This window comes from Pseudomonas sp. TMW22080 (genome assembly GCF_022496745.1).
GTDB lineage: Bacteria > Pseudomonadota > Gammaproteobacteria > Pseudomonadales > Pseudomonadaceae > Aquipseudomonas > Aquipseudomonas bubulae.
Map to the genome: position 1 here is coordinate 335093 of NZ_SCFF01000006.1, position 115343 is coordinate 450435.

General features: G+C 58.2%; 106 protein-coding genes, 1 tRNA gene and 3 pseudogenes (2 of these 110 running past the window's edge). 50 read left to right on the top strand and 60 right to left on the bottom strand.

The window, feature by feature from the left end:
- Positions 1-439 carry the 3' end of a DNA/RNA helicase domain-containing protein gene (locus EQV96_RS21360; protein WP_170943750.1) on the top strand. 1379 nt of this gene lie to the left of the window's left edge, so only the last 439 of its 1818 coding nucleotides appear in the window; the start codon falls outside the window, past its left edge; its stop codon occupies positions 437-439.
- Between the two features lie 291 nt (positions 440-730).
- On the opposite strand, the gene EQV96_RS21365 is transcribed toward EQV96_RS21360, so the two are convergent.
- On the bottom strand, positions 731-1168 hold the full coding sequence (locus tag EQV96_RS21365) for a hypothetical protein (protein WP_095020759.1): 438 nt from the start codon (positions 1166-1168) through the stop codon (positions 731-733).
- Between the two features lie 301 nt (positions 1169-1469).
- Between EQV96_RS21365 and EQV96_RS21370 the strand changes: the two are divergent.
- The 3 genes and pseudogenes from EQV96_RS21370 to EQV96_RS21380 form a co-directional block, all read left to right on the top strand.
- A pseudogene (locus EQV96_RS21370) lies at positions 1470-1826 on the top strand (phage tail protein); the annotation flags it as partial.
- Between the two features lie 22 nt (positions 1827-1848).
- Positions 1849-2076, top strand: a complete 228-nt coding sequence (locus EQV96_RS21375) for a tail protein X (protein ID WP_240882369.1) — start codon at positions 1849-1851, stop codon at positions 2074-2076.
- Between the two features lie 19 nt (positions 2077-2095).
- Positions 2096-2758: a hypothetical protein gene (locus EQV96_RS21380; protein ID WP_240882370.1), complete on the top strand. Its 663-nt coding sequence runs from the start codon at positions 2096-2098 to the stop codon at positions 2756-2758.
- Between the two features lie 96 nt (positions 2759-2854).
- Here the strand turns inward: EQV96_RS21380 and EQV96_RS21385 are convergent, their stop codons facing one another.
- Entirely contained in the window at positions 2855-3055 is a 201-nt protein-coding gene (locus EQV96_RS21385) for a type II toxin-antitoxin system MqsA family antitoxin (protein WP_240882371.1), read from the bottom strand.
- Positions 3055-3357: a BrnA antitoxin family protein gene (locus EQV96_RS21390; RefSeq protein ID WP_095002901.1), complete on the bottom strand. Its 303-nt coding sequence runs from the start codon at positions 3355-3357 to the stop codon at positions 3055-3057. Before EQV96_RS21390 ends, EQV96_RS21385 begins: the two co-directional genes overlap by 1 nt.
- 403 nt (positions 3358-3760) lie before the next feature.
- On the opposite strand from EQV96_RS21390, the gene EQV96_RS21395 reads away from it, so the two are divergent.
- The 7 genes from EQV96_RS21395 to EQV96_RS21425 all read left to right on the top strand — a co-directional run bounded on the left by EQV96_RS21395 (position 3761) and on the right by EQV96_RS21425 (position 9697).
- Positions 3761-4804, top strand: coding sequence for a contractile injection system protein, VgrG/Pvc8 family (locus EQV96_RS21395; protein WP_240882372.1), 1044 nt, complete (start codon positions 3761-3763; stop codon positions 4802-4804).
- Positions 4805-4861: 57 nt separating this feature from the next.
- The gene (locus EQV96_RS21400) at positions 4862-5395 is read left to right on the top strand and encodes a glycoside hydrolase family 19 protein (RefSeq protein ID WP_240882373.1); all 534 of its coding nucleotides are present in this window, start codon (positions 4862-4864) and stop codon (positions 5393-5395) included.
- Positions 5392-5916 (top strand): lysis system i-spanin subunit Rz, encoded by a 525-nt coding sequence (locus EQV96_RS21405; protein WP_240882374.1) that lies wholly within the window; start codon positions 5392-5394, stop codon positions 5914-5916. The genes EQV96_RS21400 and EQV96_RS21405 overlap by 4 nt, the downstream gene beginning before the upstream one ends.
- 150 nt (positions 5917-6066) lie before the next feature.
- Positions 6067-6861: a DNA adenine methylase gene (locus EQV96_RS21410; protein ID WP_240882375.1), complete on the top strand. Its 795-nt coding sequence runs from the start codon at positions 6067-6069 to the stop codon at positions 6859-6861.
- Between the two features lie 662 nt (positions 6862-7523).
- Positions 7524-8273, top strand: a complete 750-nt coding sequence (locus EQV96_RS21415; RefSeq protein ID WP_240882376.1) for a GAF domain-containing protein — start codon at positions 7524-7526, stop codon at positions 8271-8273.
- Positions 8273-8704 (top strand): hypothetical protein, encoded by a 432-nt coding sequence (locus tag EQV96_RS21420; RefSeq protein ID WP_095002895.1) that lies wholly within the window; start codon positions 8273-8275, stop codon positions 8702-8704. The genes EQV96_RS21415 and EQV96_RS21420 overlap by 1 nt, the downstream gene beginning before the upstream one ends.
- Positions 8705-8977: 273 nt before the next feature.
- Entirely contained in the window at positions 8978-9697 is a 720-nt protein-coding gene (locus EQV96_RS21425) for an HNH endonuclease (protein ID WP_212551714.1), read from the top strand.
- Between the two features lie 733 nt (positions 9698-10430).
- On the opposite strand, the pseudogene EQV96_RS21430 reads toward EQV96_RS21425, so the two are convergent.
- Both EQV96_RS21430 and EQV96_RS21435 read right to left on the bottom strand, forming a co-directional pair.
- Positions 10431-10568 (bottom strand): annotated as a pseudogene (locus EQV96_RS21430) (aldo/keto reductase); the annotation flags it as partial.
- A gap of 202 nt (positions 10569-10770) precedes the next feature.
- Positions 10771-11682, bottom strand: a complete 912-nt coding sequence (locus tag EQV96_RS21435; RefSeq protein ID WP_095025354.1) for a LysR family transcriptional regulator — start codon at positions 11680-11682, stop codon at positions 10771-10773.
- A 136-nt stretch (positions 11683-11818) separates the two neighbouring features.
- Here EQV96_RS21435 and EQV96_RS21440 point away from each other — a divergent pair, with 136 nt between their 5' ends.
- Complete coding sequence (locus EQV96_RS21440; RefSeq protein WP_095020746.1) at positions 11819-12874, top strand: tartrate dehydrogenase; 1056 nt, start codon at positions 11819-11821, stop codon at positions 12872-12874.
- Positions 12875-12980: 106 nt separating this feature from the next.
- Positions 12981-14336 carry a dicarboxylate/amino acid:cation symporter gene (locus EQV96_RS21445; protein WP_095020745.1) on the top strand — a complete coding sequence of 452 codons (1356 nt, stop codon included), beginning with the start codon at positions 12981-12983 and terminating at the stop codon, positions 14334-14336.
- 369 nt (positions 14337-14705) lie between these two features.
- Here the strand turns inward: EQV96_RS21445 and EQV96_RS21450 are convergent, their stop codons facing one another.
- Positions 14706-15329, bottom strand: a complete 624-nt coding sequence (locus EQV96_RS21450) for a flagellar biosynthesis protein (protein WP_095002953.1) — start codon at positions 15327-15329, stop codon at positions 14706-14708.
- Positions 15330-15669: 340 nt separating this feature from the next.
- Positions 15670-16560, bottom strand: coding sequence for a transcriptional regulator CynR (gene cynR / locus EQV96_RS21455; protein WP_095020744.1), 891 nt, complete (start codon positions 16558-16560; stop codon positions 15670-15672).
- Between the two features lie 110 nt (positions 16561-16670).
- On the opposite strand from cynR, the gene EQV96_RS21460 reads away from it, so the two are divergent.
- The 4 genes from EQV96_RS21460 to EQV96_RS21475 all read left to right on the top strand — a co-directional run bounded on the left by EQV96_RS21460 (position 16671) and on the right by EQV96_RS21475 (position 19619).
- Positions 16671-17330 (top strand): carbonic anhydrase, encoded by a 660-nt coding sequence (locus tag EQV96_RS21460; protein ID WP_095002890.1) that lies wholly within the window; start codon positions 16671-16673, stop codon positions 17328-17330.
- A 29-nt stretch (positions 17331-17359) separates the two neighbouring features.
- A complete protein-coding gene (cynS, locus tag EQV96_RS21465; RefSeq protein ID WP_095002889.1) occupies positions 17360-17830 on the top strand; it encodes a cyanase in 471 nt (156 codons plus the stop codon).
- 109 nt (positions 17831-17939) lie between these two features.
- Entirely contained in the window at positions 17940-18194 is a 255-nt protein-coding gene (locus tag EQV96_RS21470) for a DUF2790 domain-containing protein (RefSeq protein ID WP_095002888.1), read from the top strand.
- Between the two features lie 201 nt (positions 18195-18395).
- Positions 18396-19619 (top strand): amidohydrolase family protein, encoded by a 1224-nt coding sequence (locus EQV96_RS21475; RefSeq protein WP_095032064.1) that lies wholly within the window; start codon positions 18396-18398, stop codon positions 19617-19619.
- Between the two features lie 253 nt (positions 19620-19872).
- Here the strand turns inward: EQV96_RS21475 and EQV96_RS21480 are convergent, their stop codons facing one another.
- From EQV96_RS21480 to EQV96_RS21500, 5 genes are all read right to left on the bottom strand, one after another.
- Positions 19873-20226: a hypothetical protein gene (locus tag EQV96_RS21480; protein ID WP_095025357.1), complete on the bottom strand. Its 354-nt coding sequence runs from the start codon at positions 20224-20226 to the stop codon at positions 19873-19875.
- Between the two features lie 117 nt (positions 20227-20343).
- Positions 20344-21201 (bottom strand): fumarylacetoacetate hydrolase family protein, encoded by an 858-nt coding sequence (locus EQV96_RS21485; RefSeq protein ID WP_240882377.1) that lies wholly within the window; start codon positions 21199-21201, stop codon positions 20344-20346.
- A 172-nt stretch (positions 21202-21373) separates the two neighbouring features.
- The gene (locus tag EQV96_RS21490; RefSeq protein ID WP_095018612.1) at positions 21374-22246 is read right to left on the bottom strand and encodes an NAD(P)-dependent oxidoreductase; all 873 of its coding nucleotides are present in this window, start codon (positions 22244-22246) and stop codon (positions 21374-21376) included.
- Positions 22247-22318: 72 nt separating this feature from the next.
- Positions 22319-23563 carry an MFS transporter gene (locus EQV96_RS21495; RefSeq protein WP_095018613.1) on the bottom strand — a complete coding sequence of 415 codons (1245 nt, stop codon included), beginning with the start codon at positions 23561-23563 and terminating at the stop codon, positions 22319-22321.
- 119 nt (positions 23564-23682) lie between these two features.
- Positions 23683-24453, bottom strand: coding sequence for an SDR family NAD(P)-dependent oxidoreductase (locus EQV96_RS21500; RefSeq protein WP_095023716.1), 771 nt, complete (start codon positions 24451-24453; stop codon positions 23683-23685).
- 154 nt (positions 24454-24607) lie between these two features.
- On the opposite strand from EQV96_RS21500, the gene EQV96_RS21505 reads away from it, so the two are divergent.
- Positions 24608-25516: a LysR family transcriptional regulator gene (locus tag EQV96_RS21505; protein ID WP_240882378.1), complete on the top strand. Its 909-nt coding sequence runs from the start codon at positions 24608-24610 to the stop codon at positions 25514-25516.
- A gap of 380 nt (positions 25517-25896) precedes the next feature.
- Here EQV96_RS21505 and EQV96_RS21510 read toward each other — a convergent pair whose 3' ends face one another.
- Complete coding sequence (locus EQV96_RS21510; RefSeq protein WP_133145014.1) at positions 25897-26223, bottom strand: hypothetical protein; 327 nt, start codon at positions 26221-26223, stop codon at positions 25897-25899.
- 463 nt (positions 26224-26686) lie between these two features.
- Here EQV96_RS21510 and EQV96_RS21515 point away from each other — a divergent pair, with 463 nt between their 5' ends.
- Positions 26687-27901, top strand: a complete 1215-nt coding sequence (locus tag EQV96_RS21515; RefSeq protein ID WP_240882379.1) for an aldose 1-epimerase family protein — start codon at positions 26687-26689, stop codon at positions 27899-27901.
- Positions 27902-28165: 264 nt separating this feature from the next.
- On the opposite strand, the gene EQV96_RS21520 is transcribed toward EQV96_RS21515, so the two are convergent.
- The 7 genes from EQV96_RS21520 to EQV96_RS21550 form a co-directional block, all read right to left on the bottom strand.
- Positions 28166-28750: a hypothetical protein gene (locus EQV96_RS21520; RefSeq protein WP_095002878.1), complete on the bottom strand. Its 585-nt coding sequence runs from the start codon at positions 28748-28750 to the stop codon at positions 28166-28168.
- Positions 28751-28838: 88 nt separating this feature from the next.
- Positions 28839-29162, bottom strand: a complete 324-nt coding sequence (locus EQV96_RS21525; RefSeq protein ID WP_240882380.1) for a DUF3325 domain-containing protein — start codon at positions 29160-29162, stop codon at positions 28839-28841.
- Between the two features lies 1 nt (position 29163).
- Positions 29164-30771, bottom strand: coding sequence for a PepSY-associated TM helix domain-containing protein (locus EQV96_RS21530; protein WP_240882381.1), 1608 nt, complete (start codon positions 30769-30771; stop codon positions 29164-29166).
- Positions 30768-31055: a DUF3649 domain-containing protein gene (locus EQV96_RS21535; protein ID WP_218723124.1), complete on the bottom strand. Its 288-nt coding sequence runs from the start codon at positions 31053-31055 to the stop codon at positions 30768-30770. The genes EQV96_RS21530 and EQV96_RS21535 overlap by 4 nt, the downstream gene beginning before the upstream one ends.
- A gap of 123 nt (positions 31056-31178) precedes the next feature.
- Positions 31179-33413: a TonB-dependent siderophore receptor gene (locus EQV96_RS21540; protein WP_095002874.1), complete on the bottom strand. Its 2235-nt coding sequence runs from the start codon at positions 33411-33413 to the stop codon at positions 31179-31181.
- A gap of 130 nt (positions 33414-33543) precedes the next feature.
- Positions 33544-34887 carry a histidine kinase sensor domain-containing protein gene (locus EQV96_RS21545; protein WP_095020733.1) on the bottom strand — a complete coding sequence of 448 codons (1344 nt, stop codon included), beginning with the start codon at positions 34885-34887 and terminating at the stop codon, positions 33544-33546.
- Positions 34884-35600: a response regulator transcription factor gene (locus tag EQV96_RS21550; protein ID WP_095025363.1), complete on the bottom strand. Its 717-nt coding sequence runs from the start codon at positions 35598-35600 to the stop codon at positions 34884-34886. Before EQV96_RS21550 ends, EQV96_RS21545 begins: the two co-directional genes overlap by 4 nt.
- Before the next feature lie 728 nt (positions 35601-36328).
- On the opposite strand from EQV96_RS21550, the gene EQV96_RS21555 reads away from it, so the two are divergent.
- Positions 36329-36934 carry a hypothetical protein gene (locus EQV96_RS21555; RefSeq protein WP_095025364.1) on the top strand — a complete coding sequence of 202 codons (606 nt, stop codon included), beginning with the start codon at positions 36329-36331 and terminating at the stop codon, positions 36932-36934.
- A 196-nt stretch (positions 36935-37130) separates the two neighbouring features.
- Here the strand turns inward: EQV96_RS21555 and EQV96_RS21560 are convergent, their stop codons facing one another.
- Positions 37131-37637 carry an N-acetyltransferase gene (locus tag EQV96_RS21560; protein WP_095020785.1) on the bottom strand — a complete coding sequence of 169 codons (507 nt, stop codon included), beginning with the start codon at positions 37635-37637 and terminating at the stop codon, positions 37131-37133.
- A 98-nt stretch (positions 37638-37735) separates the two neighbouring features.
- Here EQV96_RS21560 and EQV96_RS21565 point away from each other — a divergent pair.
- A pseudogene (locus EQV96_RS21565) lies at positions 37736-37876 on the top strand (GNAT family N-acetyltransferase); the annotation flags it as partial.
- A 224-nt stretch (positions 37877-38100) separates the two neighbouring features.
- Here the strand turns inward: EQV96_RS21565 and EQV96_RS21570 are convergent.
- Positions 38101-38556, bottom strand: coding sequence for a helix-turn-helix domain-containing protein (locus EQV96_RS21570; RefSeq protein WP_095002869.1), 456 nt, complete (start codon positions 38554-38556; stop codon positions 38101-38103).
- Positions 38557-38634: 78 nt separating this feature from the next.
- On the opposite strand from EQV96_RS21570, the gene EQV96_RS21575 reads away from it, so the two are divergent.
- The 4 genes from EQV96_RS21575 (at position 38635) to EQV96_RS21590 (ending at position 42015) form a co-directional block, all read left to right on the top strand.
- The gene (locus EQV96_RS21575) at positions 38635-39144 is read left to right on the top strand and encodes a DUF2938 domain-containing protein (protein ID WP_240882383.1); all 510 of its coding nucleotides are present in this window, start codon (positions 38635-38637) and stop codon (positions 39142-39144) included.
- Positions 39145-39520: 376 nt separating this feature from the next.
- Positions 39521-41050, top strand: coding sequence for a flavin monoamine oxidase family protein (locus tag EQV96_RS21580; RefSeq protein WP_095020784.1), 1530 nt, complete (start codon positions 39521-39523; stop codon positions 41048-41050).
- 14 nt (positions 41051-41064) lie between these two features.
- On the top strand, positions 41065-41460 hold the full coding sequence (locus EQV96_RS21585; protein ID WP_238705514.1) for a cytochrome c: 396 nt from the start codon (positions 41065-41067) through the stop codon (positions 41458-41460).
- A gap of 51 nt (positions 41461-41511) precedes the next feature.
- Positions 41512-42015 carry a RidA family protein gene (locus EQV96_RS21590; RefSeq protein WP_095002866.1) on the top strand — a complete coding sequence of 168 codons (504 nt, stop codon included), beginning with the start codon at positions 41512-41514 and terminating at the stop codon, positions 42013-42015.
- Between the two features lie 42 nt (positions 42016-42057).
- Here EQV96_RS21590 and EQV96_RS21595 read toward each other — a convergent pair whose 3' ends face one another.
- Positions 42058-44208 (bottom strand): TonB-dependent receptor, encoded by a 2151-nt coding sequence (locus EQV96_RS21595; RefSeq protein ID WP_095020729.1) that lies wholly within the window; start codon positions 44206-44208, stop codon positions 42058-42060.
- Positions 44209-44410: 202 nt separating this feature from the next.
- A complete protein-coding gene (locus EQV96_RS21600; RefSeq protein ID WP_095025369.1) occupies positions 44411-44911 on the bottom strand; it encodes an HPP family protein in 501 nt (166 codons plus the stop codon).
- Positions 44912-45016: 105 nt separating this feature from the next.
- On the opposite strand from EQV96_RS21600, the gene EQV96_RS21605 reads away from it, so the two are divergent.
- Positions 45017-45601, top strand: coding sequence for a TetR/AcrR family transcriptional regulator (locus EQV96_RS21605; RefSeq protein WP_095018624.1), 585 nt, complete (start codon positions 45017-45019; stop codon positions 45599-45601).
- Here EQV96_RS21605 and EQV96_RS21610 read toward each other — a convergent pair.
- Complete coding sequence (locus EQV96_RS21610; protein ID WP_095020727.1) at positions 45549-46451, bottom strand: LysR family transcriptional regulator; 903 nt, start codon at positions 46449-46451, stop codon at positions 45549-45551. The two genes, EQV96_RS21605 and EQV96_RS21610, sit on opposite strands and share 53 nt — an antisense overlap.
- 160 nt (positions 46452-46611) lie before the next feature.
- On the opposite strand from EQV96_RS21610, the gene EQV96_RS21615 reads away from it, so the two are divergent.
- Positions 46612-46992: a RidA family protein gene (locus EQV96_RS21615; protein WP_095002861.1), complete on the top strand. Its 381-nt coding sequence runs from the start codon at positions 46612-46614 to the stop codon at positions 46990-46992.
- Between the two features lie 57 nt (positions 46993-47049).
- Here EQV96_RS21615 and EQV96_RS21620 read toward each other — a convergent pair whose 3' ends face one another.
- Positions 47050-47421: a GFA family protein gene (locus tag EQV96_RS21620; protein WP_095002860.1), complete on the bottom strand. Its 372-nt coding sequence runs from the start codon at positions 47419-47421 to the stop codon at positions 47050-47052.
- Positions 47422-47604: 183 nt separating this feature from the next.
- Here EQV96_RS21620 and EQV96_RS21625 point away from each other — a divergent pair, with 183 nt between their 5' ends.
- Positions 47605-48468: a sensor domain-containing diguanylate cyclase gene (locus EQV96_RS21625; RefSeq protein WP_095018626.1), complete on the top strand. Its 864-nt coding sequence runs from the start codon at positions 47605-47607 to the stop codon at positions 48466-48468.
- Between the two features lie 273 nt (positions 48469-48741).
- Entirely contained in the window at positions 48742-50043 is a 1302-nt protein-coding gene (locus EQV96_RS21630; RefSeq protein ID WP_095002858.1) for an MFS transporter, read from the top strand.
- 90 nt (positions 50044-50133) lie between these two features.
- Here the strand turns inward: EQV96_RS21630 and EQV96_RS21635 are convergent, their stop codons facing one another.
- The 3 genes from EQV96_RS21635 to EQV96_RS21645 all read right to left on the bottom strand — a co-directional run bounded on the left by EQV96_RS21635 (position 50134) and on the right by EQV96_RS21645 (position 52414).
- Positions 50134-50673 carry a DUF1523 family protein gene (locus EQV96_RS21635; RefSeq protein ID WP_095018627.1) on the bottom strand — a complete coding sequence of 180 codons (540 nt, stop codon included), beginning with the start codon at positions 50671-50673 and terminating at the stop codon, positions 50134-50136.
- Between the two features lie 254 nt (positions 50674-50927).
- Positions 50928-51989: a DUF1615 domain-containing protein gene (locus EQV96_RS21640; RefSeq protein ID WP_095039027.1), complete on the bottom strand. Its 1062-nt coding sequence runs from the start codon at positions 51987-51989 to the stop codon at positions 50928-50930.
- 83 nt (positions 51990-52072) lie between these two features.
- Positions 52073-52414 carry an FKBP-type peptidyl-prolyl cis-trans isomerase gene (locus EQV96_RS21645; protein WP_095002855.1) on the bottom strand — a complete coding sequence of 114 codons (342 nt, stop codon included), beginning with the start codon at positions 52412-52414 and terminating at the stop codon, positions 52073-52075.
- A 306-nt stretch (positions 52415-52720) separates the two neighbouring features.
- On the opposite strand from EQV96_RS21645, the gene EQV96_RS21650 reads away from it, so the two are divergent.
- The 4 genes from EQV96_RS21650 (at position 52721) to EQV96_RS21665 (ending at position 57245) form a co-directional block, all read left to right on the top strand.
- The gene (locus EQV96_RS21650; protein ID WP_095020720.1) at positions 52721-54979 is read left to right on the top strand and encodes a FepA family TonB-dependent siderophore receptor; all 2259 of its coding nucleotides are present in this window, start codon (positions 52721-52723) and stop codon (positions 54977-54979) included.
- A gap of 103 nt (positions 54980-55082) precedes the next feature.
- Entirely contained in the window at positions 55083-55373 is a 291-nt protein-coding gene (locus EQV96_RS21655; protein WP_095002853.1) for an iron transporter, read from the top strand.
- Positions 55370-56908, top strand: a complete 1539-nt coding sequence (locus EQV96_RS21660; RefSeq protein WP_240882385.1) for a PepSY-associated TM helix domain-containing protein — start codon at positions 55370-55372, stop codon at positions 56906-56908. Before EQV96_RS21655 ends, EQV96_RS21660 begins: the two co-directional genes overlap by 4 nt.
- A gap of 1 nt (position 56909) precedes the next feature.
- The gene (locus tag EQV96_RS21665; protein ID WP_095002851.1) at positions 56910-57245 is read left to right on the top strand and encodes a DUF3325 domain-containing protein; all 336 of its coding nucleotides are present in this window, start codon (positions 56910-56912) and stop codon (positions 57243-57245) included.
- Between the two features lie 104 nt (positions 57246-57349).
- Here the strand turns inward: EQV96_RS21665 and EQV96_RS21670 are convergent, their stop codons facing one another.
- The 5 genes from EQV96_RS21670 to EQV96_RS21690 form a co-directional block, all read right to left on the bottom strand.
- The gene (locus tag EQV96_RS21670; protein WP_095002850.1) at positions 57350-58018 is read right to left on the bottom strand and encodes an amino acid ABC transporter permease; all 669 of its coding nucleotides are present in this window, start codon (positions 58016-58018) and stop codon (positions 57350-57352) included.
- A 3-nt stretch (positions 58019-58021) separates the two neighbouring features.
- Positions 58022-58750, bottom strand: coding sequence for an amino acid ABC transporter permease (locus EQV96_RS21675; RefSeq protein ID WP_153326959.1), 729 nt, complete (start codon positions 58748-58750; stop codon positions 58022-58024).
- A 134-nt stretch (positions 58751-58884) separates the two neighbouring features.
- Positions 58885-59691 (bottom strand): ABC transporter substrate-binding protein, encoded by an 807-nt coding sequence (locus EQV96_RS21680; protein ID WP_240882386.1) that lies wholly within the window; start codon positions 59689-59691, stop codon positions 58885-58887.
- Between the two features lie 117 nt (positions 59692-59808).
- Positions 59809-60678, bottom strand: coding sequence for a DMT family transporter (locus tag EQV96_RS21685; RefSeq protein WP_138738305.1), 870 nt, complete (start codon positions 60676-60678; stop codon positions 59809-59811).
- Entirely contained in the window at positions 60675-61436 is a 762-nt protein-coding gene (locus EQV96_RS21690; protein ID WP_238705515.1) for an iron-containing redox enzyme family protein, read from the bottom strand. Before EQV96_RS21690 ends, EQV96_RS21685 begins: the two co-directional genes overlap by 4 nt.
- A 142-nt stretch (positions 61437-61578) precedes the next feature.
- Here EQV96_RS21690 and EQV96_RS21695 point away from each other — a divergent pair, with 142 nt between their 5' ends.
- A complete protein-coding gene (locus tag EQV96_RS21695) occupies positions 61579-62457 on the top strand; it encodes a LysR family transcriptional regulator (RefSeq protein WP_095032047.1) in 879 nt (292 codons plus the stop codon).
- Between the two features lie 40 nt (positions 62458-62497).
- On the opposite strand, the gene EQV96_RS21700 is transcribed toward EQV96_RS21695, so the two are convergent.
- From EQV96_RS21700 to EQV96_RS21750, 11 genes are all read right to left on the bottom strand, one after another.
- The gene (locus EQV96_RS21700) at positions 62498-64105 is read right to left on the bottom strand and encodes an ABC transporter ATP-binding protein (protein ID WP_153326955.1); all 1608 of its coding nucleotides are present in this window, start codon (positions 64103-64105) and stop codon (positions 62498-62500) included.
- 8 nt (positions 64106-64113) lie between these two features.
- The gene (locus tag EQV96_RS21705) at positions 64114-65136 is read right to left on the bottom strand and encodes an ABC transporter permease (protein ID WP_095002845.1); all 1023 of its coding nucleotides are present in this window, start codon (positions 65134-65136) and stop codon (positions 64114-64116) included.
- Complete coding sequence (gene yejB / locus EQV96_RS21710) at positions 65136-66206, bottom strand: microcin C ABC transporter permease YejB (protein WP_150628156.1); 1071 nt, start codon at positions 66204-66206, stop codon at positions 65136-65138. The genes EQV96_RS21705 and yejB overlap by 1 nt, the downstream gene beginning before the upstream one ends.
- A 1-nt stretch (position 66207) precedes the next feature.
- A complete protein-coding gene (locus EQV96_RS21715) occupies positions 66208-68091 on the bottom strand; it encodes an extracellular solute-binding protein (RefSeq protein WP_240882387.1) in 1884 nt (627 codons plus the stop codon).
- Positions 68092-68227: 136 nt separating this feature from the next.
- Positions 68228-71056, bottom strand: coding sequence for a TonB-dependent receptor (locus tag EQV96_RS21720; RefSeq protein ID WP_169916577.1), 2829 nt, complete (start codon positions 71054-71056; stop codon positions 68228-68230).
- Positions 71057-71174: 118 nt separating this feature from the next.
- A complete protein-coding gene (locus tag EQV96_RS21725) occupies positions 71175-71576 on the bottom strand; it encodes a biopolymer transporter ExbD (RefSeq protein WP_016780647.1) in 402 nt (133 codons plus the stop codon).
- On the bottom strand, positions 71576-72280 hold the full coding sequence (locus tag EQV96_RS21730; RefSeq protein WP_095002841.1) for a MotA/TolQ/ExbB proton channel family protein: 705 nt from the start codon (positions 72278-72280) through the stop codon (positions 71576-71578). The genes EQV96_RS21725 and EQV96_RS21730 overlap by 1 nt, the downstream gene beginning before the upstream one ends.
- A gap of 53 nt (positions 72281-72333) precedes the next feature.
- Entirely contained in the window at positions 72334-73143 is an 810-nt protein-coding gene (locus EQV96_RS21735; RefSeq protein WP_095020717.1) for an energy transducer TonB, read from the bottom strand.
- Positions 73144-73812: 669 nt separating this feature from the next.
- Positions 73813-75636: an ABC transporter ATP-binding protein gene (locus EQV96_RS21740; protein ID WP_240882388.1), complete on the bottom strand. Its 1824-nt coding sequence runs from the start codon at positions 75634-75636 to the stop codon at positions 73813-73815.
- A gap of 551 nt (positions 75637-76187) precedes the next feature.
- The gene (locus EQV96_RS21745; protein ID WP_095002838.1) at positions 76188-77576 is read right to left on the bottom strand and encodes a HAMP domain-containing sensor histidine kinase; all 1389 of its coding nucleotides are present in this window, start codon (positions 77574-77576) and stop codon (positions 76188-76190) included.
- On the bottom strand, positions 77554-78237 hold the full coding sequence (locus EQV96_RS21750) for a response regulator transcription factor (protein ID WP_016780653.1): 684 nt from the start codon (positions 78235-78237) through the stop codon (positions 77554-77556). The genes EQV96_RS21745 and EQV96_RS21750 overlap by 23 nt, the downstream gene beginning before the upstream one ends.
- A 210-nt stretch (positions 78238-78447) precedes the next feature.
- On the opposite strand from EQV96_RS21750, the gene EQV96_RS21755 reads away from it, so the two are divergent.
- Positions 78448-79803, top strand: a complete 1356-nt coding sequence (locus tag EQV96_RS21755) for an MATE family efflux transporter (RefSeq protein ID WP_095023736.1) — start codon at positions 78448-78450, stop codon at positions 79801-79803.
- Between the two features lie 83 nt (positions 79804-79886).
- Here the strand turns inward: EQV96_RS21755 and EQV96_RS21760 are convergent, their stop codons facing one another.
- The 9 genes from EQV96_RS21760 to EQV96_RS23285 all read right to left on the bottom strand — a co-directional run bounded on the left by EQV96_RS21760 (position 79887) and on the right by EQV96_RS23285 (position 92728).
- Positions 79887-80858: an ABC transporter ATP-binding protein gene (locus EQV96_RS21760; RefSeq protein ID WP_095002836.1), complete on the bottom strand. Its 972-nt coding sequence runs from the start codon at positions 80856-80858 to the stop codon at positions 79887-79889.
- A complete protein-coding gene (locus tag EQV96_RS21765; protein WP_095002835.1) occupies positions 80855-81847 on the bottom strand; it encodes an ABC transporter ATP-binding protein in 993 nt (330 codons plus the stop codon). The genes EQV96_RS21760 and EQV96_RS21765 overlap by 4 nt, the downstream gene beginning before the upstream one ends.
- A 2-nt stretch (positions 81848-81849) precedes the next feature.
- A complete protein-coding gene (gene ddpC / locus EQV96_RS21770; RefSeq protein WP_095026689.1) occupies positions 81850-82731 on the bottom strand; it encodes a D,D-dipeptide ABC transporter permease in 882 nt (293 codons plus the stop codon).
- 1 nt (position 82732) lies between these two features.
- Positions 82733-83749 carry an ABC transporter permease gene (locus EQV96_RS21775; RefSeq protein WP_095002833.1) on the bottom strand — a complete coding sequence of 339 codons (1017 nt, stop codon included), beginning with the start codon at positions 83747-83749 and terminating at the stop codon, positions 82733-82735.
- 75 nt (positions 83750-83824) lie between these two features.
- A complete protein-coding gene (locus EQV96_RS21780; RefSeq protein ID WP_150628153.1) occupies positions 83825-85405 on the bottom strand; it encodes an ABC transporter substrate-binding protein in 1581 nt (526 codons plus the stop codon).
- A 150-nt stretch (positions 85406-85555) separates the two neighbouring features.
- Positions 85556-86107, bottom strand: a complete 552-nt coding sequence (gene ddpX / locus EQV96_RS21785; RefSeq protein ID WP_095002831.1) for a D-alanyl-D-alanine dipeptidase — start codon at positions 86105-86107, stop codon at positions 85556-85558.
- Between the two features lie 38 nt (positions 86108-86145).
- The gene (locus EQV96_RS21790; RefSeq protein ID WP_095020712.1) at positions 86146-87009 is read right to left on the bottom strand and encodes a MurR/RpiR family transcriptional regulator; all 864 of its coding nucleotides are present in this window, start codon (positions 87007-87009) and stop codon (positions 86146-86148) included.
- 553 nt (positions 87010-87562) lie between these two features.
- Complete coding sequence (locus tag EQV96_RS21795; protein WP_095002828.1) at positions 87563-88453, bottom strand: hypothetical protein; 891 nt, start codon at positions 88451-88453, stop codon at positions 87563-87565.
- Between the two features lie 105 nt (positions 88454-88558).
- Positions 88559-92728, bottom strand: a complete 4170-nt coding sequence (locus EQV96_RS23285) for a YadA-like family protein (protein ID WP_276616904.1) — start codon at positions 92726-92728, stop codon at positions 88559-88561.
- A gap of 2841 nt (positions 92729-95569) precedes the next feature.
- Between EQV96_RS23285 and EQV96_RS21810 the strand changes: the two genes are divergently transcribed.
- Positions 95570-95995 (top strand): SRPBCC family protein, encoded by a 426-nt coding sequence (locus tag EQV96_RS21810; protein ID WP_095018644.1) that lies wholly within the window; start codon positions 95570-95572, stop codon positions 95993-95995.
- Positions 95992-96420 (top strand): MarR family winged helix-turn-helix transcriptional regulator, encoded by a 429-nt coding sequence (locus EQV96_RS21815; protein ID WP_095018645.1) that lies wholly within the window; start codon positions 95992-95994, stop codon positions 96418-96420. Before EQV96_RS21810 ends, EQV96_RS21815 begins: the two co-directional genes overlap by 4 nt.
- Before the next feature lie 197 nt (positions 96421-96617).
- Here EQV96_RS21815 and EQV96_RS21820 read toward each other — a convergent pair.
- Positions 96618-96704, bottom strand: a tRNA-Leu gene (locus EQV96_RS21820).
- A gap of 290 nt (positions 96705-96994) precedes the next feature.
- On the opposite strand from EQV96_RS21820, the gene EQV96_RS21825 reads away from it, so the two are divergent.
- Positions 96995-98041: a DMT family transporter gene (locus EQV96_RS21825; protein WP_095020707.1), complete on the top strand. Its 1047-nt coding sequence runs from the start codon at positions 96995-96997 to the stop codon at positions 98039-98041.
- Positions 98042-98087: 46 nt separating this feature from the next.
- Complete coding sequence (locus EQV96_RS21830; RefSeq protein WP_095003319.1) at positions 98088-98684, top strand: DedA family protein; 597 nt, start codon at positions 98088-98090, stop codon at positions 98682-98684.
- Here the strand turns inward: EQV96_RS21830 and EQV96_RS21835 are convergent.
- From EQV96_RS21835 to EQV96_RS21845, 3 genes are all read right to left on the bottom strand, one after another.
- Entirely contained in the window at positions 98671-99393 is a 723-nt protein-coding gene (locus EQV96_RS21835; RefSeq protein WP_095020706.1) for an anti-sigma factor, read from the bottom strand. The genes EQV96_RS21830 and EQV96_RS21835 overlap by 14 nt on opposite strands.
- Positions 99390-99956, bottom strand: a complete 567-nt coding sequence (locus tag EQV96_RS21840; protein ID WP_095018709.1) for a sigma-70 family RNA polymerase sigma factor — start codon at positions 99954-99956, stop codon at positions 99390-99392. The genes EQV96_RS21835 and EQV96_RS21840 overlap by 4 nt, the downstream gene beginning before the upstream one ends.
- A gap of 77 nt (positions 99957-100033) precedes the next feature.
- Positions 100034-100573 carry a DUF3455 domain-containing protein gene (locus EQV96_RS21845; RefSeq protein WP_240882389.1) on the bottom strand — a complete coding sequence of 180 codons (540 nt, stop codon included), beginning with the start codon at positions 100571-100573 and terminating at the stop codon, positions 100034-100036.
- Between the two features lie 226 nt (positions 100574-100799).
- Between EQV96_RS21845 and EQV96_RS21850 the strand changes: the two genes are divergently transcribed.
- Both EQV96_RS21850 and EQV96_RS21855 read left to right on the top strand, forming a co-directional pair.
- A complete protein-coding gene (locus EQV96_RS21850) occupies positions 100800-101336 on the top strand; it encodes a DUF4174 domain-containing protein (RefSeq protein WP_240882390.1) in 537 nt (178 codons plus the stop codon).
- A gap of 228 nt (positions 101337-101564) precedes the next feature.
- The gene (locus tag EQV96_RS21855; protein ID WP_240882391.1) at positions 101565-102176 is read left to right on the top strand and encodes a LysE family translocator; all 612 of its coding nucleotides are present in this window, start codon (positions 101565-101567) and stop codon (positions 102174-102176) included.
- On the opposite strand, the gene punR is transcribed toward EQV96_RS21855, so the two are convergent.
- Positions 102112-103071, bottom strand: coding sequence for a DNA-binding transcriptional activator PunR (punR, locus tag EQV96_RS21860; RefSeq protein ID WP_240882392.1), 960 nt, complete (start codon positions 103069-103071; stop codon positions 102112-102114). The genes EQV96_RS21855 and punR overlap by 65 nt on opposite strands.
- A 119-nt stretch (positions 103072-103190) precedes the next feature.
- On the opposite strand from punR, the gene punC reads away from it, so the two are divergent.
- From punC to EQV96_RS21900, 8 genes are all read left to right on the top strand, one after another.
- The gene (gene punC / locus EQV96_RS21865; RefSeq protein ID WP_095003344.1) at positions 103191-104372 is read left to right on the top strand and encodes a purine nucleoside transporter PunC; all 1182 of its coding nucleotides are present in this window, start codon (positions 103191-103193) and stop codon (positions 104370-104372) included.
- A 261-nt stretch (positions 104373-104633) separates the two neighbouring features.
- Complete coding sequence (locus EQV96_RS21870) at positions 104634-105611, top strand: YCF48-related protein (RefSeq protein WP_153326682.1); 978 nt, start codon at positions 104634-104636, stop codon at positions 105609-105611.
- Positions 105608-108034, top strand: coding sequence for an MMPL family transporter (locus EQV96_RS21875; RefSeq protein ID WP_095003327.1), 2427 nt, complete (start codon positions 105608-105610; stop codon positions 108032-108034). The genes EQV96_RS21870 and EQV96_RS21875 overlap by 4 nt, the downstream gene beginning before the upstream one ends.
- Before the next feature lie 125 nt (positions 108035-108159).
- Positions 108160-109434 (top strand): helix-turn-helix transcriptional regulator, encoded by a 1275-nt coding sequence (locus EQV96_RS21880; protein ID WP_095003328.1) that lies wholly within the window; start codon positions 108160-108162, stop codon positions 109432-109434.
- A gap of 89 nt (positions 109435-109523) precedes the next feature.
- Entirely contained in the window at positions 109524-110291 is a 768-nt protein-coding gene (locus EQV96_RS21885; protein WP_095023741.1) for an SDR family oxidoreductase, read from the top strand.
- A 16-nt stretch (positions 110292-110307) separates the two neighbouring features.
- Positions 110308-111141 carry an SDR family oxidoreductase gene (locus tag EQV96_RS21890; RefSeq protein ID WP_240882393.1) on the top strand — a complete coding sequence of 278 codons (834 nt, stop codon included), beginning with the start codon at positions 110308-110310 and terminating at the stop codon, positions 111139-111141.
- Positions 111142-111349: 208 nt separating this feature from the next.
- Positions 111350-112387 (top strand): Rieske 2Fe-2S domain-containing protein, encoded by a 1038-nt coding sequence (locus EQV96_RS21895; protein WP_095003331.1) that lies wholly within the window; start codon positions 111350-111352, stop codon positions 112385-112387.
- Positions 112388-112514: 127 nt separating this feature from the next.
- Positions 112515-113528 (top strand): AraC family transcriptional regulator, encoded by a 1014-nt coding sequence (locus tag EQV96_RS21900; protein WP_240882394.1) that lies wholly within the window; start codon positions 112515-112517, stop codon positions 113526-113528.
- A 133-nt stretch (positions 113529-113661) separates the two neighbouring features.
- Here the strand turns inward: EQV96_RS21900 and EQV96_RS21905 are convergent, their stop codons facing one another.
- Positions 113662-114438 carry an IclR family transcriptional regulator gene (locus EQV96_RS21905; protein ID WP_095003333.1) on the bottom strand — a complete coding sequence of 259 codons (777 nt, stop codon included), beginning with the start codon at positions 114436-114438 and terminating at the stop codon, positions 113662-113664.
- A 171-nt stretch (positions 114439-114609) separates the two neighbouring features.
- Between EQV96_RS21905 and EQV96_RS21910 the strand changes: the two genes are divergently transcribed.
- Positions 114610-115343, top strand: partial view of an ABC transporter substrate-binding protein gene (locus tag EQV96_RS21910; protein ID WP_095018695.1) — the 5' portion only. Its footprint extends 28 nt past the window's final position; only the first 734 of its 762 coding nucleotides appear in the window; its start codon is at positions 114610-114612; its stop codon lies off the right edge, out of view.

Genomic DNA, 115343 nt, shown 5'->3' on the forward strand with positions numbered 1-115343 from the left:
TGACATCGAGATTGGAGACTGGAAAGCACGCTGGAATGCCAGCCACTCGTATGCGTCATGGAACCGTCAGCCGGGCCTGCACGAAGAGGTGGGTGCTATCTACACCGTACAGGGATTCGAGTATGACTATGTGGGGGTTATCATCGGAGAGGATCTCGTTTATACCCAGGGAAGCCTGAAAGTTCGCCCCCCAGTCCAACAGTATCCGACCCTTAAGGCATCCCTACGCTCTGCTGGGAGGGACGATTTTGCGAGAGCCATTCGCAATATTTATTACGTGCTTCTGACGCGGGCCAAGAAGGGTGTTTTTATCTACGTGGTCGACCCCGGCTTGAGGGCGGTGATAAAAGAGGCTCTGCCTGAAGTAAAATGCTCAGCGGAGGGATGCTTGAGCCAGAGTGGGGCAAGTGGCGGTGGCGAAGTGACCAAACTGCCATAGAAATCTCTATAAACCTGTTATTGCGCAACTGGTGTACAACCTGGCGATGGCGCACTACCTAGGCCTGAACCGCTACAAGGAACACGACTGAGCGCGCATCCGCCAAGCTTTGGCCCAGGCCGATTGTTCGAGGAAAAGACCGCCCGGGCCGAGCGTCTTGCACTTCAAGCGGCCGCGCCTGCGTCGCCATCTGTTCAAATCTTTCCACCCGAAGGCAGCAGCACCGCAGCCGGTTACACGACCCCCTCAACGTCGCAGCTCCATCAGTGGCTATCTTAAACGGCGCTGAAGTTAGAGGAGCCCAACGGCGGGGGCGATGATTTTTGCACCCGTGATGAGTTCTTCAGCGAGCAAGCCTTTGAAGCTTTCCTTGCCGCCTTCTCTGGCTATCTCGGCCAGTTGCTCACGCAGAGAGTGGGCATGCGTCAGGCTGCGCGGGGTTGCATTAAGAACCTCAAGGCCTTTCGCGGTGAGCACCGCATCCGAGACATGGGTGTGGGAGAACAGCCCGCCGTTGATGTATCCCGCGTTGATCAGCCATCCCGTTGTCGCGAAAAAAAACTCGGCGTCCTTGCTGGGTAGATCCATTTGACGCTCTTCACTCCACTCCACTGCTGATCCAACAAATTGCTCTGCGGCCAGGTTGAGGGGCAATGGGAAGTTCAGATACAACTCGCCCAGCACCTTACCGGTCAGCTCGTTGAATTTATCGATATTGGAAACAGACATGTCACAGAACTCCGACAAAAAAGCACTGAACGTGCAGAAAATCAAAGCTGCTGAGCCATAGCGGCTCCAGCGAAAATCGGCTAAAGCGTTATCTGATGTCCTGGCGAGCTACTACATGCAGCAGGGCATTGTAGAGCGAAGCCAACCTCTACTCTGCCCCATATCCCCCTTGGCGTCACCTCAACTCAAGAGTGCTCCCATGTCCTTTACCCAAAAGCAGCTCGACGCCGTTGAGTCGGCCATCGCACGCTGTGAGAAAACCGTGCCCTACGCCGACCGCACGGTGGATGAGCTGCTCACCTACAACCAAGCTACCCGGGCGGCCTCGCAAATCGAGGAACGCATGGGCACCTTGAAAGAGCAGGCGGGCAAGGCTGCGGCAGGGATCAACAAAATCGCCGGCAATGCCAACCCGGCCCTGGCCAACATCATCCCCACCGGCGCCTTTGGCCAAGACCTGACCCCGGCCGTGGAAGTGGTGAAACCCTTCCCGCACTTGCTGATCATCCAGCCACTCAAGCCGCAATCCCAACCCTACTACTTCAACCTGGACACCGCCGCCTTTGAAGAACTGAGCCGCACCACCGACTTTCGCTGGGCCGCGCAAGAACGCCTGACACGTCGACCGGCCCAACAGGCCATCGGCATGGGCGACGACTTGCAGAACCGCTAGCGGCGACGTGCTCGACACGATCTGCCAGAGCTACTACGGCCACCTCAATGGCACGGTCGAAGCCGTGCTCGATGCCAACCAGGGGCTGGCGGATGAGGTGCAGCCTTTTCGGGCAGGGGTGGTGATTAACCTGCCGGATCTGGTGGTGTCGAGTGAGGAGGGGGGTGATGTTGTGGAATTAAGGAGACATTTTTGTGAATCGCTTGATAGCATTGAGCCATTAATGCGGGCTTAATCAAAAAGGAAGGGATTCTATGTCACGTAAAATAGCGACTGTTCTGGGAGCTGTAGTTGGCCTGCTTGCCGGGACGCAAAATGCCTTGGCTGAGAATAACTTATTTAAAGGTTACGCTTACCATACACCGCTTGAGAACTACACCACTGCGAAAGGGTATTACGACTGCTCGGCGGAAATCGGTGGCACTGCAAGGTGCATTGATGATTTGGAATTTTTAGGCAATAAATTTACAGGTGCGTTGATTTTTTCGGATGGAAAATTGGTTATGGTTTCTTTGGTTAGACCCTATGATCAAGGGGCTTACACAAAGGCTTACACCACACTTTCCAAGACGTTTACGTTGATTTCGATGACGGACGATAAAACGCTCCTCGATCTTGTTGATCTGGCCGCGACGTCTAAAAGCAAAGAACAATACCTGTCCAAAGTATCCAGCTATGAAAATGTTGGTTTAAGCGCTGGTAACTTGACCTACACCTTCCTGGAAGGCGCTGAAGTTAAACCGAATCTTAGAAGTGCACTCAGTATGCTTGCTGTAGCTCCAGACACTGCGCGTAGTGCTGATCTGATTATTTCCGGGCAGGGCCCTGAGACTAATCTGATCATGCGTTTCGCCTACCCCAAATTTGAAATTAACAAAGCAGTGAAGGAGGCACAGGAGCCTGCAGAAGCTTTTTAGAAATTGGCTGGTTTGCACTGGTAATGCCTCGTACACGCGGGGCTTTTTCACTGCAATGGCATGCATTACGGAAGCAAATATCAGCAAGCTGATAGATTAACGTGCTCCTTCAAAGCCAGCATCGCGGCGCTGGCGCTGGCGCTGGCACGATGCGCGGGCATCCAGAACTGCGTCCCCGCAGGCCGGGAAGAGGTCGCCAGTAACCGCCGGTATCGATGTGGATTCGTTCCTGTAGGCGTAGGGCAGGTCACGGGTTTCATGCACCAGCGCAGCGGCACCGAAAACATGGCAATCCATTAACGCTGATGCTCTTGCACATACTGCTGCAACGCTTGATCCAGCCGCGTTTGCCAGCCACTGCCGCCTGCCTTGAAGTAGTCAACTACCTCGGGCGAAAGGCGCAAGGTGACCCGCTCCTTGACTGGCGCTTTCTGCGGCCCGCGCTCACCACGACGGCGCACCGTCGCCTGTTCAAAAAAGGCGTCAACAGCCGCCGGATCATTGGGGTCATACAGCGCCTGTGAGTCCTGTGCAATCGGCGCATCGGCAGCCGCTTCTCGCTTGACGCGTTCCCAGTCAGTCTTGCTGGAGGCTTGCATAATGTTTTCTCTCCAGTTTCGAAGCGCGGCGCAATGAAATCGCCCGGATGTCCTGGTCGCGTTCAACGTAGACGAGCACAAGTACGATACCCACAATTTCGACCATCGCCACGTCCATCAATCTGCGTTCACCCTGGCGGGGTGAGCAGAGTGTGATCTTGTTCGGCGCGTCGTCACCAAGCCTGCATCCGCCAGATCCAGACCATGCTTGGCAAGGTTGGCTTGGCGTTTGGTTTCGTCGTAAACGATCATTATTTTATCGTGCTCACAAAAAAATAAGCATGCAAACCGTGTCAGGTAAGAAGTAGACCGGTGGCGGGCAACAAAACTAGCTTTTTTTAGAGCCTTTTAAACCTTCCTCTAATCCGCGCTTTATGTGGGACTTTTCCCGGCATGAGTCTGCATGACCCCAACTTGCTGCATCGTCGCAGAAGGTGCCGACATCACCGCATTGATCAATGACCGCCTCTTACTACTGCGCACTACAGACAAGCCCGGGATGGAGTCCGACGACTTCGAGCTGCGCATCGATGACCGCGACAGCTCCGTGTCACTGCCAAGTCGCGGCGCAAGTATCGATGTGTTTCTCGGTTACAGCGGCACCGCGTTAACCCGCTTGGGGCGTTACACCGTGGACGAGGTCGAACTGTCCGGCCCACCGGATACCTTGGTGATCCGGGGTAAAGCCAGCGATATGCGCGGCAGCGGCAAAACTACCCGCAGCGGCAGTTGGGAAAACGTCAGCCTGGCCAGCATTGTCAATGACGTTGCCGCACGAAACGGCTGGCAGCCCGTGTGTCCGGTAGCCACCGTCGTGCCCCGCGCCGACCAGCTCAACGAATCAGACTTCAACTTTATCACCCGGCTGGCCAGGCAATACGACTGCACCGCCAAAGTCGCAGACGGCAAGCTGCTGGTCCTGCAACGCCAGGCCGGGCAGAGCGCAAGCGGCAAGGTCCTGGGCGCGATCACCCTGACCCGTAGCGACGTCAGCCGCTGGCAATTCCGCCTCGCGGATCGCAGCACCCACAAAGCGGTCAGCACCCAGCATCAGGACAAAAAAACCGGCAAGTTGGCCATCATCACCCTGGACAACGACCAAGCCCCGGACGGCCTGCCGCCAGTACACACCGACCGACACATCTACCCGAACAAATCCGCCGCCGAACAAGCGGCCAAGGCCCGGCTGTCCGCCTTCAACCGCTCTACTGCTGCGGTACGCCTGGAAATGCCCGGCCGCACCGATCTGTTTGCCGAACGCAGCATCAACGCCCAGGGCTTTAAAACCGGCCTTGATGGCGAGTACCTGGTGGACTCAGTCGAGCAGGTCTTCACCCAAAGCGGCTGGACCACCACCGTCGAATGCAACGGCGGCAAACAGGGTAAAGCCAAGGCCAAAGGCAAAAAAACCAAGACCAAGGCGCCGCTAAAAGTCATCGAGTTGTAACCCCAGGCAGACATTCACCCACCCGCCTTGTGCGGGTTTTTTCGTTAGGGCTAACCCATGTCGATTACACGGCAACAACTGCTGCAGATCCTCCCTAACGCCGGCTCAGTTGCCGGCGTTTTCGTGCCGCTGCTGAACACCGCGATGGTGCATTACCAGATCATTGGCCCCAAGCGCGTAGCCGCGTTTATCGCCCAGATTGGCCATGAGTCTGGCCAGCTCAAATACGTCAAAGAAATCTGGGGGCCAACGGCTGCCCAAGCCAAATACGAAGGCCGCAAAGACCTGGGCAACACCGGAGTAGGCGACGGCTCCAAGTACCGAGGGCGTGGCCTGATCCAGATCACCGGCCGGGCCAACTACATGGCGTGCGGCGAAGGGCTGGGCCTTGACCTGATCAAGCAGCCCGAGCTGTTGGAAAAGCCACAGCACGCCTGCATGTCAGCAGCATGGTTCTGGGCGACCAGAGGCCTCAACACCCTGGCCGACGCGGGCCAGTTCGACAAGATCACCCGGCGCATCAACGGTGGCCAGAATGGCGCTGCCGATCGCCAGGCACTATACGCCCGGGCGCTCAAGGTGTTGGCGTGAAGATCGATGCGGTGAAGTGGGGCGGGGTACTGCTAGTCATCCTGGCCCTGATGGCGGGTAGCGCGTGGGCGGCATGGGAGTGGCAGGCCAACGCCTACGGCCAGCAACTGGCCGCTAAGGAAGCCGCCCACCAAACCGAGCGCACCCATCTGGCCAATGCTAACTCCGCGCAAATTCTGGCAGAGCAGGGCAAGCGCCTCGCCCTGGAGCAATGGCTGGCAGCCAGCGACCAATCCCATTACCGAGCCCTGACCGATGAGAAAACCAAACATGCACGTCTGCGCGATCGCCTTGCTACTGCTGACCTGCGGTTGTCAGTCCAACTCGACGCCGCCGCAACTGGTTGTGACGCAGTGCAACCCGCCACCGGCGCCGGCAGCGTGGTTTATAGCGCCCATAGAGCCCGACTTGACCCAGCGCATGCTCAACGAATTATCGGAATCACCGGCGACGGCGACCAAGGACTGATCGCGCTGCAGGCCTGTCAGGCCTACGCCAAAGAAGTCTCAGGCACAAAGTAAAAGGAGCGGCCGAAGCTGGATACGTCAACATCCAGCCCGGCCACCAAACCCGCAGAGTTGTCCTGCAAGCCCAGCCAAGGCTCCTGCTTCGTGCACAAAGCGGAGCGAACCTAGCACCTGTCTATCTATACAGCAAAGGTCTTGCACATTATGTCTTCACCCATCATCCCTTGGATGGGCGGCAAACGCCGCCTGGCCGACCGCCTTATCCCCCTGTTCCCACCCCACGAATGCTACGTCGAAGTCTTCGCCGGCGGTGGGGCGCTGTACTTCCTGCGCCCACAGCCCGCGCCTTGCGAAGTGCTCAACGATATCAACGGTGATCTGGTGACCCTGTACCGCGTGGTGCAGAACCATCTGGAAGAATTCGTGCGTCAATTCAAGTGGGCGCTCAGCTCACGGCAGATATTCGAGTGGCAAAAAATGACCCGCCCGGAAACCCTGACCGACATCCAGCGCGCTGCCCGATTCTTCTACCTGCAGCACCATGCCTTTGGTGGCAAGGTCACAGGGCAGAGCTTCGGTACCGCAACGACTGCTTTTGCAATCAACCTGCTGCGCATTGAAGAAAATCTGTCTGCAGCCTGGCAGCGCCTGGCCGGCACCTATGTTGAAAACCTGCCTTGGCTCGAGTGCGCAGAGCGCTACGACCGGCCGCACACCTTCCACTACATGGATCCACCTTACTGGCAGACCGCTGGCTACGGCGTGGACTTCCCGTTTGAAAACTACGAGCGTATGGCTGACTTTATGCGGCGCTGCAAAGGCAAGGTGATGGTCAGCATCAACGACCACCCGGACATTCGGCTCGTGTTTGAAGGGTTTCATTTTGAGACGACTGAGATTCGGTACACGACCGCGAATCAGAGGCTGGGTAAGGCGGAGGTGACGGGGGAGTTGATTATCATGAACTGGAAGCCGGAAGGGTTGGGAGGACTGTTTTAGCTTTCCCATTCACTGCGGCAGTAACACGTAACGCCTGCCGTTGTTGTAGTCAGTTAGTGAACCATACTCATCTTGCTATCTTTGGAGATTCGTATCCGTACTAGTGATTCTTTAAGACCGTTGATTACCGTTCCAATCATGTGGCTTCTTCGTGTAGACCTTGAGAGGTAAGAGCACTGAATGTTTGCTCAACCTTCGCGACCGATTGCTTGATGCTTTCGCTGGCGCATCATTTCTTCTTTGGTTTATTCGGCTGAACGCCGGGGAGGGGGGTAAGCCGTGGGACAATTTTGGGACACCTAATGCCCCAGGTAGGTATGAATGGCGATGCTTGAGTCTTTGGCTAAGTGACGGCTCCTCGCTGGACCGAGCCGTAGTGTTGAAGAGTTTGTCTCCTGTGGCTCGTAGTGGAGAAAATTTGGCTCAATAGGGGCTTGCTAGGGCCATCAGATATTCGGCATAGTGCCCAGCTGTGAAGGCATTTAGCCATGATTTAAAAGCTCAGGATATCATCCTGTTGTCCCCGTAAGTCTTGCGGATAAACACTGGAAAGGTGATGGCAGTAAATGCTACGGACGGGACCGAAACGGAAATTCATCTACGCCGCATCAGGGTATATCTATGTGATCGGAGGCTTGCTTGCCTCTTTAATAATATGGCTGATGGATATAGAAAAAGACGATAAATGGATTGAGCAGAAGCCAATTCTTTGGCTATTGATTGAGCGGTTTCAGGAAATATCCATTTGGCTGCTGAGTGCGGTAGCACTGGTCGTCGCCGCAACGGCCATCATGAAGAAGATGGCTGATCCCTGGGTCGTAGAAAAACTACAATTTATTCTGGATGAGTATCAAGATAAGGTTTTTAAAAACCTTAACGTACCGAAAGATCACAACCGTGTAACGCTATTCAAGTACAAGAGAAACCTTTTTTTCCGCAGACACTGGCTTGAGTCGGGTGTGTCCACTTGGGGGCCGTTCAAATCTCGCAGGCTCTGTGGTAACTACTTGATACCCTACATGCGTTCGGGGCATTTGACGTTAAGCACCAAAACCATTTTCTTCATTGATAGTGAAAATAGCGCGAAATCTCAAGGAGTCGCAGGCCAGGCTTGGTCCAATCGCGGGGTCGTGATTCTTCCTGATCTCCCCGAAATCACAAGAAATTCCAGGCCCAAGGCGAGAGAGAGCTATGCTACGGTGACAAAGTCATCGGTTCGCTTCTTGGAGCGGTACCTTGCTGAGGGGAGGACTCCCTCGCGAGCGATGGCTGCCATGCCAGTGGAGTGCAACGGCAAGCTGTGGGGGGTGATCGTATTGGACAGCCTTGACCCATTGGGGGTTACGGCTCAATCGGTCGAACACTACACGTTAACCGTGGCCCTGATAGGGCACCTTTTGGAGAGAGCCTGATGAAATTATCTAGCGAAGAATGGATTACTGTCTCCCAGCATGAGTTGAACGAAGTCGAATCTAAGGAGCAACGAGGCATAAAGTTACAATTTATGCTGTCACCTGCCGATCTTCCTATAGCGTGGAGAGGGTACCACTTAGCTGATACAACCGTTGTGGTGGAGTTTAAATATCTCTCTAGCAAAGAGTCCACGCTCATCGAACCCCAAGGGGATGGTGTTAGTATGGAAGTTGGGAGAAATAGCAAAAGAATTTATAGAATAATTCTCGATGTCATGAAGATTCCTTCATCAGGTGCAATCATGGTGTCGCGTGCGTCTGTTGCAATAGAACAAAGTCATGGCTTGAACAAGAGCAACTCAGAAGTGATTCAGAGATTTTTAACGTCCAAAAAATCTCGGCCCGAGTTACTTCAGATGATTGGTGCGTAGGCAAAAAGCTTTCTCCGCAGTGGGTTGTGGTGTCAGGCATCAACCCAGCCTCTAAATAGGTTCGCTTACTTAGATGGCTGGTGAGAGAGCTCTAACCTCTCTAACCGCTTCTGTCCAGTTCAAGGCGTGCCGGATGGGACGGCTTGTAGCATTCTCGAGTGTAGGTCAGGTCCTTTTCCTAGGATAGAGATTTGTGAGTTGGAAAGTTCGATGGGCGACGCTCCATGTTTTCATTGTCGTTTTCTCACTTGTTAAATTTAAAGGACTACCCACGTGCGCGGCCATATTACCTCTCAGCAAATCGAAGCTGCATACTCTGTGTCGTCCAAGGTTTTTGATAAAACGCTGTCGGTTGAAAGTGGAGTTAATAGCCTGGTTGCTGAAAATCTCAACTCTAATTCCGCGCGTGATTTCATCAATAATTATCGCGCTTTCAGGCAGGGTAAACTCTATCAGCGCACGCTAAGCCAGAAGGCAACGGACTACTTCCTCAAACGGATATCGATGGATAACGGTATCGATGATCTTAGCTTGGCGATTCAAGCGGTCACTCAACACATTAACTATTATGAAAATTTGACCAATACCAACCTCCCAAGCCTGAGACGTATCGTGGAGCGATACACTGCAGAGCTCATTCCGATGAATGTCCATGAGTATCTAGATTCATTTGAGCGTGACGTGTTCTCCTCTTACGCTGACGATTCTGCAGCTCGCGGTGCGCGACTCAAGAATGCCGCCTCGCAGCCCAAGCGACGTGCAATGACCGTGGATGTCTTTATTCGAAATCCAGACGTTGTGGCTGAAGTGTTACATCGCGCGAACGGAAATTGTGAATCATGTAAGCAGCCAGCGCCGTTTCACCGCAAATCTAATGGCAAGGCATATCTTGAGGTGCATCATAGAATTCGACTTGCAGATGGTGGCCATGACTGTGTTGATAATGCCGTAGCCGTATGCCCAAATTGTCACCGGAAAGCTCATTACGGCTGATGCGGATGAGGGGTCTAAAAGCATGCGTGACTTTTGCGTGACTCCCTCACGCACCCATGTGTTTCTATGGCTCTTCGATTGCAGCGAGCGCCAGAGAAAACAGCTACTTTTCAATGGGTTACCATGCCTAGGCGGGCATGGGGTGCTAGGGGGTCGAGTGTTCGAATCACTCCGTCCCGACCATATTATTCAATGACTTGGCCCAGCCTAATCCGTTGGGCTTTTTCATGCCTAAAAAAAGACCCCTACTTGGACCCTTACCAACCGGAAACTTGTGCCTGTTATTGCTCGCGGCAATCAGGGCTTGAAGTTTGAGTTTGTGCCCAGGCGAGCATTGCTGCCCAGCACATACCAGCAGTCCTCGTCGTTTATCTGCCATCTTTTGCAAAGCAGAGCCCGTGCCGGGTGATCGCGAGAAGGTGGTCAGTTGGAAGGTATGCCCAGCGGTGTAACAGCAGGACGGGAGACAGGCACAACAGGGACGTGGTAGGTATCGAAATGGCTAGGACCTAGGACTGCGTGCTGCTCGGCTGACAGGTAATCTGCAAAGCCTGCGTTAGCCTGTGCAAAGCGTCTTAGGGTTTGCCAGATGATCTTTGCCCGTTCGATTCTCAACGTCTTGTTGCGCAATACGCTACGGCCACCCAGTCGGTCACTGGGCCAAACACCACCGCAATACCACCCAGCACAATCAACAGGCGAGCAGCAGATCCTGACGCTTTATCGTTGCTCATCGCCTGATCGCCGAGCGGACCAACGTAATGGCTTGTGGTGTGTCCGTCGTCGTGCCGCCGCCATGCCTTAAACCCATGCAGTCCAGTCCCGGCGCTGATACTTCGAGTTAACTGTTGCCGAGTGTGCGCTTGTGCATTTCGGGCTCTCGATATTCGCGTTTGGGTGACAGCATGCGAGATGGCGCATGAGCACTAGATGGGTAAATTGGCAAGGGTTTATGAGGTTTATTCATCAGTCCGGTGGGCGTGCGACTTACTCGTCGCCAGTGCCTGCTGCGGTAGCCTGGCGGCTTGGTTGCGCAGGCAGCAGGTGGGGGAGGAGACAGGGGGGCAATGGCTCTACAACTCGCCCTCCAGATGATCAATGTCCTTGAAGCGCTCAACCAGAAAGTCGATCAGGCTGCGCACTCGTGTGGACAGGTGTAACTGCTGCGGGTATACCGCGTAAACATCGGCACGGGTCGGTGTCTGGTCTTCGAGTACTAGTCGTAATCGGCCGCTACGGACATATCTGGCGATGTCCCATTCAGCTCGCAGCAGAATCCCATGCCCCTCCAGCGCCCAGTTCAGGGCTACCTCACCGTCGTTGCAGCCCAAGGCGCCGCGTACCTTGATGTTTTGCGTACGGCCACCGTCGGTAAAGCTCCACACCCCGTAAGGCGTTTCGTTCTGCCGCAGGAAGATGCAGTTGTGCTGCTGCAAATCGCTCAGACGTTGCGGAGCACCGTATTTTTCCAGGTACAACGGTGAGGCGCATAGCAATCGGCGGTTGGAAGCGATCTTTCGCGCATGAAAAGCTGCATCCGCCAGTGTGCCGAAACGAATGCCAAGGTCAAACCCATGGGTCGTCAGGTCGAGCGGGTGATCGCTGATCTCCAGTTGTACTTCCACCTGCGGGTGTTTCTTGAAAAATGCGCCAAGGGCAGGACCGATGTAACGGCGTCCGAAGCCCAGCGATGCGTTGACGCGGATCAAGCCTTTTGGCTCAGCCTGGCTGCTGTTGATCAGCTGCTCGACCTCATCGATCTGCGTCAGGATCCGGGCCGCGTGGGAAAAAAGCAGTTCACCTTCTGAGGTCAGGCTCATTGAACGTGTGGTGCGATTCACCAGGCGTGCCCCCAATCGAGCCTCAAGCGCAGTGAGGCGTTTGCTCACTGCAGGCGGTGTGATGCCGAGCTCTCTGGCCGTGGCAGCCAAGCTGCCTTTGTTGGCCAGAAGATAAAAAAATGACAGATCCAGGGTTGGGCTCATTGGTAACTCAAAGTTATTTATGTAGTGATTCTGAGTAACTCACACTTATTAATTCACTACATATACTCCGTTCACACCCTGATTGAACAGACCGTTCGACAGGCAAAACAAGAACGTTTCGAGCGCGGAGTTGATCATGAGCACATACAAAATTGCAGCAGTTCCAGGTGATGGTATTGGTCTTGAGGTTATTGCAGCGGGTGTCGAGGTGCTGCAGGCTCTGTCGAAAAAATCCAGTTTCGAACTGGATTTCAAACACTTCGACTGGAACTCGGATAACTACCTGAAGCATGGTTACTACATTCCTGAAGGCGGGCTGGAAGAGCTAAAAACCTTCGATGCGATTTTCTTTGGCGCCGTGGGTGCGCTTGACGTCGCGGATCATATTTCCCTGTGGGGCCTGCGTTTGCCGATCTGCCAGGGCTTCGATCAGTACGCCAACGTGCGTCCGGCTCGTGTGTTGCCTGGGGTAAAGAGCCCACTGGTCAATGGTGACCAGATTGACTGGGTAGTGGTGCGGGAAAACTCCGAAGGTGAGTACTCCGGCAATGGAGGTCGCGTTCACCGTGGCCTGCCGGAAGAGGTCGCCACGGAAGTGTCGGTCTTTACCCGTGTTGGAGTCGAGCGCATCCACCGTTTTGCTTTCGAACTGGCGCAAAGCCGCCCACGCAAGCACCTGACCATGGTCACCAAGTCCAATGCCCAGCGACACGGCATGGTGCTGTGGGATGAGATTTTCTATGAAGTCGCGAAGGATTTTCCAGACGTTAAAATTGATAAAGAACTGGTCGATGCCGTCACTACGCGCATGGTGCTCAAACCCTCCACACTGGACGTGATTGTCGCTACTAACCTGCACGCCGACATTCTGTCCGATCTGGCGGCGGCGCTATCCGGCAGTCTTGGCATTGCGCCGACTGCCAACCTGAACCCGTCGCGCAAATTCCCTTCGATGTTCGAACCGATCCACGGCTCTGCATTCGATATCACCGGTAAAGGTGTGGCGAACCCGATTGCGACTTTCTGGACGGCAGTGATGATGCTGGAACACCTGGGTGAGGCCGCCGCGGCAAAACAACTGATGTCTGCCATCGAGGCTGTGACTGAAAGCGGTTTGCATACTCCTGATTTGGGCGGTACGGCCACTACACGGCAGATCACGGATGCAGTCATTGCGTTGATCAACCGTTGAAGCGTCCCAGCGATTCAAAGTAGTACTGCGGCACTACGTCAAGGGGCAGATTATTGGGTCTGACTCCTTGGCATTTCCTGACAACAATAAAAATCAGGGCCCTGTCATGAAAAGAATATTCGGCAAACTTTATATACAAGTACTTATTGCGGTCGTTCTTGGCGCTATCGTCGGTGTGCTGGTTCCTGAAACCGGGGCTGCACTCAAACCCTTGGGCGATGCGTTTATCAAACTGATCAAAATGCTCCTCGCGCCGGTGATCTTCCTGACTGTCGTCACGGGTATCGCACGCATGGAAAACATGAAGGAGCTTGGGCGGGTAGGCTTTCGTGCCTTGATTTATTTCGAGGTTGTGTCGACCCTGGCGCTCGTGGTCGGCCTGGTGGTGGTCGATGTATTCAAGCCCGGCGCAGGCATGAATATTGATGTCGCAAGCCTCGATACGTCGAGTCTCGCCACCTATACCTCGGCGGTGAAGCATGATTCATTCATGGACTTCGCCATGAATATCATCCCCGATACCATTGTGGATGCCTTTGCCAAGGGTAATGTGCTGCAGATCTTGCTGTTTTCCGTCCTTCTGGGTGTCGCCCTGGCCCAGGTCGGACCGCGCGGGAAAATCTTTGTCGATGCACTGGATAGCTTGATGCAGGGCATGTTCCGCATCGTCAATATGGTCATGCGACTGGCGCCTGTCGGTGCGTTTGGGGCCATTGCATTCACAATCGGCAAATACGGTTTCGGCTCGCTGTTCTCCCTCGGCAAGTTGATGGCCTGCGTGTACTTGACCTGCGCGGTGTTCGTGATCTTTGTTCTGGGGCCCATATGCCGGTACAGCGGTTTCAGCCTGTGGAAATTCCTTAAATTTATCAAGGAGGAGTTGTTCACCGTACTGGGCACCAGTTCTTCGGAGTCGGTGTTGCCGCAAATGATTTCAAAAATGGAAAAGGCCGGAGTTTCCAAGCCTGTCGCCGGGATGATCATTCCGTCCGGCTTGACCTTCAATCCGGACGGTCAGGCGATTTATTACACCATCGCTGCGATTTTCATCGCCCAGGCAACCAACACGCCGCTTACCCTCACTGATCAATTGATCGTTCTGGCCGTCTTGATGTTCACCTCCAAGGGGTCGGCAGGTGTCACCGGCTCAGGGTTTATTATCCTGGCCGCCACCTTGTCTTCTTTGGGGACCATCCCGGTTGCGGGAATGGTGCTGCTGCTGGGAGTTGACCGCTTTATGTCAGAAGCACGTGCGATCACCAACACGATTGGCAATGGTGTCGGAACCATGGCAATTGCCAAGTGGGTCGGGGCGCTGGATACCGTTAAAATGCACAAGGCGTTGAATGGTGAAAGAGGGGAGCCTGAACCAGAGTTCGTACACGAAGAGGCTGCTCATCCCTCTGGTCCAGTGATGGGTAATGCCTTGCAGCCCAGCCTTGCAAGTGCCTCCCAGGTATAAATGTGTGTTGCTGAAGTGCTCGGGTAAGGGTATTCGTGCGGCCCAGGCGCACGAATACCTATGCAGCGAACGCCTGTTGCTGGAGTCCCGTATTAACTGGCGCTGAGTGAGTCCAGCTTGAATGGGGTGCTAGGGTTCGAGTGTTCGAATCACTCCGTCCCGACCCTATTGATTTCACTGATATTCAGGGCCGGAACCATATCCGACCAGATCACATCGGCGTGGTCTGTCTGGTGGTTCTTGGTCATATATCGCAACTCGTGGCAACACGGCCAACCACAAATATTGAGTGACCGAATCAATCGATGACCAACCAGGGGGCTGGTACTTGAAGTAGACGGCCACTGCACTGTGTTCTGCAGGAGCCCCTTAGAGCTGCTTCAGGGTTTCCTGGGTGATGGCTTCGAGTCCGGATTCGGTGATGGTTTTCCAGTCAGTATCTGTGGCCACTTTCACGTTCTCACTGACCAGCGTTTTTACGGTCTGTACAGGTGTACCAGGGGCTTTTATCTGCAACAGCGACTTGTTGCGTAGCACCTTATCGAGTACCCCCTCAGCCGAATACCATGACCAGAATTCGATGATGTTCACTTTTACTTCACTGACATCACGGGCACCGGGACTACTTACCACCTCGTATCCGGCCTGCCGGTAGGCAGTGGCTACGGCATTACCCACCAGCTCTGAAACTGTGCGCCCTTCAGGCAGCAGCACGTCGCCGATCGCCATATTGAAGTTATTGCGCTTACGCGCGATGGCCCGCTCGGTAATCGACTTATCGTCGATCTCGTCGTACTTCAGTGAAGGTATGTCGGAGCTGGAAGGTTTGATTTGAAAAACTCGATCATCCACGGCGCTGATATAAACCTTTTTGCCATTGCTGGGGGCCGGTGTCTGAGTATCACCCGGCCGTAAAACATCCACTTCTGCCCTGTTGGTGGCGCAACCGGCTAACAGTACCAATGCCGCAACGGCCAAAATTTTTCGAACCATCATCCTTACTCCCTTTTATATTTGGCCTTCATAGGCTTGTCCAAAAGCTGGCGAAAAAGAGTGTAGAAGACAATGTGCAGCTCAACCGCCTAGCTGAATTGCGCGGTTGAGAGAGCAAGCAGCACGAAAGCAATCGGCTCTGGCCCTAGCCTTTTGCTCGTAATCTCTGAACCCGCATTTCGCGGTTTTTTTGTCTTGAGGAAATGATGATCAGCAAGACCGTCTCGGTCATCTGCTGCAGTCCATTGAAGATTTTTTGACCACGCCTCGGAGCTGACCCGACTTAAAGTCGTGAACGTGCTGCGCGGGCGTATCAACTCCGGGCACCTTTCAGATGCCCTTATCTCTTCTCGAGTTGGGCCGCAATGTCTGTGGCCAGTTCGATGAAGGCACGTGCAGCTGAAGTCTGGTAGGCCCCTTTGCGCTGCATCAATACGGCGGTACGGTGCAGTCGCTGAGGGCTTAGTTCAATGGCAAACAGCCCCTGATGTGCAAGCGCGACGGTTGCCGGTAACAGGGTCGACAGTGTGGTCCTGCGCACCACTTCGATGACTGCACCGATAACATTGGCCTCCATTTTCACCCGCGGGGTAATGTTGTGCTGGCGACAGTAGCGGTCGATCTGCTCGCGAGTGGCAAACTCTTCGCTGAGCAGGATCAGTGATTCGGCACTCAGAGCGTCCAGGTCAATAGCACTCTGTCCAGCCAACGGGTGTCTTTCCCCAACCACCAGCGCGAGGGCTTCTATCAGAAGCGGCTGGGTCTCTATGTCCTGAGAGTGCCCGTCCTCGAAAGCGATACCCACGTCCAGCTCATCGGCCAGCAGAAGCTCCTCCATCTGTTCTTGAGCGATCTCACGCAGGTTCAAGGTGATATTCGGATATCGGCTGTGAAAAGCTTCGACCAGTGGTCCGACCAGATATGTGGTGAACGTCGGTGTCAATGCAACCCTGAGTGCCCCGCGACTCAAATCGCCCACGTCATGGATTGCACGCTTTCCTTCCTCCAGTTCCTGCGATGCCCGGCGTGCATAGCGTAAATACACTTCGCCGGCGTCAGTCAGCCGCGTCGTACGTCCCGATCGGTCAAATAACTGGGCAGAAAGACTTTCCTCAAGTTGCCTGACTTGCTGTGACAGCGCGGGCTGCGAAACATGCAGCGCAGCAGCTGCTTTCGTGAAGCTGTGGTGTTGCGCCACAGCGAGAAAGTATTTGATGTGACGTGCCAGCATGCTCATAGCCATAAGATTATCTGATGTTCTCCATCATAAATGAGACTTTTACCTTATGTCACGAGCTCCGTAATCTCTGCTCCAACGCATCGCGATCAAGAGGAGTCACCATGAAAGACATCATCGATGGTTTTCTAAAGTTTCAACTTAACGCTTTTCCGGAACGCGCCGGCCTGTTCAAGAATCTGGCTAATCAGCAAAGCCCACGGGCGCTGTTTATCTCCTGCTCTGACAGCCGATTGGTTCCGGAACTGGTTACGCAGCGAGAGCCCGGCGACCTGTTTGTCATTCGCAACGCCGGCAACATCGTGCCGCCCTACGGCCCTGAGCCTGGCGGTGTGTCGGCCTCGGTCGAGTATGCCGTTGCTGCCTTGCAAGTCTCCGACATCGTTATCTGCGGGCACTCTGATTGCGGCGCAATGACTGCCATTGCCACCTGCAAGTGCCTGGATCACATGCCCGCAGTGGCAGGCTGGTTACGCTACGCCGACTCCGCTCGAGTGGTGAATGAAGCGCGTAAACATAAGGACCCACACAGCAGTGTTGAGGCGATGGTTCGAGAAAACGTGATCGCCCAGTTGGCCAATATCCGGACGCATCCATCGGTACGCCTGGCCCTCGAAGAGGGACGCGTAGCACTGCATGGCTGGGTCTATGACATCGAGAGCGGGCGTATGGATGCTTTCGACAGTAGCACCGGCAAGTTTGCGCCCCTTGTGGACAACCCGGGCGCACGTGCCGCTCCCTATCAACAGAAGCAATCTGCTTGAACTCGTTTATTACCCCAGGAGATAACACCATGATCCAGTCCCAAATCAATCCAGGTTCGCGTCTGGCCCTGACCGAAGTCATCCTGCTGGCTAAAGCCCGGAAAGACTTGTCATTTGCCCAGATCACCGATGGCACAGGGCTCAGCGAGGCGTTCGTCACTGCCGCGCTGCTCGGCCAGCATCCCTTGCCCAAAGCAGCGGCCACGGTAGTGGGTGAAAAGCTCGGCCTCGATGTTGATGGCGTGGCGCTGCTGCAAACCATCCCGATGCGCGGCAGCATCGACAACGGTATACCGACCGACCCCACTATCTACCGCTTTTACGAGATGCTGCAGGTCTACGGCACCACGCTTAAGGCGTTGGTCCATGAGAAGTTCGGTGACGGCATTATCAGTGCTATCAACTTCAAACTGGATATTAAAAAAGTCGAAGATCCAGAGGGTGGGTCGCGTGCAGTCATTACCCTGGATGGTAAATACCTGCCCACCAAGCCTTTCTGATAGTTGAGTGTCTCGGCGTCGTAATACGACGCCGAGTCATGAAGCGCTACATTGACCCTGTAAGTATTGAAGGGTATTTGCGTCACGTGATACCCCCAGGTGTTTGAACATGAAAATTTTATTGTTGGCAGGGCTCAGTAGCTTGTGCACTGTGGCTTTGGCTGGGCAGCCTCTAGCAGATAACGACATTCAGGTAGAGCAGTACAGTTATTCACAAGACCTTGATATCGCAAAAGTCATTTCGATGGGTGAAGTGCCAAATGTCTGTGAAGTGGTGCCTGCGCGTATGATGTATGAAGACTCCAAGGGGCATAGGCATATTCTCGAGTACCGCGTAATGGGGAATGGTTGTTCTAACGGTTAGTGTGTGCTTCCCATCCATGCCGTAAATATTTAATACGTCTTTTAATTTTATCCTGCTGATTCTGGAAACTATTGCGTTCCTTTGCAGCTCTGTCGTGCGTGCTCATGGGAAATGTGCTGGCAGTCATGAAGCAGGCGCAGCATGACCTCCAGAGGTCGATGCTCGAGAAACGGAAGTTGTCTGAATTGAGGAGTGAGGTTTATGGATCTGATATTTCGCAATGTACGCATTGCCGATGGAAAGCCTTTAACCGACGTCGCCGTACACAATGGGAAAGTTGCCATTATTTCCCCGGGAATTACAGTGCGGGCACGGCAGGAAGTCCAGGGAAATGGAAACGTATTGATGCCGGCTTTTGTCGAGGGGCATCTGCATCTGGAAAAAGCCAATGTCATGCACCGTAAGGTCAATCGCACCGGAACCCTCAAGGAGGCGATTGCCGTTACAGCTGAGCTTAAACCGATGTTGACCCGGGAGGATATTCTCGAGCGTTCAACGCAGGTATTACGCTCACTTGTGCAGGCCGGTACTACCCATGTACGCGCACATGCCGAATTTGACCCCTCACAAGGTTTCACAGGGTTTGATGTTGTCCTGGAGCTACGCAAGAAGTTTCGCGACATGATCGACATTCAGGTAGTTGCCTTCCCACAGGAAGGCATTTTCAAACTACCGGGAATGAAGCACATGATGGTTGCGGCGATGGAAAAAGGTGCCGATGTCGTCGGCGGTATTCCCTATAACGATCGTTCACCCTTCGAACATATTGATTATGTTTTCAGCCTGGCTAAACAGTTTGGAAAAGATATAGATTTCCATCAGGATTTTGCCGACACGGCAGAGAACATGACCATTGAATACCTCGCGCGCAAGACCATCAAGGAAGGGTATGAAGGCCGCGTCTGCGTAGGTCATCTTACGAGCCTTGGAGCCGTAGCAGCGGAACAGCGAGTGGGTATTATCAGCCTGATCCGTGATGCAGGAATCAGCGTAATGTGCCTGCCAGCCACCGACTTGCATCTCGGTGCTCGAGGCGACAGCCATAACGTCCGCCGCTCACTCACGCCCGTTCGTGCGTTGCGAGACGGTGGTGTAAATGTCTGTTTGGCCACGAACAATATACGCAACGCTTTTACCCCGTATGGGACAGGCGATCTGCTCAATATTGCGCAATTGGCAATGCCTGCATGCCACCTGGGTGGGGCCGATGATCAGGCCACAGTATTGGGAATGCTCACAACTAATCCCGCAAAAGCCCTGGGGCTGAATAACTATGGGCTGGAAACCGGCAAAAATGCAGACCTGGTGCTGGTGGATACCCAGTCGGTCGCCGGGGTTATCCTCGACTTGCCGGCTCGTCTTATGGTGTTGAAGCGCGGGAAAATAGTGGCGACATCAAATTACAACCGTTCGATAGCCTTCTGATCGTCCCCGCCTGCCGGATCAGTAACGGATACCCATGTGACACTCAGTCAATCTGTCGTCTTTTGATGATCGACGACAATCGCGTGTGGACGGGTGTAACGGCTGCGGATTTATCGCCTAGAGATTCAGGCCTCGTGCCACTATTTCAAGCGGGAAGGTCGGCAATATGTCGTCGCTTGCTCTGTTTCAGCTGGGCGAGAAGTCGTGGATGCATGCATTGCCCGCCAATGGCAAAGGCATGGCTTTTATGCGGTCATGCCTGAATCCCGATCTTGCCTGCTGAAGCTTGCATCGCGCGCTTCTCTGTTAAAGGGGCAAAATAGGGCGGCGTACCGGTTGCCTGGAAATAAAGAAAGTAGTGCCCGGTGTCGGCCAATATAATTCGGTGCAGCTCTGATGGGCGCATGCCGTTTCTAATCCAAATGCTCTCTTTCAGGATTTCGTAAGTACGGACCCCGTGTTGTTGCATTGTGCTTTCGAAGGTTAGGTAGAGTTCTTCTCTGATACGCCGGTCGTTTTGAACACCCGCTCGCAACATAAAAAAGCTAAGCACACCCACAACTACAACCACAACCAACAAAAAAGTCCAGCTGGCGATTGCTCCCATGCTTTGCGCTCCCTGCGAGCTCACGTGGTATGAGCATCAGTGTAGACAGGGTTTGGCACTTGGCTTAGCTGCGTGTCAGGCTGCGTTATGCAGCCTCAGGTTCGGAGCACGCAAGATTTACGCCTGCTCTGCCTCGTATCGCATCACAACGTGTCGTTGCACACCAAGGCCGCAGATCGACAGCACTACTTCATCCCCCGGTTCCAGCCATTCCGGATGTGGCTTCATTCCCATCGACACGCCAGGCGGGGTGCCGGTGATGATCACATCCCCAACATCGAGGGTCATGTAGTGACTGCAGTAGGAAATAATCTCTGCAACGCTGAAGATCATGGTCTGGGTGTTTCCTTCCTGTCGCCGTTGGCCGTTGACTTCCAGCCACATTGGCAGGCTCTGCGGATCCGGGACCTCATCACGGGTCACGAGCCAGGGACCCAGCGGCCCAAAGGAGTCGGAGCTCTTGCCTTTGTCCCATTGCGAGCTCTGAAACTGGAATCCACGATCGGAAACATCATTGGCCACGCAGTAGCCCGCCACATGTTCAAGTGCCTGGGCAACCGGAACGTAACGGGCGCGCTTTCCGATGACGACCCCCAGCTCAACCTCCCAGTCCAATTGCCTTGAGTGGGGAGGTTGTACGATGGGGTCATCGGCCCCGCTGATGCAACTGACCGGTTTGAAGAACACCAACGGTTCGGACGGGATCGCAAGACCGGCCTCTTCGGCGTGGTCCAGGTAGTTCAAACCAATTGCGATGAACTTGCTGATATCGCTTATCGGTGGCAGGTAGCGAACCGGGGTCGAAATAAGCGGAAGCCGGTGTTCGTCAAGCTCACAAAGCCGGGCAAGTTCCGTATCGGACAAGCACGCGCGCGAGACGTCATCCACATGGGCTGATATGTCCCGCAGCTGTCCCGATGAATCGACCATGCCCGGATACACGCCATCATGCTTAACATAGCGAAAGAGCTTCATTGTTGTCTCCAGTTGCAGTATCAGAATATGCACAGGAACCGAGCGCGCCAGGCACCAGGCTGGTTGCGGGATACAAACCCGCAGCCACTGTCAGTCATGCTTCATTGCACGCAAAGTGCGGGGGAGGGGCATCTCGGTTTGCATGCCACAAGGACCCAGTAGGTTCGCGGGATCAATCACGCTTTTCGGTGAACAATCGCACTACGCTTGTCATGTTCCGGTCGCCCATTCCGCGCGCTGCTGCGCGCTGGAAAACGTTATGTGCTGCGGCAATTGTGGGGGCGTTCTCTGCTGATCCTGCTTCCTCGAGCGTGTAGCCGAAGTCCTTTTCAATCAACGCCACGGGGAACTGCGGGGCGAAGTTCTCCGTCATCATGCTCCCTGAAAGATAGGCAGCAACCGGAGGCCAGACGGAGGTGCCCGCCATGGCTGCCAGCACTCGCGATGCATCGGCTCCGTTTCGCTCCAATAACCCGATGACCTCTGCCAGGCCCGTCACCTGTATTCCCAGCATGGCGTTGGTGGCAAGTTTCGCCAAAGCGCCATGACCCAGGCCGCCGACGTGATGGACTGAAGAGCCCATGACGCGTAGCAGAGGCAGGCAGCGCTCCAGGACTTCTTCCTCTCCGCCTGCCAGATAGGCCAGCTGCCTCGCATCGGCCTGAGCACGGGATCCCGATACCGGCGCTTCCAGCAGCGCCACCCGGGCATGCTGCATGTGGGTGCCGAGCTCCTGGATCCAGCCCGAAGTGAGTGTCGAACTCTCGATGGCGATTGCTCCCGCTGCCATACCAGAGAGGGCGCCGATCTCGCGATCCAGCCAGACATGGCGAGACGCATCATTGTCACGCAACATTGCAATGACGAACTCCGCACCTGCGCTGGCTTCTCTTGGCGTGCGCGCGTGGAAGGCCCCTTGCTTGACAAGCGCTTCTGCTGCATCGGGGGTTCGATTCCAGACAGTGACTGTGTGACCTGCAGCAAGCAATTGTGAGGCCATGCGCGACCCCATGGCGCCGAGGCCCAGGACTGTGATTCTGCTCATATGCTTTGTTCCATTTCAACGTGTAAGGGGGGAGGGGCTGACAGAACTCGGTGGTTGTCAGAGGTTGCGCGACTATGAAGATTGGCGACTCACCAGGATCACCGCCAAGCCTGCAATGGCGAAACAGGCGGACAGGTACGCAATGGGTTGCGGTCCGGCAAGATTGATCAGCAGTCCGCCCAGCAGCGAGCCCAGGCCGATGGCTGCATTGAATACAGATACATTGATGGACGTGGCTGCGTCGGCTCCGCCTGGAATCCTGGAGGCCTCCTTGAACACCAGGGTCTGCAGCAGCACCGGAAGTGCGCCATATGCAGCGCCCCACGCAGCAAGCACAGCGAAAATGGCGGCATGACTGACCGCTGCCGCGTTCATGCATGACAAGCTTGCGGCAAGGAGTGCTGTTACCAGACCCAGGCTGGTTCTTGGTGCCCTGGACGCGAACGGGCCCACGGCGAAGTTGGTAATTACACCTGCCGCGCCATAGACCAACAGAAGCATGCTGACCTGTGCAGGGCTCTGGCCGGCAATCTGCTCAAGGTACGGAGACACGTAGGTGTAAGCCAGAAAGTTGCCGGTGACGACAAGGGCGGTGATCCCGAAAACCACAAGCAAGGGGCCACTTTTGAGCACGGCTGACATCGCCCCTCGCTTGGCAGCCTTCGAGATGCGGACCGCCGGAACTGACCATGCGATCAGCGTGAAGACGACCAGGCTGAGTATCGAGAGCGCAGCAAACACGGAGCGCCATCCATACATTTCACCGAGCATTGTGCCAGCCGGAATCCCCAGCACCGTCGCCAGCGAAACACCGCCAAAGACAATCGATGTAGCTCGTACTGCGTTTCGTGCAGAGACCATGTGCACTGCGGTGACCACCGCTGTCGACCAGAACACGCCGATTGCACCTGCGACCAGAATGCGTCCAAGGAAAACGACGAAGTAGTTTGGCGCCAGGAAGGTGATCAGATTGCCGATACAGCAGACCGCCAGCAGACCGGCCATCAGTGTCTTGCGGTTGAGCGATCCAAGCAGGCCAGTCAGCGGCGCTGCGGTCAGAGCGACCATAAATGCAAAAATTGTAACCAGATAACCTGCGGCGCCGAGCGAGACATTCAGGCCAGCGGCCATCGCTGGCAGCACGCCTACGGGCATGAGCTCGGTGCTGACAAAGGAGAAGCAGCCGAGGCTCAGGGCAAGAACAGCCGCTATCGCCTGTGCCCTGGATACAGTTACCCCATGAGGGTGTGGCGTTGCGGGTGCGTGGGCACTTGCCGGCGTAGTAACGGCCTGATGCCTTATGACTTTCGATTGCATGGGCGTATCTCTGTGAAATTCAAAATAAAGGTCGCAAAGGTGAGGTTTTTCAAGGCCAAGCCGTGCGTGCACCCGGTGTACTGTGGCGACCGGCATGCCGACTGATGGGCCATGCGAACTTATCGTGGGGGAAACTCAATGCCTGAGAGTTGCGCACAAGCGGCCAGGTATCGCTCTTGAAGCGCGGGGTCAAACGCAGCGCTGTGAACTTCTGCCGACCGCTGGTGATAGAAGTAGTCGCCGGTTACGCGCGCTGCAGTGCCTGCAGCGAGCCACGCCTGGGTGCGGGGCGCGAGGTCAAGGTCATCCGTAGCCTCAGGGCCGCCCATCTTCGTGGCAACCCAACCTGGTTCGACGCAGTTGGACAGCACGTCTGGCCAGTGACGCGCGGCGGCAAAAGCAAGCAGGACCGCGTGAAGCTTGGAGTCCGAGTAGGCCTGCATCCCGGACCAGCGTCGCGATTCCCAGGTCAGGTCGCTGAGAGAGGGATTACCCTTCAAGTGAAGCCTGGAGCTCATGTAGACCAGGCGCTTGGGTCGCTTGACCATGGCGGTCAGAATGTAGGGCGCCAGAGAGTTCACGGCAAAGACATGGGGCAGGCCGTCCACTGTGGCGATGCGCTCGCGCTCCTGGAAGCCGACAGCGGCATTGTGAATGATGGCATCGAAGGGGCCCAGTTCATTGATGCTGGCAGCAAGCGCCTTGGTTTCTGCGATGCTGGAAAGGTCCCCGACGAGTGCCGTCTGCGCGCCGGGAACTTGAGCGATGGCATGGGCCGCCCGGGCGTGATTTCGGGCATGCAGCACGACCTGATGACCGTTGGCCACGAGCAGGCGTGCCGCCATTTGACCCAGGCCGTCGGAGGATCCGGTAACGAGGATGCGCGTCATTGTCATTGCTCCGGTGAATGCCACGTCGGGGGTGGCCTCAATGGGGTGTAGGGTCGGCATGGGGTAGCCGACTCAGCGTTGGAGCAATGTTGGGATTTCGGGCCTTATAATGCGATAGCATGGCACGCATAATATTCATGCGCGGGAGTCATCAATGAGGGCATTAAGTTCCCGGTTGCTGGAGGGCGTCGACGTTATGGCGGCTGTCGTTGATGCGCGCAGCTTTGGCGGGGCTGCTGAGGTACTGGATATGTCTCAATCTGGCGTGAGCAGGGCAATAGCCCGCCTGGAGAGAAGATTGGGCATCCGAGTGTTCGAACGCACGACGCGATCAGTGAGGCTGACCGACGAAGGGCGCAGTTTCTACGAAGAGGTGATGCCTCTGATCGATGCGCTTGCCGAGGCGACAGGCAGCGCCGCCAGTGATGCGCAAAAGGTTCGTGGCCGGCTGCGCGTCAACGTGGACCCGCTATTTGCGAGACTGATCCTCGGTCCCCGATTGGGCGCGTTCATGGATAGCCACCCTGAGCTCGAAATGGAGCTGCGCAGCAAGGAAGACCTGGGTGATTTGATCGCGGATGGTTTCGACATCGCGATCCGCTTCGGCCATCCTCAGCCGTCGTCGTTAGTGGCGAGAAAACTCCTCGATACGCGAGTTTTGGCCATGGCATCACCGGCTTATCTTGAGCGTTTCGGCCATCCAAAGGACCCTATGGAGCTCGAGACTTCGGACCATCGCTGCATCCTGTTCAGGGAGCCAGTCACCGGCCGCCCGTTTGCCTGGGAGTTTCATCAGCGCCGCAAGAAGGTCACAGTCAAGCCGCAGGGCATGTTGACCGTCAACGATCCGGGTACGGTCTATAGCACATGCTTGGCCGGGCTCGGTATTGCGCAGTTGTTCGAGTTGGGAATTGAAGAATATACCTCTTCCAGGCAGCTTGTTCAGCTGTTTCCCGATTGGTCGGAGCAGCGTTTTCCGCTCTATGCATACTACCCGTCGCGACATCATGTTCCCGCAAAGACTCGCGCGCTTCTTGATTTCGTCGCAGGCCTGGTTCGCTGATTGAAACGGGTTGGGCCTGCATCAGGAGTAAGCAAGCCGCTGCGTGCTACTTCAGTCTTGCAGACAAAACCCGTTTTTTAAATCACTTACACAAGTAACTACGTCTCCGAAGATCGTATTCAGATGCAAAACTACTGGCTCGATCTTGAGTGAAGAAAGTTGGAGCGATGTTTATTAATTATAGTTTGGATATTTAGGTGTAACTGTCAGGTGGTGTTCAGGTTGTCATGTTTGAGTTACAGTGTTTTCTTCCTTCGAAAAACGTATGTCCCGGTAAGTGCTGGCAATATATATTGAATTCGCCCGACTTGGGTGGGAAGGGGCAGGGGAAGTGCTGCAAGTTACTTTTCAATTGCACCCGGTTGAGGACTGGCGTGCAATTAAATGACGATATCCATGCGCGGGCCGAGGCCGTCGACGAGTAAAGAGATGTCGGCACGTATCTCGCAGCACGCTTTATGAGCGTCGACTACGGCTTTCACTTCACGACAGACAAGGCCTCTTGCTTCCTCTCTTTTTTCACAGACCGTTTCAGCTGTCAGTGTCAGCCGGCCGGAGAACGTGGTTTCAACAGTGGAGAGTTTGTTCCAGTCGGAATTTTCTATATTGGCAATCCCTTTTCTGACTTTGTCAGCTGCTTTGGCTGCAGTGTCAGTATCTCCTGTCGGAGAAATTGAATAAGTGAATAGGAAGTAATATTTTGTCACTTTGCTTGTCCTTGTGAGAAGTTCGATTTACAAGTCGTGCGCCGTGCTCGACTTATAAAGACAGTAGCACTTCAGGTGGGGAGGGGAGTGCTGTTCTTTAGCTTGGCTGGGTGGAATAGTGTGTGTGATTGTTTATGCTGTTTTATCGCTAACCATGTTCCGTCAATAGAATCGGTTTCCGAGATCGGTATTGAGCCAGGAACAGCCAGGCTGCGCATCAGGGGCGCTTCCGATCCGCAGTGGGTGAAGTTCATCTTGCAGGAGTTACTGCGATAAGTGCCTCACCTGCGAGCGCTCATATTCGATCTGATTTGGGAGCAAGTGTGCTCGTGATGACATCGAAAAAACATTCGATGTTCCCCCGATTTTTCTGGGTATTTTGCGGCTTTGGGTCGGTTTTAAAGCTTGATGAAACGTTTCATCAAGTCTATAAAAAGGCACAATTCCAAGAAAGGCTGTTGCCATGACCCCGCTCAAACTCTTTGTTGCCCTCACTACACTGTCCGCAGCCTCCCACGCCATGGCCTGGGACTATGTTCTGCTCGACACCGACCATGGCGCCCAGAACTGGCAGATCAGCAGCCAGCAACTCGGCGTAAAAACCGATAAACCCTTCAGCATCACCTTGCGCACCTTGCACGGTGGTCGGCAGGAGGGCGTCAGCATTGTGGACATCGATAACGGTACGATGAAACTCTCGGTAGTGCCTACTCGCGGAATGAACGTCTTGCAGGCCTCGGTAGGTAATGTGCGCATGGGCTGGGATTCGCCGGTCAAGGAAGTGGTCAACCCGTCCTTTATCGAACTTAATGGTCGTGGTGGTCTGGGCTGGCTGGAAGGTTTCAATGAGCTGGTCACCCGCTGTGGATACGAATGGGTCGGCCACCCAGGAGTCGACAACGGCGAACTGCTGACCCTGCATGGTCGGGCCGCTAACATTCCTGCAAGTAAAGTCACCCTGCATATCGATGAAAAACCGCCGTATGCCATCACCCTGCGCGGCGAACTGAAAGAGCAGGCGTTCAAAAAGGTCGATTTTTCCGTCGCTACCGAATTGGTCACCGAGCCCGGCAGCGTAGTGTTCTCCCTCAACGACACCCTAACCAACAACGGCGACTATCCAAAGGAATACCAGGCGCTCTATCACAGTAACTTCAGCACCCCGTTCCTGGAGCAGGGCGCTCGTTTCGCCGCACCGGTGAAACAGGTGTCGCCGTTCAACGACAAGGCCAAGGACGATCTGCCCGACTGGCAAACCTACCGTGCACCGACCAAGGACTACGACGAAACGGTTTACAACGTGGTGCCGTATGGCGATGCCAAGGGCGATACGTTGACCGTGTTGCATAACAAGGCCGGCAGCCTGGGCGTTTCAGTCGGCTTCAATACTCAGACACTGCCGGTGTTTTCCCTGTGGAAAAACACCGATACCCAAGGCCAGGGCTATGTTACCGGCTTGGAACCGGGGACAAGTTTTTCCTACAACCGCCGTTATCAGCGGCCACTGAATTTGGTACCAACAATTGGGCCGAAGGAACACAAGCAGTTCCACATTAGCTATAGCTTATTGGCGGATAAGGTGGCTGTTGATAAGGCTTTGAAGCGAGTGAGCGACATTCAGGGTGGGCGGGAAACTGAGGTACGGCAAACGCCATTGGTTGATCTGACCAAGAGATAGCACCGGCTAGAGCACCGTCGGCCGATATGGCGCAGCCTCGGCCAAATGTTCGCACCTTATTCCTCGGTTTGTTCAAGGTCCACCGGTGTGTACGGGATTTACATCTTCTTCGCCGCCGGTTTGCTGCTGTTGGGCGGGGGGCTGATGCCGATGGGGCAACGCGCAGGCAGAGGCCAGCGCGTTGAGGCTATCCCCTTTTCAGGACGCCAGGCACTCGGCGCAGGTAAGGGGTAGCGAGGCATCAAGCCTGTGGCGTACAGGCATTTACGGGTTCAGGTAAGCACTCAAACGCTCTACCGCAAACCCCTCGAAACCTTTCAGCGCATCGCTGGCCATCAATTGCTCCTTGCCGTTGAACTCAACCACGGGCACGTAAAAGCAGGCATGCTGGCTGATCTGGTCGACAGGGATTTTTTGCTGGCCCACAAAGGGAAAGCCGCAGCCCATGCCCAACAGCTGCAAGCGAACCACCTTGAGTTTCTGGCCTACCACCGAGGCGTCACACATCTCCCAATCAATGTTGCGTTTTTCCAGTACATCGGCCACCGGCTTGTTACCCATTCGGATAAAACTCTCGGCCTCCATCGCGAAGTTGATCGGGTTGTCCGGGTCAGCGCAAACGCTGGCCACACGCGTCACCTCGAACTCGCCGCTGCCTTCAAGTTGCGCCGGAAACTTGCTTTTCTGGCCTTCAAACCCGGGGTACGTCGTTGGGAACGGCTTGCTGGGCATGAGCTCTTTGACCGTCATACCCTTGGGCATTTCAGGGGTGGCAGCCATGACCACAGAGGGCAAAACGGCAGAGAGGAGGGCGAGGAGGGCGTTGCGTTTCAGGGCTTTGTTCAACATCTATTCCACCTTGGAAAGTCAGAAGTTACATCCTGTTGCGTAATCTGAGTCGTCCCGGCCTTGAAGGCAACCCCCACCCAAGCGTCTCTCAAGTTGTTTGCCTGACCTCAGCCCTCTCTGGCTCAGGCACTCTGCGCAGCCGCGAGGCGTAAGGCAGCAGGAACGCTACCGTGAGTGCCGCGAGGGAGAGGTTGCCGAGCCAGGCAACGGCACCCATGGGCCCGCCCCAGGTTTGAATACAACAGGCCAAGCTGGCCAGCAGGGCAATCCAGCCGGTGCAGCGTAATGTTCGCAGGACGACAGGGGCGGGCGTGGGTTGCCTGAGCTGTTTGTAATACCGCTCCAGCCCCAGGCACAAACCCAACATGCCGCCACAGGCCAGCAACATACCCGCGATCAAGGCAAGGTTCATCTCAATGCTGCTCCAGGGTGTTAGAGGATTTACGCGGTACTGCTTGTCTGGCCGGTTGTCCTGTCTGCCAGGCTGCCCAGGCCAGCAGCGCACCTATCACTACGAGGGTGAGTTCCAGGTAGAGCCCGTCCCCTCGATTGACAAAAATCAGATTCAGCAGGGGCAAGCTCAAACACATCAAGGCCGCGAGGCCCAACTGTTCGCGCCAGGCAGCGAGTCTGGGCCTGACGATGGCATGGCCCAGACTGGCAAGCCACACCAGAAAGAAAACCCGCACTTCCCATTGGTCACGCCCGGCCCATTGCAACGGCAGCAACCGGTTGGCCCACAGCAGTGCGATAGATGCCAGCACCAGCCCGGCCACGACCGCTACGTTGATGCGTTCGGCAGCGTGATACAGCATCGCACCGATCACCCCTTCGCTATCGTGACGACGGCGCCGTTTGACGGTAAACAGCACCACACCGGTGGCCAGCATGGCGCAACTGGCCAGGCCGCAGACAAAGTACAACCAGCGCATGGGATAACCGCCGAACTGGGCGAAGTGCAAGCCGGACATGACTTTCTGGGTCAGCAGGCTCGGTCGGCTCTGCTGCGGTTGCCGCAAGACTTTGCCCGTAACGCCGTCGAACACCATGCTGGCGCCCTTGGTCAGCTCGATACGATTACCCAGAAAGGGGCGCGCTTCAATGCGAGCATCACTGCGACCGGGATGTTTAATCGACAGTCCGGAAACCGGCCCCATGCTTCGCTCGGCTTCGGCCAGTAAAGGTCCTATGGCGGTCAGCGGTGCAGGCTGGGAGACGGGGTGAAGAGGCTCGCCACGCCCTGGCCTCTGTCCCTCACGGCGTGCACCCGCAGTGGCGACGTCTTGCTTGCCGGGTGTGTGATTGTGTTCTGCACGCTGTTCAGCAGGCGCCCCGCGTAGCGCTCCACTGGCCGCGACACGATCGCCATCGAACAGTGCGTCCATCGCCGCGGGCATGTAGGTCAGGTAAAAAATCACCAGGCCGGTGTAGGTAATCATCAGATGGAAAGGCAGTACCAGCACACCGGTGGCGTTATGCGCGTCCAGCCAGGAACGTTGGCCCTTGGCCGGGCGGAAGGTGAAAAAATCCTTGAAGAATTTTTTGTGAATGACGATGCCGCTGACAAGTGCGACGAGCATGCCCATGGCGGCCAGGCCAACCACCCAGATGCCGATATTGCGCGGCAGGTCGAGGGTGAAATGGAAGCGAAAAAAGAACCCGCCACCCGCTGTCTTGCGGACGTCAAGCGGGGCGCCGCTTTCCGGGTCCAGGTTCACGCCACCGCCACGCCGTTGTTCACCGCTGGAGACGGTCAGCCCTGATGATCGCTCGGTGGGCAGGCCGATGTTCCAGGTGCTGGCGTTCGGTTGTTGCGCGTGCAGATAGTCGAGTGCGCGTTGTGCGGCTTCGCTTGGCGTGAGCGTGTGGGCCGGGATTTCCGGCCGCATCCAGCTATCAATTTCCTTATCAAACACTGCGAGGGTGCCGGTGAGGAAGATTGCAAACAGGATCCAGCCGAAAATCAGCCCGCCCCACGTGTGCAGCCAGGCAAGGGACTGGGTGATGGTTTTGCTTTTCATCCCGGTATCTCCATCCAGTGCGGCCAGAAACCGATCGCCGCCAAGGGCACAGCCAGGCTTAGCCCGGCCCATGCGCGGCGGGCACTGCGGCAGGCAAATGCCCAAAGAATCGCCAGGCTGTAGACCGCAAATGACACCAGGCTGGCCGTCACCAGCGCATCGACTTTATTCATCGGCAGCAAGCGCGCAAGTGCCGCAGTGAAGGCGTAAGTGAACAGGTAGCCGCCGCACAGCGCCGCAAGGATACGCGACACTGTCGGGCCGTAATGGGGGGGTGTTTTCATCTGGCATGCTCATCAGTTCCCGGCACGATACCGGAGTATTTTTATCAAGCTGTACGCCAACGCCCAGCCTGGTTAGCGGCTGAGCGTTGGGTGGGTGATCAAGTGCGCCTGTGAGCGCGGGGATCAGAACGAGGTGCTGATCGATGCGTAGAACGCGCGCCCCGGCTCGTTGTAAGTGCTGGCCCCGGCTGTGGTGCCCGAGCCCTCGCGGTACACGCGCTTGTCGAACAGGTTGTTGATGCCGGCACCGAGCGACAGGTTCTTGTTTACCTGGTAGGTCCCGCCAACACCCCAGATATGGTAAGGGTCAAGGGTTTGCAGCTCGTTTGTGGCGATGACGGCAACATCACGTGTCGGGTTGAATACCCGCGGCTCTTGCTTGCCGTAATAGGTCCCGGTCAGGCTCAGGGTAAGTGCCTGCGTAGCCTGCCAGTCGAGCATGGTGTTTACCGTGTACTTGGGCACCACCGACAACGGGTTGCCGTCGCCGTCCTTGTTGGACTGCATATAGGTGAAGTTGGTGTTCCAGCTCAGCGTATTGCCATTCTCACCGAGCAATGGAATGCCGACGTTTCCTTCCCATCCCTTGACCACGGCATCCTTGGCGTTATCCCATTGCAGGATGGCCTCGTTGGCCAGGGTCTTGTCGACCAAATCGTTCGAAGCCACGATTTTGTTGTCGTAATCATTACGGAAGTAGGTGATCCCGGCGGTCCATCCATCCCGGGCAAAGCTGATGCCCAGCTCTTTGTTAATGCTGATCTCGGGCTCGAGGTTTTTATTGCCCAACACATAGCAACCCGTGCTGAGCAGTGTGGGTGCACACCCGTTGCCGTTACTGCGATACAGGTAGTTGGGGTTCAACTGGTACAAATTCGGCGCCTTGAAGGCGCGGGCAATACCGCCCTTCAACGTGATGTCGTCGGTCAACATGTAGGAACTGTTCAGGCTCGGGCTCCAGTTGGCGCCGAATTGATCATGATGGTCCAGGCGCAGCCCGGGCGTCAGGAACCATTTGGGGCTCAACTCGATATTGTCTTCCATGAACAAGGCCATGATCGTCGCGTCCATATAGGACGAGCGTGCACCCAACGCCGAGTTGGGCAATGTGGTGCCGACGGCCCGGTCGAAGGTGCTCGGGTCGTCCAGCTCCTGGCGATTCCATTCCGCGCCGAGGGTCAAGGTTTGTGGCAGCAGCACTTGCAGGGGGATGTTCAGTTCGCCCTGGAGCAAGTAGCTGTCATAGGTACTGGTACTCTTGTCTGCGTTGGCGCTGATGTCACCATCGACCGCACCGGTCTGGCCTTCTTGCAATCGGTTGTTGCGGGTTTTCTCGTATTGCGCCAACACCCGTGATGTCCCGAACGCCCAGTCACCCCGATGGGTAACGGAAAAATTCTGCCGGTACATGGTGTTGGTTTCACGCCCCAGCCATTGGTTGATCGTGCTGCCGGGCGTCTGCGAGTCTGTTCCCCCGGTGCCGACATCCCCGGTGTAAATATTGCCTTGCCGGCTAAAACCGGTCTCGAAATCGAGGGTCTGCTGATCGTCCAGCGCCCAGCTCAACAACGCGTTGATGTCTTTATTGCGGACCCCTTCGCGGCCGGCAGCCAATGCAGAACCGGAGGCGGTGTCGGTGTGCGCGAGGTTGATATCGGAGTCGTCGGCGTCAGTCTTGTTCAGGTTGCCGTAGACACGAAATGCCAGCGCTTCGCTCAGCGCGCCGGAGAGGCTGAACGTGGTGCGTTTGGTCATGCCTTCGGCATCGTCCTCGGGCAGGTTGGTGTACGCCGAGAGCGAACCGCTGAGTTCCTGTGTCGGGCGCTTGGTGATGATGTTCACCACACCCCCCATCGAGCCGGAGCCGTAGCGTGCGGCCGCCGGGCCTCGCAGCACCTCGATGCTCTCGACTTCGTCAGCCGGCACCCAGTTGCTGTCGCCACGGGTATCGCGCTCGCCGGAACGGGTGTAACGCACGGCGTTGCGTGAGGTCACGGGCTTGCCGTCGATCAGGATCAGGGTGTTCTCCGGGCCCATGCCGCGCAGGTCGATCTGGCGGTTATTGCCACGTGTACCGCTGGCGCTGTTGCCGCTCAGGTTGACCCCTGGCATTTTGCGGATGATATCGGACAGGTCATTGACGGGCGGGCGTTTCTTGATGTCTTCGGCCGTGATGATCGATGCCCCGGGGGCTTGCTTGAGCTCTTGCGCGGCAGTGGCCACAACATGGGTATCATCGAGTTGCAAGACATTGTCTGACGCCGGCGCCGCCAGCAGTTCGGTTTCGGCCAGCGCAGCGCCGGGCGAGCAGGCCATCAAGGCGAGGACAAGATGATTGAGCTTGAATCGCGGGTACATCGACAACACTCCTGTTAGTGGATGAGCCCAATGGAGTGTCTGAGCATCCTGTCAGCAGGGGGCTCGGTTAAGCCTGAATCTCCATGGGCGGCGCTAATAGAAGTGATTCGCAAACGTGAGTAAATCTTATTTACATTTTATACATTTGCAATTTCAGATTTATGCGCAATCCACTGTCAGTGTTTTCTGCCCAGATTTCGCCGCCCTGCAATTGCACGACGCTGCGGGCAATCGACAAACCGAGGCCGAAGCCACTGCCGCCGGGGCGTGCGGCGTTGAGTCGGGTGAAGGGCTGAAAAATCTGTTCGAGCTTGTCGGGAGCGACGCCGGGCCCCTGGTCTTCGATCCACACGTACCAATAGGCGCCCTTGCTGACACCGGTGAATGTCACTGCGCCGTGTTGCGGTGAATGGCGGATGGCGTTGCGCAAGATGTTTTCCAGCGCCTGCGCCAGGCTGTTCAGGTTACCCATGACGCGACAGTCAGGGGGCAAATCACAGCGCAGACGCTCGATCGGCCAACCGCTCTCGAAGCTGGCGTCGCCACTTAACACCTCCCATAACTGGTCCAGCTCCACCGGCTCCAGCGCCAGGGCGGGGCGCTCGGTGTCCAGCCACACCAGCTCCAGCGTATCGCCGATCAATCGATCCATGCTCTGTACCTCACGTTCGAGGCGCTGGCGCATGGCATCCATGTCCGGTTCACGTTCACCGGTCACGCGCAGTCGGCTCAACGGCGTACGCAACTCATGGGACAAGTCACGCATCAGCCGACGCTGCAGCGCCAGGGTGTTTTCCAGGCGCTCGGCCATGTGATCGAAGGTTCGCCCCAGGTCGCCCAGCTCGTCGCGCCGCCGAGCCACCTGCGGCCCTGCGCGGGCCGACAGGTTGCCCGAGCTCAATGCTGCCGCCTGGCGGCGCAGGGTCACCACGGGGGCGATCAACACACGGTAGAGCAGGAAGCCGAGCAGCAGCGCCAAGCCCGCCGGCAGTACCCATTGCAGCAGCACCTCCCACACCCGCAAGTGCTCACGCGGGTTGAAACGATGCGGCAGCTCCATGACCAGACGCGCTTTGTCGTCGCTGAAAGGCACATAGAACGTTGGCCAGCCGTTTGGCCGTCCTACGGTCCAGTGAAGCGGACGGACAAAGTCGAGCTTACGACGCTCATGTTCATCCAGAGGCTGCGAAGACAATGATTGCTGGTGCTCATCGACGACGGCGGCCCACACCCGTTCCTGTTTGCGCAAGCTGTGCAGGAACTCGTCAACGCCTTGCGTGCCGCGTTCCCGCCACGCCGTTTCGGCCTGTTGTGCATAAGCGATATGGCTCTGCTTGGCCGGTTCGGAGAGGAGGGCGGTGGCATCCTTGAGACGCTTGCTCAGGTCGGCCTGCAAACTGATCACCAGCATGCACAAAAGCGCGAGCACGCCGACCAGTTGCCACAGCAGCGAGTGCCGGTTCGGCAGCCTCATGACTGCAACGGCGCCAGCACATACCCCATGCCGCGTATGGTCTCGACGCGCCCGGCGCTGTAACCGATGGCCTGCAATTTGCGACGAACCCGACTGACATGCATGTCCAGGCTGCGGTCATGTTGTGAGTGCGCCCGATGCATGACCTGTTGGTACAGAAAGGCTTTGCTCAACACCTCGCCGGGATGCTGAATGAGGATTTCCAGTACCCGGAATTCGGTGTTGGTCAGATCGGCCCAGCGGCCGTTGCGGCAAACATCCATGGCCTGCTGATCAAGTTCCAGTTGCGAATCGCTGCGCACTTTTACCTGGGCCTCGTGCTCGTAGGCCACGCGCCTCAGAATGGCATCGATGCGTACATCCATCTCCTGCATGCTGAATGGCTTGGGCAAGTAATCGTCCGCGCCCTGGCTGAAACCGGTTATCCGGTCCTGCTCGGCACCCAGCGCCGACATCAGGATGACCGGGACACGCTGGCACTGGCGCACTTGGGCGAGCACCTCCAGGCCACTGCTGCCGGGTAACATGATGTCCATCAGGATCAAATCGAAACCCTCGGAGCGCACCAGATGCAGAATGTCGTCTGCGTCGTGACGCAACGTGACCGAAAAGCCCCGCTGGCCCAGATGGCTATCCAGGTCGGCGGCAAGCACCGGATCATCCTCAATAGCCAGAATACGGATGGGCATATGGGAAGCAGAGGCGAATTGCATGGAGGGGCAGACCTGTGAATGAGAATTATTATGCATAATTCATTCTGACAAAAAATGTTGCACATTCCTAACCAAAGCAAGATTTTCGTCATGCAGATGTACGAGCTTTCAGCTTTCGGTCGCTCTGAAGGCGTCAGTACGTATGGACATACCCGGGCGCTCCAGCATTGAATGCAACGCCGGCAAGCAGGGCAAAGACAGGAAGACAGCAGGGCAGTTCAAGCCAGGTTAGCTCAAACAGGATGATCCTCTTCAACGTATGGGAGCGGCGCTTATTATCGATGCAGGCGGATTTTCTGCCTGGTCAGGTCGCAGCGAAAAGTGCCGCTATCACCGCGAACCGCATACAGGGTTGCTCTGTAAAACGACGATAGCCGTGAACAGTGCAAGTCGCGTAGTTTCCGGTACGCCCACGCCCAGCCGCGTTTGGATACCTTGGCCCTGTCCATGTTTTTACGCCTCCATGATTGGATCCAAAACAATAGCAAATAGCCATTAGCGGGTGATATAAGGACTTGAGTAAAAGTGTGTAAATTTTTCAGGCATCCGTCGGCAAGTCTCATGCGGCTCAAGCCAGCCGGGGCCCCTGTATGTACTTGCGTGTAGCCAGTGGAGCAGGCGCGGAACAGGCTTTTCAGTTATTGAGTCCAACCTGAGCTCCGGGTTATCCCGGGTCTGATCAACAGTTTTCTGCCTGAGCCCCTATTGTGGCCGGAGTAGCCATATCGATGATTTTGGTGGTTGAAGGCATCAGCGCCAGCGGTAAAACCACGTGGTGCACCCGGCATGGAGGGCCGCATGTGATTGCTGAGCACGGCCGTCTTGACGGTGTGCCGGAGCGTGCCAGTGATCCCGTCGCAGCCGCAGTTTTCTGGGCCGAGCGTAACGTCGATCGATGGCAGGCCGCGCTGGCTATGGAAGCCAGGGCTCCATGGGCGGTGTGCGACAGCGACCCGCTCAAGCTTCACTACCTGTGGTGCCTCTGGCAGATCGATGAAGCCAGCACAAACGACTGGCAAACAGAACTGGACGCCACCCGTGACACTGTCGCACAGGGGCGTATCGGCTTTGCAGACGCTTACATTGTCGGGCGCATAGACCCGCAACTGGCACGGCAGCGAGCCCGTGCAGACTCCACTCGGCGCAGAAGCAATTTCGAGCTGCATGTACGGCTGCAGCAGGCGTTACTGACCTGGTACGCAGCGATCGAGCACGTGCTGCCCGGCAGTGTGCACGTGGGCTTTCCTGCAAAAATGCCCGTTGCGCAACCACGTAATGACAGGTACCCGTTGGCGGCCTTTGACCGGATGATCGCATTGCTGCCCGGTAAGTAATCAGAGCTAACGCAGCAATGCCCACCACGCCCGCAATGCTGCTCAAGTATGGGAGCGGGCTTGCTCGCGATGTTCTTCATGGCGCCGCATTTACTCAGCTAATACGCGTCATCGTTGACGACCATCGCGAGCAAGCCCGCTCCCACAAAGGCAGAAATCGTTTAAATGAACAACAATGCCCACCACGCCCGGTCACTTACTCGCGTGCATCAAACGCCGCAGCGTATTTCACTACCCCGACAGGCAGCTCGCCAGTAAAGGACAGGGCCTGGAAGTATTCAGGGGGAACGTCGGGCAACTCAAGGCCGGGGTGGGCTTTAAACCCGAAGCGGCCGTAATAGGCAGGGTCGCCCAGCACAACGCAACCCGCTGCGCCCTGTTGCCGCAGCTGTTGCAGTGCGGCCCACATCAATGCCGAACCGATGCCCTTGCCCTGACGGTCAGGCCTTACACTGATCGGCCCCAGGCCATACCATCCGGTTACCCCGGACGAAATGCTGACAGGGGAAATGGCGACATGGCCGAGGATTTCGTCATGTTCTGCCGCCACCAGGGAGATGCTCAGTTGCCCGGTGCGCCGCAGTGCATTGACGATGAAATGCTCGGTGTGGCTTGAATACTCTTCGTTCCTGAACGCTGCCTCGGTCAGGCGACTGATGGCTTCGATGTCTTGCGGTCGTTCTTTGCTAATGGTCATGTGCATGTTCAACGTTTCGATGCCCATAAATACCTCGGATGGAGTCGGCAAGTGGCTGCCAGCGCATTGTGCATGCGTTCGTTGGCCCGTGCTGAGTGTGAGCAGCTTCGCTGCCTTCGGTGGGTTTCTATGAACGGTATGGCTTCAGGTGCTCAGGGGACGTGGACGAGTCGGCGGGGCTGGTGTACCAGCCGATGGAAAAGACCATGCCGACACCGCCCGCGTCTGCGCCGCAGGCAGGTTGATTGCAGCAGCTACCGGCCGGGGTTTGTATGAACTTACGGCGAGTGGCGAAAGCGCCCTGGGCGAGCTTGGCCTTGAGCCGCAAATGGGTAGTCCAGGACCTCGACAGCCGGGCGCTTGCAGTGACGCCCAAGGGGCGTAAAGCACTGGCTGGCCAATTTGGTTTGCAGTCTGAAATCCACGATGATGCGCTATCAGCCGCACAGGGCAGGGCTGTTAACGCCATTTATGGGGTGTTCTGACTTTTGCCCGTGGGAGCTTGACTGCGTCGCGGTTTTTTTCTGTCGAGGCTGCGTGGCCTGACAGCGGCCAGTTTTTTCTGAAAGGCAGGGCATTCAATATGACGGGGAGCGGGGCAGGCCGCTGCTCGCCTGAGCTCGTCGCGAATTGTGCTCAAGCGCTGGATGGTGCGATCAAGCTCGTCAGCTTTTTCTGCCAGCCGCTGGTGATCAATTTCGGGCTGACCGTCCGCCTTCAGCATGGCGGCGATATCGTCCAGTGAAAACCCCGAACACTGCCCCAGTGCGATCAACGACAGGCACTGAAGTACATCCGCACTGAACACACGGCTCAGACCCCGACGGCCTGTCGAGCGGATCAGCCCTTTTTCTTCGTAGTAGCGCAGGGTTGAGGGCGGCAGGCCGCAGCGCCGTGCCACTTCACCGATCTCCATTTCTTTCATGCTTGACCTCAAGTCGACTTGAACTTGCAGACTGCTCTGACCAGGCCGACAAAACAGGCTTAATGCAGAGGGTACAACATGCAAACAAGTGAGATGGTACTGCGTATTCTGTTGGTTGGCGTGGGGGCCACCTTGATCATGGACGCAGGCGCTTTAATTCGTGCACGGGTCTTTGGTATCCCGTCCCTTGACTATGGGCTCATCGGTCGTTGGCTGGGCCTCATGCGCCAGGGGCAGTTTCAGCATGCCTCGATTGTGGCTGCGCCGCGTGTCAGGCATGAGCGTCTGATCGGCTGGGTTTTTCATTACCTGACGGGCATTGTCTTCGCGTTGCTGCTGGTTGTACTCACGGGTGTGGAGTGGTTGTTCCATCCCACGCTGATGCCTGCATTGGCCGTGGGCTTGATCAGTATGGCGGCACCGTTTTTTATCTTGCAGCCCGCCTTCGGCTTCGGCATCGCTGCATCGAAGACGGCGGCTCCCTACGTGGCAAGGCGCCGAACCCTGATCACCCATCTGACGTTTGGCCTGGGGCTCTATGTCGCCGGGTGGCTGGTGCTGCTGCTCTATCCGACGCCGCATGCCTGAGGCGTTGCCCCGACCCGGCAGCGATGCGCCCATGAGGTACACAGCCACCTGAGCTGCCCAATGCTGGCGCATCCGCCTTGCACCAAAAACAGACCTGCCCGACCTAAGTAGAAGCATTTGGCCGTGTCTGTTTGACGATCTTTTCTCTAGATCGCGTTTTTTCTTCCTTCGTTAATTCATGGCATAGCGCTTGCTCTGGGACATCACCGGGCGCAGACATTTCTGTGGTCGGGCGATGCCGCATGCCGGGTTGTTCGTCATTCATTGCCTGCGTATTTCCCTTCGATGCAAAGGACTGGTCATGCAAGAGAAAGCAATGGTTGTGAGCCGACGCAAAGTACTCAACTGGATCGGCGTGACAGCAGGCGCCGCTGCGATGTATCAGGCGATGAGCTCATTGGGCTTTGCCGCAGAATCAAATTACCAGCGTGACTTCGCCTTGAGCGGCGCACCGAAAGGCACCCGCGTACTGATCCTTGGGGCCGGGCTGGCCGGCATGACCGCCGCCTACGAACTGCGCAAGGCCGGCTACCAGGTCAAGGTGCTGGAGTTCAATGCCAAACCCGGTGGGCGTTGCTGGACGTTGCGTGGCGGTGACCGCTTCACCGAGCTGGGCGGCGCTACCCAGCATTGCGAATTCGACAAGGGTCTGTACCTCAACCCCGGCCCTTGGCGCATCCCGTATCACCACCATGCGGTGCTCGACTACTGCCACAAATTCGGCGTCGCACTGGAGCCCTTTATTCAGGTCAACTACAACGCAATGGTGCACTCCACCAAGGCGTTTGGCGGCAAGCCGCAGCGTTATCGTGAAGTGCAGGCGGACTTTCAGGGGCATGTGGCCGAGTTGTTGAGCAAGGCCGTCAATCAGCACGGCCTGGATCAGGCACTGACCCGGGAAGACCGCGAACGCCTGCTGGAAGTGATGCGCAAATGGGGTGCGCTGGATGCCAGCAACGCCTACAAAAAATCCTTGGAGACCAGCATGCGCCGTGGCTTTGCCGTGGACGACGGTGGCGGCCTGATGCCCGAGGCAGTGGCGTCCGAGCCGATCGACTGCAAGGCGCTGCTGGATTCGAATCTGTGGCAAAGCATCGCCAGCGGCCAGGAATATGAATTCCAGAGCAGCATTTTCCAGCCCGTAGGCGGTATGGACATGATTGCCCAGGCCTTCCAGAAGCAGGTCAATGACCTGATCCATTACAACGCCAAGGTCACGCGCATCCAGCAAAACGACAAAGGCGTGACCGTGACCTATCAAAACAGCGACGGCAGCGGTGGGGCACAGCAGGAGCAGGCCGACTGGTGCGTGTGCACATTGCCGCTGTCGATCCTCGGGCAACTGCCGGTTGATGTCAGTGCACCGATGATGAGCGCGATCCGCGCCGTGCCTTACGAGTCTTCGATCAAGGTCGGACTGCAATTCAAGCGCCGGTTCTGGGAGCAGGACGAGCATATCTACGGCGGCATCAGTTACACCGATACGCCGATCAGCAAAATCAGCTACCCGAGCACCGACTATGGCAAGCAGGGCAAGGGCGTATTGCTCGGTGCCTATATCTGGGGGCCGAACGCTTATGAGTTCACTGCCATGAGCCCGCAAATGCGCGTGCAGAAAGCCGTTGAGTACGGTGCCCAGGTCCACCCCCAATACCCGGCAGAGTTCGAAAACGGCATTGCCGTCGGCTGGCACCGCGTGCCCTGGACCAACGGTTGCTATGGCCTGTGGACCCCTGAAACCCGCCAGCAGCATTACAAGAACCTGTGCCAGATTGACGGTCGCATCGTCCTTGCCGGTGAGCATGCTTCCTATATCCCGGCCTGGATGGAGGGCGCGATCCTGTCCTCCCAGGATGCGATCAAGCGTCTGCATACCCATATTATTGCCAGCGCGAAAGCGGCCTGAGCCAGGAGTTAGCCATGAGAATGACTTTAACCACCGCTACCCTGGCAGGCCTGCTGGTCAGTGCCACTGCGCTTGCTGAAGATGCACCCATGCTGTCCACCTCCGGCAAGTTCGATCAGGCCAGCGGCGAAGCTCTGTTCAATCAGGTCTGCCAGGGCTGCCATATGGCTGAAGGCCAGGGCTCCCACGGGGCGGGGGCCTACCCGGCGCTGGCTGCCAACCAGAAACTGGGGGCCAAGGTGTACCCGGTGTATATGGTGACATCAGGGCAGGGCGGTATGCCGGGTTTCAAGAAGTACATGGATGACCAGCAGATAGCCTCGGTGGTCAACTATGTACGGACTCATTTTGGCAATCACTATGCTGACTCCGTGACAGTGGAGGATGTTCAGGCGGTCACCCGACGCTGACAAGCAACCATGGACTGCGCGCTTTTTTCATGACCCTCAAGGAATACAAAAATGTCTAAAAAATTGATCCCCGCTTTTGTGTTGACCTCGGTGCTGGCCGGCCTGATGACTACCCAGGTCAACGCCGCAGAAGTGATCCGTCACAAGCTGCCCAACTCGGACTTCCCGATCTCTCTGGCCGTGGAAATTCCACCGGGTGTCACCGTGGTCAACCTCAGTGGCGTGGTGCCGCCTATTGCCGACAGCAAGGCCGATCCCAAGACCCTGGCGGCCTATGGCGACACCGAAGTGCAGACGGTCAACGTGCTGAAAAATATCGAGGCTACCCTCAAAAGCCTGGGCCTGAGCATGGGCGATGTGATCAAGATGCAGGTGTATCTGGTGGGCACGCCGGAAACCGGCAAAATGGATTTCGCCGGATTTATGAAGGGCTATACCCAGTTCTTCGGCACCAAGGCCCAGCCCAAGCTGCCAACCCGCTCGGCGTTCCAGGTAGCCGGCCTGGCCAACCCCAACTACCTGGTAGAGATCGAGGTGACGGCCGCCCGACCTTAACACCGGGCCAAGGGGCAGGCGCGAGCGCGCCTGCCTGTCAGGCTAGAAGCTGACTTCTCCAGTCAGGCGCAGCGTCCTTCCTTCTCCCCAACTCACACGCCGGGTGTTGCCGCCCGAAGCCACAAAGTAGCTGCGATCGGTCAGGTTGCTGGCGTTGAGCTGCAGTGAGGTTTCCTTGCCCAGCAGATGGCTGGTCTTCCAGGATGCAAAAGCATCCACCGTGGTGTAGTCCGGCAGCTCGAAAGAGTTGCTGATATCCCCTGCGCGCTTGCCCACATAACGGGCCCCGGAGCCCAGGCGCAAGCGCCCGGCGAAAATATCGGCCGGAACTTCATAGGTCAGGTAAGCCCCGCCCACATGACGGGCCACGTTGAACAGGCGGTTGCCCTCGGTTTGCCGGGTGTCCTTTTTGATCCGTGCATCGGTGTAGGCGTAGTTGGCGATGACGCTCCACTGCGCGTTCAGGCGTCCGCTCATGCTCCATTCCAGACCGTTTGACTGCACTTCACCGGCAATGCGCTGGATCATATTGCCGAACGCGTCGAGCTCGCCGGTGTTCTGTTGTACGTTCTTTTTCAGGATGTCGTACACCGCCAGCTGGCTGGTCCAGTCGCCGTTGTCATACTTCATGCCGACTTCGTACTGGCGGCCGGTTTCAGACTTGTAGGTGCCTTCGAACGTGGTGCCGGTTTCCATCTCATTGGGAGCGAATGACTGGCTGTAGTTGCCATACAGCGAGAGGTCGTCACGCATCTGATACACCAGCCCCAGGAAGGGCAAAAGCCTGGATTCGCCCTCATCGGTGGTTTGCTTGAAGTCCAGGCCCGCGCCAGAGTCGATCGAGTAATGCTGATAGCGCAGGCCCGGGGCCAGAATCCATTTTTCGCCCAGGTGGATAGTGTCTTTGACGTACAGTGACTGGCCCTTGATATGGCTTTTGCCGTTGGTGTTGGACGGGTTCACCTTACCCACCGGCGGCAGCAGGCCATACTGCGGGTCGGCCGGGTAGAAACCGCCGACATTGCTGCTTTGCAGGAAGTCGCCGTTGGCTTCGCGGCGGGTTTCATAGTCGACACCCGTGACCAGGTCGTGATCGATACCGAGCCAGGTCTTGTTACCAATCCAGTCCAGCGACAGGTAAGCGTTCTCCCGGTTGGCGCCCACGTTACGACGAAACCGCCGGGTCAGCTCGCCTGTTGCCGGGCGATATTCACTGGGGTCGGCCTGGTAGTCGTTGTAATGGTCATACACCCAGCCCGTGGTCAGGCGCACCCTGGAAGTGGGGTCGAGGCGGTACTCGGTGGTGGTGTTGAGCGACTGGCGCTGGCCTTGGGCGCGGGTCCATTTTTCGTCCAGGCGTTTGTCGCGGCTGCCCACATGATGGCCGTTGTAGAACAGCGCGCCACGGTCCAGGGTATTGCTGTAGTCGTTGTATTCATAAGCGGCGAGAAACGACAGATCGTCAGACTCGTAGGACAGCGAAGGGGCGACCAGTTTCGACTTGTTCTGACCAAAGTTGCGCCAGTAATCCTCGTCGCGGTTTTGCCCGATCAATCGAAAGGCGAACCCGCTGTCACCCAGCGGCCCGGTGACATCGAACCAGCCATCGCCACCGCCCTGATCGCTCAGGGTGCCGCCCAGTGTGCTGTTCCATTGGTACTGCGGTTTTTTCGTGATCACGTTGATCACTCCGCCGGGTTCCTGCATGCCGTAGAGCAGTGAAGCAGGGCCCTTGAGCATCTCCACGCGCTCGGTGGTGACACGTTGAAAGTTGCGGCCGATGGGCATGCGTACACCATCGCGCAATACGCCGCCATCATCGGAATTACCGAATCCGCGCTTGATAAAACTGTCCTGGGTGCCGCCGAAGTTATTGCTGACCACCACCCCGGGCATAAACTTGATCACGTCTTCGAGGGTTTGCGGTGCTTGATCCTTGAGTTGCTGACGGGTCACTGTATCGACCACTTGCGACTGCTGCAGAAAGGGCGTTTCAGTCTTGTCAGCCGTCGAGCTGTAGCCCGCACGGTAGTCCGTATCGTCTCCGGCAGATTGCACGCCGTCGACCTGAATACTGGGCAGTTGCATGGGCGCGTTTTCGCCCGCAAGCACCGTGCAACTGATCACCAGACCGGTACATACACCCAGTGGCACAAAGCCTGCCCGTTTGAATCCATGCTTCCTTTGCAACATCCGTAACACTCCACACCAATGACGGCAGATAACTGAACGCGCTGCCGAGAACCGGGCAATAAACGGTGCGAAGTTGTTGATGCTTCGCTGTTCAGTGCGTGGGTTGAAACGTCTATGACGCGCGTTTCAGACTCGGCAGCGGGGCTGAATCGTATCAGCAGCAGGAATGTTTATCATTTACTTTGGTGTTGCAGGCAGCGCACTACCACCAGTACTTGGGGTAACTGCCGCGGTGGCGTGTGTTATTCAGGCACCAGGCAACCACCACGATCACGATGGAGCCCGCCAGCACCGGGGTCAGCAGAAAAGACAGCGGCGCGCCGGTCATCAACACCACAATCGGGTTGGCCCCTGCCGGGGCATGCAGGGTACGGGACTGTTGCATGGCAACCAGAGCCAGCCCGACGGCCAACGCGCAGGCCCACCACGAATTGCCCAGGGTATGCAAAATAATCAGTCCGACCAGGGTGGATATGACATGCCCGCCGATGATGCTGCGTGGTTGAGCCAGCGGCGAGTCGGGGACGCCAAAGGCCAATACGCAACTGGCCCCCATTGAAGCCATAAGCCATGGAGTGCCTGACAGGTTGCTCAGCCAGCCAGTAGCACCAATGGCGATGACTGCACCCATAAACGATGTCAGCGTAAAACGCAGGGAGGGTGCGGCTGGCGCACCGGATATGAGCAGGCGACGTGCAGACATGGGAGTACTCGCGACGGGGGATGTGACAAAAGGATACCGATCGGTATACCTGCAAGTCAACCGATCGGTATACACTGTGTTGCATTCCACAGGAGGCCAGTACCCATGAGTACGTCTGATGCAATCACCCGCGCCGCCCTGCGCCTGTTCTATCGACAGGGTTTTCACGCCACCGGGGTGGAGCAGTTGAGCCAGGAGGCAGGCGTTACCAAGAAGACGCTATACCGGCATTTTTCCAGCAAGGACCATCTGGTCGAGGCAGCTCTGGAACTCCGCCACAACGAGTTCATGGCGAAAGTGCGAGCGGCAGTGGATGCGGTTGCGGTCTCACAGCGCCCGGCTGGCTACCTTGATTTCATAGCATCCTGGGTTCAGGAAGCGGATTTTTACGGCTGTGCCTTTATCAATGCATCCGCTGAATATGCCAGTCTGTCAGAGCAGCCACACAGGCTGGCGCACCAGCACAAGCAGGCCCTTCAGGCCTATCTTGAGGAAATATGTGCGCAAGCGGGCTATATGAATCCGCGCGTGGCAGCCATGCAGTTACTGCTGATCGGCGAGGGCCTGATCGTGTCCTGCCAGGTCAATGGTGCGTGCCCTGAGCTGATCATGGCGGGCAAGGAGATGCTGGTTTTGCTCAGTGCTCAACGGGCTGCTGACCCGGCGCAAAGAGCTCATCCAGCAAGCTGAACACGGTGCTTTTCACTGCGCTGTTGAGCTCCGTCCATGCCAGCCCGGTCGTTGCCCGGTAGCCCTGCAGTTCCAGCGGCCTGGAGATGACATTGGCGGGTAATGCGCGCCCGGCATTGGCCGGCAGCAAACCGACCCCCAACCCGGCAGAGACCAGCGCCAGCATGGTGGTGAACTCGCCCAGCTCGGTTGCATTTTGCAGATGCGCGCCCCGGTGGGTGAGCGCCTGCATCACTTCATCGTAAAAACCGGGGGCGTAGCGCCGGGCCAGGATAAACACCGGCAGCTGGCTCAGGTCGGTTGGGTGCAGGCTGGTGCAGGCCACCAGCGGATGGTCGCCGGGCAGGGCGACAATAAAGCTTTCCTGCAGCACTTCGCGGGTCTGGATGCCCGGGATGGTGGCCGGCAGACGCATCAGTCCGAAATCAAGCTGGCCGTTTTTCAGTGCCACGGCCTGATCCGGGCCCGGCATGTCCTTGAGTTCCAGTTCGATGCGCGGGAAGCGGGCATGCAGCGAGCGGATCAGCCTTGGCAGCAATTGGGGCAGTACCGAGGATACAAAACCAAAGCGTACCCGGCCGATTTCGCCGCGCCCGCACGCCCTGGCCACATCCGCGGCATGGGCCGACTGGTAGAGCGTGGCCCTGGCTTCGGGCAGGAAGAGAGTGCCCACTTCGGTCAGTGCCACCGAGTGCCGGTTACGCTCGAACAAACGCACCCCCAGCTCTTCTTCAAGCATTTTGATCTGCATGCTCAGGGCCGGTTGCACGATGGACAGCCGTTGCGCGGCGCGGCCGAAGTGCAGCTCTTCGGCCAGGGTCACAAATGATCGCAGGTGTTTGATTTCCACAGAGCACTCCAGGCTATGCAACGACGTCATGGCGAAGCGCATGGTAATGGATCACGGGCAGTTTTAGCCAAGCACGACAATGTGCTGCTGCGCAAAAAGACGCGCACGGCGCGAGCGGACGTTGGACAATGGCTGTTTTAACTCAAGCGAGTGATCACTTATGTCGCAACACGACCTGACTTTCATCCCTGATCCTGATGCGGACTCCATCTCTTCGGATGTTGCCGGCTTTGCGGGTTTGCTGGTTTCGACGCAGATTCCAACCCGTGCGGATGGCAGCCTGGAACTGGGCGGGATTGTCGAGCAGAGCGAATGTACATTGCAGGCGCTCAAGCTGGCGCTGGAGAAGGCGGGCAGCTCGATGGAGCGGGTGTTGCACCTGACCATTTACCTGACTGATATGGCTGATCGGGCAGCGTTCAATGAAGTATACAAGCGATTTTTTGCCAAGCCTTGGCCGGTGCGGGCAGCTGTGGGCGTGGCCGAGCTGGCCGTTGCGGGGATGCGGGTTGAAGTGACGGCCATGGCGGCCAAGGGCTGATAACAAGGCGAAGGGGTTGAAAGCCCCTCGCCCTGACCCTCTCCCAAAGGGCGAGGGTCAAACCCAGTGCACAGGCGAGTCGAGGTAAAGGTGTGTTTGCTTTTGTGCCACAAAGGGGCTGTCGAGCGTGCCCAGTGCTATGGAAATCCAGTCGGCAAATTCACCTTCGCTGCGTGACCAGAACAGGGTCGAACCGCACTGAGAGCAGAACTCGCGCAGCACTGACGGCGAAGAAGAGTAGGCCGTGATCCTGTCCGCCCCTTGGACTATCCGCAATGCGCTGCGCGCAATGCTGGCATAGGAGGCGAATGCTGCGCCATGGCCTTTGCGGCACTGTCCGCAATGGCAATGACTCACTGCTTTTGGCGTTGTGAGCAGTTCATAACGGACCGCTGCACACAGGCAGCTTCCTTGATATCGCCCTGTCATGGGTCGTCCCTGTGTTTGAGCAAATGCTGACATTAGCACCTCGATGCAATCCGTTGGATGTCACTGTGAGAGAGGCGGACGTCCGGATTTTGACGCCAAAAATGCCACATAAAATGGTAATTTGGCCATTGCTTTGCTATCAGGCTATGATCAAGGCGATTTTCAAATCGGACACCCTGAGCTATGGCCGTTGACCTGCAGGCGCTCTATCCCAAACTGATCCACCTGATGCTGGACACGGTGTTTGTGGTCGACAGGGACAACCGGATTGCCTTTGTCAGTGATGCCTGCCAGACCCTGCTCGGCTACCGTGCCGACGAGCTTACGGGGACCTTGATCACGGACTATATACACCCTGAAGACCTGGCGATTTCACGGGCCTCCATTGTTCGGGTGATGAATGGCCAGGCCCATGTCGATTTTCGCAACCGTTATGTGCGCAAGGATGGCGCTGTCGTGCATATCCTCTGGGCTGCCTTCTGGTCTGAGGATGTCGGTGCGCGGATCGGGGTTGCGCGGGACGTGACAGCCTTGAGGGCGGCCGAGGACGAATTGCGTTTTCTGGCCCATCACGACCCGCTGACCAAACTGACTAACCGCTCGCTGTTCAATGACCGCCTGGAATCTGCCCTGCGTGCAGCACACCGGCGCCAAGGCACCCTGGCCCTGCTGTTTGTGGATATGAATGACTTCAAGGACATCAATGATGTCTATGGGCATGCCATGGGCGATCGCGTGTTGTGCATGGCTGCGCAACGCCTGCACCGTTGTGTGCGCGAGTCGGACACGGTGGCGCGCATGGGCGGTGATGAGTTCACCGTGCTGTTGACCGATATCCAGTCCGCGGACGACGTGGCCTGGAAAATCGAACAGATTACTGCGGCGATGGCCGAGCCGCTCGGGGCTGAATTCGGCGGGATCAAAATGCCGTCTTGCAGTATTGGCATGGCCTTTTACCCCGTGGACGGAGAGGATGCCGATACGTTGCTCAGCCATGCCGATGGCGACATGTACCGGATAAAAAGGCACGGTTCCAGAGCCGGGTAACAAGGGGGAGGGTACCTGCGTCAAAATGGCCTGACAAATCCCGGGCCGCGCTCTTCAACTTGTACCTGTCTGCGGCTACTATGCGCGCCCTGATTCTGCCTGGTCGATGCTTGTCTTGAGCCCTGCCTGTCACTCGCCGGCCACGTCCGTGGCGTCGAGGATGCACAATCACACACCCCGGTTTTTCTGTCTCGCCCCGGCCTTTGCCGGCAGGTGCCGCTGTGCTTTTGCCCGAGCGGGTTATCCATTGATCAATGAGGTCTTGAGTCAATCATGTCTGTCCAATTGCTGGCGATGGCGCTGGCGCCGTTACTTGGGCTGTTTATCATCAGTATCGGCAACGGCATGCTTGCCTCGCTGACTACCCTGCGCCTGGACACAATGGGCCAGTCGGCGACCATGGTCGGTATCGTGTCTTCGGCGTATTTTATCGGGCTGACCCTGGGCTCGATCTTCAATGACCGGCTGATCGTGCGCATCGGCCATATCCGCGCCTACAGCTGCTTCGCGGCATTGATTGCCACCTCGATCCTGTTCCAGGGCATGTCATCCGAGCCCTGGACATGGTTTGTCCTGCGCCTGGTCAACGGTTGGGCCAGCGTCGGCGTATTCCTGGTGGTGGAAAGCTGGTTGTTGATGGCCGCCGACCCCAAGATTCGCGGGCGCCTGCTGGCTTTGTACATGATTGCCCTCTACGGTGCGGGGTTGCTGGGGCAGGTCAACCTGGGCGCCATTGCCCTGACCGGTGACACGGTGCCCTTTATGATCGCCGCCATTCTGGCTTCGCTGTCGTTGTTGCCCATTGTCATGTTGCCGCGGGCAACCCCGATTGTTGAGCGCGCAGAACCGCTGATGCCCTTGCAGTTGCTGCGTGCCACGCCCACCGGGGTGATTGGCTGTTTTGGTTCGGGTATTGCCATTGCCGCGGTGTATGCGTTGCTGCCCTTGTACCTGCAACGTATCGGCCTGGACGTGACCGAGGTCGGGCATATGATGGCCTGGGTGATTCTTGGCGCCATGCTGTTGCAGTACCCGGTCGGGCGCTGGTCGGACCATCAGGACCGGCATCTGGTATTGATCGTGCTGGGCGCTGCCTGCGCAGTGCTGTCATTGATCATCCTGATGCTGCCAGCGGGTTCGCCGTTACTGGTAGTGGCGTTTTTTCTGCTGGGGGGCGGTATCTTCGCGATTTACCCGGTGGCGGTCAGCCATGCGGCGGACCGGGCGTCGTCGGGGGCGATCGTGAGCATGATCCAGGGCTTGCTGCTGATCAACTCCCTGGGCTGTGCCATCAGCCCGCTGGTGATTTCGCCGCTGATGACCCGGGTCGGTGAAGCCGGGCTATTCTGGGCCCTGGCCGCGCTGAACCTGGGCCTGGTGCTGCTGTTTGCCTGGCGTCGTGCCAAGGGCTCGGAGCCAGTGACCGCAGCTCCCTTTACCGCGGCGGCACAAATGTCGGCCGTCGGGGTCGAGATGCGCGTCACCGAAGACCTGGCCCAGGCGGTGCTGGAGCATGAGCGCGAGGCCGATGGCGAGGTGTCAGACGAGTTGGCTGTTGCTACCGGCAAACCTTGAGGTCAAGGACTGCCGGTGTGGCCGTAGGGGAGGGTGTCGCGGGTGACCGATTGACGGCCCCTGGAATGCGCCCCCGCAGGGGCGCAGCGATCAATTGACCGGCATTTGCGGGCGACGTTTGACGCGACGCTTGATAAAGATGGCAATCACGATCAAGAGCAGTGCCAGCACGCTGAAGAACACCGTGTTGAACCAGGGGAAAGGCTCATCCCGGCTGTTGGTGGCTTCGATCGCAGTGATGTTGGGGAACACCGAGAAGATCTTGATGCGCCAGCCGTAGTAGCGGATCAGCGCCAGCTGGTTGGCATCGCGGGAGTAACCCTGGGCCTTGGCCTGGATATCGGCAGAGTCGAACTTGAAATACCAGGGGAAGGACCAGCCGGTGTCTTCGTTGCGATAAACCATGACCTCCTTGGTCACCGGGTCTTCAGTGTTGATGAAATACACATCCCGGGTCGGGCCGTCAGCCGGGTTTTCTGCGCTGATCACACCGTTGTGATCCATGCGCTTGACCTCAACCCCCGTGACCATCACCACATCGTGCTGGGGCAGAAAGTAAAACAGCCCCAGCCCCACGGCGCCGACTGCCAGCAGGATGACTCCCAGAATGATGCCTTTGAGCCATTTCATGCAAAAACCACGCACATATCAATTATTCCTGATGACTGTTGATTGAACTTGCGGCGCAGCTTATCGCAGCCTGCCCAAGGGACTACAAGGCCTGCATGCGCTGGCTACATAATTTGTAGCATTTTAGCTGTGCGTTTGCTCGCAGGCCTGCGCACCTCTCTTTGTGGCAGCGAGCCTGCTCGCGATACTGACGACAAGGTCTGTGAGGTAGATCGTGTCGATACCCTCGCGAGCAGGCTCGCTCCCACAGAAAATCAACGGCTGGCCGCTGCCCGGCTGATGCAACGCTGACGGCGTTCATCAACCCGCTGGGCAAACCAGGCGGTGGTCAGGTTGCGGGTGATTTTCGGGCTTTGCAGGGTGATGCCCGGTAATACCGCACGGGGCAGCGGCTTGCCTTGCTGGCGGTCGGCGAGGGCGAACACGTCCTGGTACAGGTCGGTTTCGTTGAAGTCCAGGCTGTCGCCTTTTTCAAGCTGACGGCGGATAGCGTTATGGCTCAGGCCCAGTTGCTTGCCCAGGGCGCGTACAGCCCGCTCGGTGGAGCCAACCGCGTAAGAGCCCGGAATAGTCAGGTCGCCATCCAGTGCCAGCGGTATGCCAGATGCACGGCTGACGGCATTCTGAAAAGCGGCATTGCGGCTGGCGTACCAGCCCGCGTTGAAGTCGGCAAAACGGTACAGCGACTGGTTGTAGTCCACCGGGTAACCGAGCAGATGGGCGATGCCGAAATACATGCCACCGCGGCGGGTGAAGACTTCCTGGCGGATCGAGTGGGCCACCGGGTAGGGATAGTCCCGTGCACGCTTTTCGGCAAAAGCGATGCTGACCTGCATTGGCCCGCCGGTATGCACCGGGTTCAAGCCGCCAAACAAGCTTTTGCCCAGTGGCACCATGCCGATGAAATCATCAAAAATGGCGCTCAACTGGCCCTCGGTGCGGGCCGCATCCAGGCGTTGGTTGTAGGTTTTACCGTCGGGCGAAGTGATGCTCAAGGCACTGCGCACTACAAATTCGGGGATATGCAGCTTGCCGGCGCGGCGGTTGATTTCGCTGCGGGCGATCTTGCCCAGCCCCGGTACCGGCGGGTCGGCCTGAAAGGTCGATTCCTGCTCGGTCACAGCCAGCACGGAACAGAGGTTTTCATCGGTGGCCGCCAGGCCTTGGGCAGTGAATGCGACCTGGATATCAGTTGCCCAGCCGGTGCGGTCTGCAACTTTGGCCGGTAGCAGTTGCACAATGCGGGCGCGGGTCTGGTCGGGAGTCCGGCTTGGCAGTGTTTGTGTGCTCTGACTGCTGCAACCTGCCAGTACCATTAGCGGAATAATCGGTAAACAATACCTGAAAAATCGATTCACCAGCGTTTAACTCCCTATTAGTGCGCAACCTGCAGTCGCGCTCAATCGTCGCGTGTAAGCACTTCCAGCAGTTCGATCTCAAACCGCAGGTTGGAGTTCGGTGTGATATGCGCGCCCATGCTTCTTTCACCATAGGCCAGGTGCGCGGGTACCTGCAGTGCGCGCTTGCCGCCGACCTGCATGCCCATCAGGCCGATGTCCCAGCCCTTGATCACTCGCCCGGTGCCGATCACGCACTGGAACGGCTTGCCGCGCTGATGCGAAGAGTCGAATACCGTGCCGTCTTCGAGCCAGCCGGTGTAGTGCGTGGTAATCAGGGCACCTTTGACCACCGCTTTACCGTCGCCGGGTAACAGGTCAGTGATGTGCAGTTCGTCAGTCATGGCGATAAGGCTCAAAAAAGTAGGATGAAGGATTGTACAGGGCAGGGGGATTTCTTGATCCAAAGGCATTGTTACATTTTGTATTAATTATTTTATGTAGGAAAAGGCTCTAAAACAAAGGGATTGCGGAACTTCCAAATGAGTATTGATGTCATTTGCGCTTTACTCTCAAATGAGAGCCCCTATCATCGCAGCCCTGGCAGTGCCGGGGAAAGCTAAACACGTAGGTCCTTTCGAGGTCGTGCGTCAGCAATTACCAGCCTTTGGCCTGCTGAGCACACTCCATTGTTAAGGGATCAACTGGACATGTCGTCTCGATTCAACCGCAGTCATCTTTCACTGGCTCTCATGGCCGCTCTGGCTTCGCCCACCCTGCTTGCCGACGCACTTGAGCGTGAGCGTGACGAAGTACCGGTAGAGGCCACCGATTTGCCGGTGGATGGCACCCGCCAGGCGTTGCAACTCGAAGAAACCCGTGTATTGGGCACTGCTGCCCAGGAGCTGAAGCAGGCACCCGGCGTGTCGATCATCACCGCCGAAGACATCAAGAAACGCCCGCCGGCCAATGACCTGTCCGACATCATTCGTCGCGAACCCGGGGTCAACCTCACCGGTAACAGTTCCAGCGGCGCCCGCGGCAATAACCGGCAGATCGACCTGCGTGGCATGGGCCCGGAAAACACCCTGATCCTCATCGACGGCAAGCCGTCTTCTTCGCGCAACGCCCAGCGCTATGGCTGGAGCGGCGACCGTGATACCCGCGGCGAAACCAACTGGGTACCGGCCGAAGAAGTCGAGCGCATCGAGATCCTGCGCGGCCCGGCAGCGGCGCGCTACGGTTCAGGGGCAATGGGCGGGGTGGTCAATATCATCACCAAGCGTCCATCGGACAAGCTAAAAGGCTCGTTGACCGCCTATTACCTGGCGCCGGAAGACGACGCCGAAGGTGTCAGCAAACGCACCAACTTCAACCTCAGCGGGCCGATCACGGATGATCTGGTGTTTCGTGTGTATGGCGGCCTGAACAAGACCGATGCTGACGATCCGGGCATCAATACCGCTGCCCAGGCCTCCCCCGACAGCGTCGTGGCGGGCCGCGAAGGCGTGCGCAACAAAGACATCAACGGCCTGCTCAGCTGGCAATTCACCCCTGAGCAGAGCCTGGACCTGGAAGCCAGTTACAGCCGCCAGGGCAATATTTTTGCCGGCGACACCATGCTCAACAGCGGGGGTGACTTCGTCAACAGCCTGACCGGCAAAGAGACCAGCGTGCTGCAGCGGAGCACCTTTTCGGCTACCCACAATGGTTCGTTTGACTGGGGCTCGACTTCGGCCTCGCTGACCCACGACCTGACCCGCAACGCGCGCCTCAACGAAGGCCTGGCCGGTTATGGTGAAGGTGCACCTTCTGCCAGCGCCGGCAGTTTTGAATCGCGCCTGCGCAATACCCGCGCTACAGGTGAGGTCAATCTGCCGCTGAACATGGGCACCGCCCAGGTACTGACTCTGGGTGGTGAATACCTCTACGAGTCGCTCAATGACCCGGGCTCGTTGCGTCCGCAAAGCTGGGACCCGGGGGCTGACGGCACACCCGGCCTGCCGGGTACGGACCGTACGCAAACCAAAACCACGGCCAACAGCTATGCGTTCTACGTCGAAGACAATATCGAAGTCGGCGCCAAAACCATCGTTACCCCCGGCGTGCGTTTCGATCACCACAGCGAATTTGGCGGCAACTGGAGCCCGAGCCTCAACGCCTCGCATCAGCTCACCGATGAGTTGAGCATCAAGGGCGGTATTGCCCGGGCCTACAAGACCCCGAACCTGTACCAGTCCAACCCCAACTACCTGCTGTACAGCCGCGGTGGTGGCTGCAGCTCGGTTGAAGTGAATATCGGTGGCTGCTACCTGGTGGGTAACCCGGATCTCAAACCGGAAATCAGCGTCAACAAAGAGATCGGCCTGGCATTCGACAAGGGCACCTGGCGCACCAGTGCCACCTATTTCCGCAACGACTACCAGAACAAGATCAATGCCAGCAACGAATCGGCATTCCGCCTGCCCAACGGCCGTCGCGTGCTGCAATGGGAAAACAGCGGCAAGGCCATCGTCCAGGGGGTGGAAGGCAACCTGTTTGTCAGCTTGCGTGAGGATCTGGACTGGAACACCAACCTGACCTACATGATCGAAAGCAAGGACAAGGAAACCGGCGACCCGCTGAGCATCATTCCCAAGTACACCGTCAATACCATGCTCGACTGGTACGCCACCGAAAAACTGTCGTTCCAGGTCAGCGGGACTTACTACGGCAAGCAGGAAGCGCCCAAGCGCAACAACCGCGCCAATGAAGCACTGGACAAGTCGGTGCAGCAGCCCGTCGATCCTTATGGTCTGGTGGGCTTGAGCAGCGGCTATGAGTTCAACAAAAACTTCAGTGTGCGGGTGGGCATCAACAACCTGTTCGACAAGCAACTGTACCGCAAGGGCAACTCGGACGAGGCGGGCGCGCAAACCTACAACGAGGCAGGCCGTGCGTACTTTGCGTCTGTGACCAGTTCGTTCTGATAACACCGCGGCCCATGCAGGCGCGACATCCGTGAAAACGGGTGTCGCGCCGTTGTCGCATCTGGCGCAGGCAAAAACCGGAGCTCGATAGAGGATTGAACACATGAAACTTGCAACGTCGGCCTGGGCGCCGATCGTGTCTCGCACACTGGCAGCACTGGTCGGTGGTTATGTCTTTACCTATGCCTTTACTGCGGCATTGGCGCGGCTGCTGCCGCTGGACAATGTAGACGCGATGATCGTCGCCAGCCTGCTGTCGTTTGTGATCTACACCTTCGCCATTTTGTGGGCATTTGCTGCCCGCCACCAGTGGTCGGCCTGGATGGGCGCGGTGCTCGCCGTGCCCCTGGCCGCCATCGGTTTTTGGCCGCAACTGCTGGAGCGACTGGGATGAAACAGACCCTGACCCAATCCATGGCCTGGCTGCACACCTGGGGTGGCCTGATCGTCGGCTGGTTGTTGTTCGTGATCTTTTTGACCGGCAGCCTGGCCGTGTTCGATCAGGAGATCGACAACTGGATGACCCCCGAGCTGCCGGCCCACCACCTGACCGATGAGCAGGCCGCGCAACGCGCACTGAGCTACTTGCAGACGCACAAGGCTGACGCAAAACAGTGGGGTATCAGCCTGCCCTATGAGCGCTCGCCGCAATTGCAGGCCTCCACCGGCGGGCGCCGTGATGGCGTGTCGGTGACCCTGGACCCGGATACCGGCGAGGTGATGCCGGTTCGCGAAACGGTAGGAGGGCGGTTTTTCTTTCTGTTCCACTTCACCCTGCACATGCCGCGCATGATCGGCATTTACCTGGTGGGTGCGCTGGCCATGGGCATGCTCGCGGCTTTGGTCAGCGGCATCGTGATCCACAAGAAGTTCTTCAAGGAATTCTTCACCTTTCGTCCCGCCAAAGGTCAGCGCTCGTGGCTTGACGCGCACAACGCCAGTGCCGTGCTGTTGCTGCCTTTTCACTTGATGATCACCTACACCGGGCTGGCGATTTTTCTGGTGATCTATATGCCGGCGGCCATGGATGCATTGTTCGATGGTGACCGCGAGGCCTTTTTCAAGGCACAGGACAAGGCGCCGGCCAGCGTTGCCGTGCAGCGCCCGGCAACCGCAGAGCCTGCACCGCTGGTGGCCCTGGGGCCGTTGCTGAGCCAGGCCCGGGCTGTCATGGGGCCGTTGGGCGGGATCAGCATCAGCAACCCCGGCATGAGCAATGCCGAAATCCAGATTCGTCCGATCCTGGGCAATCGCATTGCCCTGACCAAGGGCCAGGGCATGCGCTTTGACGGCGTCACCGGCGAGCAGTTGTCCGGCCCCACTGAAATGCGCCCAACGGTGCTGACCCATCGGGTGATTTCCGGGCTGCACTTTGCCCAGTTCGGCGGTTACCCGATGCGCTGGCTGTACTTTATTTGCGGGCTGATCAGCAGCGCCATGATCGCCAGCGGGCTGGTGCTGTTCACGGTCAAGCGGCGGCGCAAGTACGCCAGCGAAGGTCGGGTTGCCCAGGTGCTCTACCGTTTAGTCGAGGCGATCAATGTCACCGTTATGGCGGGCTTGAGCCTGGCTTGTATCAGCCTGTTGTGGGGCAACCGGCTGTTGCCGTCGGGGATGACCGAACGGGCGGATGCTGAATTGAATGTGTTCTTTGGCATGTGGGCGTTGAGCTTTGCCCATGCCTTGCTGCGCCCGCGCATGCAGGCCTGGCGCGAGCAACTCGGGTTGGCGGGAGGGTTGTGCCTGGCCTTGCCGTTGTTGAGTGTCTTCACCGTCAACCGGCCTTGGGCACTGCACAGCAGCATGGGCGTCGAGCTGACTGCTATGGCCCTGGGCGCTTTGTTGCTGTGGGCCTGCTGGAAAGTCTCGCAACCGGCGGTTGAGCGGGTGCCACGTAAAAAAACCGCCGTCATGGCCGAGGTAAATTGAGATGCTGGCTGATTATTTTGCTGCACTGGCGTTCGCTTACATCGGCATGCTTACCTTGTGCCAGGGGTTGGAGCGTCATTACAAACAGGTGTGGGGAAAGCCGCCTGCGGCCCGCTTGCGCCGTGTGCTACGGGTTGCCGGTTGGCTAAGCCTGGGGCTGAGTTTCTGGTTTTGCGGGTTGGCCTGGGGCTGGGCGATGGGGCCGGTGGGCTGGTTTGGCATGATCTCGTTGAGCGGTTTTAGCCTGCTGATGCTGTTGCCGTATCGGCCGCGACTGGCCGTGTGGCTGCCAATGGGCTTTGTGCCGGTTTGGGCGGTGATCGCAACCTTGCACTGATCGTTGTGGGAGCGGGCCTGCCCGCGATTTGGACAACGCGGTCTGCCAGGCAAACCGCAGTGATGCCATCGCGAGCAAGCCCGCTCCCACAGGTGAGAAGGTGGTTAGCGCTTGACCCACCGATTGGCCATCCAGTCCAGGCCACTGCACAACACAAAGTACACCAGCGCCACAAACAGGAAGATTTCCGTCGGGTGCACCATCACCCGGTTGCTGATCTGGGTGGCAACAAACGACAGCTCGCCGACCCCGATCACGTACGCCAGCGAGGTGTCCTTGATCAGTGAAATCCATTGGTTGAGGAAGGAGGGCAGCATCATCGGCAGGGCCTGCGGCAGAATGATCAGACGCAACACTTGCCAGCTACCCAGGCCGAGAGCCTTGCCCGCCGCCCATTGCCCGGCCGGCAGGCTGCTGATCCCGGCATACACCGAGTGGGCCAGGTACGCACCGCCGATCAACGACAGCGCACACACCACGGTGGCCAGCGCGGGTACATCGACCTTGAACAGGATGGGCAGCAGGAAGTAACTCCAGAAAATCAGCATCACCACCGGAATTGCCCGCAAAAAGCCCAGCACACCCAACAACAGCCAGCGCACCTTGCCGCGAATCATCACCAGGGCAATGCCCAGCACCAGCCCCAGCAGTGCCGAGATGATCCCCGACAACAGGCTGAGCAGCAGCGTCAGTGCTGCACCGCCCAAAGGTCCGTTGGGCCAGGCACCGAGCATGAAATACGAAAAGTTGTCGCTGATAACCGAAAAATCCATGACTTACACCACTCCCTGGCGATACCACTTGCTGCGTGCAATCAATTGGCCAAGTACTTCGAGCAAGGCAATGCTGGCCACATACAGCAGAGTGGCAAAACCGAAGGCCTGAAAGGTCTTGAAGGTTTCGGTCTCGACCTGACGCGAGGCGTAGGACAGCTCGGCCAAGCCAATGGCCATGGTCAGAGACGAGTTTTTCAGGGCGTTCATATACTGGCCCAGCAACGGTCCCAACGCCGTGCGCAGCGCCTGCGGGAACACGATATAGCGCCACACCTGTGCCGGCCTCAAGCCCAGCGCCAGACCTGCCGCCCGTTGTTCCACCCGCACCGAACTGACACCGGCGCGAAACTCCTCGCAAATAAAAGCGGCGGTGTAGAGCATCAGCCCCCAGAACCCGGCGAGAAACTCAAACGACGGCCAGTCAACTTCAAACAGCCCCAGTGACAGGCTGCGCGGCTGGTTGAGCCACATCACCAGCCCTTCGGGCAGCATGGCCGTGACCCCGAAGTACCAGAAAAACAGCTGCACCAGCAGTGGTGTGTTGCGAAACAGGGCCAGGTAGGCCCGTGCCGGCCACGACCACACACGCAAAGGCGAGATGCGTGCCAGGCACAGCAAAAACCCCAGCCCGGTAGCCACCAGGCAGGTCAGCAGGGAAAGGATCAGGGTGAGGACAAAACCATCGAGCAACCAGTGCAGGTATTGCGGGGCAAGCAGTTCACCGAACATAGAAACAGCGTCCATCCAGAAACGAGCAAACCCGTCCGGTTGACCGTGACGGGCTGAAGGAGACAGGAACTGTGGGAGCGAGCCTGCTCGCGAAAAGTCTTCGCGAGCAGGCTCGCTCCCACAGAGGCAGTGGCTTAGCTCTTGTCGCCAATCTTGTACAGGCGGGTCAGCGGGGTCTTGGTGGTCGGGCCGAACCAGGCGTCATAAATGCCCTGGGCCTTGCCCTGGGCTTCGAGGTCGGTGAGGGTCTGGTTAACCACCTCGGTCAGGCGCGCTTCGCCTTTAGGAATACCGACACCGATCAGGTCATTGGAAATGGTGAACGGCGGCACTTCATACTTGTCCTTGTCCGGCACATTGGCCAGCAGGCCGATCAGCTTCGGGCCGTCCTGGGTGATGGCCTGGACGTTGCCGTTGCGCAGGGCAGTGAAGGCGAACGGGGTGTCATCGTAGGCCACCACTTTGGCACCGGGGAATTTCTCGCGCAGCACGCCTTCATTGACCGTGCCCTTGTCCACCCCTACGCGCCATTTGTTCAGCTCCTCGGGGGATGTGAGGGTGCCTTTCTTGACGATAAATTGCTGGCCCGAAGCAAAGTACGGAATGCTGAAATTCACCTGCTCGGCGCGCTCGGGGGTGATGGTGAAGTTGGCCAGTACCAGGTCCACCTTGTTGGCCACCAGCAGCGGTACGCGGTTGGCCGGGTTGGTTGGCTGCAACTGCAACTTCACGCCCAGCTTGTCGGCGATGGCCTTGGCGTAGTCGACGTCGAGGCCTTCGATCTGCTTGCTGTTGGCATCGATAAAACCAAATGGCGGGTTGCTGTCGAAGGACGCCACGCGCAGCACACCGGATTTTTTGATGTCATCCAGACGATCGGCGTGGGCCAGGCCAGACAGGACAGCCAGGGTCAGGGCGGTGAGGGCAGTGAATTTTTTCATTTCGTTCTCATCATGAGTTGGAAGAGTTATGACGAGAGTCTTGCAGGAAAATTAGCTTTTAAAAAAGAATATAAAATGATTTATATATTCATTTTAGGAATAACAAAGAGCATGTCTTTACCGCACGCGACTCATCGCCATCACACTGGCCAATATGATGGCTGCGCCGGCCATCACCCCCATCGACACGGTGCTGCCCAACACCACGGCCGCCATCACCATTGCCACCGGCGGGATCAAATACATGACTCCTACTACGCGACTGACCTCGGCGCGGGCCAACACAAAGGCCCAGAACAGATAGGCCAGGGCGCTGGGGAAAATCCCCAGCAGCAACACCGCCCCGTTCACCCGGGCCGGCGCATTCAAGACTGCATCCACGAGCCCCGGCACGTATACACCCAGCAGCAAGGTCCCGCTCCAGATCGTGTAGCACACCAGAGTCAAAGGGCTGTAGCGGTTGGAGTAATGTTTTTGCAAGGCGAAATAGACGCTCCAGGAAAACGCCGCGAGCAAAACCAGCAAGCCCTGGGGCCTGAACCCTGCGAGGCCTTTATCGCTGATCACCACCACCAGCGCGCCCAGAAAACCCACAGCCACCCATAACCAGCGCCAGCCGCTGACGGTTTCTTTCAAAAACACCCGTGCGATCAGGGTGCTGAACAGTGGTGCGGATTGTGCCAACACGCTGGACGCGCCGGGGCTGATCCAGCGCTGGCCGAAATTGAGCGCCACGTGATGCAGCACAATGGCGAAAAAGCCCAGCACGATCAGCCAGGGCACATCCCTGAGCCGGGGCAGGCCAATGCGCAACACCAGCGCAACAGCCGCCATAAAGACCGAGGCAATCAAAAACCGCAGCAACGCCAGATGCCCCGGAGAATAATCCTGCAGGCCGATGTTTATCCCGATCGGTGAATAGGCCCAGCACAGTACGACAGCGGCCAGGGCTGCGATTATTTGCTTCCTTGTGTGCGAACACTTCAAATGTTTATTTCCAACGTCTTAGCGTCTTCAATAGCTCGTGCTATTCCGTTCCAGTAGTTTTCTGTGATGTCGAGAAAGCGTTTGAAGCCAATGGTTAGTTCGGCCAAATCAGCTTCGTTGCTGCACTCAAGCGCTGCTGCTATTAGTGACTGAACTTTATGCTCTTTTTCAGCTTCGCCAATATGGATGTAAAAATATTCACACCACTCGTGGAATTCATCATTGTTGGAATACAAGTTTTGATAATTTCGTGCGCCCTCGTATAAACGTGTCAGCATTGAATACGCAAGCCACTCTTGGGCAAGCAGTGCTCCTAGAGCATGACTTGACGGTCGTCCTTGCTCAGCGGGTGCATACAGTGCTTCCTGCTCTGCAATAAAGAGATGTGTTGAGGGTAAGACCTCTCCCGCCTCTAACTCGTCCAAGGTGTATTTTCTTCCGGCTAGACGACTTAACAGGTCAAGTAAGTACTTTTCTAAAAGCACACTGTGTGCTTTTTTTGCATCGCCGTTGCCTAACTCAGAGTATAGGTTTTTGACGATTTCTGCTCTTGCTGAAATGTGCTTTGCATGTAAAAAAGAAAGCGCGACCATCAAGGCTGTACGACATGTCCTGGCCCAATAATTTTGCGCAAATATTTCTACCTCCCGGAGCTTCATTGGAGAGCCTAACCAGCGTTGATAGAATGCGTTGTTCAGCGCGCCATGGTCAAAGACGGAATGTGCCAATGCTTCAATAACTGCCTCTTTAGTGTCCACGCTGTCCACTCCATTATGGTTTTTATTTTTTGGGGGTCACTGTCTTGATTCAGCAAAGCTATTTACAGACCTCAAATTTTGTCAGTTTATTAATTCATGACAAGTGATATATAAAGATTTCTGTAATCATCAGGAGTGAACCATGGAGCTTAGCCAGTTGCGTATGGTCAAGTCGGTGGCAGAGTGCGGCAGCATCGCGCTGGCGGCTCAGCAACTGCATTGCGTGCCGTCGAATATCACCACCCGGATCAAACAGCTGGAGAGTGAGCTGGGCACCGCGTTGTTTACCCGTGCGGGCCGGGGGTTGTGCATCAGCCCGGCGGGCCAGGTGTTTGTCGGCTATTGCGAGCAGATCCTGGCGCTGGTCGACCAGGCCCGGCGTGCCGTGCAGCCCCATGCCGTGCCTGCGGGCAAGCTGCGTATCGGCGCGATTGAGTCCTGTGCCACAGGGCGGTTGCCGCCGATGCTGGCCGAGTTCCATCAGCGCTATCCGCATGTGACCCTGGAACTGGTCACTGGGCAATGGCGGCAACTGATCGATGATGTGCAGCACCACCGGCTCGACGGCGCCGTGATTGCAGGGGGCATCGATCAGCCAAAACTTACAAAAACCCCGCTTTATCACGAGCCCCTGATAGTGATTGCCAGCCCGGCACTCGCACCGCTTACGGGTCTTGGGGATATGCATCAACACACGGTGTTCGCCTGGCCACCCGGTTGCCCGTACCGCGCCGTATTGGCGCGAGGGTTGGCGGTGCAGGGGCTTGAAGTCAACTGGGTCGATTACGCCAGTTGGGGCAGTATTATTGGTTGCGTCAGGGCGGGTGCGGGTCTGGCGTTGGTGCCTGAAGGGCTACTTGAGCATTTTGGCGTTTGCGTTCAGTTGGCACGCTACCGATTTGCCGAACTGGAGCCGGTCCCTAACCAGTTTTACTGGCACAGTGAAACCGGCCATCACAGTGCCCGGGAGGCGTTTGCCGAGTTGTTGGCGGAGCTTGTAGACCCTGCCGACACCTTGTAGCCGCTGACGAGGATCGCAGCCTCGCTCCGCTCGTCAGCGGCTACACCGCATCGGCAAGCGCTGTTTCCCGCGCTTTCAAGCTGCTGGCCTGCAGCAGTTCCCGGGTATAGGGGTGTTGCGGGTTGTCGAAGATGGACTGCGCATCCCCTTGTTCCACCACCTTGCCGTCCTTGATCACGATCATGTCGTGGGCCAGGGCATGCACCACCGCCAGGTCGTGGCTGATAAACAGGTAGGTCAGGCCATGCCGGGCCTGGAGGTCGCGCAGCAGGTCGACCACCTGTTTTTGCACCGTGCGGTCCAGGGCCGAGGTGGGTTCGTCGAGCAGTATCAGCTCCGGCTCCATGACCAGCGCCCTGGCAATGGAGATGCGCTGGCGCTGCCCGCCCGAGAACTCATGGGGGTAGCGATGACGGCTTTGCGGGTCCAGGCCCACTTCCTGCAAGACCCGGATCACCGCCGCCTCGCGCTCTTGCTCAGTGCCAATGTCATGGGCCAGCAAGCCTTCGCTGATGATCTGCTGCACCGACATGCGCGGGCTCAGGCTGCCAAACGGGTCCTGGAACACCACCTGCATTTGCCGGCGCAACGGGCGCAACAGGTTCTGGCTGAGGATGTTCAGTTGTTTATTACCGAAGCGGATTTCGCCCTCTGAGTCCACCAGCCGCAAAATAGCCTGGCCAAGGGTCGATTTGCCCGAGCCGGACTCGCCGACGATGCCCAGGGTGCGGCCTTTTTTCAGTTCAAAACTGACCCCATCCACCGCCTTGATAAAGTGTCGCTCGCGGCTGAACAGCGGTTTGGGCAGGGGGAACCAGACTTTCAGGTTGTCCACTTGCAGCAGGTTGTGACGGTGCTCTCCCGGTACCGGTCGGCCACTGGGCTCGGCTTCGATCAGCATGCGGCTGTAGGGGTGCTTCGGCTCGTTGAACAGGGCCTCGCAACTGGCCTGCTCGACTATCTCGCCACCGCGCATCACGCACACGCGCTGGGCAATCTTGCGCACCAGATTGAGGTCGTGGCTGATCAGCAACAACGACATGCCCAGGCGCTGTTGCAGGTCGATCAGCAGTTCGAGGATTTTTTGCTGCACCGTCACGTCCAGCGCCGTGGTCGGCTCATCGGCGATCAGCAGTTCCGGCTCATTGGCCAGGGCCATGGCGATCATCACCCGCTGGCGCTGCCCGCCAGACAGTTGGTGCGGATAGGCATTGAGGCGCTTGGCCGGTTCGCGGATGCCCACCAGTTCCAGCAGCTCCAGGGTGCGTTGCCGCGCAGCGCGGGTTTTCAGGCCCTTGTGGGTGATAAGGATTTCACTGATCTGTTTTTGCACGGTGTGCAGCGGATTGAGCGAGGTCATCGGCTCCTGGAAGATCATCGCAATGCGGTTGCCGCGCAAGCTGCGCAACTGGGCTTCGCTGGCATGCACCAGATCGACGCCGTCGTAGCGGATACTGCCTTGGGTCTCGACAGCCTTGCCCGGCAGCAGGCGCAGGATCGAGTGCGCGGTCACCGACTTGCCCGAGCCCGACTCGCCCACCAGCGCCATACACTCGCCACGGCGGATATCGAGGTTGATGCCGTGAACCACTTCTGCCCCGGCAAAGCTCACGCGCAAGTCGCGGATTTCTATCAGTGTGTTGGTCATGTCAATTCTCAGGTCCGGGGATCGAAGGCGTCGCGGCAGGCTTCGCCGATAAACACCAGTAGCGACAGGATCAGCGCCAGCGCACAGAACGCGGTCAGGCCCAGCCACGGCGCCTGCAGATTGTGTTTGGCCTGGCCGATCAGTTCGCCCAGGGATGCGCTGCCCGGGGGCATGCCAAAGCCGAGAAAGTCCAGGGCGGTGAGGGTGGCAATGGCACCGGTCAGGATAAACGGCAGGTAGGTCAGGGTGGAGGTCATGGCGTTGGGCAGGATATGCCGGCGCATCAGTGCGCCGTCAGTCAGGCCCAGGGCCCGCGCAGCCTTGACGTACTCCAGGCTGCGCCCGCGCAAGAACTCGGCGCGCACCACGTCCACCAGGGCCAGCCAGCTGAACAGCGCCATGATGCCCAGCAACCACCAGAAACTCGGAGCGACAAAGCCGGACAAAATGATCAGCAGGTACAGCACCGGTAACCCGGCCCAGATTTCCTGCACGCGCTGGCCAAGCAGGTCGACCAGGCCTCCATAGAAGCCTTGCAGGGCACCGGCGGTAATGCCCACCACGGTGCTGATGGCGGTCAGGATCAAGGCAAAGAGGATGGAAATCCGTGCGCCGAAGATCACGCGGGCCAGTACATCCCGGGCCTGATCGTCAGTGCCCAGCCAGTTGGTGGCGCTCGGCGGGCTGGGTGAGGGCTCCTGGAGGTCGTAGTTGACGGTGTCGTAGCTGAACGGAATCGGCGCGAAGAGCATCCAGCCGCCCTGATCGGCAATCAGCTTGCGTACGTAGTCGCTGCGGTAGTCGGGTTCAAAGGGCAACTCGCCGCCGAAATCGGTTTCGAGGTGACTGCTGACAATCGGAAAGTACCAGCTGTCCTTGTAGTGAATCGCCAGGGGCTTGTCGTTGGCAATCAGTTCACCGCCCAGACATACCACGAACAGCCCGATAAAAATCCACAGTGACCACCAGCCACGGCGGTTGGCCTTGAAATGTTTGAGGCGGCGACGGCCAAGAGGAGAGAGGTTGAACATCAGGCAGTCCTCGCCGAGAAATCAATACGGGGATCGAGCAGGGTGTAGCACAGGTCGCCGATCAGCTTGATCAGCAGGCCGAACAGGGTGAACAGAAACAGGGTGCCAAACACCACCGGGTAGTCCCGTGATACCGCCGCTTCGTAGCTCATGCGGCCGATGCCGTCGAGGTTGAAGATGGTTTCAATCAGCAGGGAGCCAGCAAAGAACACCTCGATCAACGCCTGGGGAATCCCGGCTACCACCAGCAGCATGGCGTTGCGCATCACATGGCCGTAAAGCACGCGGCGCTCGGTCAGGCCTTTGGCCCGCGCGGTAACCACATACTGTCGGCTGATTTCGTTGAGAAAGCTGTTTTTGGTGAGGATGGTCAAGGTGGCAAAACCGCCGATCACCAGCGCCGACACGGGCAGTACCATATGCCACAGATAATCGCCGATCTTGCCGAAGAAACTCAGGCTGTCGAAGTTGTCCGAGACGATGCCCTGCACCGGGAACCAGCTGACATAACTGCCGCCGGCAAACACCACGATCAACAGAATGGCGAACAGAAAGGCGGGCATGGCGTAGCCGATGATGATCGCCGTGCTGGTCCATACATCGAAGGCGCTGCCGTTGTGTATGGCCTTGCGGATGCCCAGCGGAATGGAAATCAGGTAGGTGATCAGCGTCGCCCACAGGCCCAGCGAGATGGATACCGGCAGCTTCTCCACGATCAGATCAGTGACCTTGGCCCCGCGAAAAAAACTGGTGCCGAAGTCCAGTTGCGCGTAGTTCTTGAGCATCAGCCAGAGACGCTCGTGCATGGGTTTGTCGAAGCCGTAATGCTTGGTGATTTCTTCAATCAAGGCCGGGTCAAGGCCGCGACTGCTACGGCTGGCCCCGCCGGCGGCCGCGGCCATTTCGCCACCGCCACCGCCGACCGCAGCGCCACCGAAGCCCTGCAGGCGGGCAATGGCCTGATCCACCGGACCACCGGGGGCGGCCTGCACGATCATAAAATTGACCACCAGAATGCACAGCAGGGTGGGGATGATGAGTAACAGGCGACGGCTGATGTAATGCAGCATCTCAATGACCCTCCGGCTGTGCGTTGGCCTGGCCATACGCAGCATTGGTTAATGGGGTTTTGCTGACTTCCCACCAGGTGTCCAGGCCTTCGTCGAATTTGGCCTCCCTGGCGGGCTGGCCGAAGCGGTTCAGGTACACCGTCGGGGTGCCGACCGAGTAGTAGTGAGGGATCATGTAGTAGTTCCACAGCAATACGCGGTCGAGGGCGCGGGTGTAATGCACCATCTCTTCGCGGCTGTTGGCCTGGACTACCCCGTCAATCAGCTTGTCGACGGCCGGGTTGCGCAGCACCATGTTGTTGGAAGCACCCGCCTGGGTGGCGCTGCGTGAGCCAAACATGTCGTACAACTCACGGCCGGGCGAGACGATCGGCTGGCCGCTGCGGGGGAACTGGCCGACCATCATGTCGTAGTCACGGGCATTGGTGCGGTTGATGTACTGCGCCGAGTCGACTTTGCGAATGTCCATGGTGATACCGATCTGCGCCAGGGTGCGTTTCCAGGGCAAAACCATGCGATCGAAGCCGCTGGGGCTGTCGAGAAAGGTGAAGCGCAGCGGTTCACCCTTGGCGTTGACCAGCAGGTTGTCTTTGGGTGTCCAGCCGGCTTCCTTGAGCAGCGCCAGGGCTTGCAGCTGTTTGTCGCGGATATAACCGCTGCCATCGGTTTTCGGCGCCTGGTAAACCTGGGTGAACACTTCATCGGGGATCTGCCCGCGCAAGGGTTCGAGAATCTCCAGTTCACGGGCGTCGGGCAGTGCCGTGGCGGACATTTCGCTTTTCGGGAAGTAGCTCTGCGCGCGGACATAGAAGTTGCGCATCATCTGCTTGTTGGTCCATTCAAAATCCCACAGCAGGCTCAGCGCCTCGCGTACCCGGCGATCCTGAAAAAACGGGTTTTGCAGGTTGAAGGTAAACCCCTGAGCGGCACTGGGTTTTTCCTTGGCGAACACGCCTTTTTGCAGGCGCCCGTCGCTGAGCACCGGGCTGGCGTAGCCGATGCTGAAACCGGTGGCGGAGAACTCTCGGTTGTAATCGAATGCCCCGGCCTTGAGCATCTCGCGGGCCACGTCGATGTCACTGTAAAACATCACTTTCAAGCTATCGAAGTTGTACAGGCCCTTGCTGACGGGCAAGTCTTTGGCCCACCAGTTTTTGTTGCGCGCAAAGGTGACACTGCGCCCCGGGTCAACCCCGGAGACCGAATACGGACCGCTGCCCAGCGGTGGCTCGTAGCCGCCACCGGCGGTAAAGTCGCGGGTCTTCCACCAGTGTTCCGGGAGGATATGCAGACTGGCCAGATCCAGCGCCAGGGTGCGGTTCTGGTTGTTCTTGAAGTCGAAACGAATCTGCAGCGGGCCTTCGATGACCCTGTCCTTGACCTCGCCGTAGAGCATGCGATAGCTCAGGCTGCCTTTGGTCATCAGCGTGTCGTAGGTAAAGGCCACGTCTTGGGCGGTGATCGGCGTGTCGTCAGCGAAACGGGCCTTGGGGTTCAGGTAGAAACGCACCCACAGGCCGTCGGGGTCGCGCTCGATCTTCTGCGCGACAAGCCCGTAAACCGTATAGGGCTCGTCCAGCGAGCGGAAGGCCAGGGGGGCATTCACCCATTGATCGACCTGGGCGACACCGGTGCCCTGGTCGATATAGGGCGACAGGTAGGTGAACTGACCGATTTCCATCGATGTTCGACTGAGCGAACCGCCCTTGGGCGCGTTCGGGTTTACAAAATCGAAGTGCTGGAAGTCGGCCGGGTATTTGGGCGCTTCGCCATACACCGTCAGGGCATGGCCGGGCGCGGCGTTGACGCTCAGGCACACGCAGGACAGCACGGGCACCAGCAGCGAACGGAGCAGGAGCAGGGGCAGGAAAAATGCAGACATCATTGGGCTTCCTTGTACCGCGTGTTGAACCATCGACTGCCTGGAAAAATCCCCGCCGCATTGCGCGTTAAAATGCGGCGGGGTCGCGATTTCGCAGTTAACCCGCTACCAGCCGGAGTGAGCCGGCAGCGGTGGTTGCTCAGAAGTGATAGGTGGCACGGGCGAAGAACGTACGGCCCATCGGATCGGCATAACGCGGATCGAAGCCATTCTGGAAGTTGTAGGCCTGGTTGGAGAACGGCGGGTTACGGTCGAACATGTTCTTGATCCCCGCATCCAGGTCCACGGTCTTATTGAAAGTGTAGCCACCGGAGATATCCCACAAGGTATAAGACGCTACACGGGAGTGGGTGTCCGGATCGGCGTCGTCATAGCCGCTGGTGAAGCGGTTGACCAGCGAGGCCCGGTAGGCGCCCAGGTTCCAGGTGCCGCTCAACACGTGTTTCCAGCGCGCGACCATGCCGTCATCCTTGAACGCGCCCACTTTGTCGGTGTAGCTGCCGCCAATGGTGGTCTGGTAGTCATAGCGCGACACATAGGTGCCTTGCAGGCCAAGGCCGAACTGGCCGTAGGGAGTGTTGGGGAACTTGTAGTCCAGCGACACGTCAACACCGCTGGTCTTGACAGCACCCAGGTTGGCGAGGCCGGTCTGTACATAGTTGAGCGAACCGTCGGCATTGCGCACATAGCGGTCGGCATAGGCGTTCGGATCGTCAAAGACGGTGGATTCCGGGAACTCGGCAATCTGGTTGGCGATGTGGATCCACCAGAAATCCAGGCCCATCGACAGATTGCGCACCGGTTGGTAGACAAAACCGACGGTCACGTTGCGGGCTTTTTCAGGGGACAGTTCAGTGTTGCCGCCGGTGCGGTTATGGAACTGCTGGCCGCAATCGCGCCCGGCGTTGCCCCCCGGTTGCACTACGCCACCGGTGCACAGGCGCGGATCGTTGTAGTAGCCCTGGGTGTAAGTGGTGTACTGCGGGTTGTACAGCTCGTACAGCGACGGTGCGCGGAAGCCCTCACTGTAGGCACCGCGAACCACCAGCTCCTTGACCGGCTGGTAGCGGAACGAGTATTTCGGGTTGGTGGTGCTGCCAAAGTCGCTGTACTTGTCGTGACGCACGGCGGCTGACAGTTCGAGGCTGTCGAGTACGGGCACGTTCAGCTCGGTGTACACCGCCTTGACGTTACGGTCACCCGAGACACTGGCGTCGGGGTCGGCCCCGAGGCTGGAAATATCCGCGACAAAACCATCGAAGGTCTGGTGGAACTTCTCCTGACGATATTCACCGCCGATCGCCAGGCCCGACGGGCCTGCGCCGAACCAGTCGCCAATCTCACGGCTCATGCGCCCGTCGATACCGGTGACCCGGCCCACCGAGGACATGTACTGGCCATGGTATTGGTGATCGTCGATATAGGCCTGCCCGGCAGGTGTTTGCGGGCCAAACGGGTTGATGATGCCATCAGCAATGCCGTTGAGCATGGCCGCGTCGCTGGCGTAACCGCCAGTCACACTGGAGTTCACCTGATTCTGGTTGTACGAGGCACCGACATTGTAATCCCAGCCCTTGGCCACACCATCGAAGCTCAATACCAGGCGCTGGCTGGTATTCTGGTCTTTGCTCTGGCGGCCACCGGCAGCGGTTTCACGCCAGTTCAGGCCGATCGGTTGCGAGGGGTCGAAGGACGGATCGCTGGTGCCCGGGGTTATGCCGTTGCCCGGGTAGTAAGGCGAACTCGGGTCCATGCTGGCGCCAATCAGTGGTGCGGGGGCAACACCCACGGCATTGTTGTTACGGGCCCAGAAATACTCCAGGTTGACGTTGTCGTCATCGGTGATCTTGCCGGTCGCCTTGCCGAAAAAGGAGGTCTTCTCGGTTTCAGGCAGCAGGTCGATATAGTTGCGCGTGTCATAGCGGCATAGCCCCTGGCGCAGGACCAGGTTTGCCCCGTTGCAACCATTGGCCGCCAGCGGGTTGGTATTGATATTGCCCTGGCTCCAGTTGGCGGGGTTGGACGTGCCGGAAGTCTGATCCAGACCGCGGCCCGGTTCGTAGTTACTGGCGAACGTGCGGTCCTTGGCATGCAGGGCGTTTTGCTTGTTATAGCCGGCAACGGCCATGACGTTGAAACGGTCTTTTTCCAGATCGCCGTAGCCCCAGCTACCGCTGATATCGTGGCTGTCGCCACCACCACTGGCATCTGCACCTTCGCCGCCCAGTGACAGGGTGCCGTCGGTCATGGATTTTTTGGTGATGAAGTTGATCACGCCGCCAATCGCGTCAGTGCCGTACAAGGCCGATGCGCCGTCGCGCAATACCTCGACGCGGTCAATGGCGGCAAACGGGATGGTGTTCAGGTCTACCGCGGAACCGTCAATGGCGTTATTGCCCAAACGGCGGCCGTTGAGCAGCACCAGGGTCTTGTTGGCACCGATACCGCGCATGTCGGCAAAGGTCGACCCCCCGGTACCGGAACCCACGGAGCTGGCCGAGTTGCGAAGTGACTGGTTGCCCGTCACGCGCTGCATGATCTCGGCCGTGGTGGTCACACCTTCGTTGCGCAACTGCTCGGCGCGCAGGATGGTGATCGGCACGGCGGTTTCGGCATCCACCCGGCGAATCGCCGAACCGGTCACTTCGACCCGGTCCAGTTGCGTGGTGGCCGGCGCTGCGGCGCTGTCGGTGCTGACCGTGGCCGCACTGACGGCAGCGGACGAATCATCCGTGGTGCTCACTTCGGCGGCCTGCAACTGGCCCGCGCTCATCCCCAGAGCGACCAGATACAACGGCACAAAACGGTGTCGCTGCAAGCTTGCAACGAGCGGCTTGAGGGTAAAACCTGAACTCTTCATCTGCATGGTTATTTCCGGCTTATTCAGACGTTTATTGGAATGGCCTTGTGAGCCCTCATGACTCCAGTTGGGTTGTGTCGACCCGGGCAAAACACTTTTTTCAAGCAAGCCGCTCCCCTGCAGGGGCCAAAAGCCCCTGCGCGGCGTGGGTGGTGCGTGGTTACATCAGGATCAAAAGCCCCTCACCCTGGCCTTCTCCCTATGGGAGAGGGTTGGGGTGAGGGCTTCATCTGGCGGTCATCACCGATATCTTGGTAATGCCCGAGCGTTCAATGGAGGCCATGGCCTTGGCCACCTGGCCGTAGTTGACACCTTCGTCCGCCTGCAACTGCACGCGCACTTCCGGGTCCTGGGCCTTCACGTCCTGCAGGCTTTTTTCCAGCAGTTCGGGGGCCACTTCGTTCTTGGCCAGGTAGAACTTGCCGTCCTGGTCAACGCTGACCACCACCGGGTCCTTTTTTTGCGCCGAGGCCACGGCGTCGGTCTTGGGCAGGTTGATCTTGATCGCGTTGGTCATCATCGGCGTGGTCACGATAAACACCACCAGCAGTACCAGCATCACGTCGACCAGCGGGGTGACGTTCATTTCGCTGAGTACTTCGTCACTGTCCTGGGTTGAGAAAGACATCAGCTTGCCTCCCGCACTGGGGTGCGCTTGTTGGAAATGGCCTGACGGTCGATGGCAAAGGCGCTGCGCTGGGCGAGGGCGTCGAAGTCATGGGCAAAGTCGTCCATGTTGGCCGAGGCCAGCTTGAGGCGACGCAGGAAGAAGTTGTAAATCAGCACTGCCGGTACCGCGACCGCGATCCCCACGCCGGTGGCGATCAGGGCATGACCGATGGGCCCGGCCACGGTCTCCAGGCTGGCGGAGCCGGTTGCGCCGATGGTTTGCAGCGCTTCCATGATTCCCCACACGGTGCCGAACAGACCGATAAAGGGCGCGGTGCTGCCGATACTGGCAAGTATCGCCTGACCGCTTTCCAGGGCGCGGCGCTCTTTTTGAATCTGCTGGCGCAGGTTGCGCTCCAGACGATCGGAGCGGTTGATGGTGTGGGCCAGTTGTTGGGTGGTGCGCGGGCTGTCATCGACAATCATGGCTTCAAAACCACTGTTGGCGATGCGGGCCAGGGCACCGGGGTACTGGCTGGCGTGTTCGGCCGCCGTCAGCAGGTCAGGGGCTGCCCAGAAGGCTTTGCTGAATTGCGAGTTTTGCGCTTTCTGGCGCAGGTATTGCGATGACTTGATGAGCAGCAAGGCCCAGCTCACCACCGAAAACAGCACCAGTGCCCAGAGCACCCCGGGGACAATCATGGAAGACATAGACTCGTTCATGGTTACACCTCACACGGCGGCTAAATAAAAGTTAGTGTCGGCACCCGGCTGGGTTATTCCGGCAATTTGAAAGAGATGGTCTGGGTGGCAAATCCTTCGATGGGGGTATCCCCTCGTTTGGCCGGGACAAACTTCCAGTTGCGTACGGCTTCTACAGCCGCGTCATCGAGTGCCTGTTTACCGCTGGATTTGGTGACCTCCACCGTCCCGGCGCGCCCGTTGGGCAGTACCTTGATTCGCAGCACCACAGTGCCTTCCCAACTGCGTCGCAAGGCCAGGGATGGGTACTCGGGCGGCGGGTTGCCAAGGCTGGCGAGCCCCGATACCGCCGCGGTTTCCTTGACCGGACCCGGTGCTGCGGCAGGCGCCGCGGGTGCTGCTGGCGCAGTCGGTGCCGCCGGAGCAGCTGGCGCCGGTGGGGCGGGCTTGACCGGCTGCGGTTTTTGCACCGGCTTGGGCTTGACCACCGGTTTGGGTTTTTCTATGGGCTTGGGTTTTTCCACCGGTTTTGGCGGCTCCTTCACCGCATCTTCGTCCTCGGGTGGAGCTTCGGGTTCTGGCGGCGGCGGTGGCGGTGGCGGCTCTTCCACGGGTGGCGCCGGTGGTGCCGGGCTGGTCAGTTCGACGGTCATTTCCGGAATTTCGGGCGGCGTGACCACGGGCTCGGCCTTGGCCTGCTGCATGACCCACCAGGCGCCTGCGTGCAGCAGGGCAACCAGGCCCACCAGCAACAACGCCCGCGATGTAACCAGGCCTGCGGGTGTCGAGGTGTTGGCTACATGGGGAATATGGGTCCACTGCTGTACTCGTTCGGCGTCGAGCAGCGGGGCAGACCGCGTTTTATTCTTTACCTCGTCACTCATAAAAGTCCCTCGACTAAATGAAGGGCAATAAGGCTCCGTTCGCCCTTGCACGCAGGGACGAGAACTGTTTGTTTAACGGTTGTGTAATAAGTGCAGGAAAACACTTATTACGGTGTGTCAAAAGCGGGAGGGCAAGAATGTCATGTGTATTCCTTGTGTTGAATCAAGAGGTACAGTGTCTGGAGGTTTGTAAAGTTCCGTTAAGTTAGGTAAAGCAACAGCTATGCCAACAGCGCAGGAAATGTAGGGTGATGGCGGTTTATTTAATAAGGGTGTGACAGGTTTCATCCAGAGTAATAGTGCAAGGGATAATGACGGGGCATGAACTAAGGCGTCGCACAAAGTAAGGGGCTTAGTTGAATGAATGATACGGCGCTATTGTCTGACAATCAGGCAATCGCAGGCGGGTGTAATAAAAGAGTGCACCAACGTGAACAGTGACTGCCAACTAACAGTGCAGTTGTCGGGTCCTATGGCTGGCAGGCTGGGAAGCGTGTGCCATCAGGGAGCGCACCCCCTCGATGTTACCGATGGCAAATAAAAAAGCACCGGCCAGCCGAATGTCGGTGGGCAGGTGCTTATAGGCAACTATCATCAAGTAATAACGTAAAACGTACCAGGCAGTTAGTGTTGCGGAAAAGCAACTGAATAATATGGGGGGAGGGGCTGTTACGCTTTTTCCGTGACTGGCAAGTCATCTTTCATTTCATCGTGTTCACTCAACAATCCATCGGACTGATGTTGCCAAAGTCGGTAGTACAGGCCTTTACGTTCCAGTAGTTGGTGGTGAGTGCCATCTTCGGCAATCTGCCCTTTGTCCAATACAACAATGCGATCGAGATGGGCGATAGTTGAAAGGCGATGAGCTACTACCAGTACGGTTTTGTCCGACATGATGTCGTCGAGGCTGTTCTGAATCAGACTTTCGGTTTCTGAATCAAGACTGGCGGTGGCTTCGTCCAGTATCAGGATGGGCGCGTTCTTTAACAGTGCCCGGGCAATAGCGATACGCTGGCGCTGACCACCGGACAACTTGACCCCGCGCTCACCGACCAGGGCGTCATACCCTTCGGGCATTTGCAGAATGAACTCATGGGCATGGGCGCGCTTGGCGGCCAGGATAATTTGCGCGTCACCGGCATGCACATCGCCATAGCCGATATTCTCGCGCAAGGATCGATGAAACAGTCCGGGCTCCTGGGGGATCAAGCCGATATGGGTGTGCAGCGACTGCTGGGTCATGGCCTGTATATCGATGCCGTCCACTTCAATTTTGCCACCCTGGGGATCGTACGAACGCAACAGCAAACTTAGCAACGTTGATTTGCCCGAGCCGGACAAACCGACAATACCCACCCGTTGCCCGGCCCGAATATCCAGGTTGAAGTGCTTGAAGATCGGCCTGTCGGGGCTATAGCCGAAGTTGACATCGCGAAAGCGGATGGCGCCTTTCTCGATATTGACGGGTTGGGCGCTGTGCTGATCGGGCATTTCATGGGGTTGCAGCAGGGTATCGATACTGCTCTCGATATTGCCGATGCACTCGAAAAAATGCATGAACTGCATGCTCAAAAAGCTGCATTGCGCCACGATCATCAGGCCCAGGGTGGCCACCATGACAAACTGGCCCACATCGATCTTGCCCAGATGCCACAAGTACAGCGCCAGGGCCACCAGCCCCACCCGCAACACAATGGCCAGGCTGTCCTGCAGCATGCGGACCTTTTCCTGATAGAAGAAGGAGCGTTGTCCGGCCTGTTTTTCCTCGATCTGGTAGCGGTTCAGGTAGTTGAGTTCGTAATCCTGACGGGCGAACAGACGGATGCTGTTGAGGTTGCCCACCGCATCGACAATCTTGCCGGTGGTCAGGCTGCGCGCGCTGGCATGCCTGGCGGCGAGTTTTTGTGCCTTGAGCGACAACCGATACGCCAGCCAGGTGTACGCCGCTACCCAGACCAGCAGGCCCAGGCCCAGCCAGGGCGAAGCCAGGGTCAGCATGACCAGGCTGGTGACCAGCACCGCGACAATCGGCAGCATTTCCACGATCAGCAGCCAGGTGATTTCCAGCAGGCCGATGGTGCCTTCATTGATCCGGTGGGCCAGGCTACCGGCAAAGTGTTCACCGAAATAACGGGCCGAGTGACGCTGCAGATAGGCAAACATGTCGCGCACGATACGAATTTTCTGCAGGGGCCTGACCATGATCATGCACAGCGTGGCACCCCTGGCACAGAGCAATTGCACCACTGCCAGGGCGAACAGCAGGCCCAGGGCGGGCAGGCTGGTCTGCAACAGGTCGCCTTGTTGCCAGGCGCCTTCACTGACCGCGCCGGTGATGCGGCCAATGGCGTAGGGCATCAACGTGGCAGCCATCGCCGCGCCGACTTGCAGCAGCGTAATACCCCAATACCAGCGCGGATACAGGCGGATGTAATGCCATACCAGGGCCCACGGCCGATTGGGAGGAACGGTTATAGCGTCAAATTCGGACATGACATACCTGTCTTGTAAACAATGCCAAAAGAGCCGCTTCTGCCGCACTTGCTTAAAGGGCGGCCAAGCAGGGGGTACGCAGAAAAACAGGAGGTGGCTATCCGTCGCCCGTACGCACAAGGCGGGGCTTCAGAGGCTGGGCAGACTAAGTGTCAGTGCCTGGACAGGCGTTCTGGCCGCGCAGGCGCAAGGCACAAAAATAGGGGGAATGCAGGGAGAGGGTTGGCGTGCACACATCAGACATCGTTGTTATTCCTTATGACAGCGGGTCATTGACGCGACTTTTGGTCGGTCTTTGCACTGAATATGGACGGCTATACCGCCCTTGTTCGCAACTGGTGCGGTTACACCCTCTGGAAGCTGTGATTCCAGAGAAAAAACTGCGAACGGCAAATAACAAGAAAAAAGTGTGCCAAGTTGTGTCTATCGAGCCAGAGGATTGTTTTTTTGCGGGAGCACCGTGGTGCCCCCCAATCGCGGGCAAGCCCGCTCCCACAGGATGTGCATCGTCCATGTGGGAGCGGGCTTGCTCGCGATTAAAGGCAACGCGGTCAGCCGGGATTGATCAGGCTCTGGCGACAATGCAGGGTCAGCCGGGCGCCGCCGCTCTCGCGGTTGTTCACCTCCAGGCTGAAGCCGTGCAGGTTGACGATGGCGGCGACGATGGACAGGCCAAGGCCAAAGCCGCTGTGCTTGTCATCAACCCGGTAAAAGCGCTGGAACACCGCCACCCGTTCGGCCTCGGGGATGCCGGGGCCGGTATCGAGCACTTCGATGAGCGGGCTGCCATTGTCGTCGGTCGCCCGCAGGATCACCTCACCGCCGGGCGGGGTGAACTTGATCGAATTGCTCAGCAGGTTGGACAGGGCTTCGAACAACAAGGCCCGATCGCCCGTGAGGCCGGGCAAGGCCGCTGGCGTTTCGAGCGTCAACGTCACCTGACCCTCTTCAGCCAGCGGCAGGTAAAAATCGTACAGCTCCTGCAACAGAGGCAACGGGTCGAGTTGCAGGAAACCGGAACGACGCTGATGATCTTCCAGTTCCGAGATGCGCAACAAACCGCGAAAGCGTGCCATCAGGGTGTCGGTTTCGCCGATCACTTCGTCCAGCTGCAACGCCTCGGCCGAGCCCTCGACGGCTTGCTGGCGCATCCGGTACAGCTGGGCGCGCAAGCGGGTGAGCGGGGTGCGCAAATCGTGGGCAATGTTGTCGCACACACCCTTGACCTCGTGCATCAGCAGTTCGATGCGATCGAGCATGGCGTTGACGATGGCGGCCAGCATGTCCAGTTCGTCACGGCGGTTGGACAGCGGCAGACGGTAGGTCAGGTCGCCGGCGACAATTGCTTCGGCACTGGCCTGAATCGACCGGATGCGCTGCAGCGGGCGGCGGCGCAACAAATGCCAGCCGGCAATACCGGGGATGATGGTCAGCGACACACCCCAGAACAGCGCATGCAGAATAATCCGCGTTACGGCAAACAATGAGCCGTTATCGCGCACCAGCACCAGCCAGCGCCCGTCATTGGTGTGCGTGGCTACGGCATCGCAGCTGTCTTGCGGTAGATTGGGGTCGTCGGAGTCAATGCAGGTGCTCAAGGCATGGATCTGCCCGTCCAGAGGCAACCCGGCAGGGATGGTCTGGATCGGGCCGCTCAACGGCCTGTGTTGCGCATCGAACAGGCCATAGGCATCCACTGTACGCAAATCGAACGTCATGCTGGTGGCCAGCGCTTCGTCGAGTTGCTCACCCTCAAAGCGGGCAAACAGGTGTTGGCGCTGCATCAGGGAGTGTCTGGCCAGGTTGCCCAGGTAGTCCGAGACTTCGTAGTACAGCACTCCCATCAGGATGCAGCTCCAGGCCACAAACAGAAAACTGTACAGCGCCAGCAGCCGGCTGCTGGAAGAACGCCAGCCCTTAGAGGGGTTCGGCAATGACATAACCCGAGCCTCGAACAGTGCGAATCAGAGGCACCTGGCCCGGCGGATCGATTTTTTTACGCAGACGACCGATGTGCACATCGATCAGGTTGGTGCCCGGGTCGAAGTGATAGCCCCAGACTTCCTCGAAAATCATCATGCGCGAGAGGATCTGCCCAGTGTTGCGCATCAGGAATTCCAGCAACTTGTACTCGGTGGGCAGCAGGCTCAGCTGTTGTTCGCTGCGGCTGGCTTCGCGGGTAATCAGGTTGAGCTCCAGGTCGGAGACGCGCAGCGAGGTTTCGTATTTGTCGGCCGGGCTTTTGCGCCGCAGCAGTACTTCCACGCGGGCCGCCATCTCATCGCTGGCAAAGGGTTTGGTCAGGTAGTCATCGCCCCCGGCCCGCAGGCCGCGCACGCGCTCATCGACATCGGAGAGGGCGCTGATCATCAGGATCGGTGTGCTCACGCCAATGGTGCGCAAGGTGGTGACAATCGCCAGGCCGTCCAGTTCGGGAAGCATGCGGTCGAGGGTGATCAGGTCGTAGTCGCCACTGACTGCGCGCACCAGACCTTCCCGGCCATTGGCGACCCAATCGACCTCCAGGCCGTGGCTGGTCAGTTCCGCCACGATTTCTTTCGCCGTTACGGCATCGTCTTCAATGGTCAAAATACGGGTCATACCGCCACCTGATGGTCTTTTTTATCGGTGAGCACATTTTGCCTCGAAAAAGCTGAAACGTTTCTTAATATTTCTTCATGTTCAGCCAGCTGTTAGAAAAGTCAGATCTAAGGCCATTGCCTGGGGCTTTGGAGGGGGGCGGATTGGCTTCAATATTAAGTTACATATGCGGTATAACCCCACGTCGTTATTTTCCGGGACTCACTTTCCATGCAAACCCCTTCACAACGGCCGCTATGGCAGATCTACCTGATCTTCCTGGCGCCGATGGTCCTGTCCAATTTCCTGCAGAGCTTTTCCGGCACCCTCAACGGGATTTACGTTGGCCAGTTGCTGGGCACCCAGGCCTTGGCTGCGGTGTCGGGGATGTTTCCCATCGTGTTTTTCTTTATCGCCCTGGTCATCGGTCTGGGCGCCGGTGCCTCGGTGCTGATCGGACAGGCCTGGGGGGCGCGGGAAACCGCACTGGTCAAGCAGATCACCGGGGCAACCCTGACCCTTGGCGCGGTGATCGGCCTGGTTGCCGCGGTGCTGGGCAGCCTGCTGGCGCGCCCGGCCCTGCTGGCGTTGGGCACCCCGGTTGACGTGCTGGAAGAGGCCGTCGGCTATGCCCGGGTGATGATGCTGATCATGCCGTTGCTGCTGGTCTTTATCCTCTTTACCCAGATTTTGCGTGGGGTCAGCGATACGGTTTCGCCGTTGCTGGCGCTGATGGTCTCCACGGTGGTGGGGTTGCTGCTGACCCCAGCGCTGATCCTGGGCTGGGGCGGTTTGCCAACTTTGGGTATTCAAAGTGCGGCCTATGCAGGGCTGGTGGGTAACGTACTGGCCATGCTGTTTTTGGTCCTGCGCTTGCGTCATAAAAAACATGTGATGGCGCCTGACCGTGAACTGTGGGCCGCGCTGCGCCTGAACCGCGAGATCCTGGGCAAGGTGCTGCGCATCGGCTTGCCAACCGGGGTGCAGATGGTGGTGCTGTCGCTGTCCGAACTGGTGATTCTGGCGCTGGTCAACAGTCACGGTTCCCAGGCTACGGCGGCCTATGGCGCAGTGACCCAGATCGTCAATTATGTGCAGTTTCCGGCGCTGTCGATTGCCATTACCGCCTCGATCCTCGGGGCCCAGGCCATTGGTGCCGGGCGCATCGAGCGTATCGGGCCGATCCTGCGCACTGGTTTGCTGATCAATCTGTGCCTGACCGGTGCCCTGGTGGTGCTCGGTTATGTGCTATCGCACTGGTTGCTGGGCCTGTTCATCACCGATGTCGAGGCGCGGGTACGGGCTGAGCACTTGCTGCATATCATGCTGTGGAGCGTGCTGGTGTTTGGCTTCCAGGCAGTGATCGGCGGGATCATGCGGGCCAGTGGCGTGGTGCTGGTGCCGATGGCGATCACGATTTTTTGCGTGCTGTGCATCGAGCTGCCAGCGGCTTATATGCTGGATGCGCACTTTGGCCTGCAAGGCGTATGGATGGCATTCCCGGTGACCTATGTGGCCATGCTGGTGCTACAGACGGCTTATTACCGACTCGTGTGGCGGCATAAGCAGATACAACGGCTGGTTTGAGTTGTGGCCAAGCCGGATACCGGGTCTATATCCGGCGCTACCGGCATCCATGCCGGTTCGGCGAGCCTGCCCGCAAAGCGCTTTCAGCCCATAACGTGACACCGCACCCGCTGGTGCTCGCCGCCGCGCATCACCTGTGGTTGCTTGCAGCCTTCACGACTGGCGCTGCAACGCTCGAGAAAGAAACAGCCTTCGGGCAGTTTGCGGTTGCCCGGCAGTTCGGTGGGCGCCGCTACCTGCTCGGCCAGCAAGGGCACACCCAGGCGCGGTACCGCTTCAAACAACAGGCGCGTATAGGGATGGCGCGGTTGATCGAGCACCTGGGCGGCGTTGCCCAGTTCGACGATTTGCCCCAGATACATCACCGCCACGCGGTCGGCCATATGGCGTACCACCGATACGTTATGGGAAATCAGTATGTAGGTGAGGTTGCGCGCCTGCTGCAGTTCGGCCAGCAGGTTGAGGATTTGCGCCTGCACCGAGATATCCAGTGCAGATGTTGGCTCATCGAGAACGATAATGTCCGGGTCTGATGACAGTGCCCGGGCAATTGCGATGCGCTGACGTTGCCCGCCGGAAAACTGGTGGGCGAAACGGTCCAGATATTCCGGACGAATGCCCACTTGAGCCGCCACTTTGGCGGCAATGCTGCGCATTTGTTCGCGCGAGCGCATGCCGCGGGCGTACAGCGGTTCGGTGATGATGCGCCAGATCGGCAGGCGCGGGTTGAGCGACGATTGCGGGTCCTGGAACACGATCTGCACGTTGCTGCTGCCTTCGCCCTTGCTGCCGTTGGCCCAGCTCAGTTCGCCGCTGCTGGGTTTGAGCAGGCCCATGAGCAATTGTGCCAGGGTGCTTTTACCGCAACCCGACTCGCCGACGATGCCCAGGGTTTCACCGGCCCGTACCTGCAGGTCGATGCCATTGAGTGCGTGGGCATAGCCCCGGGGACGTCCCAGCCAGTCGTTGCTGACAGGGAAGCGCACGCGCACATCGGCAAGTTTCAGAATCTCGGGGCCGCTCTGCTTGACGGGGTAGATCAGTGCGCTGTTCATTGCGAAAGCTCCTGTTGCGGCAACCAGCACGCGGTTTTGCGTTGTTCGTCACGGTTGATGGCGGTCAGCACCGGGCGTTCACCGCACACCGGCATGGCATGCACGCAGCGTTCGGCGAACGTGCAGCCGGTGGGCAGGCGTGCCAGGTTGGGTACTTGCCCGGGGATGGTCAGCAGCGGTTGCCCCGGCTCGACCATCTCCGGCAGGCCGCTGAGCAGGCCACGGGTGTAAGGGTGTTGCGGGTGGCTCATGACATCGGCGGTGAGCCCCTGTTCCACCACCGCGCCGGTGTACATCACGTAGACCCGGTCGCAGAACTGTGACACCAGCGCCATGTCATGGGTAATCAGGAGAATGGCGGTGCCTTTTTGTCGAGCCTTTTCGCGCAGCAACAGCAGCACCTGGCGTTGCACGGTCACATCCAGCGCAGTGGTGGGTTCGTCGGCGATCAGCAGTTGTGGCTCACAAGAGAAAGCCAGGGCAATCATCACCCGCTGGCGCATGCCCCCCGACAGCTCGAAGGGGTAGCTTTCCAGCACCTGCTCGGGGCTGGCGATATGCATGTCGCGCAGCAGGGCGACAGCCTTGGCATGGGCCGCGGCAGCACTGATTTTCTGGTGGTGGATGATGACATCGAGCATTTGTCGGCCGATGCGGCGGGTCGGGTTCAGGGCGGTCATGGGCTCCTGGAAGATCATCGCCGCATCGCGGCCACGAATTTTCAGCAGGTCCTTTTCAGGGGCGCTGAGCATGTCGCGGTTGAGCATGCTCAGGCTGCCGGAGGTGATGCGATAGCTGCGTTCGGGCAGCAGGCGCATGCTCAGCATGGCGGTCACCGATTTGCCCGAGCCGGACTCGCCGACCACACCGACAATCTCGCCGGGGTTGACGTGCAGCGACACGCCGTTCAACGCCTTGACGCTGCTCTTGTAGGCCGGGAACTCAAGGCTCAGGTTGTCGATGGCCAGTACCGGTTGCGAGTGAGTCATGGTCATTTCCCCTGTTGCCGCGGGTCGAGCAGATCGCGCACGCCATCGCCCAGCAAGTTGAAACCGGTGGCGGTGATCAGGATCGCCAGCCCCGGAAAGGTCGAGTACCACCAGTTGTCGAGGATGTAATTGCGCCCCGTGGCGACCATCGCGCCCCATTCCGCCGTGGGCTGTTGCGCGCCCAGGCCGATAAAGCCCAGGGCCGAAGCCATGAGAATGGCGCTGCCGATGTCCAGGCTCAGTTGCACCAGCAAGGGTGGCATGGCGTTGCGCGCCACATGCCAGTGGACCATGTGCCAGCGTTGGGCACCGAAGGTTTCGGCGGCTTTCACGTAGCCCATCTGGCGAATGCCAAGGGCCTGGCCGCGGGCCAGGCGCACATAGGACGGAATCCGCACCAGGGTGATGGCCAGCATGGCGTTGAACAGGCTGGCGCCCAGTGCGGCGGCAAGGGCCATGATCAACACCAGCGACGGCACCGACAGCATGATGTCCATCAGGCGCATGGTAAGGGCATCGAAGCGTCCGCCTATTACACCGGAAAAACAGCCCAGCAGGCCGCCGATAAAGCATGAGGCAAAGGCCACGAACAGACCGACACCCACCGATTGCTGGCTGCCGTACAGTACCCGGCTGAACAGGTCGCGGCCCACTTCATCAGTGCCGAACCAGTGCTCGGCGGAAGGCGGCGCCAGGCGCTCGGCAAGGTTCAGGGCATTGGGGTCATGGCTGGCCAGCCAGGGGGCGAAAATCATGCACATCACCACCATGAGGGTGATCAGCAGGCCTGCCATGGTCAGCGGGCTGCGGCGGATCTGCCAGGTCAGGTAAGTGAGCTTTTCACGCCATTGCGGGCGCGGTATTGCGGTCAAAGGCACGGACATTTCAATTCACCTCGCCGATGCGCGGGTCGATCACGCGGTACAGCAGATCGATGGCCATGTTCAGCAGTACATAGATAAACGACACCAGAATGGCGAAGCCCATCACCGCCGGGAAATCCAGGGACTGGATCGACTTGACCACATAGGCACCCATGCCCGGCCAGGCGAATACGGTTTCGGTCAGGACTGCACCGTAGAGCAGGTCGCCGAGGGTCAGCCCGAGCACCGTGACAGAAGGGATCAGTGCGTTGGGCAAGGCGTGGCGCAGGATCACGGTCCATTTCGACAAGCCATAGGCGCGGGCGGTGCGGATATAGTCCTCGCCCAGCTGGTCGAGCATGGCAGAACGAATTTGCCTCGAGATAACCCCAAGGGTCACAAAGCCCAAGGTGGCTGCGGGCAGGATCAGGTGCTTGAGTGCATCGACAAACAGGCTGAAGTTACCCGCCAGTAATGCGTCAATCAGGTAGAAGCCGGTAATTGTCGACGGTGGCGTCAGACCTTCGGACAAACGCCCGCCGCCAGGCAGCCAGCCGAGGTGGCCGTAAAACAGCACGATGGCGCCCAGGCCCAGCCAGAACGCCGGGGTCGAGATGCCGGTCACGGCCAGTGTGCGGGCGATCTGGTCAATGGCACGATTGTGATAGACCGCCGACAGCACACCCAGCGGCACGCCGACCAGGATGGCCAGAAACAGCGCCACCAGTGCCAGTTCCAGGGTGGCCGGGAAGAACGCCTGCAAGTCTTCCAGCACCGGACGATTGGTGCGGATCGAGGTGCCCAGGTCGCCCTGCACCAGGTCGAGCACGTAACGGCCGTATTGCTGGTACAGCGGCAAATCCAGGCCCAGTTGATGACGGATGCCGGCCACCAGCGCATCGCTGGCCCGGTCACCGGCGATCAGCCGGGCAGGGTCGCCGGGAATCAGGTGGGAAATGGTAAAGGTAATCAGCGAGACACCGAACACGACCAGTAACAGGCCAAGCAGGCGCTTGCGCAACAACGTCAGGAAGGCCATAGGGCACCTCAGTCACTCTAACGACAGAAATCCACAACCGTGCGCGCCATTGCCGGCGCGCACGCAGCAGCAGCTTTACTTGCTCATGCTGCCCAGGTTGAACACTTGCTCAAGCATGGGATTGAACACATAGCCTTTGACTGAATCACGCATTGGCAGGGTGTAGCTCTTTTGAAAGAGGTAAACGTAAGCGCTGTCGGCGAGCACTTGTTTTTGCGCCTGCTGGTACAGCTCGGTGCGCTTGCCCGTGTCGCTGGTGGTTGCCGCTTCACGGATAAGGGTGTCGACCTGGGGGTTGCTGTAGAACGAGCGGTTGCCCTGCAGACCCTGCATTTTTGAGTCGAACCAGAAGTTCATGAACATGTAGGGGTCGGCGAAGTCCGGGCTCCAGGTGCCGACGGCGATGTCATAGTCGGCCTGGCCGACACGTTCGCGCAGGGTGGCGTTGGCGGTCTTTTCCAGCTTGAGGTTGATGCCCAGGGGCATCAGCGCGGCTTGCAGGGTCAGGCCGATCGGTTCCCAGTTGGCGTCCTTGTCCGAGTACATGTAGCTCAGGTTGGTGATTTTCTTCGGCACTTTGGCCAGGCTCTCGGCGGCGGCCTGCATGTCCTGTTTCATGGCGGGCAGCGAGCTGTCGTAGGCCCACATGCCGTCCGGGATCGGCCCGTTGAGCAATTCGGCCTTGCCCTTGAGAATACCCTTGACGATACCGTTGTAGTCCACGGCCTCGGTGATGGCCCGGCGCGCATCGACGTTGGTCAACGGGCCCTGCTTGTTGTTCAGGTACAGGTAGGTGACCCGCAGCGACGGGTATTCCTTGACCACCACGCCTGGTTTGCTGGCCAGTGAGCCGAGCTGGTCTTCAGGCATGTCTTCGATGATGTCCAGGTCACCGCGCTCCAGTTGCAGGCGGCGTACCGAAGGCTCGGCGATGATTTTCAGTACCACGGTTTTCAACGCCGGCTTGGCCCCGGCGTAGTGGGGGTTGGGTTCCATGGTCAGGGACTGGCCTTTCTGCCAGCTGGCCAGGCGGTATGGGCCCGAGCCTGCGGTATGGCTGGAGAGCCAGGCGTTGGCTTCAGCGCCCTTGTTGGCCACCAGCGGGTTGACGATGGACGCGCCATTGTGGGCCAGGGTAAACAGGAACGGTGCGAACGGGGTTTTGAGGGTAAAGCGGACGGTTTGCGGATCAACTACTGCGACCACCATGTCTTCCGGGAATGCACCCGACGGCCCTTGCTTGAGGGTCATCAGGCGATCGAAGGAAAACTTGACGGCGTTGGCGTCGACTTCGGTGCCGTCATCGAACTTGTTGCCGGTTTTGAGCTTGAACTCCCAGACCAGGTTGTCCGGCGACACAGTCCAGCTTTCGGCCAGGTCACCCTGGACTTCGGTGCTGCTTTTTTCGCCGTCGGTCTTGTAGCCCACCAGTCGCTGGTACGACGGGTAGGTGATGGTCCAGTCGTTGTTGTCGAAGGTCACGGCCGGGTCCAGGGTCTGCGGGTCGGCAGGCTTGCCGATAATCAGCGTGTCCTGGGCGGTGGCCGCGGTTGCGGCTTGCCAGGCCCCTAGGCTCAGGGCGGCGCAGAGCAGGCCAGGCAGCAGTGAGCGGGTACGTGAAGCGGTGGTGCGGGTCACGGTATCAGTGAGGGTCATGCCGGTTTCCTTCAACATTTGATGTCTGGAAGTAGGTTTATTTTTGGAATCTATAACCGGGCAGTAGCAGGTCAAGCAGGTGTGCAGCGTTTTCTTGTTGTCTTCAAACAGTGGCGCTGGCCTCGAAACTCTGTGGTTTCGTGGGCCGTATCATTCGTTGATCAGGGGGTAGTCGTCGGCGTTGGGCAACTCGTAATGCCACCACTCAGTGGCAATTGCGTGGAACCCGGCGATCAGCATGATGCCCAGCAGCAGCAGGCGATTGCGCTGCACGTTGACCGGCAGGTCGGGGTAGAACTGATGGGACTGGTCTTGCATCGCGTCAAAGGCGGTGCCCATGTCCAGCGGCTGGCCGTCGCTGTCCACCAGGGTCAGGTCCACGGCGACGCCGCGGCTGTGATGGGAGCCCAGGTGCGGGTCGCGCACGTAGTCGCCATTGGGCAGGGCTTCCCATAACAAAAACTGTGCATAGGGCGGTCGGTAGGCGTCATAGATACGCAGGGTAAAACCCGCCAGGCTGGCCAGCTCGACGGCCTTGCGCAAGCACTGGGCGGCATCGCGATGCAGCTGGCAGCGGGCGTTGGGGTAGATCACTTTGCCGGCCAGGTTGTCGGCGGTGGCATAGATCATCTCGATCTGTACCTGGTACTGCTCGGCATCGATATCAACGAGCGGGCTCGGGCTTGCAACGCTTTGGTTCACACAAACACTCCAGTGCTGTTTTGTTTTGGGCGAGGGGCTCAGCCTTCGAACTGGCCGAAAGCTTTTTGCAACTGACGGTTTTTGGCCAGGCGTGCATCCAGATGCTCGCCGTATTTTTCCGCGACGGCCGACACCAACAGGTTAAGCAGGCACGCCAGGGGGGCCGGTGAATCCCAGAACTGGCCAACATCGGTCTTGATCTGCAACAGATCCAGGGTCGGGTAGTCACGGGCCCAGGGGCACTGCAGATCGGTGATCAGGGCCAGCGGTAAATCGTTGTCGATAGCGGCGTCACAGAAGGTCTGGGTGACGCTGGAATAGGCGCGAAAATCGGCAATGATCGCGTAGGGGTTGGCAAAGCCGGAGTTCAGGGTTTCGGCATAGATGCCGGAAAGGCCGTCAACGTAATAGACCTTGGGGCGGATGTATTCGAGGTGGCTGTGAAACGCGGTGAGAATCCCGCGGGTGGACTGGATGCCGAGGATAAACACCGCATCGGCTTGATGAATGCGCTGCACGATACCGGCAAAAGCGTCGCTGCGCGCCAGGCCGTAAACCTGCTGGATGGCCTCGAGTTCGCGGTGCATGGAGCGTTCGAGGGCATCGTCGTTGGTGTTTTCGGCGCGAAAGGCGCCGATGCGGTCGGTGATCAGCCAGGAGCCGGGTGCGTCACCGCGCAGGCTCTGCTTGACCTCATCGAGGTTCTGATAACCCAGCGAGCGCAAGAACCGGCCTACGGAAATGCCGCTGGTGCTGGCCTGCTGGGCAATGCTGTCGGCAGACTCGAACGGCAACTGCTGCGGATTGCCCAGCAAGTAACTGGCGATGCGCTTGCCGGTGGGGGTCAGGTTGGAGAACTCATGTTCCAGCAACTGAAGAAAACTGTTCTTTTCCGGGGACATAGGAGCACGCCAAGCATGTGATTGTTATCGGCGTGTCATTTTCTCGCCTTCTGTTAGCAACATAACATTTGTTTTCGAAACAACACAATGTCTTTTCTGCGGGTTGCGTTTTTTCAGCAATGGCGTGTTTTTAACGGTTGCAACGAGCACCCTCGGGGCTCGCCTGGCAGTCAGAGCGCGATGCCCCTTTCATGCCAGGCCATGTGGCCAAGATGGCGAGCTTGTTCAAAGGTTTTGACTTGCTGGCTTTGCCCGGCGTGCCGAGCACCGCCATGGTGATTGATGTTTGCGAGGTGTGGGTGGGTGAGAAGGACATCGTTGTGCGCCCGCGGTACTCAGTCACACCACGGCTGGAACCTCACAGATTTGCCAGCGATCAGCCTGCCAGCCTGCCAGGTGAGGGGGATGCGGGTGGGGTTGCAAATGACGGGGGTTTTTCGCCGGAGATGGTCGTCTGTTGCAGGAAATGGCCAGGCACTAACAGGCGTAATGTTGTTAGTCTGAACTGTGGGAGCTACTTTGCTCCCACAGAGGACTAAGGTTGCAGATGCGCTCAAGGTTTGACTGCTGTGGTTGTGCCCGGCAACGTTTTTAACGTTGCTACCAATGCCGGATCAAAGTACGCCACGTCCAGCCAGTAGGTTTTACCCAGCAACTGGCCAGCTCCATACCAGGGAATATGGTTGTAGCTCAGGTTCAAACCGTTGTAGTCGTACTCAAATGAATGTCCGCTGCTGGAGGTAAACTTGAAACCGGTGTCAGAGTATTCCTTCAACGTATACTGATCATTCTTGGCGTTGGTATATAACTCCTTGACCCGCTGCAAGTACCCGGGGGCAATGATTGTAAACAGGCTTTTGGCACGCTGGTTGTATTGATCCAGGGTCAAGCCTGGGGTCTGTGCCAATTGACTTGCAATAAGGGCAAAGACGTCTGCATCGGACTTGGCGATTGCCAATTGTACCCGTAGGTAGGTGTTCAGTTTTTGTGGGTCTATATGCATCGTTCTCGGGTGTCTTTCCCGCGTTTGTTCGTTAACCGTTTCAACCATGAAATCGCTGGTTCTTGGCAGCACCATTGGCGAAGTTGCAATGTAGGCTGCGCATGCGGTCGCCCGGTGAGACATGTCCGGATCCACCAGCAATGATAATGGATCGCCCTTTGCTGGCGTTATGCTCAGATCGACACCCTGTTTTTTCAAGGTTTCAGCAACTTGATGCGCGGTACTTTCACCGCGAGCCATTGCGCAGACATGGTGCATCATCACATCGTTACGCTGCCCTTCGACCATGGGAACCATCCCCATGACTGCCCTCTGGATTATTGGCAGTGCCGGGAGCATTACGCCATGCGGCTCCCTGTTGGCGAAAATTTGTGGAGCGCCGTCGCAGCCTGCCATCAGCGCCAATGAGATAACCCATCCGGTTGTTTTGAGCAATGACATGGTATTCGCCCTGTTTTTTTGGATTAACGCCCCGGCACCAATGGAGCCGTGCCGGGGCGGCAGTGACGGGTGTTGACCGTCGTTGGTAACTGCTTCAGTTCATGCTCACCACTGGTAGCCCACACCGACACCGACCCCAAAATTGCCCTGGGTAGTGGTACTGGCCTGGAGCTTGGCCACCCAGTGGCCGTTATCGGAGACTCTCGACACGCCGAACGACAGCGCTCCTTGCCCACGATAGGTGGCAGCGCCCAAAGCTGTCATGCTGGCGCCAGCAACGTAAGGCTGTGGCAGGCTGGCCATGGCCATGGCCCCGGCGATCCCTGCGCTCAAGACACGGTCCTGTTTCTTCAGGTCGCTATTGAGCTGCGAGAAACGTTGGTCGGTGTAGTTGTTGGCATTGTTGGTGGTGTTCGCCGAAATGCTGTTGAGTTGATCGAAATTCACCGCATCGGTGCCCTGGGTTGCTGCCGCGACATGGGTGATCTGCCGTTCGCTGCCTGCTGCCCCTACCGAAACGCTGTTGTCGCGAGTGGCTGTCGAGTTAGCACCCAGTGCGACGCTGTTTGTAGCTGTAGCTGTTGCTCCGTTGCCCACCGCGACTGCTTGCTCCCCGCCGGACTTGGCACTGGTACCAATGGCCGTGCTTTTGTTGCCGGAAGCTTGCGAGCCGGCACCGCCCGCCACCGCATCGGTACCTGTGGCCGCAGGCGTGGGCAATGCACTGGTGTTATTGACCTGGAACATGCCTTCCGTTCCGTTCTTGATATTAGTGACGTCGTTAAGGACCTGTGAGACATTCCCGCCTATGTTGTTGACCGCCGTATCGGTGTACTGATTGGCCTGTGTTATGGCACCGCCAAGCTGGCTGACATTGACTGCATCGTTGGGTGCAGAACCTGCTGCTACACCGGTAATCTGGCGACTGCCCTGCGCAGTACCTACCCCGACTTCCCCCACGGATGTTTGCAATGTAGTCAGGCCCGTAGCGGTGTATCCCGCCTGTGCGCCGACGGTAGTGATCGAACCCGAGCCCAGGGCAACGCTTGATGCATGACTGGCTACAGCCCCGGCTCCCAGCGCTACTGACTGTTCACCTTGGGCCTGGGCCTGGGTACCGATGGCAACCCCGGAAGCCATCAACACCTGGCTGTTACCGCCCAATGCAATCCCGCCAGTTGCCGCCTGGCTGACCACGGCGTTGTTACCCATCCCTATACCGTTGTCAGCATTGACGACAGTTGCAGGCCCTACGGCGATGGCGTTCTGGCCTATAGCCAATGAGTCCTGCGGGTTAACAGAATTGGCGTGGAAGAACATGCTGCCGGTGGAACTGAGTGAGCCGACGGCTCCGCCCAATTGACGCAGGGTCACGGCATCCTGGGCACTGGTCCCGTCCGCCAGATTGATCAGTTGACGATATTGACCGGCTGAACCCAGCGAGAGCGCACCCAACAATGTTGCATCCGTCGTGTCGTAGGCTAAGGTGCTGCTGCCTGCCGGGATGGCGCCGCTTGCTGGTGCGATGGCACGGTCCGATACCGATCCCTGCCCCAATGCAACCCCTCCGTTTACCGATACGCTGGCCAGATTACCCAGTGCCACGCTACCCGTAGAGCTTGCCAGAGCTCCGGCACCGGCGGCGAAGGATTGAGCAGCACTGGCCTGTGCTTGAGGACCGATAGCGATGCTGTCCAGGCCTGTGGCCGCGCTGTCAGCAAGGGTTGAACTGGTGTGGAAGTACTTGATGCCTGCGCCGCTATTGAAACTGTTGATCGCGGTTGTATTGCCGGCGATATTAGTGGTGTTTGTGGTGACCTGTTGATTGGTGGCGAACAGTTGGCTGCCGTTGATGGCATCGGTACTGGTGCCGCTGATCTGACCAGCAGCCACATTGGTGATTTGCCGTTCTGCCCCGACACTGCCGACGCTGACCACGCTGCCCGGTGTGGCACCGGCAAAAGTGTAAGTGACACCGCCGATGGTTGCCCCGCTGGTGCCGACTGCTGCGGCAGTAGTGCTGTTGGCGCCGAGAGCAACGGCACCGGCGTTACTGGATGTTGCGCCGGAGCCCAGAGCCAGCCCTTGTGTTGCGCCTACAGCCACTGTGGCCGCATCACCCAGGGCAATGGAACCTGCCTCGTTGGCCTGGGAGAGATTACCCAGGGCCACGCTGCCTTGACCATTGGCGGTGTTGTCGGCGCCCATGGCGACTGCGCCGGTACCTGTTGCAGTGTTGGGATCACCGATGGCCACGGCGCCGTTACCGGTTGCGATATTGCCTGCGCCGATGGACACGGCTTTGCCCCCTGTAGCCTGTGCCGAGGTGCCGATGGCTACTGCATCTGCAGAGTTGGCTAGCGAGCCGTTACCCAGCGACACAGAACCGGCTGCGCTGGCACTTGCCCCCGAACCGGCTGCCAGGGAGTTGCCGCCGCTGGCGGTGGTGTTGGCACCGAGGGCGATATCCGAGGCATTGAGGGCCTGGGCATTTGCTCCTGCCGCTGTGGCATCCGAACCTGTCGCCGACGAGTCGGCCAGTGTTGAGTTAGTGTGGAAGTACTTGATACCTCCACCGCTGTTGAGAGTGTTGATTGCGGTTGTATTGTTGGCGATATTGGTGGTGTTGGCGGTGACCTGTTGATTGGTGGCGAACAGTTGGCTGCCGTTGATGGCATCGGTACTGGTGCCGCTGATCTGGCCAGCAGCCACATTGGTGATTTGCCGTTCTGCGCCAACGCTGCCGACACTGACCACGCTGGCGGGTGCTGCCCCGGCAAAGGTGTAAGCGACGCCGCCGATGGTTGCCCCCGTGGTGGCGACTGCCGCCGCCGTGGTGCTGTTGGCGCCGAGTGCAACGGCACCGGCGTTACTGGATGTGGCACCGTTACCCAGGGACACCGCTCCGGCTGCGGTGGCACTTGCCCCCGAACCGGCCGCCAGGGAGTTGCCGCCGCTGGCTGTGGTGTTGGCACCAAGCGCGATATCCGAGGCATTGAGGGCCTGGGCATTTGCTCCCGTCGCTGTGGCATCCACACCTGTCGCTGAGGAGTCGGCCAGTGTTGAGTTGGTGTGGAAGTACTTGATGCCTCCACCGCTATTGAGGGTGTTGATCGCGGTTGTATTGCTGGCGATATTGGTGGTGTTGGTGGTGACCTGTTGATTGGTGGCGAACAGTTGGCTGCCGTTGATGGCATCGGTACTGGTGCCGCTGACCTGACCAGCAGCCACATTGGTGATTTGCCGTTCTGCGCCAACGCTGCCGACACTGACCACGCTGGCGGGTGCTGCCCCGGCAAAGGTATAAGCGACACCGCCGATGGTTGCCCCCGTGGTGGCGACTGCCGCCGCCGTGGTGCTGTTGGCGCCGAGTGCAACGGCACCGGCGTTACTGGATGTGGCACCGTTACCCAGGGACACCGCTCCGGCTGCGGTGGCACTTGCCCCCGAACCGGCCGCCAGGGAGTTGCCGCCGCTGGCTGTGGTGTTGGCACCAAGCGCGATATCCGAGGCATTGAGGGCCTGGGCATTTGCTCCCGTCGCTGTGGCATCCACACCTGTCGCTGAGGAGTCGGCCAGTGTTGAGTTGGTGTGAAAGTACTTGATGCCTCCACCGCTATTGAGGGTGTTGATCGCGGTTGTATTGCTGGCGATATTGGTGGTGTTGGTGGTGACCTGTTGATTGGTGGCGAACAGTTGGCTGCCGTTGATGGCATCGGTACTGGTGCCGCTGACCTGACCAGCAGCCACATTGGTGATTTGCCGTTCTGCGCCAACGCTGCCGACACTGACCACGCTGGCGGGTGCTGCCCCGGCAAAGGTGTAAGCGACGCCGCCGATGGTTGCCCCCGTGGTGGCGACTGCCGCCGCCGTGGTGCTGTTGGCGCCGAGTGCAACGGCCCCGATGTTGTTGGATGTTGCCCCTGAGCCCAGTGCCAACCCTTGGGTAGCGGCGTTGACCACAGTGGCTGCATCGCCCAGGGCAATGGAACCGGCGCTGTTGGCCTGGGAGCTATTACCCAGCGCCACGGAACCTTGGCCTGTTGCCGTATTGGCATTGCCCAGGGCCACGCTGCCCTGGCCGTTGGCGGTATTGTCGGCGCCCATGGCGACTGCGCCGGTGCCGGTTGCCGTGTTAGGGTCACCGATGGCGACAGCGCCGTTGCCGGTGGCTGTGTTGCCTGCGCCAATGGATACGGCTTTGCCGCCAGTGGCTTGCGCCGAGGTACCGATTGCGACGCTATCGTTCGAGTTAGCCAGAGAGCCGCTACCCATGGAGATTGCCCCGGTTGCGGTAGCTCTTGCGTTCGAGCCGATAGCCAGGGAGCTGGCAGCGGTTGCCTGTGAAGTGCTGCCGATAGCAATGCCGTCTTGGCCAGACGCTATCGTGCTAGCTCCCAGGGCTACGGAGGCTATACCTGAAGCAGTGCTGCTGACGCCTAAGGCCATAGAGCTTGCACCAGAGGCCCTGCTATTGAAACCAAGCGCGGTAGCGTTTATGGCTAAAGCTTGACTGGAAGTACCCACAGCTGTCGAATTTTGGCTGTTGGCAACGCTTTCAGCACCCAGGGCGGAGGCTCCCAAGTCTGAGGCATTGCTGGTTTCGCCCAATGCGACAGAGTTAGTGCCAGAAGCATTACTAGATAATCCGATAGCAACAGAGGAAGTGCCGGTAGCGACGGCAAGTCGCCCGAATGACTCAGAGCTGTCGCCTGTTGCAACGGAAGCCTCACCGATCGCAACACTTCTGTTCCTGGCAGTGGAGCCAGAGGCGGCGCTAATGGCTACGGAATAGAAGTCTACGGTCGCCGGCGCACCACCATTACCTGTTGCCGAACTGTTACTGATCACGCCTCCCGATATTGCCGTGCTGGAAAAGGCAAATGTGGGTAGCAGCCCTAATGACAGTCCAACAGTAACAATCACTAATGTTCTTATGCCCTTGCAAGGTCCGCTTTTATTTTTCTTGTGCGCAAACTCACTAGTGACTACCCAACTGCCCAAGGAGTAATTCCATACCACAGAAAAAATCTTGTTCATGATTGTTTATGGCGGGATGTACGCCAACCTCTGATGAAAGAATATGATGTGCATCAGAAACTACCGCCTTTGCATGCGGTATCTGAGTGTTGGTTAAAGACCAGGGCGCTTGTGACGAGCGGGCGGGGCTTTGTTGTGCGCAAGCCAAATGCTAGTTGCTCCGGCACAATAAGGGGTGTGCATGTTGTCCGAGGCCTCTTGAGGGGAGGTAGATGTTGCTATCAAACAGTGTTATTGGATCCGGTTTTAACAGTGTGAGCGCGTTACTGATATTTAAGCTATAAGTCGCGCACGAAACCATGGCAGCCCAGCAGTGAGTAGGTAGTCTTGATGGCTCATATTTTTAAAGTAGTACGGCTGTAGGTTATTTCAAGTTGTGTAACTAGTGTTCGGATGTTTTTCGTGCGAGTAAAGAGGTGGGCTGATTGTTTTTAAAAAGTATATGTGTAATTAAAAGGGGGGGTCCTGCGCTGGCATGATTGCGGTTGGGTAAGTTTTGAGTGGTTGTATGGCTGCTCAAGAGATTGAAAATGATCATTTTTGTCTTATTTTTAATGGTTTTCGGTGGGTGCACGTTATGTCTCTTAATGTAAAGTCCAGACCACTTGGCTGTCGTTGTGAAGGGGCGTTTGTAGTAGAAGACGGTGAAATATCAATTCGATCTTAATGTTATGAGGTTTTAGGTATGAGTCAGCGCAGCAGGTCGGTGTTGGCGATAGTTGTTATATGGTTTGTTTAATCTGATGTGTTTCTGCGTGGCTGGTGGCAGGCTAGTGGCGCCTTGTTGCAGTTTGAGTGGTCGCGCATGTGCAGTCCTGGTAATGCAATTGCTCGGCCTTGTAGTGTGGGGTCTCAGGTGATGAGGCGAGGTGTGGGGTGGTTTTTGTATGTCGGTTTTAATATGGGTGATCTTTAATTTTATGATTTTAATTTGCATTGTTGTTATGGCGGTCAGTAGTAATATAATAAATATGGCATGGCGAAAAGAACCAGAGGGCGCTGCCCGGTCACGATGTTTTTGCTGGTGTAGCCTGTGTCTGAACGAGCGGGGGATAGGTTCTGTACAGGTTGCTCATGCGCTTGTGTTGAAGTCCCTGCTGCAAGGGTAGTTGCCTTCTTTTCGATGTTTACTGACGAAGAGCATATGTGGGGGGTCGTGAGTAGCGTCAGTGCATTCAACGGCGGAGAAATGTTTCGCCTGGATGCTGTAGTTCATTGCGCAATATCGGCTGACAGCACTTTCAGTCTATTGACTATGGCCCGCTCTCATCAGGCAGCGCGGGTGTCGGCGTTGTTCTTCATGGTGCCGCTATTGGCATCGGTAATGGCGAACTAATTGCTCGATGAGGTCATGCCAGGGTTGGCATGGCATGGCATGGCGTGGCGTGGAGTGGAATGGTTGTTGCTGTGCTGGGGGTTTGGCTCGCTGAGGGAGTGACGTTGAACATGACCCGACACCAAGCAGTTCTCGATTGGTGGCAGTCAAGCGAAGACCTCGCCAACCACTCGAAACAATGAACGATGGCATAACCCGAAAAAATCGCAGCGAACAAAACAAAGGGCCTGCACGAGGAGTCTCATGCAAGCCCTTGATTTGTTTGGTGCCCGAAGCCGGAATCGAACCGGCCCGTCATTATGAACGGGGGATTTTAATTCATAAAATTTATTTTTTAAAAACAGTAGGTTAGATCTGTGTCTGTGTATGTTTCGCAGCGAGACGGTGCCAGGACCCTGAAGGCCATTGCTTCTACGTGATCAAAAATAATTGCTGTGAAGAATGCCCGTCAAAAATCATTTGGTTGGGTTGCCTTTTTGCCGCCCCTTTGACGGATGTAAATCTCGGTCATCACGACCGTTGTATGCCCCAGCTGGCCACTGAGCCTGAGTCGTATCTCGGCGGTGTGCTTATTGTATTGCCGTTGGTGCTGACCGGTGATGAGCAGGGAGTCCAACTCTGGAGCTGAGTCCTAAGAGGATCGTGTTTGTAGCGATTTTTACCAGCCGTTGCTGGTGTGTGGTTTTATATTGTAAATGCATTTACAATTATTTTGACCCTACAGACGCAAGGCAAAGGCCATGGAAATCAAAGAGTCTATTGAAATCAGATCGACCCCCGCGCAAGTGTTCCGCTTGTATAGGGATGCGGGACGGTGGGCTGACTGGGACCCAGAAGTGAGTAGTGCCAGCTTGCCTGGCGGTCTCAAGTTGGGAGCCAAAGGTTGGCTTAAACCCAGGGTAGGGCCCAAGGCTGGCATTCAGATTGTTGAGATGACCGAAGAAAAGTCGTTTTCGGCGCAAAGCCGTTTGCCGTTATGTCGCATGGAATTCGGGCACCTGCTCACGGAAAAAGAGGGGGGCACTGTCGCAACTCACTGGGTTGAATTCTCCGGGCCATTGAGCTTTCTGTTTCGATACCTGATAGGTAGATCCATCCAGGCAGCGTTACCCAATACGATGCAGGGGCTTAAGAAGTCCAGTGAAGCCCGGGCAAGCTCCCTATGAGTGTGAGCAAGGACGGCGTCGAGGAGAACTGGAGTGGTTCTGCCTTCGCGGGGCCAAGCGACAGCCCTGGATTCAGACTCTGGCGCGACTTTTTGGACTGGCAGCGTCAACTTAATGTCCGCTTGAAGCCCTTGGGGCTTACCCAGCCACAGTTCGCTATCCTGGCTGTAAGTGGTTGGCTGACTAGAGAGGGCGAGCAGGTGACTCAGCATGGAATCGCCAGTTTTACCGGTATGGATCGCATGCATATTTCGCAAATCATATCCCGCCTGGGTAAGGACGGGCTTATTGAAAAGCAAGTGAACCCGCAAGATCATCGCGCAAATCTGGTGTCACTTAGCGAAGAGGGCCACCGACGATTGCGTGCTGCTATGCCGATTGTTGAAGGCTTCGACAAAGAGTTCTTTCTAACGCGCAACACCTGATTACCTGTCTGGAAATCAGGTGTGATAACCCCCGAGCCCGGCCTAGTGCTGGGCTTTGTGTTTGCGCAGGAGAATGACGCCCGTTTTGGCAGGAAGACAGAGAAGGGGTAAAAAACAGAATCGCGGAGCGGTCTGTTTTTTTGCGGTGAAAAAACAAAGGGCCTGCACGCGAATCGCATGCAAGCCCTTGATTTGTTTGGTGCCCGAAGCCGGAATCGAACCGGCACGTCCTTACGAACGGGGGATTTTAAGTCCCATGCGTCTACCAATTTCGCCATTCGGGCGGTAGCGCTATAAAGCGGGTCACGAAGGAAGGTGCTTTAACAAAGAAAGTACTCAGAGCCTGCGCAACAGGTGGACGAATATATAGAGCCTGCGCTCATGAGGCAAGGTCGAGAGTGTCCATTGTGGTACATTTTTTTTCTCCGTGCCTGGGTAAAACCGTCGAAAAATCATAGATATATGCCACACGCCGGGGGTGTCCCCGCTGTGTTGAGGGTATTTGCAGCGCTGCTGCGGCGCATATTCCCGAGTAGGCTAGGCTGCTTGCACAGCTGGGACATGAGTGGGCGTGATGAATACGAGTGTGATTTACGCATTGGCAGCGGCAGCGCTGTTCGGGGCCAGTACGCCATTGGCCAAGCTGCTGGGTACCGAGGTATCGCCGGTGATGCTGGCCGGGCTGTTGTACCTGGGCAGTGGCCTGGGTTTGCTGTTGGTGCGCTGTGTCCGCGATCGGGGCTGGAAGCCCTCGGGTCTGGGTGCCGGTGAATGGCCCTGGCTGCTCGGCGCAATTGTATTTGGCGGGATCCTGGGCCCCGTGGCGTTGATGTTCGCTTTGACCCTCACCAGCGGGGCGACGGCTTCGTTGATGTTGAATCTTGAACCAGTGCTCACGGCACTGCTGGCCTGGGTGGTGTTCAAGGAAAACGCAGACCGGCGAATCGTGCTGGGGATGCTGGCAATCATTGCCGGCGGCGTTGTGTTGTCCTGGCCATCCGGGGCATCTGCGGCGGTGTCGCTTTCCTGGCTTGGGCCATTGGCGGTGGGGTTTGCCTGTTTCTGTTGGGCGGTCGATAACAATCTGACGCGCAAGGTATCTGCTTCTGATGCGCTGTATATCGCGGGCGCCAAGGGCCTTTTCGCGGGGTTGGTGAACTGTGCGATTGCATTGGCTTTGGGGGCGAAGGTTCCGTCGTTTGGGGTACTGAGCCCGACCCTGCTGATCGGTTTCCTGGGCTACGGTGTAAGTTTGGTGCTGTTTGTCCTGGCATTACGCGGCCTGGGGGCGGCGCGCACCGGGGCGTACTTTTCAACGGCACCTTTTCTGGGGGCGGCAATTTCCATTGTGCTGCTGGGCGAGTCGGTATCGCTGCTGTTCTGGCTGGCTGCTGGCTGCATGATTGTCGGGGTCTGGCTGCATCTGACCGAGCGCCATGAGCATGAGCATTTACATCAGCCGCTGGAGCACTCCCATCGCCATACCCACGATGAACATCACCAGCATGAGCATGCCGCAGATATTCCTGCGGGCAAGGCTCACAGTCATGCACATCAGCATTCGGTCATCAGCCATAACCATCCGCATTTCCCGGATATCCATCATCGCCACCGGCACTGAGCCATTGCGTTTTAAACCCTGATTTCAATGGAGCTATGGATCGCGCATGTTTGAACATATTGACTTCAATTACCTGCTGGCAACGTATGGTTACCTGGCCATTTTTATCGGCTGTTTGCTCGAAGGTGAAACCATTCTGATCCTCGGGGGGATGGCGGCACACCAGCATGTCCTCAAGCTGTTGCCGGTGATTGGTTATGCCAGTCTGGCGGGGATGCTGGGTGATCAGTTGTTGTTCTGGCTCGGGCGTTATTTCGGTGCTCGCCTGTTGCCCCGCCTGCACAAACAGCAGGCCGCTATTGATCGCGTGACGCAGTTGATTGGCCAGTATCCGACGGTGTCCATTTTTTCGGTGCGGTTTTTGTATGGCATGCGCCTGATCGGGCCCATGGTGATCGGTGCCAGCAAGGTCTCGCCATTGAAGTTTCTCTGCATCAATGCCGTGGGCGCGGCCGTGTGGGCAACGCTGTTTGCCAGTGGCGGCTATTGGGCCGGGGAGTTTCTCGAAGGCGTACTGGGCGACCTTAAGCCCTATCGCTTGCCGATTGCCCTGGGCGTGGTCGCATTGATGGTGGTGGTGGCCGTTGCCCGTCACTACAGGGCGAAAACCAGGGCGAAAACCAAAGCGGTCAAATCACTTTGACAGCCCGGCCAATAAACTGGATCGGCCCTGTCGGCTTGCCTGTTGTCGAACCGTTGGGGCCTTCCAGGGTCAGCTCGAAAAGTTGATTGGGCGACAGCGGCGGCAGGCGATCCAGTGGCAGTGACAGCACTTGTCCCGGCTTGACCAGCCCCAGGGACACCGGCCCGGCCCAGTCGTCGGCCTTGGTCCAGAACTCCAGGGCCTTGTCGCCGGGCACTTGCGCGACGCCAAGGGGGATCAGCTGGATGTGTTCACGATCGTTGGCCTGGATGACCCAGCCGGGTGCCTGACTTTGTGGTGCCACCAGAACCACCACATAGGCGGGCGGTGAGATGGCTGGGGTCACGGACCACAATGCCACGCCCAGTGTCAGCGTTGCGGCCAGGCCTGCGGCCGTCAGGCCGCGCCACAATGGCAGAAGGTTCCACCAACCAGTACGGGCCTGTGTTGGCAGGGCTGGGACATTCAGGGCGTTCAGGCTGCGCTCGATTCTCGGCCACAGCTGCTCTGAAGGCTGTTGCGCCGGGGCAAGGTCGTTGAGGGGCAACAGTCGCGCTTCCCAGCGATCGACTGCGGCCTGCAGATCAGGCTCATGGGGCAGGCGTTGCTCAAGCGCACGCCGTTGTTGCCCATTGAGCGTGCCCAGCACGTATTCGCCCGCCAAGGCATCGAGATCGGCCGGGTCGCTATTGTCAGGTGTAAAAGTCATCCCATGCACTCGCGCAAGGCGCTCAGGCTGCGTTTGATCCAGGCTTTTACGGTGCCCAGAGGGGTGTCCAGTTTGTTTGCAATTTCTGCATGGGTATAGCCGTCAACATAGGCATGCACAATGCAGGAGCGTCGGGCCGGGTCGAGTTGCTCAAGGCAGCCGTATATGCGCTCGCAGCCATCCGGCCATTGCAGTGGGTCCTGCGTCTGGTGGCGCCCGTCGAGAGTGGCCAGAGGTTGCAAGGCCAGTTCGCTGCTTTCGCTGACTTGAATTTCCAGGCGAGTGTCGCGCCTGCAGTTCAGGGCCAGATGCCGGGTCAGGCTGAAAATCCAGCCTCGTGCAGAACCGCGCCCGGGATCGAAGCTGGCGGCGCGCATCCAGATTTTGATAAAAGCGTCATGCACGATGTCCTCAGCCAGTGCGCTGTCGCGGGCAATGCGTTTGGCTACCCCCAGCAAGCGCGCGCTTTCCTGGGCATACAGGGCCACCAGCGCCTGCTGCTCGCCGCGTGCGCAGGCCAGCAGGCAGGCTTCATAGTCAAATAGTGGCTCAGGTAGTGTCACTGTGTTCCGCCGTTGCAGATGGGACATCTCCGGTCATTGCCCGGTCTCCATCGAAGCAGCGTAGACGATGTAACGCATTAGCGGCTGGCCCAGAAAATGTAATCGGCCTGGTATGGCACTACTTGTCGCTGGCCCTTGTTGGCGGCTGTGCAGGCGCTGGCAGGTGCCGCACCGCCCTTGAGTGCCACACGCTGGATGTAACTCACACCGTTCATGGCACCTTTGCCCTCTGCAGGATTGGCCCTAACCAGTTGATAGGGCAGGTTGCCAGCCCCGGCAGGGGCCACTGCGAGCTGGGTGCCGGTGACTCTGGAACCGTCCAGGGCTTGCCAGGTCGCGGGCGGGCCAAAGTAGCTACCAACTTGTTTACCAGTTGTGTCATTGAGCTGAGCTTTTGGGCCTACAAAAAACCACTCCATTTCGCCTGGAGTGCTGGCTTTTTCTTTGCACTCATATGTGATTTCGCCTACACCAACTGTTGTCATTGCCATCTTGTGGCCGTCGGGAACTCTAATGTTTTCGGGCAAATTCGACTGTGCCCAGGCGCCTTGGGCTGCCACCAGCAGCATGGCGGCAAGTGTCAGGCTGGCATGGCTGATCAAAGGTTTTGCGTTCATGTTCCGATCTCCTGATGGGATAACAGCACGCTGCTGTTACGGGTACTACCCGCAGCAGGAGGATTTGGATGCAGTTGCAAAAAATAAACTTGAAAGGCAAAGTCCGGGAACCCGGTTGCGTGACGGATCCCTTGGCCTAAGCTTGGGAATACAGGCTCAACGCCAAGGGTTTCAAGGCATTGGCAGCACGTTCGCGAAGCCGGTCCGATAATAAAAGGAGATCTGGATGTTTATCCGTTTATTGATCCTTGCTTCTGTGCTGGTTGCAGGCACGGTGCAGGCCGTTGAAGTTCCAAGCCCGCTTGAACAGGATCGCGGCAAGTTTCGCCCGCTGGTAGTGGTCGCCCGTGCAGATGCCGACCCAACCCTGGTCAACCTCAAAAAAGCCCTTGAAGATCCGGCCAACAAGCAGGCTTTTGACCAGCGCAATATGGTGCTCTATACGATTGTGGGCATTACAGGCAAACGCGATGGCAAGGACCTTGAACCCCAGAGCACCATGTCGCTGATTCGCGGGCTCAAGCCGGGGATGATTATCGACAAGTCCAAAGTGATCCTGATCGGCAAGGATGGGGAAAAGAAAGTCGAGACAGTGGGGGATGTTGACCTGGCCGAGCTGTTTAAAACCATCGATGCCTTGCCCGCTGCCGAAAAGGAAACCCAGGCACCGGTTGCGGTGGAGACGCCGGCCAAGGGCGCAGCCGCTGGCAAATCGACAAAGCCCGCCAAACCGGCAAAAGCGGCTCAGACCCTGGATGACTGAACACCAGCCAAAAAAAAGGCCCGCTGGGGGAAGCGGGCCTAAATGGGATTCACTAAAGGAGTGGATCCAATCTAGGCGCAGCGATGTGAAAGTGATGTGAAAATTGCGCAGTCAAATCATTTGATCGGGCAAATGTGTGTGGTCAAAATAATGGCCATCTGTAGCGCAATTCCGGCTCGGTAATCCGATAGTGTGAACACACCGCTCACCAGACTGCCGGATAACAAGATGCCGTTTTCCCTCGAACTGATTTCTGCCTTCGCACTCTTTGCCTTTGTGTCGTCCATCACCCCCGGCCCCAACAACACCATGCTGCTGGCATCGGGGGTCAACTTCGGCTTCAGGCGCACCATCCCCCATGCTCTGGGCATCAGCTTCGGCTTTATGTTCCTGGTGCTTGCGGTTGGATTGGGGCTGGGGGGTGTATTCAAGGCCGTGCCCATGGCCTACACCGTTTTGCGTTATCTGGGGGCGGCGTACTTACTGTATCTGGCGTGGAAAGTCGCCACTTCGGGGCCGGTGTCCGAGTCGGGTGCGGCCCAGGGCAGACCACTGGGCTTCTGGGGCGCGGCGGCGTTTCAATGGGTCAATCCCAAGGCCTGGGTGATGGCCATTGGTGCAATCACCACCTACACGCCGTCCCAGGGTTATATCGCCAACGTGTTTGTCATCGCGCTGGTCTTCGCCATCATCAACTTGCCCAGTGTCTGCGTGTGGGCCGGTTGCGGCAGTGCGTTGCGCAATGTGCTGACCCGGCCCAAGTGGCTGCTGGCATTCAACCTGACGATGGCGAATCTGCTGGTGGTGTCGCTGTATCCGATTCTGTTTGATGTTCATTGAGCCATTCCTGGCTCAGGGTGGCGGTGTCACCCAGGTACTCCAATAGCCAGCTCATGGCCGGGGAATGGTTGTTCTGTGCCCAGGCAATGCACGAAGGGCTGGCCGGAAAGGGCCGCTGCAGGCTCAGCGCAAGCAGTTGGCCCTGGTCGATCAGTGGCTGGGCCAGATGGGCGGGCACCATGCCGACACACAGACCGTCGCTCAAACAGGCCAGCCCCGAAGCCCAGTCGGGCACCATCATGCGGCGCTGGTTATCCAGGGTCCAGGTGTCCCGTTTGGGCAGGCTGCGTGAAGTGTCATCCATGCACAGTGCAGGGTAGGGGCGCAGGTGCTCATCACCCAGCAATCCGCCAATGGACGCCAGCGGATGCCGCGGGCTGGCGACGCACAGCCAGTGCAGAAAACCCATGTCGCGAAAGGCAAAGCTCCCCGCCACGGGCACTGCACGGGTGGCTCCGATAACCAGATCGGTACGGCCGTCTACCAAGGCATCCCACACACCGTTGTACACCTCGTATTGAACAATCAGTTCCACGTCGGGGAAATGCCGGTAGAAGTCGATGACCATCTGCTGGCAGCGCGGTTTTTTGATGATTGAATCCACGGCCACCCGCAACTGGCCGCTCCAGCCATTGGCAACCTGCTGGCAAAGGCGGCGGGTGCCGAGCATTTTTTTCATGACGTCGCGGGCTTCTTTGACAAACATCCGCCCGGCAGGCGTGAGTTCCACATCCCGGTGACGACGTACAAACAGCGGTACCGCCAGCCATTGCTCCAGTTGGCGCACGGTGTAGCTGACGGCGGAGGGAACGCGGTGCAGTTCCTGGGCTGCGCCACTGAAACTGCCGTGGCGGGCGACTGCATCAATTACATCCAGGGAGTATTCAGACCACATGGTTTTGCCTTCAAAAAATTCGATGCCAGTTGGCAATTATTATCGCTTCACAAGCAAATCCTCAGCTGGATAATGCGCGGCAGTCAACAAATTGTTTGATGGCAAGTTTTTGGGTGCACATGAAAAACACTTTTGGTTTTACCTGTTATCTCGCCGGGCTCAGCATGCTGGGCTACCTGGCAATGGATATGTACTTACCGGCATTTGGCACGTTGCGCAGTGAACTGGGGCTTTCAGCCGGTGCGGTGGGCGCGAGCCTGAGCATCTTTCTGGCCGGGTTCGCGATCGGCCAGTTGCTCTGGGGGCCGTTATCGGACCGCCTGGGGCGCAAACCGGTGTTGTTGGCGGGGTTGTCGCTGTTTGCCCTGGGGTGCGCGGGCATGTTCTGGGTGCAGGACAGTGTGCTGCTGTTGAGCCTGCGGTTTATTCAGGCCATCGGCATTTGCGCGGCGGCAGTAACCTGGCAGGCGCTGGTCATCGACCGATATCCGCCTGACCAGGCCAACCGCGTGTTTGCCGGGATCATGCCGCTGATGGGACTGTCACCGGCACTGGCTCCTTTGCTGGGGGCCGTGGTACTGAGTCACCTGGGCTGGCAAGCGATTTTTGCGGTATTGCTGGGCCTGGCGGTGTTACTGATCGTACCCACGTTGCTGCTCAAGGAAAAACCCCGTGTGGCGCCAAAGGCAGTTAAAACCGGGGTGAGCTATTGGCAACTGCTGTGCACGGCTAAATTCAGTGGCAACGTCATGATCTTCGCCGCATGTTCGGCCAGCTTTTTCGCCTGGTTGACGGCCTCACCCTTTATTTTGGGCGATATGGGTTATAGCCCAAGCGATATCGGTTTGAGCTACGCGCTGCCTACTGTGGCATTTATGGTGGGTGGTTACAGCTGTCGCAGCGCGTTGCAGCGGATCAGTGGGCGGGCGCTGTTACCCTGGTTGCTGGTGGCTTACTGCGCAAGCATGGTCGGTCTGTATGGGGTTGCGACCCAGACCGTGCCGACGCTGACGACCTTGCTGATCCCGTTTTGTTTGATGGCGCTGGTTAACGGTGCGAGTTATCCGATTGTTGTCGCGAGCGCACTGATGCCATTTTCGGAGAACTCCGGCAAGGCGGCGGGTTTGCAAAATACATTGCAGCTTGGGTTGTGCTTTTTGGGCAGCCTGCTGGTGTCGACCTTTATCAGCCAGCCGCTGCAAATCACGGTTGAAGTAATGCTGGCTACGGCGCCGCTGGCGGTGCTGGGGTATTTTATTCAGCGACGCAAAGTGAAGGCGCAGGCATTAGTGGCGTCTTGAGGGGCAGGTCGCCCCGGTGATTTCAGCTCAACGAAAGCGCCGGATATCTATCCGGCGCGTCAGTCAAACCCGGCTATACGCTTGCACCCCCCATTCCAGCTAGGCCATTTGGACGATGTGCCTGTGACTCACCAGTCCGATTATCGAAGGAAGGTTCTGGACGCCTCGCCGAGGAGGCAGCCAGAGCATCCACGATAATAAAAAGAGGACTGGCTGCATGAACTCTGCCCAGCAACTGAATCGTGCAGCGAGGCATCGACCATGCGCTCAATAATTGGCTATCTGGTTTGCCTGATCGTCGCTGTCACCATCGCGTTTACCTTCTCTCCACGTCATGCCTCCGATGTCGCTTCGGCCCAGTTGCGGCCCGATCGTCTGCAAATCAACGGTATGTTGTATCTGGATAAGCGGGTGGTGGCCGTCGGCGAGCGCGGCAATATTTTGCTCAGCGACGATCAGGGGGGCTCGTGGCAGCCAGCGACGGTCAAGCCGCAGCGTGATCTGACCCTTACCGCACTGGTGGCGCTGCCGGATAAAAGCCTGCTGGCGGTCGGCCATGATGGCTGGATTGTGCGCTCCGAAGATGAAGGCGCCAACTGGTCAGAGGTGCGCTTCGACGGCGAAATCGCCGAGCCTTTGCTGGGCATCTGGAGTGCCGGCGGCAATCGTGTCCTGGCGTTCGGCAGTTTCGGCAAATTTTACCAGTCCGGGGATGACGGCCGCACCTGGCAAGCCCAGCCGCTGGAGGTGGATAGCGCTCACCTCAATGGCATGGATGGCGGAACAGACGGTCGCCGCATGGTGGTCGGCGAGCAAGGGCTGGTGCTGCGCAGCGACGATGGCGGGCACAGCTGGCACAAGCTCGAGCCGTTCTATAACGGCTCGCTGTTTGGTGTGGTACGCCTGAGCCCCGATCGTTGGGTGACCTATGGCATGCGCGGCCATGTGTTTGTCAGTCAGGACTTCGGCCAGACCTGGGAACCGGTAAAAGTCGGCAATCAATTGCCGCTCTACGGCCATGTCCTATTGCCCAACGACGGTGGCCTGCTGATTGTCGGTGCTGGCAGCTCGGTAGTACGCCTGGACGGCAAGGGTGAAATGGTCAGCGCTACGCGCTTGCCGGGGCTGGGTACTTTGACTTCGGCGGTAATGGTGGGCTCACGGCTGCTGGTAGGCGGCGAGCGCGGTGTGTTCCAGGGGACTGATGGCGGTGTTGCTGCCCTTGGAGGTGCCCGGTGAGCAGTGAAAACAGTGTTGTAAATCGCACGGTCGAGCGTATTGCCGACTTGCTGATCGTCTGGCGCAAGAGCCTGTTGGCGCTGTTTGTATTATTGACCCTGGCCCTGGGTTACAGCGCCACACACACGCAACTGGACCCGGGCTTTAACAAGCAGATCCCGGTGCGCAATGCCTTTATGGTCAACTTTCTCAACTTCAGCCAGTACTTCACGGGGGCCAACCGTTTTCTGGTCAGTGTGAAGTGGAAAGGCGAAGGCGATATCTATAACCGCCAGTACCTGGAAACCCTGCGCAAAGTCACGGATGACGTGTTTTTTATCAATGGTGTGAGCCGTGCCAGTGTGACGTCGCTGTTCACCGCCAATGTGCGCTATATCGAAATCACCGAGGACGGTTTTTTCGGCGATGTGGTGATGCCACCGCGCTTTACCGGCACGGCCGAAGACTTGTCCCAGGCCCGCAACAACGTCGCCCGCTCCGGACAGGTCGGGCGTCTGGTGGCCAATGATCTGACCTCGTCGATGGTGCGCGCCGACCTGCAGGACATGGACCCGCAAACCGGCAAATCGGTGTCCTATGCCGAGGTGGCCCAGCGGCTGGAAGATATCCGTGCCAAGTACAGCAATGATGATATCGAGATCAACATCGTCGGCTTCGCCAAGCTGGTGGGGGACGTGGTTGAAGGCCTGACGACGGTCATCGGCTTTTTTGTGATTGCCTTTGTCATCACCGCGTTGATGCTGTGGGTGTATTCACGCTCATGGCGCCTCACGGTGGTTGCGCTGGCCGTGGCGCTGCTGCCGGTGGTCTGGCTGTTGGGGTTGCTGCCGTTGCTGGGGCTGGGGATCGATCCGATGTCGATTCTGGTGCCGTTTCTGATCTTCTCGATTGGCGTGTCCCATGCGGTGCAAATGACCAATGCCTGGAAACAGGATGTACTGGCGGGCAGCTCTGCGGTGCAGGCTGCGCACGGCGCTTTTTGCAAGATCTTCATCCCGGGTTCGCTGGCGTTGCTGATGAACGCCCTGGGTTTCGGCGTCATCATGCTGATCGACATTCCCATCGTGCATGAACTGGGCGTGACCGCATGCATCGGGGTGATGCTGATGATCATCACCAACAAGCTGATGCTGCCGATCATCCTGTCGTATCTCAAGCTTGAGCCGGGGGCGATGGCCCAGGGGCTCAAGGTGCAGGGCAAGCACGCGCTGTGGTGGCGGCTATCGGCGCTGGCCGAGCCAAAACCGGCGCTGGCGGTGTTTGTGGTCAGCCTGCTGCTGCTCGGTGTCGGTGCCTGGAAGGCCCGGGATCTGGCAGTGGGCGATATCGGCGTGGGTGCGCCGGAGCTGCGCGCCGATTCGCGCTACAACCAGGACAACCAGAAGATCATCAACAGTTATTCGATTGGCCTGGATGTGATGTCGGTGTTCGTGCAGGTCAAGGGCATCGAAGAAGGTTGCCTGGCACCGCAAGTGATGCGCGCCATTGAATCATTCGACTTCCAGATCCGCAGCGTGGCCGGTGTGCAGTCGGTGCAGAGCGTGGCGGGCATGGGTAAAGCCGTGATTGCCGGCAATAACGAAGGCAACCCGCGCTGGTCGGCGATCCCCGGTTCCGAGCGCGGCCTGAGCCAGGGCTCTCGCGCTTACATGCCGGACGACGGCCTGGTGACCGAAGGCTGCCAGCGCATGCAGATCCTGGTGTTCCTCACCGATCACGAAGGGTCGACCGTGAGCCATGTAGTGGACGAAACCCAGCGCATCATCGGCGGCTTGCAAGGGCCAAACGTGGAGTTTCTGCTGGCCGGTGGCAACGTGGGGGTGATGGCGGCGTCCAACGAAGCGGTCAAGCAGGCCGAGGTGGTGATGCTCGCGGCGCTGTTCGGTTCGGTGGCGCTGTTCTGCTGGCTGACCTTTGGTTCATTGCGCGCGGTGCTGTGCATTCTGGTGCCGCTGGCCATCGTCGCGATCCTGTGCAACGCCCTGATGGCGACCCTGGGCATCGGCCTGAAAGTCGCGACCTTGCCAGTGATGGCACTGGGCGTGGGGGTGGGAGTCGATTACGGGATCTATCTGTACGAGCGGATTGCCCATGAAATGGCTGACGGCAAGGATCTGCGCACGGCGTTCTACCAGGCCATGTGCCAACGGGGTACGGCGGCGGTGTTTACGGCGCTGACCATGTCCATCGGCGTGTGTACCTGGGCCTTTGCTCCCCTGAAGTTCCAGGCTGATATGGGTGTACTGCTGTCCTTCATGTTTCTCGTCAACGTGCTCGGCGCAATCTTTTTGCTACCGGCGCTGGCGGCCTGGTTCAATTTGGCACGACCGTTGGTCAAGGTCAAAACCCGCCCGGCGCAAGCGACCGCCGGGCATTATCCGCTCAAGCCGAGCGTTGCTGCGAAGGACTCTTCAAACCGCTGAAGCAGACAGCTTGCCGGGCTTGTATGACGGCAGGCATACAGACACACTGAGTCGCTTTTGCACAGCTTTACGGATGTGGTGCAAAGGTTAGCCGCTAGTCATAAGAACAATAAAAAGGGCCGGTCATGAACCTGGCCCGAAGCGAGGATAAGTCCGTGGATACAGTGACCTTGAATCACCAGACCCTGGCCGGTCTGGGGCTTGAACTGGCCGATTACGATCAGATGGTCGGCAGCTTTTATGACGGTGCCCTGGACCCCAAAATAATGGGTCGTACCTTGTGTACCGTGCGTGGCATGTTCCGGGCCAACTACGCAACCCTGATCCTGCGAGTGCCCGATCAGCCCGATCTGGGCTTGATGATCGTTGCCGGAGATATCGAAGGCGAGGGCGAGCTGACCTATCAAACCTATCCGCAAACCAATACCCCCTTTGTCGGGCAGGCGCTGGACCAGGTATTTACCGTCGAAGACCTGATGAGCGAGAGCGAGTGGGTGCAGTCGGCCTATTTCAAGGCCTACTGCGGTCCGCAGAATGTCTATCACGTGATGGGCGCCGACATTTCCACGCCCGATGGCGGCAAGCTGCGGTTTCGCATCACCCGGCCAAAGTCTTCCCCGGCTTTCTCCAGTGCCGAGCGTGCCCTGTGCAGCAGTTTTCTGCCGCATTTGCGCCGCGCCCTGCATCTGCACAACCTGCTCGATCGCAGCGAGTCCATGAGCGAGTTGTACGCCCAGGCCATCAGCCGCCTGTCGGTGGCGACCATCGTGCTCGACGAAACCGGCAAGGTTCTGCGCCTCAACCCGGTGGCCGAAGAAATCCTCAAGAACGCTGATGGGCTCAAGTTGGTGGGGGGCAGGCTGGAAGCCACTTACCCCAGCGACAACCGCGAGCTGCAACGCCTGGTCAAGCACGCTTTCAGCCAGGAAGTGCGTGAGGGCGGGGCGACAGCCGATGCGATGTCCGTGACTCGACCTTCGGGTCAGGTCAGCCTGGGGCTGGTGGTCGAGGCCATTCCGTCGCTGGAGTGGGCCGAAGGCAAGAGCAAACCGGCGGCAGTGATCTATATCCGCGACTCGGTAGGCAAATCGCTGGCCAGTGAAGTGGTGACCAAACAACTGTTCAACCTGACCAAGGCCGAGACGGCGCTGGCGATGGAACTGGCCAACGGCTTGTCCCTGGAGGAAGCGGCGGAAAACCTGAATATCCGGCGCAACACCGCGCGGGCGCATTTGCGTTCGATCTTCTCCAAGACCGGTGTGCGCCGCCAGACCGAGCTGGTGAGGATTTTGCTGAACAGCGTGGTCGCGTTGGGAAAGCCCAAGTGCGCCTTGCGAGCGGCTGAGTCCGTGGTGGTGCCGGCGCCACAACTGGCGCGTCCGGTTCGTAAAAGCGCTTAAGGATTTATGCCCGCCGGCGAGGGTGTTTGCGCCACCGCCGGTTTTTCGTCAGCCAGGCCGCCTGCGCCTGCATCATCAAGGAAAGTCTTATGCCAGTTACTGCTGTCAGCGGTTCCGCTTCCGGGATCGGCGCCGCCGTGTGCGCGCAATTACGAGCTGCGGGCCACCGGATAATCGGAATTGACCGTGGCAATGCCGAAGTGATCGCTGACCTTTCGACCCGTGCCGGGCGCCAGGCGGCAGTGGCGCAGGTGCTTGAGCAATGCGGCGGGGTGCTCGACGGGCTGGTGTGCTGCGCCGGGATCGGGGTGACCGCACCTTCCAGCGGCATCGTGCTGGCGGTTAACTACTTTGGCGTCAGTGAACTGCTTGATGGCCTGGCCGATGCGCTGGCCAAGGGGGAGAACCCGGCTGCACTGGTGATCGGTTCAGTGGCGGCCACCCATTCGGGTGCCGAGCAGGAACCAATGGTTGCCGCGATGCTCGCCGGTGACGAGGCGAAGGCGTTGGAACTGGCCAATGCCCTGGGTCAGACGCACCAGGCCTATGCCGGTTCCAAGTATGCGGTGACCTGTGCCGCGCGGCGCAAGGCGGTGCAATGGGCCCCGCAAGGTATCCGTTTGAACGTGGTTGCACCGGGCGCGGTGGAAACTCCGCTGCATCAGGCGGCCAAGGACGATGCGCGGTTTGGCAAGGCCGTACGTGAGTTTGTCGCACCACTGGGGCGCTCGGGCACTCCTGAAGAACTGGCCCGGGTTGTGGCTTTTGTGCAATCGGCGCAGGCCAGTTTCATGACCGGCAGCGTAGTGTTTGTCGACGGCGGCATGGACGCAATGGTGCGTACACAGCGTTTCTGACCGCTAAGGGGCTTTTATGAACAAAGTGGCATTTATTACCGGCGCCAGTCGCGGCATTGGTCGTGCAACCGCGCTGGCCTTTGCCCGTGCAGGTTTTGATCTGGCCATCAGTGCGCGCAGCCTGGACGAAGGTCAAAGCCATGCCCACGGCTTGCGCAACCCGGATGGCACGCCGCTGCCCGGCAGTTTGAATACCACCGCAGCGGCAATCCGTGAGCTGGGACGCAAGGCGCTGGTGGTGCCCATGGACCTGCTCGACAGTGAGTCGGTACTGGCCGCCAGCCAGGCTGTGTTTACCGAATATGGCCGGGTGGATGTACTGGTCAACAATGCCATCTACCAGGGCAGCGATCTGAATGTACCTTTTATGCAGTTGCAGCCCGAGACCCTGGAGCGAGTCTTTCAGGGCTATGTGATGACACCGTTCTTGCTGACCCGGGCGGTGGTCAGCCAGATGCTCGAGCAGGGCGGCGGTGTGGTGATCAACGTCACCTCCGGTGCTGGAGAAACCGATCCGCCGGTGGCAGCGGGCAAGGGCGGCTGGGGTTACGCCTATGGTGCGGGCAAGGCGGCAGTGTCGAGGCTGTCGGGCATATTGTCGGTGGAACTGGGGGAGCAGGGGATTCGTGCCTACACCCTCAACCCGGGTGTGGTGACCACTGACGCATTGCGCGCCACCATTGGTGACAAAGGCGTCATTGCCCTGCGTGCAGGCTCTGCGCCGCCGGAGGTGCCAGCAGCGGTGATGCTGTGGCTGGCCACCCATGCAGGGGCGGTTGATCACCAGCGCAAGACCATTCACTGCCAGCCGTTTGCCCGTGAACACGGGATTGTCGAGGATTGGCGCTAAGCGCTCCCTCACCCTGACCCTCTCCCATGGGGAGAGGGGACTGACCGCACGCGGCCCAAAGATCACCGCAAACCAGCTCCCTCTCCCTGCGGGAGAGGGTTGGGGTGAGGGCAGCCCCTCTAGTCCATCTGAACGATGAGCCCACCCCGAACCTCGGTGAAGATCATCGGGTAAAGCGCCCTGGCCCTTAACCTGAGGAATAATAAAAATGACTAAACTCGCACACATCCACGTCGAGAATGCTTTGTCGCCCCGCTATGGTCGCGGCTGGCATTGCCTGGGCGAGGCAGACGAGTACCGTGATGGCAAGCTGCATACCCTGAATGTGTTCGGCTCGCGACTGTTGGCATTTGCCACGTCAAAGGGCGAGATCAGTGTGCTCGACGCCCATTGCCCGCATATGGGCGCCGACCTGTCTCAGGGCACTATCGAGAATGACCGTGTGGTCTGCCCCTTTCACCACTGGCAGTACGAAGCCAGCGGCAAGTGTGTCGAGATCCCTTACTGCAAGCGCATTCCGCCCAAGGCCAAAACCCGTGCCTGGCAGACCTGCGAGGTCAACAATCTGCTGTTTGTGTGGAACAACCCTGAAGGCAAGCCGCCCGCCGAAGATGTGGTGATCCCCCATCTACCTGAGCTGGACAGCGATGAGTGGCTGCACAGCTGGCATATGGACAAGCTGATCATCGACACCAACCCGCGCGAGCTGGTCGACAACCTGGTGGACGCCCAGCATTTCGGTCCGGTACATGGCACGCCGACCAAGTACTTCCACAATGTGTTCGAGGGGCATATCGCTCAGCAGATCTTCCATGGCGACTCCGAGCGGCTGGGCGGTGACCTGGTGGCCGAGTCGGCCTATTACGGCCCCGCGACGCACCTGACACGCATGAGCGCGGTGTTTGAAGGGCTGGAAATAAAGTCCATCCTGCTCAATTGCCACGTGCCGATCGGCCCCAACAGCTTTGAACTGCGTTTTGGCTGCATGGTGAAAAAAGTGCCGGGCTGGACCCATGAACAGAACGAAGCGCTGGCCGTGGATTATGTGCAGCGTAACCGCGACTCGTTCTATCAGGACGTTGATATCTGGACGCACAAGGTGCGCATCAACAACCCGGTGCTGGCCGAGGGCGATGGTCCGGTCTATCAGCTACGCGAGTGGTACCAACAGTTTTTCACCGACGAAGAGGGCGTGCCGGCAAGCATGGCCGAGCGTCGTGAAATCACCACGGTGGATAACCGCTGATTGATTGCCTGAGCCACGGGCCGCGCCGCTGGCGCTGCCTGTCCAGCGGCAAGTTACTGCTGGCTTTTTGATCCGTGCTGCTTAAGATGGCCGTCATCGATACGTCATCGGGCATGGAACAGGGCCAATGCTGAACAAGGACACCATCTCCATTCATCTGGTGCGTGAGGCGCTGCTGCAAAGCTGTGCGCCGGGCAGTGCCACCGATGAAGTGCTGCACAAGGTCGGCATCGCGCGCGAGTTGCTTGACCAGCCGGATGCCCGTGTACCGGCCATGGTCTATGCGCGGATGTGGCGGTTGCTGGCGCGGCGCCTGGACGACGAATTTTTTGGCATGGACCCGCGCAAGTTGCGGGCCGGCAGCCTGGAGTTCATGTGCCGCTCGGCCATGGCGCAGCCAACCCTGGCCCGGGGGCTGGAGGTGGTACTGGGGTTTCTGTCGTTGATGCTGGAGCGTTTGCCTGCACGCCTGGTGCGTCAGCAAAGCGTGGCCGAGATTGTCCTGCACGAGCCTGAGCAACAGGCCAGCCGTGGTTTTACCTACTTTGCCTACTGGATGATCGTGCACGGTGTGGCCTGCTGGCTGGCCGGGCGCAGGATTCCGATTCTGGCCATTGAGCTGCGTTGTGCTGCGCCCGATTACTGCGAAGACTACGAAGTGATGTTCTCCGAGAACCTGCGTTTTGAGCGGCCACGCACGCGGATGATTTTTGCCGCTGATTGCCTGGATGCACCGATCAAGCGCACCGATCCGGAGTTGAAACGGTTTTTGGCTGAAGCACCGGCCAATATTCTGGTCAAGTACCGCGACCCGCAAAGCCTGGCCAGTCAGATAAAACAGAATCTGCGCCAGTTGCCGGCCGTGCAGTGGCCCGAGACCCAGGGCATGGCGCAGGGTCTGTGCATGTCGGCATCGACGTTTCGCCGTCGCCTGGCGGACGAAGGGCAAACCTTTCAGGGGCTCAAGGACAGTGTGCGCAAGGAGCTGGCAATCGGCTGGCTGGCCGAGCCTGAGCACAGCTATGCCGACATTGCCCAGCGCCTGGGCTTTGCCGATACCAGCTCATTCTACAAGGCCTTTCGCAAATGGTCGGGGACCAACCCCGGGCATTACCGCGGGTTGATTTTGGGCGCGGTTTGAAAACCATTGGCGCCTCTGACTCTTCTGTCCCCTGAAGAGACTCTGTTGCCGATCAGGCCTTTTTGTGGGAGCGAGTCTGCTCGCGAACGACCTTCGCGAGCAGGCTCGCTCCCACAGTCGTCGTATATACGGGCTACAGCGTCCTGATCGAGTTGCTGATCCCGCGGGCGCACTGAATCACTGTAGAGGCCAGTTTTTCTTCGGCTTCTTCCATGCTCCAGCGGCTGCTGGGCACCACCACATGCACCGCCGCGACCGGCAGGCCGTTACTGTTGAAAATCGGCGCGGCAATGGTCATGTCACCCAGAAACATCTCTTCCTTGTTGGTGGCATAGCCCTGTTTGCGGCTGATCTGCACCCGTTCAAATATGGCGTCGGCATCGGTAATTGTATGGCGTGTCAGTTCGATCAGCTGGCTGTCTTGCAGCACACCACGGATTTCATCATCTGCCAGGCCACTCAGGTAAGCACGCCCGCCACCTGTGCAGTACATCGGGATACGGCTGCCGATAGGCATATGGATCGGGATAAATTTCGGCGCGACGAAACGTGACACGTAAACCATGTCCAGTCCGTCGGGCTCGGTCAGGTTGACCGTCTCGCCGGTGATCTGGTTAAGCTCGGCCAAGTAGGGGTTTGCCACATCTACCAATATATCGGCGGCCAGATAGTTGTAGCCGATCTCCATAACTTTGGGCGTTAACTGGAAGCGCCGGCTTTGCGGGTGTTTGCGTACATACCCGAGTTCCTCAAGGGTATGCACCATGCGTTGGGCCGAGCTTTTGCTGATGCCTGCCACCAACGCTATATCTGCCAGGGTCATGGTGCGCCGCGCCGCGCCGAAACCGCGAAGTACGGCCAGGCCCTTTTCCAGTGACTGGTTGAAAAGAGGGTTGTTGTTATCGCTCATGGCGCATCCTTGGCTTGTTTCAGGTCTATAAGTATCGATATGCGATACTTATAAATCTCTTTACGATTTAAGTAAATTGGTTATAGTCGATGGCGGCATTTTGCACCAGAGGCTGCAGGGGTTGTTGAGTGCCGTATCGCAACAATAAAAGCGACCACAGGGAGATTCGCTATGCACAAACCTTTTCAAGTGCTGACGCTGGTATGCGCAATGGCTGCCGGGTTGATTGGATCAGCCAGCGCTGTTGCAGAGCCTGTCTATAAGGTCGGGGCGACAGCAACGGGCATCCCGTTCACCTTCCTCGATATCAAGAGCGGGAAAATCCAGGGCATGATGGTCGATGCGGCCGAGGCGGTGGGCAAGGCTGGCGGGTTCGACACCGAGATCCAGCAAACCACCTTTGCGGCTCTGATCCCTTCGTTGACCACCAACAAGATCGACCTGATTTCCGCCGCCATGCTCAAAACCCCAGAGCGTGAAAAGGTTGTGCAGTATTCCGATCCGATTTTCAGCTACGGCGAAGGCCTGATCGTCAAATCTGACGACCCGAAAGAATACAAAACCATGGATGACCTGGCCGGTGAAGTGGTCGGCGCCCAGGTTGGTACGGTCTTTCTCGATGCGCTGAACAAGCACGGCGGCTTCAAGGAAGTGCGCAGCTACGACTCCATTCCTGACCTGATGCGGGACCTCAAGCTGGGCCGTATCAAGGCGGCATTCGGTGATCGCCCGATCATCGCCTACCAGTTGGCCCAGGGTAAAAACCCGGACGTAAAACTGTCGAGCACCTATGTGCCGGTGGTGATGGGCGACGTATGCCTGGTGATGCGCCAGGGCGATGCCGAGAAGCTGGCGCAGGTCAACAAGGGCATTGCCGCCATCAAGGCCGACGGCTCGCTGCAACG

Coding starts and splice junctions, on each gene's coding strand:
- EQV96_RS21900 (WP_240882394.1), top strand. CDS start 112,515: ATGCTGAACAAGGACACCATCTCCATTCATCTGGTGCGTGAGGCGCTG.
- EQV96_RS21415 (WP_240882376.1), top strand. CDS start 7,524: ATGGATATAGAAAAAGACGATAAATGGATTGAGCAGAAGCCAATTCTT.
- EQV96_RS21600 (WP_095025369.1), bottom strand. CDS start 44,911: ATGTCTGCACGTCGCCTGCTCATATCCGGTGCGCCAGCCGCACCCTCC.
- punC (WP_095003344.1), top strand. CDS start 103,191: ATGAAAAACACTTTTGGTTTTACCTGTTATCTCGCCGGGCTCAGCATG.
- EQV96_RS21445 (WP_095020745.1), top strand. CDS start 12,981: ATGAAAAGAATATTCGGCAAACTTTATATACAAGTACTTATTGCGGTC.
- EQV96_RS21545 (WP_095020733.1), bottom strand. CDS start 34,887: ATGAGGCTGCCGAACCGGCACTCGCTGCTGTGGCAACTGGTCGGCGTG.
- EQV96_RS21590 (WP_095002866.1), top strand. CDS start 41,512: ATGTCTAAAAAATTGATCCCCGCTTTTGTGTTGACCTCGGTGCTGGCC.
- EQV96_RS21615 (WP_095002861.1), top strand. CDS start 46,612: ATGTCGCAACACGACCTGACTTTCATCCCTGATCCTGATGCGGACTCC.
- EQV96_RS21885 (WP_095023741.1), top strand. CDS start 109,524: ATGCCAGTTACTGCTGTCAGCGGTTCCGCTTCCGGGATCGGCGCCGCC.
- EQV96_RS21750 (WP_016780653.1), bottom strand. CDS start 78,237: ATGACCCGTATTTTGACCATTGAAGACGATGCCGTAACGGCGAAAGAA.
- EQV96_RS21535 (WP_218723124.1), bottom strand. CDS start 31,055: ATGAAAACACCCCCCCATTACGGCCCGACAGTGTCGCGTATCCTTGCG.
- EQV96_RS21390 (WP_095002901.1), bottom strand. CDS start 3,357: ATGCAAGCCTCCAGCAAGACTGACTGGGAACGCGTCAAGCGAGAAGCG.
- EQV96_RS21515 (WP_240882379.1), top strand. CDS start 26,687: ATGACCCCGCTCAAACTCTTTGTTGCCCTCACTACACTGTCCGCAGCC.
- EQV96_RS21495 (WP_095018613.1), bottom strand. CDS start 23,563: ATGCAATCGAAAGTCATAAGGCATCAGGCCGTTACTACGCCGGCAAGT.
- EQV96_RS21460 (WP_095002890.1), top strand. CDS start 16,671: ATGAAAGACATCATCGATGGTTTTCTAAAGTTTCAACTTAACGCTTTT.
- EQV96_RS21475 (WP_095032064.1), top strand. CDS start 18,396: ATGGATCTGATATTTCGCAATGTACGCATTGCCGATGGAAAGCCTTTA.
- EQV96_RS21450 (WP_095002953.1), bottom strand. CDS start 15,329: ATGGTTCGAAAAATTTTGGCCGTTGCGGCATTGGTACTGTTAGCCGGT.
- EQV96_RS21625 (WP_095018626.1), top strand. CDS start 47,605: ATGGCCGTTGACCTGCAGGCGCTCTATCCCAAACTGATCCACCTGATG.
- EQV96_RS21410 (WP_240882375.1), top strand. CDS start 6,067: ATGTCTTCACCCATCATCCCTTGGATGGGCGGCAAACGCCGCCTGGCC.
- EQV96_RS21740 (WP_240882388.1), bottom strand. CDS start 75,636: ATGTCCGAATTTGACGCTATAACCGTTCCTCCCAATCGGCCGTGGGCC.
- EQV96_RS21755 (WP_095023736.1), top strand. CDS start 78,448: ATGCAAACCCCTTCACAACGGCCGCTATGGCAGATCTACCTGATCTTC.
- EQV96_RS21705 (WP_095002845.1), bottom strand. CDS start 65,136: ATGTTCAACCTCTCTCCTCTTGGCCGTCGCCGCCTCAAACATTTCAAG.
- EQV96_RS21780 (WP_150628153.1), bottom strand. CDS start 85,405: ATGACCCTCACTGATACCGTGACCCGCACCACCGCTTCACGTACCCGC.
- EQV96_RS21380 (WP_240882370.1), top strand. CDS start 2,096: ATGTCACGTAAAATAGCGACTGTTCTGGGAGCTGTAGTTGGCCTGCTT.
- EQV96_RS21655 (WP_095002853.1), top strand. CDS start 55,083: ATGAAACTTGCAACGTCGGCCTGGGCGCCGATCGTGTCTCGCACACTG.
- EQV96_RS21485 (WP_240882377.1), bottom strand. CDS start 21,201: ATGAAGCTCTTTCGCTATGTTAAGCATGATGGCGTGTATCCGGGCATG.
- EQV96_RS21650 (WP_095020720.1), top strand. CDS start 52,721: ATGTCGTCTCGATTCAACCGCAGTCATCTTTCACTGGCTCTCATGGCC.
- punR (WP_240882392.1), bottom strand. CDS start 103,071: ATGTGGTCTGAATACTCCCTGGATGTAATTGATGCAGTCGCCCGCCAC.
- EQV96_RS21835 (WP_095020706.1), bottom strand. CDS start 99,393: ATGACTTTTACACCTGACAATAGCGACCCGGCCGATCTCGATGCCTTG.
- EQV96_RS21765 (WP_095002835.1), bottom strand. CDS start 81,847: ATGACTCACTCGCAACCGGTACTGGCCATCGACAACCTGAGCCTTGAG.
- EQV96_RS21810 (WP_095018644.1), top strand. CDS start 95,570: ATGGAAATCAAAGAGTCTATTGAAATCAGATCGACCCCCGCGCAAGTG.
- EQV96_RS21725 (WP_016780647.1), bottom strand. CDS start 71,576: ATGTCTTTCTCAACCCAGGACAGTGACGAAGTACTCAGCGAAATGAAC.
- EQV96_RS21540 (WP_095002874.1), bottom strand. CDS start 33,413: ATGTACCCGCGATTCAAGCTCAATCATCTTGTCCTCGCCTTGATGGCC.
- EQV96_RS21845 (WP_240882389.1), bottom strand. CDS start 100,573: ATGAACGCAAAACCTTTGATCAGCCATGCCAGCCTGACACTTGCCGCC.
- EQV96_RS21850 (WP_240882390.1), top strand. CDS start 100,800: ATGTTTATCCGTTTATTGATCCTTGCTTCTGTGCTGGTTGCAGGCACG.
- EQV96_RS21815 (WP_095018645.1), top strand. CDS start 95,992: ATGAGTGTGAGCAAGGACGGCGTCGAGGAGAACTGGAGTGGTTCTGCC.
- EQV96_RS21365 (WP_095020759.1), bottom strand. CDS start 1,168: ATGTCTGTTTCCAATATCGATAAATTCAACGAGCTGACCGGTAAGGTG.
- EQV96_RS21870 (WP_153326682.1), top strand. CDS start 104,634: ATGCGCTCAATAATTGGCTATCTGGTTTGCCTGATCGTCGCTGTCACC.
- EQV96_RS21525 (WP_240882380.1), bottom strand. CDS start 29,162: ATGAACCTTGCCTTGATCGCGGGTATGTTGCTGGCCTGTGGCGGCATG.
- EQV96_RS21730 (WP_095002841.1), bottom strand. CDS start 72,280: ATGAACGAGTCTATGTCTTCCATGATTGTCCCCGGGGTGCTCTGGGCA.
- EQV96_RS21645 (WP_095002855.1), bottom strand. CDS start 52,414: ATGACTGACGAACTGCACATCACTGACCTGTTACCCGGCGACGGTAAA.
- EQV96_RS21630 (WP_095002858.1), top strand. CDS start 48,742: ATGTCTGTCCAATTGCTGGCGATGGCGCTGGCGCCGTTACTTGGGCTG.
- EQV96_RS21700 (WP_153326955.1), bottom strand. CDS start 64,105: ATGACCAACACACTGATAGAAATCCGCGACTTGCGCGTGAGCTTTGCC.
- EQV96_RS21560 (WP_095020785.1), bottom strand. CDS start 37,637: ATGCACATGACCATTAGCAAAGAACGACCGCAAGACATCGAAGCCATC.
- EQV96_RS21695 (WP_095032047.1), top strand. CDS start 61,579: ATGGAGCTTAGCCAGTTGCGTATGGTCAAGTCGGTGGCAGAGTGCGGC.
- EQV96_RS21735 (WP_095020717.1), bottom strand. CDS start 73,143: ATGAGTGACGAGGTAAAGAATAAAACGCGGTCTGCCCCGCTGCTCGAC.
- EQV96_RS21825 (WP_095020707.1), top strand. CDS start 96,995: ATGAATACGAGTGTGATTTACGCATTGGCAGCGGCAGCGCTGTTCGGG.
- cynR (WP_095020744.1), bottom strand. CDS start 16,560: ATGCTGGCACGTCACATCAAATACTTTCTCGCTGTGGCGCAACACCAC.
- EQV96_RS21395 (WP_240882372.1), top strand. CDS start 3,761: ATGACCCCAACTTGCTGCATCGTCGCAGAAGGTGCCGACATCACCGCA.
- EQV96_RS21880 (WP_095003328.1), top strand. CDS start 108,160: ATGAACCTGGCCCGAAGCGAGGATAAGTCCGTGGATACAGTGACCTTG.
- EQV96_RS21775 (WP_095002833.1), bottom strand. CDS start 83,749: ATGGCCTTCCTGACGTTGTTGCGCAAGCGCCTGCTTGGCCTGTTACTG.
- EQV96_RS21670 (WP_095002850.1), bottom strand. CDS start 58,018: ATGGATTTTTCGGTTATCAGCGACAACTTTTCGTATTTCATGCTCGGT.
- EQV96_RS21575 (WP_240882383.1), top strand. CDS start 38,635: ATGCAAACAAGTGAGATGGTACTGCGTATTCTGTTGGTTGGCGTGGGG.
- EQV96_RS23285 (WP_276616904.1), bottom strand. CDS start 92,728: ATGGGTAGCGGCTCTCTGGCTAACTCGAACGATAGCGTCGCAATCGGT.
- EQV96_RS21830 (WP_095003319.1), top strand. CDS start 98,088: ATGTTTGAACATATTGACTTCAATTACCTGCTGGCAACGTATGGTTAC.
- EQV96_RS21400 (WP_240882373.1), top strand. CDS start 4,862: ATGTCGATTACACGGCAACAACTGCTGCAGATCCTCCCTAACGCCGGC.
- EQV96_RS21490 (WP_095018612.1), bottom strand. CDS start 22,246: ATGAGCAGAATCACAGTCCTGGGCCTCGGCGCCATGGGGTCGCGCATG.
- EQV96_RS21470 (WP_095002888.1), top strand. CDS start 17,940: ATGAAAATTTTATTGTTGGCAGGGCTCAGTAGCTTGTGCACTGTGGCT.
- EQV96_RS21635 (WP_095018627.1), bottom strand. CDS start 50,673: ATGAAATGGCTCAAAGGCATCATTCTGGGAGTCATCCTGCTGGCAGTC.
- EQV96_RS21570 (WP_095002869.1), bottom strand. CDS start 38,556: ATGAAAGAAATGGAGATCGGTGAAGTGGCACGGCGCTGCGGCCTGCCG.
- EQV96_RS21640 (WP_095039027.1), bottom strand. CDS start 51,989: ATGGTACTGGCAGGTTGCAGCAGTCAGAGCACACAAACACTGCCAAGC.
- EQV96_RS21795 (WP_095002828.1), bottom strand. CDS start 88,453: ATGTCATTGCTCAAAACAACCGGATGGGTTATCTCATTGGCGCTGATG.
- EQV96_RS21435 (WP_095025354.1), bottom strand. CDS start 11,682: ATGAGCCCAACCCTGGATCTGTCATTTTTTTATCTTCTGGCCAACAAA.
- EQV96_RS21790 (WP_095020712.1), bottom strand. CDS start 87,009: ATGTCCCCGGAAAAGAACAGTTTTCTTCAGTTGCTGGAACATGAGTTC.
- cynS (WP_095002889.1), top strand. CDS start 17,360: ATGATCCAGTCCCAAATCAATCCAGGTTCGCGTCTGGCCCTGACCGAA.
- EQV96_RS21480 (WP_095025357.1), bottom strand. CDS start 20,226: ATGGGAGCAATCGCCAGCTGGACTTTTTTGTTGGTTGTGGTTGTAGTT.
- EQV96_RS21855 (WP_240882391.1), top strand. CDS start 101,565: ATGCCGTTTTCCCTCGAACTGATTTCTGCCTTCGCACTCTTTGCCTTT.
- EQV96_RS21440 (WP_095020746.1), top strand. CDS start 11,819: ATGAGCACATACAAAATTGCAGCAGTTCCAGGTGATGGTATTGGTCTT.
- EQV96_RS21660 (WP_240882385.1), top strand. CDS start 55,370: ATGAAACAGACCCTGACCCAATCCATGGCCTGGCTGCACACCTGGGGT.
- EQV96_RS21385 (WP_240882371.1), bottom strand. CDS start 3,055: ATGGATTGCCATGTTTTCGGTGCCGCTGCGCTGGTGCATGAAACCCGT.
- EQV96_RS21520 (WP_095002878.1), bottom strand. CDS start 28,750: ATGTTGAACAAAGCCCTGAAACGCAACGCCCTCCTCGCCCTCCTCTCT.
- EQV96_RS21760 (WP_095002836.1), bottom strand. CDS start 80,858: ATGAACAGCGCACTGATCTACCCCGTCAAGCAGAGCGGCCCCGAGATT.
- ddpC (WP_095026689.1), bottom strand. CDS start 82,731: ATGTCCGTGCCTTTGACCGCAATACCGCGCCCGCAATGGCGTGAAAAG.
- EQV96_RS21890 (WP_240882393.1), top strand. CDS start 110,308: ATGAACAAAGTGGCATTTATTACCGGCGCCAGTCGCGGCATTGGTCGT.
- yejB (WP_150628156.1), bottom strand. CDS start 66,206: ATGCTGCATTACATCAGCCGTCGCCTGTTACTCATCATCCCCACCCTG.
- EQV96_RS21905 (WP_095003333.1), bottom strand. CDS start 114,438: ATGAGCGATAACAACAACCCTCTTTTCAACCAGTCACTGGAAAAGGGC.
- EQV96_RS21895 (WP_095003331.1), top strand. CDS start 111,350: ATGACTAAACTCGCACACATCCACGTCGAGAATGCTTTGTCGCCCCGC.
- EQV96_RS21605 (WP_095018624.1), top strand. CDS start 45,017: ATGAGTACGTCTGATGCAATCACCCGCGCCGCCCTGCGCCTGTTCTAT.
- EQV96_RS21675 (WP_153326959.1), bottom strand. CDS start 58,750: ATGTTCGGTGAACTGCTTGCCCCGCAATACCTGCACTGGTTGCTCGAT.
- EQV96_RS21620 (WP_095002860.1), bottom strand. CDS start 47,421: ATGACAGGGCGATATCAAGGAAGCTGCCTGTGTGCAGCGGTCCGTTAT.
- EQV96_RS21715 (WP_240882387.1), bottom strand. CDS start 68,091: ATGATGTCTGCATTTTTCCTGCCCCTGCTCCTGCTCCGTTCGCTGCTG.
- EQV96_RS21555 (WP_095025364.1), top strand. CDS start 36,329: ATGATTTTGGTGGTTGAAGGCATCAGCGCCAGCGGTAAAACCACGTGG.
- EQV96_RS21680 (WP_240882386.1), bottom strand. CDS start 59,691: ATGAAAAAATTCACTGCCCTCACCGCCCTGACCCTGGCTGTCCTGTCT.
- EQV96_RS21420 (WP_095002895.1), top strand. CDS start 8,273: ATGAAATTATCTAGCGAAGAATGGATTACTGTCTCCCAGCATGAGTTG.
- EQV96_RS21580 (WP_095020784.1), top strand. CDS start 39,521: ATGTATCAGGCGATGAGCTCATTGGGCTTTGCCGCAGAATCAAATTAC.
- EQV96_RS21530 (WP_240882381.1), bottom strand. CDS start 30,771: ATGAAAAGCAAAACCATCACCCAGTCCCTTGCCTGGCTGCACACGTGG.
- EQV96_RS21505 (WP_240882378.1), top strand. CDS start 24,608: ATGAGGGCATTAAGTTCCCGGTTGCTGGAGGGCGTCGACGTTATGGCG.
- EQV96_RS21585 (WP_238705514.1), top strand. CDS start 41,065: ATGAGAATGACTTTAACCACCGCTACCCTGGCAGGCCTGCTGGTCAGT.
- EQV96_RS21500 (WP_095023716.1), bottom strand. CDS start 24,453: ATGACGCGCATCCTCGTTACCGGATCCTCCGACGGCCTGGGTCAAATG.
- EQV96_RS21745 (WP_095002838.1), bottom strand. CDS start 77,576: ATGTCATTGCCGAACCCCTCTAAGGGCTGGCGTTCTTCCAGCAGCCGG.
- EQV96_RS21665 (WP_095002851.1), top strand. CDS start 56,910: ATGCTGGCTGATTATTTTGCTGCACTGGCGTTCGCTTACATCGGCATG.
- EQV96_RS21550 (WP_095025363.1), bottom strand. CDS start 35,600: ATGCAATTCGCCTCTGCTTCCCATATGCCCATCCGTATTCTGGCTATT.
- EQV96_RS21595 (WP_095020729.1), bottom strand. CDS start 44,208: ATGTTGCAAAGGAAGCATGGATTCAAACGGGCAGGCTTTGTGCCACTG.